The organism is Fontimonas sp. FW305-C-3 (assembly GCF_058783185.1).
In genome coordinates this window covers 228,018-343,360 of the sequence record NZ_JBYSYK010000004.1, presented here as the reverse complement: position 1 = coordinate 343,360, position 115,343 = coordinate 228,018, and the positions used below count along the sequence as shown (strand labels likewise).

The following is a 115,343-nucleotide window of genomic DNA, read 5'->3' as shown; positions in this document are numbered from 1 at the left end:
GACCGCGCGCAGCAGCTGCGGCTGCGCGAACGGATGCGCCGCGCGCAGCCGATGCTGGACCTTGAGCTGGCGCACGGCCAGCAAGGCTTCGCTCTTCGCCGCGGGCGGCATCGTGCTCAAAGCGGCCGCCTTACTCGAGCAGGCTGCGCAACATCCATGCGGTCTTTTCGTGCACCTGCATGCGCTGCGTCAGCAGATCCGCACTCGGCTCGTCGCTGGCCTTGTCGACGGTCGCAAAGACCTTGCGCGCAGTACGCACGCAGGCTTCGTGACCCTTGACCAGCTCGCGGATCATCGTGTCGGCGGCCGGCACGCCGTCGGTTTCCTTGATCGACGACAGCGCCGCGTACTGCTTGTACGTGCCGGGCGCCGGGAAGCCCAGCGCACGGATGCGTTCCGCGACCAGATCGACCGCCAGTGCCGCCTCGGTGTAGTGCGTCTCGAACATCAGGTGCAGCGTGTTGAACATCGGACCCGTAACGTTCCAGTGGAAGTTATGGGTCTTCAGGTAGAGCGTGTATTCGTCGGCCAGCAGATGGCACAGGCCATCGGCGATCGCCTTGCGGGCGTCCTTGCTGATGCCGATATCGATGCCTTCGCCGGCGGCTGCCTTGGGGGATTTGCTCTTGTTCTTGGCCACGGGGGTCTCCTGGTCAACGGGTGCTAGGGGATGCGCACAGTGTATGCACTGGCGCACCGTCTGCCCAATGAATCTTCGCTGTTGCTCCGATGCAACAAGGCTATGCTGGGAACGTAGCCCGGATGCAATCCGGGGAGCCGCGCTCGCCGCGAACCTGCATCCCGGGTTTCACCCGGGCTACGGGCACCGCGCATCGGGTCTTCAGTCGGTCAGCAGCTTGGTCTTGCGATAGAAGCTGAAGATGTCGTTCATGCTGCGCTTCGGCTTCCAGTTGAAAGTCTTGCGGAACAGGCTGCCGTCGATGATCACCGGGTACTTGAAGTAATTGATCAGGTACGGCGGGAAGAAGGCGTTCCAGTTAAGCGCGCTGCTGATCAGCTTCGGCAGCATTGGCGGGATGCTCATGACCGGCAGGCGCCGGCAGCCGCTTTGCTGCAGCGCGACCTGATAGGCGACCCAGTCGTCCGGCGCGACGTTGTAGATGCCCGGCTGATTGCCTTCGAAGGCCAGCATCATCGCGTCCGCCATGTCGTCGACATGCAGGAACTGCATCAGCGGCGAGAAGCCGACCAGCACCGGCGCCAGCGGCCGCGACAGCAGCAGCGCCATCGTGTTCTGCACGCCCGGACCGAGCACGTTGCAGGGGCGCAGGATGGTGATGTGCAGTTCCGGGTATTTCCACATGTAGATCTGCGCGAGGCTTTCGACCTCGACCGAATCGACCAGATCCTGCGTGACCTCGCTGGCCTTCAGCGGCGCATCCTCGTCGAGCAGCGCCGGGTTGTAGGCCGACGCGCCGTAGACGAAATACGTCGAGTGGATGATCACCTGCTTGACTGCGTACTTGCGGCACAGGTCGAGCAGCTTCTTGGTGCCGAGCACATTGGCGTTGTAGCGCCGCTGGCGATCCGACTCGTGCGTGAAGATGCGGCCGATGTGGATCACCGCATCGATGCGGTGATTGCGGAATACGTCTTCAAAGCCGCGCTTGTAGGTGTCGACCTTGTACGACGGAATGCCGGCGTCGGTCTCGACCTTGCGGCGGAAATCGACCGCGACAACGTTGTACTGGCCGTGCAGTCGCGCAATCACCCGCCGCGCCAATGACCCCGCGGCACCCGTAACGAGGACGGTTTTCTTGTCTGTGCTGGTCTTGCTCATTCGTGTGCGCTCAGAAAATCGACGTGCGTTGCTGGAGGCCCAGATCGATCAGCTCGCGGATGCGTTCCTTGACCTCTTCGACGCGCGCGGTGACTTCGTCCTCGCTGTCGGCATTGCAGCTGTACTGGATCGGCTCGCCGAAATTCAGGTACACGCGGGCCGGCAACGGCAGCGGCGGTGCGATCGGCACATACGGAATGCCCAGCAGCTTCGCCAGCGGCGTGATGCTCGCCAGCGAAGGCATCGTCTCCTCGCAGCCGACGACGCCGACCGGCACGATCGGCGTGTTGTGCTGCAGCGCCAGGTGCAGGAAGCCGTTGCCGAAGCGCTGCAGCTGGTAGCGCATGCGATAAGGCTTGCCGGAGCCGCGTACGCCTTCCGGGAACACGATGATCACTTCGTCGCGGTCGAGCATCTTCGCGCAGTTGATCGGATCGCCGATCACCGCGCCGACCGAGTTCAGCCAGTTGCCGAGCCACGGCACCTGCGGGAAGAAGCGCTCGATCATCGCGCGCGCAAAGCGCGGTCCGTGCGGGTTGGTCGCCAGCGCGGTGCCGATCAGCACGCCGTCCATCGGCAGCTGCCCGGAGTGGTTGGCGATGATCAGCACCCGGCCGCTTTCCGGAATGTTCTCCAGCCCGTTGGCCGTGACCCGGAAATACTTGTCGTAGAGCATCTTCATGATGCCCAGCGTGAACTTGGCGGTGTTCTCGTTATAGCCCCAGGGGTCGTAGCCGAAACTGCCGACCGGCTTGGGGATGCGCGCAAACAGCTCGTCCAGTTCCGGCGTCACCACGCGTTGATACAGCGCGTCACCAGGGCCGACCTGGGACAGATTCTTCAGTGAGGCTAGCGTCAGCATGATGTCGTCGCCGCAGGCGGCGCCCCGAAAGGTCGGTGAGTACGGTGAATGCGTGGAGGTTTGCGGAAAGCCCCGGAAGGCTCCGACTGCAACGGTATGCGAAATCCGCGCCATCGTGAAGCCAGTGTGCACCGTTTCAGTTCAGGCCGATGCACCTGATTCCGTTGAGGCAGACTCACTCTCGCGCTGCTGCAGGCGCCATAAGCGTGCATAGGGGCCGTCGCGACGCACCAGTTCGGCATGGTGGCCGCGTTCGACGACCGTGCCGTGTTCGAGGACGATGATCTCGTCGGCGTCGACGACGGTCGACAGCCGGTGGGCGATCACCAGCGTCGTACGCCGGGCCGCAACCTCGCGCAGCGCATCCAGAATGGCCCGTTCCGACCGCGAGTCCAGCGACGAGGTGGCCTCGTCGAAGATCATCAGCGGCGGATTCTTCAGCAGCGCCCGGGCGATCGCGACGCGCTGCTTCTCGCCGCCGGACAGCTTCAGCCCGCGCTCGCCGACCGGCGTTGCGTAACCGCCCGGCAGGCGCTCGATGAAGCCGTCCAGATGAGCCAGCCGCGCGGCCTCCCGCACTTCCTGCGGACTCGCACCGGGCCGGCCATAGGCGATGTTGTATTCCAGGGTGTCGTTGAACAGCACCGTGTCCTGCGGGACGACGCCGATCTGCGCCCGCAGGCTGTCCTGGCTCAGGCTGCGCAGGTCCTGGCCGGCGATGCGGATCGCGCCGGCATCCGGGTCGTAGAAGCGGAACAGCAGGCGTGCCAGCGTCGATTTGCCGGCCCCGCTGGCGCCGACGACGGCGACCTTGCGCCCGGCCGGTATGCGGAAGCTGACACCATGCAGGATCTGCCGCTCCGGCCCGTAGCCGAACTGCACGTTGTCGAACTCGACATCGGCATTGCCCGGCTGCAGAACCAGCGTCGCCGGACCGTCGACGACCCGCGGCTCGACTTCCAGCAGCGTGAACATGCGCTGCATGTCGGTCAGCGCCCGGCGGATCTCGCGGTAGACGAAGCCAAGCAGGTTGAGCGGAATGAACAGCTGGATCAGATAGGCGTTGATCGCGACGAAGTCGCCAAGCGTCATCGTGCCTTGCGTCACGCCATCGGCCGCCATGAACATCATCCAGGTCAGGCTGGCGGCGACGATCAGTGCCTGGCCGGTGTTCAGCGCGGCGAGCGACACGCGGTTCTGCTGCTGGGCGGTCTCCCATTCGGCAAGCGCACGGTCGTACTGCTCGGCCTCGTAGCGCTCGTTGCCGAACAGCTTGACCGTCTCGAAGTTGAGCAGGCTGTCGATCGCCCGCGTGCCGGCATTGGAATCGAGCCGGTTGGCCTTGCGCACGAACTGCGTGCGCCATTCGGTCGTCAGCACCGAGAACAGGATATAGACCGCAACCGCGAACGCGGTCACCAGCGCAAACTCCGGGCCGTAGTTGAACAGCAGGATCGCGGTCACCAGCCCCAGTTCGAGCAGCGTCGGCAGGATGTTGAACAGCATGAAGCGCAGCAGGAAGCTGATGCCGGAGATGCCGCGCTCGATGTCGCGCGACAGCCCGCCGGTGCGGCGCGACAAGTGAAAGTCGAGGTCGAGGCGATGCAGGTGGCGCAGCACCGACAGCGCCGCGCGGCGCATCGCGCGCTCGCTGACGCGGCCGAAGACGACGTCGCGCAGTTCGGCCAGCAGCACCGAGGCCAGGCGCAGGCCGCCGTAGGCGAGCAGCAGACCAACCGGCACCGCAAGGACCGCGGTGCCCTGTTTGTCGAGCGCCTCGACCAGCCGCTTGAGGAGCATCGGCAACGCCGTCACCGCCAGCTTGGCGGCCACCAGGGCCGCGACCGCAATTCCCACCCGCAGCGGGAATTCCCGCAGATACGGCACCAACGCGCGCAGGGCGCGCCAGTCCGGCGCGGCGGACTCGCTGTCTTCGGGGCTGGAGGGGCGGCTGAGCGGGCGCACGTCTGGCGTTGGAGGTGGGGCGCGGACTGTGATCCGCGCCATGAAGCTACCGGAGCGTCAGTGTATATTGAGGCGGTACCCCCCTTCAGTGGCTGTCATGCCGATATTCGACAGGGAACGTGAGCGGCGCGCCCGCACACAGCCGCTCATCAACGCAAGGATGCCGTCATGCTGACTGCAGGAACCGAGCTCGGTAAGTACAAGATTCTGCGACTGCTCGGCACCGGCGGCATGGCGGATGTCTACGAGGCAGAAGACCAGCAACTCGGCCGGCGTGTCGCCCTCAAGGTCCTGCCGCCGGAGTTCGCGCGGGACCCCAAGGCGGTCGCCCGCTTCGAGAAGGAAGTCCGCGCCGCGGCCTCGCTGAACCACGCCAACATCGTGACGATCTTCGAGGTCGACCACGCCAGCGATCTGCATTTCTGCGCGATGCGCCTGCTCACCGGCGGCGATCTGCGCGCGCGCATCGACAAGGGCCTCAATCCGGGCCAGGCGCTGGATATCCTGCGCGAGATCACCGGCGCTTTCGTCCATGCCCACAACGCCGGTTTCGTTCATCGCGACGTCAAGCCGGAGAACATCCTGTTCGACGAGCAGGGGCGCGCGATCCTGACCGACTTCGGCATCGCCAAGGCGATGTCGTCGGACTCCAAGATGACCGCGACCGGCGTCTCGATCGGCACGCCGCGCTACATCAGCCCGGAACAGGCGCGCGGCCAGACCGTCGACGGCCGGGCCGACATCTACAGCCTTGGCGTCATCTTCTACGAGATGCTGACCGGCAAGCTGCCGTTCCTCGCCGAAGATTCGCTGGCGCTGATCTTCATGCACGTCACCGAGCCGATCCCGCGCCTGCCGGCCCAGTTCTCGCGCTTCCAGGGCCTGGTCGATGCATTGATGGCCAAGGACCCGGCGCAGCGCCCGGCAACCGCCGACGAAGTGCTCAAGATGCTGCGCGCGTTTACCGACGTCGCGCCGCCGCCTTCGCCGCCACCACCGCCGCCGCCGCCGCGCCCGGCCAGCAGCAGCAACCCGACGATCGTCACCAGCGAACGCGAATTTGCACAGAAGCTGGTTCAGGAAGAAGAGCGTCAGCGCGTCGAAGCCAGCCGGCGCAGCGGCCAGCTGCCTGAAGAGGCGATTGCCGCGGCCGTCGCCGCAGCGCCACCACCACCGCCGGAACCACCGAAGCCGGTAGCATCGCCGCCACCGCCGCCACCGCCGCCACCTCCTCCACCGCCGCCGCCGCCCCCGCCGCCGCCTGCTGCACCGACACCGCCGCCCGCCGCGCCGCGTGCACCGTCGCGGGTTTCGACGGCGCCCAAGGCGGTCGCTCCTGCTTCCAAGGCACTGCCGACCGCGAACTTCGATCAGCACCGCAGCTCAAGCAAGGCACCGCTCGCCATCATCGGCGGTGGATTGCTGGTCGTCGGCGTAGCGCTGGCCTGGATGCTGCTCGGCGGCAACGGCGAAGAGGCACCGGCCGCCAATGATTCGGCCGCGGCATCGACGGAGCTTGTCGCGGCTGCAGACGAGCCTAAGACCGAGTCACAACCGATCGCAGAGCCCATCGCGACAACCAGCCCGATTGCCGCCGTGGAAACCGTTGCCGTCGCAACCGCGGCTGCCACTGCGGCCGCGACCACCGAGCCTGCGACACCCGCACAGATCGAAGCCGAGAAGAAGCGCAAGGCGGCACTGGAAGCCAAACGCAGCTCGGCGGCAAACAAGTCGAAGACGGTGCCGGTCGACGACGCCAGCCAGAGGGCGATCGATCGCACCAAGCGTTTCGCGCAGGAAAAGGCCGCCTGCAAACGCCACGTCTCGGCACTGTTCCCCGGCTGGGAATTCACTTACTCCGACATGGCCAAGTATCCCGGCGCGAACAAATCTCCGGACGGCAGCATCGAGACACCGGAGCTGATGGACGACTTCGGCACGCCGAAGCGCTACATCATCGACGTCGGCGGCTGCATCGTCGGCGTCATCGGTTAGCCGGCGCGAGCTGCAACGAAAAGACCCGGCCGAGGCCGGGTCTTTTTTGTTGCTCGCTTCAAACCGTTCTAGCTGATGCCCTGGATCGCCAGCCGCACCGCCTCCGACAGCGGCTGCGGCCAGACGCCGGTGAAGATCAGCGCCAGCAGCAACAGTACCATCGCAACGCCTTCCGAGACTGCCATGTCGGAGAACACCGACTCGCGACGCATGCCGCCCGCCTTGGGCAGGAACTGCACGATGACCAGGCGCAGGTAGTAGTACAGACCGATCACGCTACCGAACACGACCGCCAGCGCCAGGCCCCAGGCGTGCTGCTCGACGGCGGCGGCGAGGATGTAGAACTTGGCGAGGAAGCCGACCGTCAGCGGCACGCCGGCCTGGGCCAGCAGCATCGGCGCGAAGATCGACGTCACCAGCGGACGGCGCCAGAACAGGCCGCGGAAATCGTAGATGTGATCGGCATCGTCGAGTGCCTTGGTGCCGGAGATCGCGGCGACGGCGCCGAAACTGCCGAGCGTCATGATCGTGTAGGCGGCAACATAGAACAGCACGGCTTCGCGGGCGGTATCGCCACCGACCAGGAACGGCACCATCAGATAACCGAAGTGCGCGATCGACGAGTACGCGAGCAGACGCTTGACGTTGTTCTGCTGCACGGCGCCGAGGTTGCCGATCACGATGCTGACGACCGCCATCACCGCGAGCAGCGTCTCCAGCATCGGCGTCAGCGCCAGCGGCGCGGCGTCGAGCCAGCGCAGCAGCACGACGGCAACCGCGCCCTTGGAGACCGTCGCCAGGTAACCGGCGATCGGCGCCGGCGCGCCTTCATAGACGTCCGCCGTCCACAGATGGAACGGCACCAGCGACAGCTTGAACGCAAAGCCGACCCAGACCAGCGCGAGGCCGCTCTGCGCGAGCAGCGCATCGTCGCCGATCAGCTTCGGCAGCGCCGCCGCAATGCCGGCGAACTGCATGCTGCCGCTCGCCGCATACACCAGCGCGAAGCCGAACAGCATGATCGCGGTCGCAGCCGCCGACAGCACCAGATACTTCATGCTCGCTTCGAGCGGGCGCTGGCGCCGCATCGGATAGGCGATCATGCCGAGCAGCGCCATGCCGAGGGTTTCGAGGCCGACCAGCAGGCTCACCGCGTGCTGCGCACCGGCCAGCACCATCGCGCCGAAGGTCGCGATCAGCAGCAGCAGGTACATCTCTTCGCGGTAACCGGCGTACTCGCCGAGATAGCCATAGACCAGCAATGCGGTCAGACCGCCGGCGACCAGCAGCAGCGCCATGACGAAGCGCGCGTAGTCGTCCATCACCAGCAGCGGCGTGACTTCGGTGCTCGGCAGCGACAGCAGGCAGCTGCCGAGGCCGACGATGAAGATGAACGTCGTCAGGCGCACGACCGTGCGGTGCGCGCGCGCGACCGACAGCAGCAGCATAACGGCGACGATGCCGACGGCGATGACCAGCAGCGGCGCCGAAGCCAGCAGCTGGGCTTGCAGGGCGGGCGTCATCATGGCGTCACCCCGAGTGCAGCAGGCACAGCCAGCACCGGCTGGCCGTAGTTGTACCAGTGGCCGATCTGCGCCAGCGAACCGCGCGCAAGATCGATGACCGGCTGCGGATACAGGCCGAGCGCAATCAGGCTGATCATGATGCTGACCATCATGAGCTGCTCACGACGGGTCAGATCCTCGACCTCCTCGTCGCCGGCCGGCGGTCCGTGCAAGGCCTTCTGCACGATGTACAGCGAGTACACCGCGGCGAGAATCAGGCCGGTCGCGGCGACCGAAGTCATCCACGGCGCGACCGTGAAGCTGCCGAACAGCACGAGGAACTCGCCGACGAAGTTGCCAAGACCCGGCAAGCCGAGCGACGCGAGCGCGAAGAACATTAGCGCCGTCGCGTAGTGTGGCGCGCGCCGCGCCAGGCCACCCATCTTGTGCAGCTCGCGCGTGTGCAGGCGTTCGTACAGCTCGCCGCAGAGGATGAACAGGCCGCCAGTCGCCAGACCGTGCGCGAGCATCAGCAGCACCGCACCTTCGAGCGCGAGCGTCGTGCCAGCGTAGATGCCGAGCAGCACAAAGCCCATGTGCGAGACGCTGGTGTAGGCAACAAGGCGCTTGATGTCGGTCTGCACCAGCGCCATTTTCGCGCCGTACAGGATGCCGAAGATCGCCAGCCCCATCGCGATCGGCGCGAAGTCTTGCGACGCATTGGGGAACATCGGCAGCACGAAGCGCAGCAGGCCGTAGGCGCCAGTCTTCAGCAGCACGCCGGCAAGGTCGACCGAGCCGGCGGTCGGTGCCTGCGAATGCGCATCCGGCAGCCAGGGATGCAGCGGGAACACCGGCAGCTTGACCGCGAAGCCGAGGAAGAATGCCAGCATCAGCACGTATTCCATCGTCGGCGACAGCTGGGTGTAGAGCAGGTCGAGGTAATTGAAGGTCCAATTGCCGGTCGTCTGCCGGTGCAGCCAGACCAGCGCCAGGATCGCGACCAGCATCAGCAGGCCGGCGGCCTGCGTGAACAGGAAGAACTTGGTCGCCGCGTACACGCGCGAGCGGCCGCCGCGGCTGGAGTGCCCCCACAACGCGATCAGGAAGTACATCGGCACCAGCATCGCTTCCCAGAACACGAAGAACAGGAAGAGATCGAGCGCCATGAACACGCCCATGACGCCGGCGAGGTTCCACAGCAGGTTCAGATGGAAGAAGCCGACGTACTGCTGAATTTCACGCCAGGAGCAGGCGACCGACAGCACACCGAGCACGCCGGTCAGCAGGATCATCAGCAGACCGAGGCCATCGAGACCGAGATGGAAGCTGACGCCCCAGCGCGGAATCCAGTCCATGCGGAACTCGATCAGGAACTGCGGCGTGCCGTGCACCGGGATGATGCCCGGCGTGTCGGCGTGCCCCCAGATCCAGATCGCCAGCACGCAGGTCGCGGCCATCGACAGCAGGCCGATCCAGCGCGGCCAGGTCAGCGAGAAGCGCTCCGCGACCCAGGCGAGGATGCCGCCGAGGAACGGGATCGCGATCAGTGCGGGCAACAACCAGGGACTCATGCCCATTGCGCAGCTCCAAGCATCAGTACGACGCCTGCCAGCATCGCCGCCACATACCAACGCATGCGGCCGGTCTGCGGCCGCAGCGAAACCTTGTGCAGCGCTGTCACTGCGTGCGCCATTGAGTCGTACATCTTGTCGATGATGTCGTTGCGGTTGACCCGCGCCAGTGCGTACAGCGGCTTGACGAAGAGCGTGTCGTACAGGGCATCGAAGCCCCAGCCGCTGCGGGCGAGCGCGCGCAATGCGGTTTCCTTCGGCGCTTCCGTCGCGCCCTGGCCGTACCAGCGCCAGGCGAGGAAGATACCGATCAGACCCGCGGCGACCGCGACGTACTCCGGCCAGTGCACCGCCATCTCGTGCGCTTCCGGCAGCAGGCCGGTCAGCGGCAGGCTGATCAGGCCGCCGGTCAGCGACAGGATCATCAGCACGATGAGCGGCGCGCGCATGCGGTGGTTGTCTTCGTCATGGGCATGAATCTTCTCGCCGCCGAAGAAGACGATGAAGATCAGGCGGAAGGTGTACAGCGCAGTCAGGAACGCGCAGACCGTACCCATGCCCCACCACGCGAGGTGGCCGCCGCCGAAGGCGCCGGCGAGGATCTCTTCCTTGCTCCAGAAGCCGGCGGTGACGATCGGCAATGCCGCGAGCGCCGAGCCGCCGATGACGAAACTCCAGAACGCGATCGGCAGGTGCTTGCGCAGCCCGCCCATCTTGAAGATGTCCTGCTCGTGGTGGCAGGCGAGGATCACGCTGCCCGACGCGAGGAACAGCAGCGCCTTGAAGAACGCGTGCGTCATCAGATGGAAGATCGCCGCTTCCCAGGCACCGGCGCCGAGCGCCATGAACATGTAGCCGATCTGCGACATCGTCGAGTACGCCAGCACGCGCTTGATGTCGCTCTGCGCCAGCGCGGCGCCGCCGGCGAGCAGCAGCGTGATCGCGCCTATCCAGCCGACGACCATCAGTGCATCCGGCGCAGCGAGGAACAGGCCATTGAGGCGTGCGACGAGATAGACGCCCGCGGTCACCATCGTTGCCGCATGGATCAGCGCGGAGACCGGCGTCGGGCCAGCCATCGCGTCCGGCAACCAGGCCTGCAGCGGCAGCTGCGCGGACTTGCCGACCGCACCGCCGAGGATCAGCAGCGAAATGATCGTCGGCATCGTCGGGTCATTGGCCCACAGCGTCGGCGCCGCGGCGAGGATCACGCTGATGTCGAGCGACTGGACTTCGCGGTACAGCAGGAATAGGCCGATCGCCATCGCGGTATCGCCGACGCGCGTCGTGATGAAGGCCTTGCGCGCAGCGGCGCCGTTCTCCGGGTTGTCGTTCCAGAAACCGATCAGGAAGTACGAGCACAGGCCGACGCCTTCCCAACCGAGGTAGACCAGCAGCAGGTTGTCGCCGAGCACCAGCAGCAACATCATCGCGATGAACAGGTTCGTGTACGCGAAGAACTTCTGGTAGTTGGCGTCTTCGCGCATGTAGCCGGACGCATAGCTGTGGATCAGCGCACCGACGCCGGTGATGACGCCAGTCATCGTCAGCGACAGGCCGTCCAGATGCAGGGCAATGCGCGGCGTGAAGTTTTCGAGCTGCAGCCACATCCACAGCACTTCGGTGACCGGCTGCGGCGCCTGCAGCCACTGCCAGCCGACGATCGCAGTCATGACCGCACTGGCGCTGACCGAACCGACGGCGAGCGTCGTTGCCAGTGCACGCGGCATGGTCCGCCATAACAGCAGCAGCGCGGCGCTGATCAGCGGCGCCAGAACGATCCAATGCAGAGGGAGCGCAGTCGTCGTCATGCTTTCATCCGGCTCAGCGCATCCGGGTCGAGGGTCTTGAAGCGCAGGTGAATCTGCAGCAACAGGGCGAGGCCGACCGCCACTTCAGCGGCGGCGAGCGTCAGCACGATCAGGAACATGATCTGGCCGTCCGGCTGTGCCCAGCGGCTGCCGGCGACGATGAACGCCAGGCCGGTCGCGTTGAGCATGATTTCCAGGCACATCAGCGAGAACAGCAGCCCGCGGCGCACCAGCAGGCCGATCGCGCCCAGCGCGAACAGCGCGGCGCAGACGCCGAGCGCGTGAGCGAGAGGAATGGCGCTCATTTGTTTTCTCCGCGCACAGGCTCGCGACGACCCAGGTGATACGCCGAAATGAGTCCCGCGAGCAGCAGCATCGAACCCAGCTCCACAGCCAGCAGATAAGGCCCGTACAGGGCGATACCGACCGCCTTGGCGTCGACCTCGATGCCCGGCGTGGCATGCGTGCTGCCGGCCATCGCGTAAAGCAGCTGCGCGAGCAACGCACCGGCGAGCAGGCCGGGGCCCAGCCAGACGCGCGGCTTCAGCCACTGGCGCTCCTGGTCGCCGACACCGGGACCGAGATTGAGCAACATGACGACGAACACGAACAGCACGATGATCGCGCCGGCATACACCATCACTTCGAGCATCGCGGCAAACGGCGCGCCGAGGGCGAGCATCATTCCGGCAACCGCCAGCAGCGACAGGATCAGGTACAGCAGTGCATGCACCGGGTGTGCGCGCGTGATCGCCATGATGGTTGCCGCAATCGCGACGAGCGAGGAACCGTAGAAGAAGTCGATCACGGCATCAGGCTCCGCACATCGACCGGCGCCGATTCGTTCTGCGCCGCGCCCTTGGGCTTGCCGGCGATCGCCATGCCGGCGACGTTGTAGAAGCTGTAGCCCGGCTGCTTGCCTTGGCCGGCGATCAGCAGATGTTCCTTTTCGTAGACCATGTTCTTGCGGTCGTACTCGGCCATCTCGTAATCCGGCGTCAGCTGGATCGCGTAGGTCGGACAGGCTTCCTCGCACATGCCGCAATAGATGCAGCGGGAGAAATTGATGCGGAAGAATTCCGGATACCAGCGGCCATCCGGCTTCTCGGCCTTCTGCAGCGCGATGCAACCGACCGGGCAGGCCACCGCGCACAGATTGCAGGCGACGCAGCGCTCTTCGCCGTTCGGATCGCGGGTCAGCACGATGCGGCCGCGATAGCGCGGCGCGAGGTACGGTTTTTCTTCCGGGTAGTTGACGACCGACCGCGGCTGGAACATGTGGGCAAACACCTGCCACAGCGACAGACACTGGGTCAGGAAGCCTTCGATCACCAGCTTCAGGCCACTCATTTGATGACTCCGGACAGCACCAGCGCACCCGTGACTGCGGTGTTGAGCAGCGCCAGCGGCAACAGGACCAGCCAGCCGAAACGCATCAGCTGGTCGTAGCGCGGACGCGGGATCGCGCCGCGCAGAAGAATGAAGAACAGGATGAAGCCGCCGGTCTTGATGCAGAACCAGATCAGCGGCATGAAGTGCCAGCCGAACAGGGTCAGACCGAAATCGGGGCCGAGCCAGCCGCCGAAGTACAGCGTCGTCAGCAGCGACGAGGCGAGGATCACCGACACGTATTCGCCGACGAAGAACATGCCGAACTTCATGCCCGAATATTCGGTGTGGAAGCCGGCGGCGAGTTCATGCTCGGCCTCCGGCAGGTCCAACGGCAGACGGTGCGTCTCTGCCAGGCCGGCGATCATGAAGATGATGAAGCCGAGACCCTGGGTCAGGATGAACCAGCCGTCCTGCTGCGCGAGCACGATGTCGTTGAGGCTGAACGAGCCCGCCTGGATGACAACGCCGAGCAGCGCGAGGCCCATGAACACTTCATAGGCGATCGACTGCGCCGTCGCGCGGATCGCGCCGAGCAGCGAGTACTTGCTGTTCGAGGCCCAGCCGCCGAGCATCACCGAATAGACCGCCAGCGAGGTCATGCCGAGCACGAACAGGATGCCGACGTTCCAGTCGCCCGCCACGCTGACGCCCGGCGCAACCGGCACGACGGCGAACGCCAGCAGGATCGTCGCCATGACAATCGCCGGCGCGAACGTGAACACGACGCGATCGGCGAACGGTGGGATCCAGTCGTCCTTGGTGAAGATCTTGATCATGTCGGCGACGACCTGACCGAGGCCGAGGAAACCGACGCGGTTCGGACCCCAGCGGTCCTGCCAGACGCCGAGCATGCGGCGCTCGACCCAGATCAGCAGCGCAGCGACGACGACGACGCTGAGCAGGATCGCCACAACCATCAGGATCGATTGCAGCGTCATGCTTGCGACCCCAGGATGTTGAGGCCGGCACCGATCGCATTGACCGGCACGCCCGGCACGCCGCGCGGCACGCCGATCAGTTCCGCCGGCAGGCTGTCGCTGACGCGCAGCTGCGCCTGCCAGGACTGGCCGCTCGAATCCAGGCGCAGCACGGTGCCGGCGCTGAAGCCGAGCTTCTTGGCGGTTTCCGGATTGAGGACGACATACGGCGCCGGCACCCGGCCGGCGATCGCCGGGCCGCGCACCGACAGCTCTTCCGAGCCGAACAGTTCATAGAGCCAGACCTGCTGCAGGCCTTCACTCTGCGAATTCGCCGCACGCTCGTAATAGGCGCCCGTTGCTTTCGGCTTGATCAGGCGCACGCCCGGATCGCCGCCCTTGAGCGGACCGCCGATCTCGGCCTGGAACTTGTTGACCGCCTGGTTCGAGTTCCACTTCGGCGCCCAGAAGATCGGGATCTCCGACGGCGGCGCACCCGTGCGCTGGCCTTCCATCGAGAATGCCAGCGGCGAATCGTGGTCCTGCACCGGCCGCGGCTCGTTCATGGTGCGGTTGGCATGCATCGCCGTGCGGCCGCTGGAACGATGCGACTGGCGCGGAATGCGATTACCGACGATGCGGAAGCGTGCGCCCGGTGCGGTGTTGACGATGTCGGCGAGGCGCGCATCGCTGGCCGCGCAGCTGGCGGTCAGTTCGTCGAAGCCTTCGCCCGCAACATCCGCCATGTTGTGCAGGCGGCTCGCGGCCTTCTGCAGCCAGCGCCAGGATTCCTCGGTCTGCGTCGTCGTCGACTGCATGACGCGGAAGTAGCGCTGCGCACGGCCTTCGAAGTTGACCAGCGTGCCGTCGGCCTCGGCGAAGCTGCCGGCCGGCAGCACGAGATTCGCGGCGGCGACCAGCGGCGTCGCGATCGAGTCGATGACGACGAGGTTCTTGATCTTCTTCAGCGCGGCACCGAGGCGCGGCGCATCGACGCGGCGGTAGAGATTGTTCTCGACCACGACCAGCGTATCGATCTCGCCGGCCTCGATGCGGGCCAGCGCGGCGTCGAGATCGGCGCCGCCAAGCATGGCAGCACCCAGGCTGTTGGCTTCGGCGAGCGGCAACGCAATCGATGGCGTACGACCGGCCTTGGTCAGCGCGGTGCACAGATTCGCCGCCGCCTGCAGCACGGCCGCCGAAGCACTCGAGCTGCCGCTGATGATCAGCGGCCGCTGCGCGCCCTTCAGCGTTTCGGCGATCGTATGCGCGAGATGCATGTCGTCGTCGGACAGGCCGGTCGCCCGCGGCTGCGTGTAGTCGAGCTGGTGAACGATTTCCTGGCCCAGCGCGGCGATGCGCTGCGGCGCTGCACGCAGCGTGCGTGCGGCGATATCGTCGAGATCGGTGGCGTCCGGCGTGCAGATGAACAGCGGGCTGCGCACGTCCTGCGCAAGCAGGCGCACCGAGTGATCCTGCCAGCGCGGCACATTGGCCTTGTCGGCCATCTGGAAGCTGGCCTGGCGCGTCGCCTGACGCACCGCGAGCGCGAGGCGCGCACTGGTCTCCAGCAGGTCTTCACCGAGGATCAGCACCGCGTCGGCCTGTTCGATATCGGCGACGCTGGCGATGTTCGCCGAGGTGCTTTCGAGGATTTCCAGTGCCAGCGTATCGAGCGTGCTGTCGAGCGATGCGGTACCGCGGTGGAAATTCTGCTGGCCGACCAACGATCGCAGCGCGTGGTTGGCTTCCAGCGACGCGCGCGGCGAACCGACGCCGACGACGTGTCCGGCCGCGACCCAGGTCGCGAGCTGCGCAAGCGCGGCCTCGCTGTCGAGCATCACCGCCGTCGTCGCTTCATCGCCGCGCAGCAGCGCGCTGCGCGGACGGTCTTCGGCGTTGGCGTGCTGGTAGCCATAGCGACCGCGATCGCAGAGGAAGTAGCCGTTGACCGCACTGTTGTAGCGGTTCTCGATGCGCTTGATCGCGCCGTAGCGTTCGCCCGGCATCGTGTTGCAGCCCGTCGAACAGCCGGCGCAGATGCTCGGCGCCTGCGCCAGATCCCACTTGCGCGTGTACGACTCGCTGTAGGTCTTGTCGGTGAACACGCCGGTCGGGCAGACCTCGGCGAGGTTGCCGGAGAACGGGCTTTCCAGCGTGCCGCTTTCGGCGCGGCCAAAATAGACGTTGCTCGCCGACGAGAAAACGTTCAGGTCGTCGCCGCCCGCATACTCGCGGTAGAACCGCACGCAGCGGTAGCAGCTGATGCAGCGGTTCATCTCGTGGCCGACGAACGGCCCGAGGTCCTGATTGACGTGGGTGCGCTTGGTGTAGCGATAGCGGCGATAGTTGTGGCCGCTCATCAAGGTCATGTCCTGCAGATGACATTGACCGCCTTCTTCGCAGACCGGGCAGTCATGCGGATGATTGGTCATCAGCAGTTCGATGACTGCCTCGCGCATTTCGGCGGCGTCGGCGTGTTCGATCGAAACGCGGGTCTTGTCCGTGCAGGGCGTCATGCAGGCCATGACGACGCGGCCGGTCGTATCGTTCTCGTCGCGGAACTGGGTGACCGCGCACTGACGGCAGGCACCGACCGAACCGAGCTCCGGATGCCAGCAGAAGTACGGCAGATCGAGGCCCTGCTCCAGCGCGACTTCCAGCAGGTTGCGCTTCGGATCGACCTGATAGCGCTGGCCGTCGATCTCGATCATCGCCGTTGCGGCGTCATTCACTGGCTTGGCGTCACCGGCGCTCATGCTTTCACCTTTGCGCGGCTCGAAAAATGATTGACTCGCATGAGTGAGCACGCTCCCGCACCCATTTGCGCTACGCGCAAAACACCGTGTCGCGCGCTCATGCTTTCACCTCCACCACCGGCGCAGGGGCTGCGACCTTGGCCGCGCGATCGAAGTCCGCGCGGAAATACTTGAGCGCGCTCTGCAGCGGTTCCATCGCACCCGGCGCATGCGCGCAGAACGTGCGGCCAGGCCCGAGCAGCCGGGTCTGCTGCTGTAGCAGGCCGATGTCCGCCGGCCGACCTTGCCCGGCTTCCATGCCGGCGAGAATCTTCTCGGTCCACGGCAGGCCATCGCGGCACGGCGTGCACCAGCCGCAGGATTCGCGCGCGAAGAACTTCTGCAGATTGCGCACCATCGCGACCACATCGGTCTGGTCGTCGAGCACGATCAGCTGCCCGGTGCCCATGCGCGAACCGGCCTTGCCGATCGTGTCGAAGTCCATCGACAGATCGAGATGGTCGACGGTCAGGAAATCGGTACTGGCGCCGCCCGGCAGGAAGCCGCGCAGCTTGAGACCTTCGCGCATGCCGCCGGCATGGACGTCGATCAGCTCGCGCACCGTCGTGCCCATCGGCAGTTCCCAGGTGCCCGGCCGGCGAACCTTGCCGGACGCGCCGTAGAGCTTGGTGCCGCCGTCCTTGCACTTCGACAGCTTGGCGTACCAGTCGCTGCCGTAGTGAATGATGTGCGGGACGTTGCACAGGGTTTCGATGTTGTTGACGACCGTCGGCTTGCCGAACAGGCCGGCAGTCGCTGGGAACGGCGGCTTCGCGCGGGGCACCGCACGCTTGCCTTCGAGCGAGGAGATCAGCGCGGTTTCTTCGCCGCAGATGTAGCGGCCGGCGCTGGTGTGCAGATGCAGTTCGAAGTCAAAACCCGAACCGAGAATGTTCTCGCCGAGCAGCTTGCGCGACTTGCACTCGTCGATCGCCTTGCGCAGACGGTCGGCGGCAACGACGTATTCGGCGCGCAGGAAGATGTAGCCGATCGAAGCACCGATCGCATAACCGCCGATGATCATGCCTTCGATGAACTGCATGGGATCGCCTTCGAGCAGCAGGCGGTCCTTGAACGTACCTGGCTCCATCTCGTCGCCGTTGGCGACGATGTATTTCTGCTTCGGCGCGTCCGGGCCCATCGGCACCAGACCCCACTTCACACCGGTCGGGAAACCGGCGCCGCCGCGGCCACGCAGGCCGGCGGTCTTGATCAGCGCGGTGACATCGCGGTTGGCCATCTTCAGCGCGATGCGCAGGCCCTGGAAGCCACCGTGCTTCTCGTATTCGGCCAGGTTGTACGGCGCGTGATCCGGGCGGATGCGCTCGGTCAGCGGCTTGGTCGGTGGCGATTGGCGCGCGGTCATTATTTATAGCGCTCCAGAATCGAATCCAGACGCGCGGCGTCCACGGATTCGAGATCACGATGAGTGTCTTCGCCAACGAGCATCGCTGGCGCGCGGTCGCAGGTACCGAGACAGCAGATCGGCAGCAGCGTGAAACGGCCATCGGCCGTGGTCTGGCCGGTCTTGATGCCGAGGCGCTGTTCGAGCAGCTCGGTCAGACGCGGTTGGCCGAGCATCCAGCACGACACCGAGTCGCAGACGTGGATGACGTGCTTGCCGACCGGGCGGCGGTAGATGAGATTGTAGAAAGTCGCGACGGCATCGACCGTCGCCGGCGTCGAGCCGAGCGTCTGCGCGATGGCGGCGACGGCTTCGTCGCTGACCCAGCCGCGATGCTTCTGCACGATCTTCAGCGCTTCGATCGTCGCCGCGGACGGCTGCTCGTAGTGCGCCAGCTCGTGTTCGATTTCCTTGAGTTCTTGGAGACTGAGCATGGTTCGTTACCGGTCGACGTCGGCCATGACGAAGTCGATGCTGGCGATGATCGCGATGAGGTCGGGCACCATCAGGCCGCGCGAGATATACGGAATCATCTGCAGGTGCGCGAAGCTCGGCGTACGGATGCGCGTGCGATAACTCATCGTGCTGGCGTCGGACGTCAGGTAGTAGCTGTTGAGGCCCTTGGTCGCTTCGACCGTCATCGTGCACTCGCCGGCCGGAATCACCGGACCCCACGAGACGTTGAGGAAGTGGTTGATCAGGGTCTCGATGTCCTGCATCGAGTTGTCCTTGATCGGCGGCGTCGTCAGCGGATGGCGCGCCTTGTAATCGCCGGCCGGCATGTTCTTCATGCACTGCTCGATGATGCGCAGCGACTGGCGGATTTCCTCGATGCGCACCACGCAGCGGTCGTAGACATCGCCGCCGTTGGCAGTCGGCACTTCGAAGTCGAAGTTCTCGTAGCCCGAATACGGACGCGCCTTGCGGTAGTCCCAGGCCATGCCGGTCGCGCGCAGGCCCGGACCCGTCACGCCCCACTCGATCGCTTCTTCGGTGTTGTATTTGCCGATGCCGATGCAACGGCGCTTCAAGATGGTGTTGCGCATCGCCATCTTGTCGTAGTCCTTCAGGCGCTTGGGCATCCAGTCGAGGAATTCCTGGACCAGCTTCTCCCAACCCTTCGGCAGATCGGCGGCGACGCCACCGATGCGGAACCACGCCGGATGCATGCGGAAACCGGTGACGGCCTCGATGACGTCGTAGGCCTTCTGGCGGTCGACGAACATATAGAACACCGGCGACATGCTGCCGACGTCCTGCGCAAACGTGCCGTAGAACAGCAGGTGCGAAGTGATGCGGAAGAACTCCGACATCATGATGCGGATCGTTTGCGCACGTTCCGGCACCTTGATGCCGGCCATCTTCTCGATCGCCATCACGTACGGCAGGTTGTTCATCACCCCGCCGAGATAGTCGATGCGATCGGTATACGGAATGAAACTGTGCCAGGACTGGCGCTCGCCCATCTTCTCGGCGCCGCGGTGGTGGTAACCGATATCCGGCACCGCCTGCACGATCTCTTCGCCATCGAGCTGCAGCATGATGCGGAACGCACCGTGCACGCTGGGATGGTTGGGGCCGAGATTGAGCACCATGTAGTCATGGTCTTCGTCGGCGAGTTTCATGCCCCACTTCGCCGGATCGATCTTCAGCGCTTCCTGCTCGAGATCGACACGCGCCTGATCCATGACCAGCGGCGGCGCTTCGGTCGCGCGCGCATAGTGGTCCTTGCGCAGCGGATGACCGACCCAGGTCGGCGGCATCATGATGCGCGACAGGTTCGGATGACCTTCGAAAACGATGCCGAACAGATCCCAGACTTCGCGCTCGTACCAGTTGGCGTTGAGCCACAGGCTGGAGATCGATGGCAGGCTCGGCGTTTCACCGAGCAGCGGCACCTTGATGCGGATGTCGCTGTTCCGCTCGAAGGACGTCAGGTGATAGACCACCGTGAAATCCGCCGGCGGCAGGCCGGCCCGATGCTGACGCGTGCGCTCGTCGACCGCCGTCAGGTCGTACAGCATCTTGTACGGCTGGTTGATGCCGTGCTTCAGCCACTTGAGCACGGCCGGCGCGCGCGCCGCCTTGACCCACACCGTCGGGATACCGTCGGCAGTCTTCTGCTCGCTGATGATGTCAGCGTGGAATTGCTCGACCAGCGCGGCGATGACTCGCTCTGTCTGCGCGTTGACGACCGCTGCATTCATGCGCTTACACCTGATCCGGCGTGCGCAGATCCGTCGCCGCCATGCGCTCGGCATGTTTGGCGTCGCGCATCGACAGCTTGGGCACCTGGGTCACGCCCTGCGGACCGACCACCCACGACAGCGGGCGGCGCTCTTTCTGGATCGAGTTCTGCAGCAGGATCAGCGCTTCGAGAAACGCTTCCGGACGCGGAGGGCACCCGGAGATATAGACGTCGACCGGCAGGATCGTGTCGACGCCCTGGACGACCGAGTAGATGTCGTACATGCCGCCGGAATTGGCGCAGGAGCCCATCGAGATGACCCACTTCGGCTCCAGCATCTGTTCGTACAGACGCTTGATGACCGGCGCCATCTTCAGGAACGGCGTGCCGGAGATGACGATGACGTCCGACTGGCGCGGCGTCGCGCGGATGACTTCCGAGCCGAAACGCGCGAGGTCGTGCTGGCTGGTGAAGGCGGTCGCCATTTCGACGTAGCAGCACGACAGGCCGAAGTTGAACGGCCACAGCGAGTTCTTGCGACCCCAGTTCACCGCGGCCTGCGCCATGTCTTCGAGGCGGCCGAGGAAAATGCTCTTGCGGACTTCTTCTTCGATGGACGGCGCGGACCCAGGCTGGTCCATGCGCTTGAGGCTATATTCCATATGCGCGGACGAGTCCCTTAGTAATGACGGTCGGAGGCTTTCTGCGCCTTCGGTGCCCAATCCAGCGCGCCAGTCCGCCACAGATAGACGAGCGCGACCAGCAGCAGGGTCAGGAACACCATGATCTCGATATAGCCGGCCCAGCCGGCTTCGCGCGCGGCGACGCCCCAAGCCAGCACATAGACGGCTTCGAGGTCGAAAATCACGAAAAACACGGCGACCAGGTAAAACTTCGCCGAAAGGCGATAGCGGGCACCGCCGGTGGAAATGATGCCGGACTCGTAAGCTTCAGCCCCGGATTCGGACAAACGGGTCTTCTGCCCGAGAACTGAAGACAGTCCGAGCATGACCACACAAAGACCCAAGACCAAGGCTGCATACAGCGCCAGCTGGCCAAAATCCATGGCTTGCTCCGGCTGATCGACGACGTTGAAGGGTGATAACAACGCATATTGTAATGCGGCAACGCCGAAACGTCTGCCATGAATTTCCTCAGCCGAACAGCTCCGCATGGCTGAAATCGCAGCTGATTCGCAGTTAGCGATCCTGTTAGGCCGACTGTTAGTTCATGCTGCGCCGCGACATTGCGTAGCGTCCGCAGTGCGCCAGCGGTCGCGTCACCGGCCTTTCACATGCGGCTTACACACTGCAAGGATTTCCCGAATTCCGATGAATGCCATGCCGCGCCTGCTCGCCTTCTGCCTCGCTCTTTGCGCCCTGCCCGCCGCCGCCGCGCAAATCTCCATCGCGCATCGCGGCGCTTCGGCGTACGCGCCCGAGCACACGTTCTTTGCCTACGATCTGGCCATCGAGCAGGACGCCGACATGATCGAATGCGACCTGATCCTGTCGAAGGACGAGGTGCCGGTGTGCATCCACGACGAGACGGTCGACCGCACGACCGGCGGCAGCAGCAGCGGCCGGGTCGACAGCTACACGCTGGCCGAACTGCGCCAGATGGACTTCGGTAGCTGGTTCAATGCCGCCAATCCGGGCAGTGCCAGGCCCGAGTACGCCGGCGCTCACATCGTGCCGCTCGAGGAACAGCTCGATTGCTACCTGCGCATCAACCCGCGGATGCGCTTCCACGTCGAGACCAAGGACTCCGCCGGCGGTCGCGCCGAACAGATCTTCTTCGAGTTGCTGACCCGCAAGGGCCTGATCGCGACCGGCGACCTCGGCAACGGCAACGTGCAGAGCTCGACCGTGCTGCTGCAGAGCTTCGACGCCGGCAGTCTGGAGCGGATGAAAGGCCTGACCAGCACCATCCCCACGGCTTTCCTGTTCGCGACGCCGAACGGCACGACCAGGCCCTGGATACAGGCCGGCGACGGTCCGGACTACATCGACGCGTTCGCCCCGAACGCCGCGGCGATCCTGCTCGACCCGGGCATGGTGCAGCGCTTCCACGACGGCGGCCACGACGTCCACACCTGGACGGTCAACACGCGTCAGCAAATGGACCGCCTGCTGCAGCTCGGCGTCGACGGCATCTTCACCAACAACCCCGACCTGTTGCGCGCCGCGATCGACGAAACCGGCAACGGCGTTGCGGCGGCCGAACGCGGCAACCCCGCCGGCTTCGAGCGTGGCTGCCCCGGCATCGCCGGACGCGTCACCAGCAAGGACGGCCCCGGCGATACCTGGGAACCGACGGGCACACGCGGCGTGCAGCTGAAGGCCGACGAGCAGCCGGAGCCGCCGCCGAACGAACCCGGCGACGCGGGCCGCTTCGGCGCTGGCGGCCTGTCGCTGGCGCTGCTGGCAGGACTGGGCCTCGGCGCCGCGCTGCGCCGCCGCTAGTTGCGGAGCAGCTTCAGCCGCGGCCGCGCGTCTTGGTCTTGTGCGGCTGCGCGTTGGTCTCGATGAACTCGACGATCTTCATCGCCACATCGACGCCGGACGCCGCCTCGATGCCTTCCAGGCCCGGCGAGGAATTCACCTCCATGATCATCGGCCCCTGCCGCGTGCGCAGCAGGTCGACACCGGCGACATTGAGCCCGATGATCCTCGCGGCACGCAGCGCGATGCGGCGTTCTTCGGCGGTGATCTGCACCGGCTCGGCGCGCCCGCCGCGATGCAGGTTGGCGCGAAAGTCGCCGTCCTTGGCGACCCGCCGCATCGCCGCGACGACCTTGTCGCCGACGACCAGGCAGCGGATGTCGGCGCCGCCAGCCTCGGCGACGAAGTTCTGCACCAGGAAATAGGCGTCGAGCCCGCGGAACGCGTCGATGACCGAGTTCGCCGCCTGCGGCGTTTCGGCGAGCACGACGCCCTGCCCGTGCGAACCCTCGACCAGCTTGATCACCATCGGCGCGCCGCCGACCAGGCCGATCAGGCCCTGGGTATCGTCCGGCGAGTGGGCAAAGCCGGTGGCCGGCATGCCGATGCCCTTGCGGGCGAGCAGCTGCAAGGCGCGCAGCTTGTCGCGGGCGCGCGTGATGGCGACCGACTCGTTGACCGAGTAGACGCCCATCATCTCGAACTGCCGCACGACGGCGGTCCCGTAAAACGTCACCGACGCGCCGATGCGCGGAATCACCGCATCGAACCCGCTGAGACGCCGCTTGCCGACCCAGATCTCCGGCCGGCCGGGCTGGATGTTCATGTAACAGCGCAGCACGTCGATCACCTGCACCTGGTGCCCGCGCGCGGTCACCGCCTCGACCAGACGGCGGGTCGAATACAGGCGACGGTTGCGCGACAAGATGGCGATTTTCATGGGCCGTCAGCATATGGGCTTGGATGCGATATCACCATTGCAGCCCCCGGCGTCACTTCTATACTGAGGCCATCCGCTTTAGAGGAGCCGGCGATGAGCACGTCCACCCCAGCACAAACCAGCTACAAGACCTTCGAAGAGTTCTATCCGTACTACCTGCAGGAGCATTCCAACCGCACCTGCCGGCGCCTGCATTTCGTCGGCTCGACGCTGGGCCTGTGCCTGGTCGCCTACGCGATCGCAACGCAGACCTGGTGGCTGATCGCGGTGGCCTTCGTGCAGGGCTACGCGTTTGCCTGGGTCGGGCATTTCTATTTCGAGCACAACAAGCCCGCCACCTTCCAGTATCCCTGGAAGTCCTACCTCGGCGACTGGAAGATGTGGTGGCAGACGCTGACCGGAAAAATTCCGTTCTGACCGGCGCGGAGCTCATCGCCGGCCTCAGCGACCGCACGCTGCCGCCGGCCGCTTTCGATCACCGTGCCCACGTCTGCGCCGCCTGGCAGTGCCTGCGCGAACAGCCGCTCGATGCCGCGTCGATGCGCTTTGTCGGTCTGATCAAGGGCTATGTCGCGCACCTCGGCGCGGCTGACAAATACCACCACACGCTGACGATGGCGCTGCTGCGGCTGATCCATGCGCGGATGGGTGATGACGCAGCGGACTGGCCGGCTTTTGCTGCGGCAAACGCCGATCTGCTCGCCGACGCACGCGCCGTGCTCGCAAGGCACTACTCCGATGCGAGGCTGCACAGCGATACGGCTCGCCAGCAGTTTGTCGAACCTGATCTGCAGGCCCTGTAGCCCGGGTCCAACCCAGGTTTCACCCGGGCTACGCAAATCTGCTCGGTGAGCATAAAATCACCGCCCTTTCCGCGGCACCTCAAGTTCTCTCATGTCGGATCAGCACAGCTTTGAAGTCATCGTTGTCGGCGGCGGCCATGCCGGCACCGAGGCGGCGCTGGCGGCTGCGCGCATGGGCTGCGCGACGCTGCTGATCACGCAGAACATCGAGACGCTGGGGCAGATGTCCTGCAACCCGGCCATCGGCGGCATCGGCAAGGGCCATCTGGTCAAGGAGATCGACGCGCTCGGCGGCATCATGGCGCGCGCCGCCGACCATGCCGGCATCCAGTTCCGCACCCTCAATGGCTCGAAAGGCCCCGCCGTGCGCGCGACCCGCGCCCAGGCCGATCGCGCGCTGTACAAGGCGTATGTGCGCAGCGCGCTGGAAAACCAGCCGAACCTGACGCTGTTCCAGCAAGAAGTCGAAGACCTGATCGTCGAGCACGGCGCGGTGTGTGGCGTCGTCACCAAACTCGGCCTGCGCTTCTTCTCGCGCAGCGTCGTGCTGACGACCGGCACTTTCCTCGGCGGCCGCATCCATGTCGGCCTGACCAATCACGCTGGCGGACGCGCCGGCGATGCACCGTCGTTGCCGCTCGCTGCGCGCCTGCGTGAATTGCATCCGCGCGTCGGGCGCCTGAAGACCGGCACGCCGCCGCGCCTCGATGGCCGCACGATCGACTGGTCAGTGCTCGCCGAGCAGCCGGGCGACACGCCGCGTCCGGTGTTCTCGTTCGTCGGCTCGCACGCCGACCAGCCGCGCCAGATCAGCTGCCACATCACCTACACCAACACGCAAACCCACGACATCATCCGCGGCGCGTTCGACCGTTCGCCGATGTTTACCGGCGTCATCGAAGGCACTGGGCCGCGCTACTGCCCGAGCATCGAGGACAAGGTCAACCGTTTCGCCGACAAGGACCGCCACCAGATCTTCCTCGAACCGGAAGGCCTGAACACCCGCGAGATCTACCCGAACGGCATCTCGACCTCGATGCCCTACGACGTGCAGGAGCGCTTCGTCCGCAGCATGGTCGGCCTCGAGAACGTGCGCATCACACGGCCCGGCTATGCCATCGAGTACGACTACTTCGATCCGCGCGATCTGCAGTCCTCGCTGGAAACCAAGCCGCTGCCGGGCCTGTTCTTCGCCGGCCAGATCAACGGCACGACCGGCTACGAAGAGGCCGCGGCACAGGGTCTGCTCGCCGGCATCAACGCCGCGCGCAAGGCGCGCGAGCTGCCGAGCTGGACGCCGCTGCGCCACGAGGCTTACATCGGCGTACTGGTCGACGACCTCATCACGCGCGGCACCAGCGAGCCGTACCGCATGTTCACCTCGCGCGCCGAGCACCGCCTGCTGCTGCGCGAAGACAATGCCGACCTGCGCCTGACGACGACCGGCCGCGAGCTGGGTCTGGTCGACGATGCACGCTGGGCGGCCTTCGACGCCAAACGCGAAGCCATCGCCAGTGAACGCGAACGCCTGAAGTCGCTGTGGCTGAAGCCTGCGCAGCTGCGCGATCCGGCCATCGTCGGCATCTTCGGCGAGCCGCCGAACGACAGCGGCCTGTCCGGCCTCGACCTGCTGCGCCGCCCGGAAGGCAGTTACGCGACGCTCCAGCAGCTGGGCCTGGTGCCGCAGGACACCGCCGCGGTGGTGGCCGAGCAAGTCGAGATCGAGGCGAAGTACGCCGGCTACATCCAGCGCCAGCAGACCGAGATCGACCGCAACCTCCGCTACGAGAATGCGCCGTTGCCGCTGGAAATGGACTACGCCGAAGTCACCGGCCTGTCGACCGAAGTGCGCCAGAAGCTGATCAGCCATCGCCCGCAGACCATTGGCCAGGCTGCGCGCATCGCCGGCATCACGCCGGCCGCGGTTTCGCTGCTGCTGGTTCACCTGAAAAAACGCGGCGGATTGCGGCGTTTTGCATGACCCGGAACCTGAAGCAATCCGTTCAGCGAAGATTCAAGGCGGCGGATTAATCTGGAGTCACCGGTAGCCGCCAGCCCCCAACAAGCGCTACCGGGCACTCCCAACCCTGCTTCCCCCCGCAGGGTCCCAGAACCCACCGGCTCCCCCCAGCAGGTGGGTTCTTTTTTGCCCGATGCTTTTGCGGGCTAGGCGCGCCGCTGCCGCTTCGGCAGATAGTGATGCAGGCGTCCGCCTTGGTCGCGCAGCCACAGCTTGTGCGGCAGATAGTCGGGCATCTGTTTTTCGACCAGCGCCCAGAAGCGATCCGAATGGTTCATGTGGACCAGATGGCAAAGCTCGTGGATGACCACGTAACGGAATGCCACCGGCGGCACCATGATCAGGCGCCAGGACAGCGAGATCGAGCCGTCCGCGCTGCAACTGCCCCATTGGGTCTGCGGGTCGGCAATCTGCAGATGGGTCCAGCGCACGCCCAGGCGGGCAGCTTCCTCATCGAGCATGCGCCGCGCGTCGACCTGGGCGCGCTGCATCAGCTCGCGCTTGAGGATCAGCTCCAGCTTGTGCGCGCTTCGGCAGATTTCGGACGGCGCGAAGATCGTGATGGCCTCGGTCTCGACGCGCACCTGCACGCGCTTCAGGGTGGCGGCCTCGACGCAGACCGGCACCAGTTGGCCGCGCAGGAGAATTTCGTCGGTGCCGTCCCAGCGCGCCGGCGGCGGCAAGGGATTGCCGGCATCGCGCGCGGCGTATTCGTCGAGCTTCTCGCGCACCCAGGCATCACGCGAAGCAAGAAATTCCAGCGCCTCGCGACGCGGCACCCAACGCGGATAAATCAGCAGTACTTCGCGATCGGGGCGGACTTCCAGACGGATGCTGCGCGCGCGGTCGCTGAGCTTTTCGCGCAGCCGGTAATCGCTGCGGAACAGATCGAGCTGGTCGCTCACGCCGGCCACCGGAGGACCTCGCTGGCGTTTGTGACAGCCCCGACCTGAAACGGTAACTTTTTGTTCATGCCCGTAGCGCGCCCTTCAAACATCACACTTTGTTGCGTCGCACATCGGCTTTATCCACAAGCTTATCCCCGTCATCTGTAGATAAAGTTCACGGGAGATTCAGGCTGCGGCTCATCGGGCGGAATATCCAATGCGATCAAGCACTCCGTCGAGTTCATCGAGGGAATGAAACTTGACGCGCAGTTCACCTTTGCCGTCGCGCCCGGCCTGCAAAGTCACAGGACAGGCCAGCAGATCCGAAAGCTCGCGTTCGAGCAGCTTCCAGTCGCCCGCCTTGGCCGGCTTGAAGACGATCTTGCGGTCGCGGGTGGCCGCCAGCTTGCGCTCCAGCTGGCGTACCGACAGCTTGTGGCGGATCACCTCATCGGCCCAGCGCACCTGCTCCTCGAGCACGACGCCGGCCAGCACCTTGGCGTGCCCCGGATTGAGGTGTCCGGAATTGACCAGGGCCTGCACCGGCTCGGACAGATTGAGCAGGCGCAGCGTATTGCTGACGTATTCGCGCGACTTGCCGACGCGCTCGCCGATCTCTTCATGGGTCAGGCTGAACAGCTCGCCGAGGCGCTTGAGGCCGGCGGCGGTCTCCATCGGCGTCAGCGACTCGCGCTGCAGGTTCTCGATGAGGCCGACGACAAAGGCTTCGGTATCCGACAGATCGTCGCGAATGACGGCGGGCAGCTCATGCAGGCCGGCCTGCTGCGCCGCGCGCCAGCGGCGCTCGCCGGCCAGCAGCTCGTAACCCCAGACCCTTGTGCGCAGCACGACCGGCTGCACGACACCGGATTCCTTGATGCTCTCGGCCAGCTCGCGCAGCGCCTCGGGGTTGAAGTTGCGGCGCGCCTGCTGACTGCCCGGGCGGATCAGATCGATCGGGATCTCGCGGACTTCGACAGCGGCCTTCCGGTTGCTCATGCGGGCATTGTAAGGCCGCGACGGCGGACGCCACAGAATCGATATCGCCCATCGTGGAATAATGCGCGTCCGACCGACTCGCGAAACCGGCTGCAAGGCCTTGTTCGCAATGGAAGACCATGGAAGAACAATTCCGCACCATCATCGAAGCCATCGGCGAAAACCCCGATCGCGAAGGCCTGCTGCGCACGCCGCACCGCGCGGCACGGGCGATGGAATTCCTGACCCAGGGCTACGAGCAGGACATCGACGAAATCGTCAACGGCGCGGTGTTCGAGTCGAGCAACGACGAGATGGTCATCGTCAAGGACATCGAGCTGTACTCCCTGTGCGAGCATCACCTGCTGCCGTTCATCGGCAAGGCGCATGTTGCCTACCTGCCGAGCGGCAAGGTCATCGGCCTGTCGAAGATCCCGCGCATCGTCGACATGTATGCGCGGCGCCTGCAGATCCAGGAAAACCTCACCAAGCAGATCGGCGAGTCGATCCAGCGCGTGACCGGCGCGGTCGGCGTCGCGGTTGTCATCGAAGCGAAGCATCTGTGCGCCATGATGCGCGGCGTACAGAAGCAGAACTCAAGCATGATCACGTCGATGATGATCGGCCGTTTCCGCGACGATCCGCGGACGCGTCAGGAATTTCTCGATCTGATCCGCAGCGGCAACCGCTAGCCGCGCCGACTGGCCGACCGCATCCGGAACTGGACAGTCCGCTTTTGAATCCGGCTACACTTTGACCAGCGTATTAGCTGTGTCATGCGCCGAACCGAGGATTTCCGTGATGCTCGCAAACTCCGTCAACCCCGACCTGCTCGCCCAGCGTGAGGTGCTCGATGCCGTGGCGCCGCAAGTGGCCGAGTTCATGCAGCGTCATCGCGACAGCCGCAAGCTGTGGATGCCGAGCGAACTGCTGCCGGCCTGCGACCTGTCCGATATCGACTACGACGCCGAGCTGAAGATCATGCGCGAGCGTGCGCGCGGCCTGCCGGACAGCGTCCGCGTCGCGCTCGCGCTGAACCTGCTGACCGAAGAAGGCCTGCCGCACTTCCATCGGCTGGTCGCCCAGTACATGGGCCACGATGGCGTCTGGGCCGAATGGAACAATCTGTGGACCGCCGAGGAAGACCGCCACGGCTGCGTGCTGCGCGACTACGTCCGCGATGCCCGCGTCTTCGATCTGCGCCCGCTGGAGCAGATGCAGTACGAATACATCGAAGCCGGCTTCAATCCGGAATGGAAGGAAGACCCGTATCGCCTGCTGGCCTACACCAGCCTGCAGGAGAAGGCGACGCAGGTTTCGCACTCCAACGCCGGCCGCGCTGCCAGCCAGTACGACCCGCTGCTGCAGCGCATCCTCGCGCACATCTGCGCCGACGAAGCGCGCCACTACGCGTTCTATCGCGACAGCTTCACCGCGGTGCTCAAGCTCGACACCAACCGCGCGCTGGTTTCGCTGGCGGCCGTCGCACCGGCGCTGGCGATGCCGGGCCACAACATCGCCGGCTTCGCGCAGATGTCGGAAGTCGAACGCCGCGCCGGCATCTACGGCCCGCGCGAATACCTGAAGCTGATCGAAGACCTGGTCAAGCACTGGGCCATCGATGCGCTCGGCGGCCTGTCGTCCGCCGGCCGCGCCGCACAGGACAAGATCATGCAGCTGCCGTCGCGTCTGCAGCGCATGGCCGAGTACGTCGAGTCCAAAGCGCACGCGCGCAGTTTCTCGTTCGAGTTCATCTACCAGCGCGCGTTCGAGATGGCGGCCGGCAAGGGCGGCTGAGTTGTAGCCCGGGGACCCGGGTTTCACCCGGGCTACGGTTCAGCGCCGAACGCCAAATCCCTGTTCTGCCGTTTCATCGCTGGGCAGCCAGTCGAGCTGATCGACGCGCGCTGCCGGCGGGCCGTGCTGCAGCCAGACGCGCAGCTTTTCCAGCGCCGCGGCATCGCCGCCAGCCAGGCCCTCGACGCTACCGTCGGGGCAATTGCGCACCCAGCCGTTCAAACCGAGGCGATTGGCGGCATCCGCCGTCGATTGGCGGAAAAACACGCCCTGGACGCGGCCGCGGACGCTGAAGCGATATGATGTGGCCATGATGTCGATGATTCCCGAAGCACGATCGCCAGTGCGGATCGCACATGTTCAAGCGCATCCGTAAGGGTCTGCGCGCGCGCCTGAACCAGCGCGTCGCGCAATGGGCTGGCGATCATGCCGCGCCGCCGGCCAGCGCGGAAGACCAGCTGAGTTTCGCCGCCGAATTGCCGGTCGGCCAGGGCCAGCCGCTGTGGCGCATCCAGTTGCAGATGATCAACGAGCCCCAGGCCGACGGCGAACGCCTGCGCCTGCGCGCCCACATCCAGACCAATTTCGCGAGCGCGCTGCGCCCGGCGCTGAGTCAGGCCAAGGTCTCGGACCGAGCGGCGCTGACATCGAACACCGGCACGGCCTTGAGCTTGAGCCAGCGCGGCGCGGCGGCACTCGGTGGCGCGCTGCAACGTGCCGCGCAGCGCGCATTGGAGATTCCTGCCGTCCGCGCACTGTCGGAGCCGCTGCTGCAGCTCGACCTCAACACCTTCGTCGAAATCCAGGCCTCGACCGCGTCGCTGGCCGACGGCAGCCATCAGCTGCTGCCGCAGGCCGACAAGCTGCGCGCGCTCGGCATCGTGCCCAAGCGCAGCAGCGATGCGCCGGTCGCGGAAACCTGGGGCGGCCAGGCCGCCGACGGCTTCGCGCAGGTGTCGGTGCTGCAGATCGACAAGCGCCATCTGCCGCCGCGTCTGGCCGAGATGCTCGGCGACAAGCCATTCTCGCTGGCCGCCGCCATCGTCAACACCGCGCAACAAAAATAAGTGCGGCCGATTGATCCGCAGCGGCGGCGTGAAGTCCTGAATCTCGCGCTGCCGATCCTCGGCGGCATGGCTTCGCAGAATCTGCTGAATCTGGTCGACACCTGGATGGTCGGCGGGCTCGGCCCCAACGCCCTGGCCGCGACCGGTCTGGCCGGCTTCCTGAACTTCATCGCCGTCGCCTTCATCACTGGATTCTCGCCGGCGGTGCAGGCGATCGCCGCGCGCCGCATCGGCGAAGGCAAGGCCTACGAAGCCGCGGCCTCGCTCAATGGCGGCCTGTTGCTGTCGTTGCTGATCGGCCTGCCGCTGACCGTCGTGCTGATCCTCGCGACGCCGGCAATCTTCAGTGCGATGGTCAAGGACCCCGGCGTCGTCGCCGAAGGCGTGCCGTATCTGCAGTGGCGCCTGGTCGCGGTCGTCGCGGTCGGCATGAACTTCTCGTTCCGCGGCTACTGGAGCGCGGCCAAGCTCAGCGGCTTCTATCTGCAGACGCTGCTGACCATGCACATCCTCAACGTGATCTTCAGCTACACGCTGATCCACGGTCTGTTCGGTCTGCCGCAGATGGGCACCGCCGGCGCCGGCCTCGGCACGACGCTGGCGATCTTCGTCGGCACCGCGCAGTACTTCCTGCTCGGCCACCGTCATGCGCGCGCGCAGGGGTTTCTCGAGCGCCGGCCGAGCGCCGACCAGTTCCGCAGCCTGCTGCGCCTCGGGCTGCCGTCCTCGATCCAGCAATTGCTGTTCGCCGGCGGTTTCGCCGTGTTGTTCTGGATCATCGGCCGCGTCGGCACGGCCGAGCTGGCGGTCGCCAACGTGCTGACCAACATCACGCTGACCGCGATCCTGCCCGGCATCGCCTTGGGCATCGCCGCTGCAACTCTCAGCGCGCAGGCGCTGGGCCGCGGCGAACCGGCCGACGCCTATCGGTGGCCCTGGGACGTGTTTCGCGTCGGTGCGTGGATCTTCGGCGCGCTTGCCGTGGCGATGCTGCTCGCGACGCGGCCGATCCTGACGCTGTTCCTGCGCGATCCCGCGCTGGTCGAGATCGGCGTCGTGCCGCTCCGCCTGGTCGGCGCCACGATCCTGCTCGACGGCCTTGGCCTGGTGCTGATGCAGGGCCTGCTCGGCGTCGGCGCCGCGCGCCTGGTGATGACCGTTGCGACCGGGCTGCAGTGGGGCTTGTTCCTGCCGCTGGCGTATCTGCTGGGCCCCGTGCTCGGGCTCGGCCTGACGGCGATCTGGATTGCGATGGGCAGCTATCGGCTGCTGCAAGCCGGCATCTTTATTGCTGCCTGGCAAGGTCGCGGATGGCTGCAGCATCGCGTCTGAATCGCGACACTGTCTGAATCGCGACACTGACTGCCACGGCGATCGCGATAGTTGCCAGCGCTAGCACGCGCTAAGCTCGGCTCCCCGACATGAGGAGCATGAACATGGCGAAGAAGGCAACCAAGAAGAAAGCGGCGCCGAAGCGAGCCGCGGCGAAATCGAAGGCGGCACCGAAGAAAGCCGCAGCAAAGAAGAAGCCCGCGGTCAAAACCAAGGTCGCGACGAAGAAGAAAGCGGCTGTGAAGAAGCCCGCCGCGAAGAAGGCGCCGCCGCGCAAGACGGCCGCGAAGAAGCCTGCGAAGAAAGTCAGCGCGAAAGTCGCCAAGCCCAAGGACGGCGGCCCCGGCAACTGGCCGTCGCTGTCGCCGTACATGACGGTGCGCAATGGCCAGGCGAGCCTCGAGTTCTATGGCAAGGCCTTCGGCTTCCGTTCCGAGAACCAACCGATGCGCGACGAGCAGGGCGAGATCACCCACGCCGGCATGCGCCTGGGCGACGCCTGCATCATGTTCGCGCCGCAGGGCATGGGCAGCGAGATGCGTCCGCCGCGCGACACCGGCGGCATCGGGCTGTCGCTCTATGTGTACGTACCCGATGTCGACAAGCATTACCAGCAAGCGGCCGCGGCCGGCGCGCAGGTGCTGCAGGTTCCGGCCAATCAGTTCTGGGGCGATCGCATCGCCTGCTACGTCGATCCGGACGGTTATCACTGGACCTTTGCGACCCACCTCGGCGGCAAGTCGGGCTGAGCTTCATCATCGGGATGCCGCGCGCAAACAGCGCGGCATCCCGGCTCAGGTCTTCTCGGCGATTTCCTTGACGGCTTCCTGAGTCGCCAGATGTTCGGCATCCAGGCGGATGCCGAGCAAGGCGAGCGTACGACGCCAGGTGTCGGCGGTCAGGCCCAGCGTGATGACGGCGCCGAAGATCACCGACGGCACGGTGCCCATCAACTTCGCCGCCAGACCCGATTCGAAGGCGCCGATCTCGTTCGACGTCGACACGAAGATGCTGTTGACCGCCTGCACGCGGCCGCGCAGATGATCCGGCGGCATGATCTGCAGAATCGTATTGCGGACGACGACGCTGACGCTGTCGAAGGCGCCGGTCAGGAACAGCGCGGCGACCGACAGCCACAGATTGGTCGACAGCGCGAACACCAGCGTCGCCGCGCCGAAGCCGAGCACGGCGTAGAGCATGTTGCGCCAGGCGTTGCGCAGCGGCGGGAAGTACGCGCAGAAGATGATCGTCAGCATCGCGCCTACCGCCGGCGCCGAGCGCAGCACGCCGAGGCCCTCGGGACCGACCTTGAGGATGTCTTCGGCGAACACCGGCAGGATCGCGACCACGCCGCCGAACAGCACCGTCAGCATGTCGAGCAGCAGCGCGTAGAAGATCACCGGCGTGCCGCGCACATAGCGCAGGCCTTCGCGCAGGCTGGTCCAGATGTTCTCGTGCGCGTTGGGACTGGCGACGACCGGCCGCGGCTTGACCTGCTGCAGCATCAACTGCACGCCGAGCAGCAGGACAACCACGACGACCAGGCTCGCGCTCAGGTTGCTGGCCGCGTAGATCAGGCCGCCGGCCATGGGGCCGAGAATCGCGCCGGCCTGCCAGAACGTGCTGCTCCAGGTCGCGCCGTTGCCGTACACCGCGCGCGGAATCAGGAAGGCGCGCAGCGACGACATCGCCGGCGAATAGAAGCCGCGTGCGAAGCCGAGCACGGCGATCGTCGAGTACGCGAGGATCAGCCAGGCGTGCTGCGACAGCTGCGCGCGCACCGGCTCCCAGGAAATCACCGCGAGGAGTACCGACGCCAGCAACATCACCGCAATGGAGATCTGCAGGATGCGGCGCTTGTCGAAGCGGTCCGCAACATGGCCGCCGAACAGGGCCAGCGAAATGAATGGAATCGCCTCGGCCAGGCCGATCAGACCCAGCGACAGCGGATCGCGGGTGACGAGATAGATCTCGTAGGCCAGCGCGATCTGCTGGATCTGCATGCCCAGCGTCAGCAGGAAGCTGCCGCCGATCAGGCAGACGAACTCCGGGTATCTCAGCGCGGCGTAGGCGTCGCGCCGCGACGGACCCTGTGCGCTAGACCTGTCCGTGCTCACGCGTCTCGAGGAAGCGCACGTCCGGGAAGCGTTCCTTGGCCATGCTCAGGTTGACCGGGCTCGATGCCAGGTAGACCAGATCGCCATAGTGATCGAGCGCCAGGCGCGTATCGTTCTTGTCGCGGAATTCCCTGAGCTTCTTCGGATCATCGCACTCGACCCAGCGCGCCATGCTGACCTGCACCGGCTCGAACACCGAATCGACGCCGTACTCGTCCTTGAGGCGGTACTGGACGACGTCGAACTGCAGCACACCGACCGCGCCGAGCACGATGTCGTTGTTCGTCACCGGACGGTAGACCTGCGTCGCGCCTTCCTCGGACAACTGGTCGAGACCCTTGTTGAGCTGCTTGGCCTTCAGCGGATCCTTGAGGATCACGCGACGGAACAGCTCCGGTGCGAAGTTCGGCACGCCGGTGAAACGCAGCTCGTCGCCTTCGGTGAACGAGTCGCCGATCGCGATCGTGCCGTGGTTGTGCAGGCCAATGATGTCGCCGGGGTACGCTTCTTCAACCGTCTCGCGCTCGCTGGCCATGAAGGTCAGTGCATTGGCGATGCGCACCGGTCCCTTGAGGCGCACGCTGTGCAGCAGCATGCCCTTGCGATAGACGCCCGAGCAGACGCGCAGGAACGCCACGCGGTCGCGATGCTTGGGATCCATGTTGGCCTGGATCTTGAACACGAAGCCGCTGAACTTCGGCTCGTCGGCTTCGACGCTGCGCTCGGTGTCGGCGTAGCGCGCATTGCGCGGCTGCGGCGGCGGTGCCCACTGCGTGAAACCGTTCAGCAGTTCGCGGATGCCGAAGTTGTTGATCGCCGAGCCGAAGAACACCGGCGTCAGCTTCGCGGCACGGTACTTGTCGAGCTCGAACTCGGTGCCCGCCATCTGCAGCAGTTCGACTTCGTCGAGCAGCGTGCGGTAGACCGCGCCGAAACGCGCTTCGAGACCCGGTGAGTGCAGGCCGTCGATCGTCTCGATCTCGGAGACGCGATGCTTGTCGCCGGAATACAGATAGAAGCGGTCTTCGAGCAGGTGATACACGCCCTTGAAGTCGCGCCCCATGCCGACCGGCCAGGTGATCGGCGTGCAGTGCAGGCCGAGCACCTTCTCGACTTCATCGAGCAGTTCCAGCGGCTGGCGGCCTTCACGGTCGAGCTTGTTGATGAAGGTGACGATCGGCGTGTCGCGCAGACGGCAGACTTCCATCAGCTTGATCGTGCGGGTTTCGACGCCCTTCGCGCAGTCGATGACCATCAGCGCGGAGTCGACCGCGGTCAGCGTGCGGTAGGTGTCTTCGGAGAAGTCTTCGTGACCCGGCGTGTCGAGCAGGTTGACGATGCAGTCGTTGTACGGAAACTGCATCACCGAGGTCGTCACCGAGATGCCGCGCTGCTGTTCGAGCGCCATCCAGTCCGAGGTCGCATGGCGGCTCGCCTTGCGGCCCTTGACCGTGCCGGCGAGCTGGATCGCACCGCCGAACAGCAGCAGCTTTTCGGTCAGCGTGGTCTTGCCCGCGTCAGGGTGGGAAATGATGGCGAACGTGCGCCTTTTGGCCGCGCGCTCGGCAATGACACTCATGACTACCTCCGGGGAAGCCGCGCATTCTAAGGAAACTGCGCCGCCCGTGCTGGAAAACTCACCAACGCCAGCGGATCTTGCCCTGCAGCAGGCCGTCCTCGTTGACCTCGCCCGGCATCGTCGCGGTCCGCAGCCAGGCATAGGTGACGCCCGCGTCGAGGCCGGACAGCGGCAGCATGCGGTCCAGCCAGGGCGTCAGGCTCATGCCCAGCTCGAAACGGTCGTTGGGCGTCGATTCGGCCGGCAGGAACCAGTCGTCGCCGGCGCCTGCCCGGTAGCCGGCCGACAGATCCAGCTGGCGGACGCGCCGGCGCAGCTTGGCGTTGGCGGTCCAGTCCGCCTGCGCCTGATGCACCGGCGAGCTGCTGCCGCGCCGCAGCGCCAGATCCAGCGTCGCCTGCCACATGCCGATCGTCTGCATGCGCAGCACGCCCAGCTCGTACGCCGGATCGATCGGCAGCGCCGCACCCAGCGCGCCGACCTGCGGCTGCAGCGACATCAGGCGCAGCACGGTTTCGTCCTGGGCGAGCTGCCACTGCAGCGACGCGGACCAGCTGCGCGCGCTGCTGATCATCGGCAGCCGGGAGCTGAAGACGTCGCAGTCGCGGCCGCGCAGCTGCACGGCCGGAACACCGCCGCCGCTGAAGCGCGAGAAGCGCACCGCGCCCTGCACGTCGCAGCTGAGCAGCGCCGGAGCAACACCGCTGCGTTGCAACCAGCTCAGCGAGACGTCGGCGGCGGCCGGCGCCCATTTCAGCTCGGCGCTCTGCTGCGCCAGTTCGGCGGATTCGGCGGTCGCCAGCAGGCGGGTTTCCTGCTGCTGCTGGACCTTGAGGCTCAGGGGAATGTCCAGCGCCGCCGGCGCGCGCGCCTCCAGCTGCTGCTGCACGACCTGGCGGCCGAGCGGGCCCGGCGCCTGGGCACTGACGAAAGTCGGGCTGTCCTCGACGAACAGATCACCGCCGACCAGTTCGTAGCGCGAGCTGAGCTTGAGGAGATCGCGCTCGCTCTGCACCGCGAGGCGGCTGTCGACCAGACGGCGACGGTCGCTCTGCTGCAGCGGACCGGTGCCAGTGAACTCGGCCTTGGCGATACCGAAGCGGTTCCACGCCAGCGGCCCGGCGGGCTCGCCGCCATCCCGCGCGTCGCGACCGACGCAGGCGGCCAGAACGAGGCACAGCAGGATCGGCAGTGCGTAGCGCGGAAAAGACACAGTCGGCAGCGGGCAGATCAAATACCGGCCAAATTTAATTCCGGCTCGGCGACTCCGCGCTGAACGCTCAGCGGCGGCGGGTACCGAGCAGGATATCGCGATGACGCAGCTGTTCGAAGATTTTTGCGCCTTCGGCGACGACCACTTCAGGCTCGGGATGCGCCAGCTCGCCGGCGATCTGCAGCAGCAGCTCGCGCCCTGTCGCCTCCGGCGCCGCTTCGATCAGGCTGGTCAGGCGGGCTGTCACCGCGTTGATCTCCAGGAAGCGTACGCGGTCGTTGCGGTCGCGATTGACGATCAGATAGCTGGGCTGCGGATCCGGCTGCTGCGGCTGGAAGTCCGGACCGATGCGCTGCACCGGGAACTGGTAGGCCAGTGTCCAGGCCAGCGGCGACAACATCGGCACACCGGCCATCGGATCGCCGTTCGGATCGGCCAGATCCAGCCCCAGTTCCAGCGGCGAGATCGACAGCTCCAGCTCGACCCATTCGTAATGCGCCAGCTCGCGCAGGAACGGCGGGTCGTCCGCGTGCTCGCCACGGCCGTTCTCGAGGAACAGCAGGAATTCCTCCGGCACGCGGTGGAACTGCGGCGCCGCACTGCGATGATGCGCGTAGAAGTCGCGAACCCGCGCATGCCAGACCGCGTCGCTGGAAATCTTCCGCAACACCGGAAAGGCGCTGACGAGACAATCCTCGACGTTGTTGTAGAACAACTCGCGGTAGATCTTCAGCCGGCGGTCTTCGACGCCGCTGCAGGCGTTGCGCTCGGGATCGCGCAGATGTGCACTGAACTCGAACTGGCGGCGCTGGAATGCCGCATCAGCCATGCGCGCGTTGCTCCGGCAGCGCATGGCGCGCCTGGATTGCACGGATCCGCTCGACTTCGCCGAGCAGCTCGGCCAGCGGCGGAATGTTGAAGTCGCGTTCCAGCAGCGTCGGCTGCACACCGACCCGCGTGTAGGCGTGATCGAGCAGCGACCAGACCGGATCGATGACATCCGAGCCGTGCGTGTCGACACGCAGATCTTCGGCCTCGACGTAATGTCCGGCGACATGCACATAACGCACGCGCTCATGCGGCAGGCCGTCGATGAACGTGCGCGGGTCGTAACGGTGATTGATGCTGTTGACGTAAACGTTGTTGACGTCGAGCAGCAGGTCGCAATCGGCGCGCTCGACAACCGCGCGGATGAATTCAAGCTCGCTGAGTTCGGTGCCCAGCGGCAGGTAGTAGCTGGCGTTCTCCAGCGCGATGCGACGCTCGAGTATGTCCTGCACGCGGCGCACGCGCGCGGCAACGTACTCGACCGCCTCCATGGTGAACGGGATCGGCATCAGGTCGTAGAGATGCCCATCGTCCGAGCAGAACGTCAGATGCTCGGTGTAGTCGGCAATACCATGCCGATCGAGAAATTGTTTGATTTCGCCGACGAAGGTTTCGTCCAGCGGGGACGGCGAGCCGATCGACAGCGAAAGGCCATGCGTCGAAAACGCGTAGCGCTCGGTCAGTGCACGGAACTGCTTGCCCATGCGGCCACCGACACGCATCCAGTTTTCCGGCGCGACTTCAAGAAAACCCACGCCCGCCGCTGTCTGCGCCGCGAGCGGCTCCAGCAAGGCGCGCCGCAGGCCGAGGCCGGCGCCGCTGACGGCTGATGTGGATTTTTTCATCGGAAGACAAGAATGGCACCGGGACGAACCCGGTGCCATTGGTTCATGCCTGTGCGCTTACTTCTTCTCGCCGCACTTGCCTTCGGCGGCCTTGGCGTCGTGGGCTTTCTTCTCGCCGCACTTGCCTTCGCCACACTTGCCTTCGGCCTTCTTCTCGCCGCACTTGCCTTCGCCGCACTTGCCTTCGGCTTTCTTCTCGCCGCACTTGGCTTCGCCAGCCTTCTTCTCGCCGCACTTGGCTTCACCGGCCTTGGCCGCATCGCCCGCCGAGGCAACCATGTAGCCGGCGCCGAGGTCGGCGGTCTGGAACACGGAAGCCTGCGCAACAGCGCCGGTCAGAGCGAAAGCGGTGCCGAGCGCGATAACCAGCGGTTTACGATTCATGGTCATGGTGTTTCTCCTTCGGGGTCTATGGCCGAGGTGGCCGGGTATAGCAAAAATGGATGCTGCACTGCTGGGATGACACGTAAAAGTTACGAGTCCCTTACATATCGATTCAACGACCTATACGGCTGTCAGACGCTTTTGGATCCAATAGTCGATCGAAAAATATCGACCGGCGCCGGTAAAGAACAATGACAACAGCATGATCAGATAGGTCACCGCGAACTCGACGCCGTTGTTGAGGATCACGAGGCTGCCTTGATCGGTCAGATGTTCGTAGTCGCCGTGCTCACGCAGGATCTCCTTGGCCTCGTTTAGACGGTCGATCGCCATCATGGTTCGCTCGGTCGCGAACGGACCGGCGTATTCGGCAATCGCCAGCCAGCCGTGCTCGATGTGCACGGTGAAGATCGCGACGATCATCGTCGCCATCAGCGGCAGGGTGATCAGGCGGACGCCCAGACCCAGCGCCAGCAGCAGCGAACCGGCCAGTTCGGTGCCCGCCGCGAGAAAGGCGAGCACGGTCGGGAAAGGCAGGCCAAGACCCCATTCCGGATTGCCGAACCATTCGGCAGTCGCGTCGAAGTCATTGAATTTGCTGATACCGGCCATCCAGAACACAGGCACCAGATAGGCGCGCAGCAGCAGCGGAGCCAGAAAATCCACCGCGCGGCTGCGATCCAGCAGCCCTTGCACCCGAGTCATCAGCTTCAGCATTGCGCATTCCTCATTCGAGGCAAGCATCGTAGCCAGTGGATCACCGGCAGACTGTGTCCCCGCGTCCGCCGTTTATGACCAAACGTCCGCGCCCCCGGCGTACAGTGACGTACCTCACATTACGCCACCGCGGACTGGGCCTCGAACTGACGGACCCAGGCGATGAACTGCTCCTCGGGCATCGCGCGGCTGTAGTGAAAGCCCTGCTGGATGGAACAGCCCAGATCGCGCAGGCGGCGCATGTCCTCGTCGGTCTCGGTGCCCTCGGCGATCAGGTACAGGCCTTCGCGGGTCGCGAGCTGAGCGATCGCGCGGACGATTTCCGCGGCTCTGGGCTGGGTCGCCGACGCGCGGGTGATGACCGGATCGATCTTGATGCCGTCGATCGGGAAGCGCAGCAGATGGCTCAGCGACGAATAGCCGGTGCCGAAATCATCCAGAGAAATCCGGATGCCCATGAGGCGCAGGCCTTCGATGATTTCCGTCGCGGTGTCGAGGTTGTTGATCAGCGCGGTCTCGGTGATCTCCGCGATCAGCTGGCCCGGCGCCAGCCCGCTGTTGGACAGCGCCTCGCGGCAGATCAGCAGCAATTCCTGCGACAGCATGGCCGCCGAGACATTGAACGACACCGCCACGCTGTAGCCGTTGTCCGCCCAGCTGCGCACCACGGTGCAGGCCTGGCTCAGCACCGCACGCGTCATCTCGCGGATCGTCTCCGAACTTTCGGCCACCCGCATGAACTCGGTTGGCATCGTCAGGCGGCCGTCCGGCTGACGCCAGCGCACCAGCACCTCGGCGCCGATGACCTTGCCGCGCCCGGTATCGACCACCGGCTGGAAATACGGCACGAACTGGCCCTGCCGCAGACCCATGCCGATCTGCTCGGACAGCGCCAGGTGCTTGCGCAGGCGGTGAGTCAGACCCCGTTCGCCAAAGCGCAGATGTCCGGCACCTTCGCTGCGGGCATTCCGTAGCGCTTCGGACGCGACGTTGATGTACTCCTCGGCGTCACGGGCATCGTCGGGGAAAATCGCCGCACCGGCAGACAGCTCAAGACGGTAGCGGTGCTCCTCGACATCGACCGGATGATTGAGCCGCGAGAAGGCCTCCGCGGTGACGCGCTTGAGATCGGCGCGCGCTACCGCTTCCGATACGCCGCGGTCGACCAGCACGCCCAGCGTGTTCGCATCGATGCGAAACAGCATCTGCGGCAGATGGTCGAGTGCCTGCAGCCGTTGCGCAGCGGTGCGCATGACGCGCTCGGCAACGCGCAGGCCGAAGCCGCTGCGCAGCTTGTCGTAGGTATCGACGCCGATCAGGATCAGGCCATGAGTGCCGTCGATCGGCCGCTGCCGGCGCACTTCGCGCAGCTCCGCATCCAGCGCATTTCGATTCGGCAAGCCGGTGCCCGGATCCTCGAACGCAAGCTGGCGGATGTGCTCGGCCTGCGCGCGCAGCTTGTGGATCGCGCGGACGATCTCGCCGAACTCGTCGCCGGTGTCCTGCAGCGGCCGATGCGGCGGCCGCCCGGCGGTCACCGCATTGAGGCCGGCGGAAACCGCGGTCAGCGGCATCACCAGGCGCCGATAGGAGTAAGTCGTGCCGATAAGACTCAGCAGCAGCAGCCCGCCGAGCGCAAACAGCACATCACGCAACTGCTCGCGCAGATGCGCAAGACCGGCGAATGCGGTCTGCAGATTGCCGGTATTGGATTGCTGGATCAGCGCCGTGACCGTGCTCTGTACTTGCAGATCCAGCGCATGCATCTGCTCGACCAGCTGCCCCAGCGAGTTCGCAGTCGGTGGCTGGCTCAGCAGCGCGCGCACCGGCTCGGCCTCGCTGCCCAGCAGACCGCGCAGACGTGCCGACTGGTCGCCTGCGGCGTCCGGCAGAAACTCCAGCTGGTTGAGCGCGCCATCGAGTTCCTGGCGCAGCTGCACCAATCGCGGCTGCGGGTCCTTGCCCGCCGCAAAGTCCTCGCTCGCCCGGAAAGCCAGCGTCAGACCCTTCGACACCGCGGCCCCCACCGACACCGACATCGAAATCTGGTTGCTGCCGCCGCGCAGATCGGCTTCGTAGCTCGTTTCGGTGTTCAGGAACGACAGCAGCCACAATCCCGCCAGCAGAATGGCGAGATGTCCCAGGCAAGCAACGGCAATGAATCTGGCTTTGACCGTCTTCATGGCTACCGAACTGGCCGCTGTGGCTCTACCCAGCGCAGAACCCGACCCTTGCCGGCATTCTAGCCTCAGCCTCCTGAATAGATAGATGCTCGACCGCAGAGGCGCCGAATCAGCCGCGCCAGCAGAATCGCCGCTGAATGCCGCGCCGCTTCGATTACACTGCGCACCCGCCCCGCGGGTATATGTAGCAAGGGCCTTTAGCTCAATCGGTTAGAGCAGCGGACTCATAATCCGTAGGTTCCGGGTTCAAGTCCCGGAGGGCCCACCATCTACCGGCGTCTGAAGAGTACGCGGAGGATGCTCAGCATCACCTGATTGCCGGCCACCAGAACCCCGAACCCAAGCAGGGCACCGGCGAAAACGGTGGGATCGTAGCCGGAGTCGGATCGTTCCTTAGCCACGACCATCGTGTAGCTGATCCCTGGAGGTTCTGCTCCGAGGTAGCCGTAGATTGCTTCAATGCCGAGGATCCACATCGCGATGCATGCGGGAATGCCCATCAGGGCCAGCATCCATGGGCTGGCATGCCGACGCCACAGGCATGCAACAACAGGTACCTGCACGACTGGAATGAGCAAGCACCACGGCATCATGAATTTCCAGAGAAGGTCTAGTGCTTGCACCTGCGCAGCTCCGGTCTGGGCGCGCTATTGACCAAGCCGCTTTTCTGAGGGACGGGACTGGCTCTCGGACCACATCTCAAGCCCCTTTCTCAGAGGCAACGCCTTCGCGCATCTTCTTCAGAACACTTTTCAACCAGTCGGCACTGGGCTGAGCCTTCACATCGGGACAGCGCACCTGATAAATCTCTCCGCTCATACTGCTTTGCGAAGCGCCCTTCAGGATGAACTCCTCGGCGGAGGAGATCATTCCCTTCTTCAGAAGATAGTCGTACTTCTTTCGCAGGTGCTGCTGCGCTTCCGCGGCCTCGTACCAAGAGCCGTTGCGATAGAACTCACACTGGGATGACCCCAGCGCGCTGAGCAGACCCTCTACCTCGATGCGGGCCGGCGCAGGAAGATCGCCCGCCACAGTGACACTGGATGCCAGCAGAACAAGGGCGGAGACGAGCAGGCGCTGCAGAGTTCTCATGTTGTATCTGGCGGCCGGGACATTCCTAGTCTGAATCAGCCGTCCTGGCCGCGCCAGACTGACCGGACTAAGAATGCGTAGCACGACTCCGGCACGTGGGCGAAGGTGTTGTTGGCACCAAGCAGAGGAACAGATCGCGATCAGCGGCTCATCCGTCAATCGTCCTGGCGTACGTGGGTCTGCTCTTTCAGGAATCTGGAAACGAACATCCAGAGGACGCCCGCGCCGAGCGCGAGATAGCAGAAGAACATGAAGAACTGCGGGCCGACGAGTCTGTAGGTCGAGACTTCCACATCGCGATTGAACTGGCCGCTGGCCGACAGCGGCTTGCGATCGACCGCATCGAGCAGCGGCGCGACTCCATCGCGACTCTCGCCGACGATGAACGTGCCTTCGAGCGGTGCGGTCTTGCCATCGGCGAGCTGTACCGTGATGCCGGTGCCCGTACCGAAGTCGATCTTCTGCCCCGGAACGAATGCCAGCGGCGCCGGCAGTACCAGCACGGTCTGCTGACCGGCGATGACATCCACGCCCTCGATCGGCTTGACGATGCTGACCGCCACCAGCGCGGTGATCAGATTTCCGGCGCTCAGCGACAGCAGATAGAGCGCCATGATGAAGCTCTTGATCCTCAGCGGCGCCTGCTTGTAGCTGTACTCCAGCGCCGTGACCGAGATCAGCACTTCGCCGACGGTGAGGATCGCGTAGGCCAGGATCTGCCACCACAGGCTGGTGACGATGCCGTTCTGGATGCGGCTCTCGATCCAGGCGATGACGACGAACGAGCTCGCGGCGACGAAGAAGCCGACGCCGATCTTGCGCAAGGGCGTCACCGCGACAAGCTTGGCGACGCGCGGATAGATGCCGTACGACAGCAAGGGCACCAGCACCAGGATGAACAGCGGATTGAAGAACTGGATCTGCGCCGGCAGCATCGAGATGCCGAAGCCGAGGTGCTTGTCCATCAGGCTGGACTTCGCCTGCAGCGTCCAGGTGACACCGATGGACTGCTCCAGCAGCGAAAAGAACACCGCGATGAACAGGTAGATCAGGCCGAGCCGGCCGACCAGCCTGGCGCCCGCCGCACTGAAGACTTCAGCCAGCCACTGCTTGCCCGCCGGCGGCACGACGGCAAATTGCTTGCGGCCGAGGCAGAAGACCAGCGTGGCGATCGCCATCGCGATACTTGGAACACCGAAAGCCCAGCGCGGGCCGGAGGTTTCGAGCAGCCAGGGGCACAGCAGGATTGAGCCCAGCACGCCGGCATTGACCGACAGATAGAACCAGGAGAACGCACGCTCGATGAGGTGCTGGTTCTTCGCCGTGAACTGGTCGCCGACGTTGGTCGAGACGCAGGGCTTGATGCCGCCTGTCCCGAAGGCGATCAGGAACAGCCCGACAGCCAGTCCGGTCTCGCCTTCAGTCAGCGCGAGCACCGCGCAGCCAATGCTGTAGGCAATCGAGAACGCGACGATGGTCTTGAACTTGCCCCAGAAGACGTCGGACACGATCGCGCCGAGCATGGGGAACAGGTAGACGCCCGACTTGAACAGCGACTGCCACGCCGTGGCCTGCGCGTCGCCAAAGTGCAGGAACTGCACCATGTAGACCGACAAGATGGCATTGATGCCGTAGTAGCAGAAGCGCTCGGCGAACTCGTTGCTGACGATGTACGGAATGCCGGCCGGCATCCGGTCGGTGCGCGACATCGCGTGCGCCGCGGCTGAACTGCTCGCGGAGGTCTCGCTCATGCGGCGCCCTTCCGGACGACCGGCAGCAGCACCGCGGTCGCGTGGTCGCGGTTGCGCAGCACCGTGATGTCGGCCTTGCGGTAGTCCGCCGGCTGCGCGTCGAAGATGTTCGGCACGAAGGTCTGCGGGTTGCGGTCGTAGAGCGGGAACCAGGTCGACTGGATTTGCAGCATGATGCGATGCCCCGGCTTGAACACGTGGTTCACGTTCGGTAGCTCGAATCGATACGCCTGCACCTCGTTCGGCGGAATCGCGCTGGGCTTCTCGAAACTTTCGCGGTAGCGGCCGCGGAAGATGTTCATCGCGATCGGCAGCTGGTAGCCACTGTTGTCGATGTCGCGGTTGTCCTTTGCCGGAAATACGTCGATCAGCTTGACGACGAAATCGCCATCCGTGCCCGACGTCATCGCATGCAGATCGGCGAGCGGAATGCCGCGCACGTGCAGCGCCTCGGTCAGCACGTCGGTCTCGTAGCTCAGCACGTCGGGGCGGCCGTCGACGAAGCGCTGGTCCTGCACCAGGCCCTCGCTCCATGCGGTATAGGACTTGCCGACGGTGCCGCTGCCCAGCTCCGCGAACGGATCGACGACCGGGCGCGGCAGGTACGGCACCGGCTTGGCCGGATCGCTGCAATAGCTGTCACTGCCCTCGCCCTGCGCCGGCCGCTCGAACGACAGGCCGAATGCCGATGCCAGATACAGCGGCGTCAAGCTGTCCGCATAAGGCGCATCGCAGACCGCCGGCCAGTCGTCCAGACGCTCCCAGCGCTTGTCGCCGGTGTTGTACGCGCTGACCCGCGCGAGGTTCGCCGGCGGCCCGCCGCGCAGATGCTCGTCGAGGAACGGGAACAGGATGTCCTCGTGGTACTGATGCGCAGTGTCGGCGTTCCACTGCAGCGGCCCGATCGACGCCGCCGTGCGCCAGACCTGGTTGTGGTGCCAGGGGCCGAGCACCAGCCAGTGGTTCGCTGCCAGACCGGCAGCCTTCAGCGCGCGCCATGCGTGGTTCGCGCCCCAGTTGTCTTCCTGGTCCCAGAAACCCTGGGTCCACAGCGTCGGCACGCTCGAGGGTTGCTCGACGAGCCGCCGGTCGACCGCGTAGGCCTGCCAGAACGCATCGTAGGCCGGGTGCTCCATCAGGCGCGCGACGAACGGCAGCCGGTCGAGGCCATGCGCGCGGATGTAGTCGCCCGCCGAACCCGCACGCAGGAATTCCTCGTACTTGTCGTGCGTCGCACTCGGCGTCAGCGTGCCGACGCCGCGCTGCGCGGTCTGCAGATGCAGGAAGCCGAGCATCATCTGGCGGAACGCGCCGTAGTGGAACCAGTCGTCGCCCATCCAGGCGTCGATCAAGGGCCCCGACGGCACGGCGGCCTTGAGGGCAGGATGCGGATCGAGCAGCGCCATCGCCGTCGTGAATCCGAGATACGAGTTGCCGAAGATGCCGACGCGGCCGTTCGACTCCGGGATGTTCTTGACGAGCCAGTCGACGGTGTCCCAGGCGTCGGTCGCATGATCCGCGCCGGATTCGTTGAACGGCCCGCGCGCCGGCCGCGTCACGCGGTAGTCGCCCTCGGAGCCGTGCTTGCCGCGGATGTCCTGCATGACGCGGATGTAGCCGGCGTGCAGGTACTTGTCGGCGCCGATGCGCGACTGGTACAGCGTCGCGTTGTACGGCGTGCGCATCATCAGGATCGCCGCGTCCTTCGCGCCGTTCGGCAGGTAGATGAAGGTCTTCAGCTTCACGCCGTCGCGCATCGGGATCATCGCGACGCGCTCGGTGTAACCCTCGTCGATCGCCTTGACGGTGAAGCCCTCTGGAATGTCGTTCATCCGCGTCTCCTATTGAAACAGCATCCACACGCCCATCAGGCCCATCAGGAAGCCGATGCCGCGGCCGATATGGATGCGCGAGGCCGGCCGGTCCAGCGCGCGCGCCAGCATCCGTCCGCCGAAGGCATACAGATACAGCGCGGTCAGCTCGACGACAACGATCATGACCAGCATCACCGTCAGCTGCAGCGCCAGCGGCTGCGCCGGATTCACGAACGGCGGCAGCAGCGCGATGTACAGCGCCCAGACCTTCGGGTTGGTGACGGCCGTCGCGAAGCCGAGACCGGCCAGCGACACCCTGGTCTGCGGAATCGCGAAGGACAAGGCGCCCTTCTCGGCGGCGTTCTGCCAGGTCTTCCATCCGAGGAAGATCAGATAGGCACTGCCGATCAGCTTGAGCGCGTCGAACAGGGCCGGCTGCATGTGCAGGACGGCGGCGATGCTCAGCACCGCGGCCGCCGCGACGCTGCCCATCCCAGCCAGCTCGCCGAGCATCATCCATTGCGTCCTGCGCACACCGATGGTCGTCGCCAGGCTCATGCACAGCACCGAGCACAGCCCCGGGGTCAGCGAGACCAGCAGACAGGTTGCGACGAAGGCGCCCAGCAGATGCGTATCCACAGCAAGCTTTTCCGAAAATGTTCTGTCGCGAGACGCAGCGCGGCCGCGCCGCGGGCGCCGGCAGCAGGAGATGGAGCGGGCCGGCGCCGGGATCGACCGGCGCCGGCGAATGCGCAGCGGGCGGTCAGGCCGCCTTGCTGAGGGTCGCCGCCTTGATGGCGTCGCGCAGGATGGAGAGGCCGAGATCGATCTCGTCGTCCGAAATCGTCAGCGGCGGCGCGATGCGGAAGACCCCGCCCATGCCGCGCAGATTGACGATGTTCATCGACAGGCCGAGCCGCATGGCGTGATCGGTGATGCGCGATCCCAGCTCCGGCGCGGCGGCCTTGGACTGCTTGTCCTGGACGATCTCCATGCCGAGCAGCAGGCCGCGCCCGCGCACGTCGCCCACGCAGTCGAACTCGGCCTTCATGGATTCGAGACCGGCCTTGAGGCGGGCGCCCGCCACTTTCGCGCGCGCCGCCAGCTGGTCGCGCAGGAAGATCTTCAGCACCTTCAGGCCGATCGCCGCCGGCAGCGGATCGGAGACATGCGTCGTGTAGAACAGGAAGCCGCGCTCGTGGCACAGCGCTTCGGTCTCGGCCGAGGCCAGCACCGCCGCCAGCGGCAAGCCGGCACCGACCGTCTTCGACAGGGTCAGGATGTCCGGCACGACGCCGTCGCGCTCGAACGCGAACGTGGTGCCGGTGCGGCCGATGCCGGTCTGCGCCTCATCAAGCACCAGCATCATGCCGCGCTCGCGACACTTCGCCTGCAGCGCGGCGAGATAGCCTTCCGGCAGTTCGAGGATGCCGCCGGAGCTGAGGATCGGCTCGGCAATGAACGCGGCCAGCGCGCCGCAGGATTGGCGATCGACCAGCTCGAAGCCGTAGTCGAGTTCCGCGCGCCAGTCGTAGCTGCCGTTGCTGAGGAAGGTCGGCCGGTACGGATTCGGCGCCATGATCGCCAGGCCGCCGACGCCCATCGGGCCATAGCCCTTGCGCCCCGCCGAGTAGGTCGCCGCCGCCGCGCCGCCGGTCATGCCGTGCCAGGACTGCGCGAAGCCGACGACCTCATGACCGCCAGTCGCGAGCTTCGCCATCTTCAGCGCGGCCTCGTTGGACTCCGCGCCGGTGCTGAGCAGCAGCACGCGATCAAGGCCGGGCGGCGCCAGCGCCGCGAGTGCCTCGGACAGCTCGACGACCGGCTCCGACATCATGCTGCTGTGCAGATGCGCGAGCTTGCCCATCCACTCGCTGACGGTGGCGACGATCTCCGGATGGCTGTGGCCGAGGATCGCGCTCATCTGCCCGGACGTGAAGTCGAGCACCTTGCGGCCCTCGCGGTCGTAGAGGAACGATCCTTCGCTGCGGGTCGGGACGAAATCGGCGAACGTGCCGCCGTAACGGAATACGGACTTGGCGGCGCGGCTCAGTAAAGACTGTGTCATCGGAGAGTTACTCGTGTGTTTCCGGTTCTGGGTATCGCGGGCATCGCCTGGGCCTACTCGCCCGCCACGGCAATGACGTTGTCGTCGGAGCTGCGGTCCACATACTTGTTGTACGGATCGACACCGACGAACTTCGGCTCGCGGTCGACGATCACCGTCAGCGTCTGCGGCCCGCTGTGCAGGCGCTGGTGCTGCAGGTACAGCACGCTGCCGGCGTCGAAACCGGCCTTGCCCGGTTCGGCGCTGAACACGCCGATGTCGGCAACCGTATCGAGCGGCGCATCGACGAGGCCGCCCTTCTCGTCGGCGTAGTGCTTGCCTGCTTCGACGTCGATCGCGACGCTCCAGCGGCCGTCGTCGAGGCGCGTCGTGCGGGCCTGCACGACCCTGAAGTCGTACATCGTGATCTTCTCGAACAGGTCGCTGATCAGTGCCTGCTGCTCCGGCGTTGCTTCCGCGCGCAGGCGCTGGATCAGATCACGCGAGGTCGGATACGGCGGACCCTTGAATGCGTAGTCGCGCAACAGCGACTGCAGCGCGCGGTTGACCGCGTCCTCGCCCATCAGGTCCTTGAGCAGGAACATCACCATGCCGCCCTTCAGGTAGCGGATGTGCGCCTGCTCCTCGACGCGCTCCAGCGGCACCTCGCCGATGATGTCGGTGCCGCGCATGATCAGATACTTGTCGAGCGAATCCTTCAGGAAGCGGCGGATCTCCTGCGGGCCGTACATCTGCTCCATGACCATCAGCGCCGAGTACTGCGCCAGCGTCTCGGACAGCACGGTCTGGCCCTGCATGTCGGCGCCGATCACCTGGTGTGCCCACCATTGGTGGCCGATCTCGTGCGCCGTCACGTAGGTCACGCTGTCGTGCTTGTCCGCGCCCGGCGGGCCGAGAATGAAACCGGCGGCCTCCGAATACGCGACGGTGCCCGGGTAGGCCTGCGCAAAGTTCCGGTAGGCCGGAAACTCGGCGATGCGCAGGTGATTGAACTGGTACGGACTGAAGTGCTTCGAGTAGTACTCAAGCGATGCGTGCATCGCCTTGAGCATGCGGTCGACGTTGTAGGCATGCGCCGGGTGGTGGTAAACCTCCAGCGCAACGTCTTTCCAGCGCTCTTCGCGTAGCGCATAGCGTGCGGCCAGCACGGTGAAGAAGTGGTGGATCGGCGCGGTGGTCCTGAAACGCACCGTGCGGCGCTCGCCGTCGAGCGCCTCCTCGACCCGGTCGCCCGGCGCGACGACGGTCTGGTCCTTCGCGGTCGTGACGGTCAGCTCGGCGTTGACCCAGTCGCTGTCGGGCCTGAAGTAGTGAGTGCCGCGGGCGCTGTCGTCTTCGAGCTTCGCCGGACGCAATTCGTCGGACAGGCCGTACTCGCGCCGCGCGGTGCGATCCTTCAGCGCGTAGATGTTGTGCACACCGAGCAGCGGCGTGATCTCCCAGTTGTTGAGGAAGGTGCCGTTGTCAACGATGCGGGTCTCGTTGTTGTTGTTGCGGAAGCCGCGCTGCTCGCGCAGCGTCTCGAAGCGGATCTCCGCGCTCTGCCCCGGCGCCAGCGGCGGATCGAAGCGGTAGAGGCGGAAATGCAGATCCGCAATCTCCTTGCTCAGCTGGGCGCCCTGCACTTCGAGCGAGCGCAGCTGCAGATTGGTCACCGCATCGGTGCCCAGCCAGGAACTGTTTTCCAGCTGGCGCGCCCAGAACACCGGCAGCTCCTGCAGCGGCGCGGCCGACTTGTTCTCGATCCGGTAGCTGCCGCGCGTGACGACGCTGGGCGCTTCCGAATGGATGTCGATGTCGAGCTTCACGTCGGTGATGCGCGGCAGCGGCAGCGCCTTGTACTGGAACAGCTCCTTCTCGTACTGCGCCGACCAGCGTGCGCTGTCGAGCGCGGTGCGCCACTCGTTCAGCACATGGGTGTTGTAGTAGATCCAGCCGCCGGTGCCGCACATCGCGACGACCGCGAGCGCCGCGATCCCGCCCGGCGTGCCCCTGAGCTGCACCGGCAGGCGCCGCAGGCGCTGCTTCAGCGGCGACGACGCGCCGCGCCGCCACAGTGCGTAGGCCAGCACCGCGAGCAGCGCCGCCGCCGCCGACCAGTACGCGCGGAACCAGGCCGCGTGCTGCGCAAACTCGCCCTGGCCGTTCATGTCCGACAGCGGCACCGGCGAGGTGCTGGCGTACTGGTACAGGTGGTTTTCCCAACCCAGCTTCGGCAGCGCAATCTGAGCAGCGACGATCAGCACGGTGACGAGCAGGCCGCCGTACTTGTTCGGCACCAGCATCTGGATGAACACGACCAGCACCGCGTACTGCGTCATCGTGACCAGCCAGGGCAGCAGGTACCAGAGCAGGTAGTGCGTCAGCTCGAACTCGAAATGACCCTTGAGCGCCTGCACGACGACACCCACGACCGCGCTGCTCAGCAGCATGACGAACAGCACGAGGCTGATCGCGACGATCTTGGGGATGACGAAGACCCAGTCCGGCGCCGGTGTGGCATCGACGATGTCGTTGATGCGCCGCTCGCGGTCGCGCCAGACCAGCTCGCCCGCATAGTAGGCCGCGATGATCAGCGCGATCGTCGGAAACTCCAGATTCAGCGCATTGATCATGATGCGCGTCACCGGCAGCGTATCGACGCCGCCACCCTCGTTGGCGAGCCACAGGCTGAGAAACGCGTAGGAGATCGCCATGCCGACCAGCACGATGAATGACGGACTGCGCAGCACGCTCATCACGTCGAAGCGGGTCAGCGCAACGAGCGGCGCCCAGCCCATTAGCCGTGCATCTTTTCCCTCGTCATTCCCGCGAAAGCGGGAATCCAGGGAATTCACAGCGGCGCTATCCGCCCTGGATTCCCGCTTTCGCGGGAATGACGGGTTTTCTTGAGTCGCTGCCTTCTTCGCTGGCTTGCCTTCAGAGAAGCCCACGCGCAGGAAGCGGCGCCAGGTGTAGAGCAGCACCGCGACGGCGATGGACAGCCACAGCGCGCGGTTGATCAGCATCGTGCCGGCAACGGCCGTCAGCTGCGTGTTGCGCTCGGTCGGCGTCCAGTACAGCGTCGCCAGCTTGAATGCCGACAGGCCGAAGGGATCGAGCAGCGCCGCCCACTCGCGCACGCCCGCCTGGTTGATGTAGCGCGCCGACAGCATGTAGACCATCAGCGCGACCAGTGCCGCGACATAGGCGGCGAGCATCGAGCGCGTCGTCGTCGTCAGCGCGAACAGGCAGGCGCCGAGGATGAACAGCGTCGGCAGGCACAGCACGAAGTAGGCATACAGATAGGCCTCGATGCGGAACGCACCGACCGTCGCCGGGTCGAGACCCGGCATCGCGGCCGCCGCCAGCGCGCCGAGCGGCACGCTGAGGAACGCCAGCGCGCTGGTCGCGAACGCACCGAGGAAGCGGCCGAACAGGTAGTCGGTCTTCGACAGCCCGGTCACTCCGATGATCGGCCCGAAGCGCGTCTCGTCGTCGCGCAGGATCACGTTGGAGACGAACGAGGTCACGATGAAGATCGCGAACACGCCCATGATCATGCAGTTGAAGGCAACGGTGTACGGCGAGTTGCGGACGACATAGCCGCCCCAACCGATCCGCAGTTCGTCCGACGCGACGAACCAGAACGTCATCGCGAAGAAAATCAGGCTGGTGATCCAGAAGATCGCCGAGGTCGCCTGGTATCGCAGCTCGAAGCGTGCAACGTGGCTCAGCATGTCGATCTCAGGCCGCGCGACGGCCGTTGTGCAGCGTCGAGAAGTAGGCATCCTCGAGGCTGGCTTCGGCGGGCGTGAAGCCCGTGCCCGGGTTCCGGTCGGCCAGCACGTGGATGAACGTGCGGCCGCCATAGAGCCGCGTCGCGATCACGGTGTGCTCCGCGCGGTGCGCTTCCAGCTCGCCGTTCGCGATGGTCTTGCGCCAGATGCGGCCCTGCACTTCCTGGATCAGGTCCTGCGGCGTGCCTTCACGGACGATCTTGCCGCTCATCAGCATCGCGGTGCGCTGGCACAGCTTGGCGATGTCCTCGACGATGTGCGTCGACAGGATGACGATGGTGTTCTCGGCAATCTCGGCCAGCACGTTGAGGAAGCGGTTGCTCTCCTCCGGATCGAGGCCGGCGGTCGGCTCGTCGACGATGACCAGCTTCGGATTCGCCATCAGCGCCTGCGCGATGCCGAAGCGCTGGCGCATGCCGCCGGAGAAACCGGCAACGGCCTTGTCGCGCATCTGCCAGAGATTGACCTTGTTGAGCATCGCCTCGACGACCGCGCGGCGCTCGCCGCTGCCGGCGTAGCCCTTCAGCACCGCCAGGTGATTGAGCAACTCGTAGGCCGACACGCGCGGGTAGACGCCGAAGTCCTGCGGCAGGTAGCCGAGCGTCTTGCGCAGCGCCGCCGGATTGGCGAGCACGTCGATGTCGCCGAACTGGATCGACCCCGAGGTCGGTACCTGCAGTGTCGCGATGCAGCGCATCAGCGAGGACTTGCCGGCGCCGTTGGGGCCGAGCAGGCCGAACATGCCGACCGGAACTTCCAGCGATACGCCGTCGAGAGCACGCAGGCCGTTCGGGTAGGTGTGGGTGACGTCTTTGATCTTGAGCACGGTCGGTCTCTGAAGCAGCGTCTGATTTACTGTTTGATCGTCAGCGGCGCGCCGATCGCGGCTTCGGCGATCTCGGCATCCGAGTACGGGAAGCGCTGCAGCTTCCGCTTCGAGAACTCGCGCGTCTGGTCGGCGTAATGCGGCGATGCCGGATCGCTGGACTGCGAGTACGACAGCACCGCCTTCGCGAGCGGGCCGTTGTCGTCGAAGCTCACCGCCTGGACATAGCTGGCGCCGTGCACCACGACGTATCCGTTGCCGGCAGGAACCGTCTTCGTGTAATTGAGCGTGCCGCCGGTCTGCAGGCCGGAGATCGGGATGCGCTCGCTGCCGCGCAGCGTGAACTGCGCTTCGCCCAGCGGCGCGTCCGGCTTCAGGCCGAGCTTCTTCATCTCGTCGGCCGCGAGGGCCAGTGCCGCCAGCAGCTCGGCGCCGGATTTGCCGTCGATGGCCAGATCGCGCGGCGTGCCGGTCATGTCGTCCGGGTTGAACGGCACTTTCCAGAGGTCGGCACGGCCGGCGGCCTTGAGCCAGAACTGGTTGAACAGCATCGCGCCGCGGCTGTCGAGATCCGCCTTGCCGTCCCATTGCCCCAGCGCTGCGCAGGCCTCGGCCGCCGGCCCCGGGCTCTTGCAGAGCTTGAGCAGCGCCGGCAGCGCGATTTCAGAGGCGAGCACCTTGTTGCCGAGCATCGTCCGTGCGGCGACGTCGATGTCGAACTTGCCGCTCGCCAGCACGCCGCGGATCTCGCCGATGGCCGAGCGCGTGCGCAGATTGCCGACACCCGGATCGCGACCCATGATCGGGCCGAGCTGCTGTAGCGCCTCGGGATTCGACCAGCGATAGCTGTCGTTGCTGTTCTGCACGTAGTCGCGGCGATACAGCGTCGCCATCTGCGATGCCGGCAGCAGGCCTGGCGCGGCGGTGTCCGGCGCCTGCTCCCAGGCGCAGGCGGCGCGGCTGCCGTCGAGCACGACCAGCTCCTGCAGCATGCCCGGCAGGCGCCCTTCGATGCCGCCGCAGGCCGCGAGGCGCTCGGCAGAAACGTTCGGCACCGCCGAGATGTCGGCATAGAGCGCTTTGCCGTGACGGTCGGCCGCCATCGTGTTGAAGAACGGTGCACCGAGGTAGCGCGCCTGCGCTTCGCGGATGTCTTCGACCTTGCGCGCCCGCCCCATCGCCAGCCAGGCATCGCCGGTGCGGATGTTGCCGGCATTGGCGTCGGCGACTGCATAGGCGGTGCTGCGCGTCCACTCGTACTTGCCCGGCACCGACAGCAGCGGACCGTAGCGCGTCGCATAGACGGTGCGCACGATCGGCGTGCCGCTCTTGTCGTCGATGCGGATCTCGCGGCGCGTCATCGCCTCGCGCTGGCCGTCGACCGTGTACGCCGTCGCATCGGCGGGATCGAGCGCGAGCTTGTACAGAGTCATGTGTGCGGCCATGTCGACCGTGTGCGTCCAGGCGACGTCGCGATTGAAGCCGATGCCAATGTACGGCAGCGTCACGATCGCCGCGCCGGCGACGTCGAGCTCGCCGGGGATCGTCAGCTGCGTTTCGTAGAAGCGATTCGTGCCGGTCCACGGGAAATGCGGATTGGCGAGCACGAGGCCGCGGCCATTGCTCGTCGCATCGCCGCCGAAAGCCCAGCCGTTGCTGCCCGGCAGCACGACATCGTCGATCGTCCACGGCGCGGCGGCGCTGACCTGGGTCGCTGCCGCCGGCGGCGCGGCGTTGGCGATCTGCGCGGCGAACATGCCCGACGACGACTGGATCGCGAAGGCGTTCAGCGACAGCAGCACGTCATCGCCGGTGATCTCGCGTACCCACGGCTGGCCGGCGCATTCGACCGGCAGCGCGGCCTGGTGATCCTTCAGATACCGGTTGTAGCCGGCGACCCAGCCATCGACCAGATCACGATAGTCCGCCGAGTGCTGCGCAAAGGCGCTGCGCATCGCCGGCAGGTCCGAGACGGTCAGGTAATAGAAATCGCTGTCGACGTTCTTGCCCGGCACCAGGCCGATGACGGTCTTGCCGTCGGCGCCGAAGAACTTCGAGCGCTGGCTGCGGTAGCTGACGTAGGCGTCGGCGAGCAGGCAGAAGTTGTCCTGCGCGCGCGCGTAGGCCGCACCGTAGCCGAGGCCGCGGTAGTCGGCCGCCTTGATGTGCGCAATGCCGAACTGGGTCCGCGTGATCGTCGCCTCGTAGTGCGGCGCGCGCGGCGACGGCACCGTCGCGCAGGCACCGAGGGCGATCGTCGCGAGCGCGACCAGACAGCGGGAACGGGTGATGGTCTTCATTGGAACTCCGCGCCGATGCGCACGATGATGCTGCGGGGACGCGTGTAGCCCATCGTCCAGTTCACGCCATCCGCCAGCGTGTCGTCTTCCGGGTTCTGCGAGGCAGACACGGCCTTGCGTTCGTCGGTGATGTTGTTGACGATCAGGCCGAGGCTCGGCGCGAACGAAAGATCGGGGCGCGTCAGCGTGAAGTTGAAATTCAGCATGTCGCGCGCGTCGATCCGACCCTTGTGCTGGACGTTGGCCCAGGAACGGCTGGTGTGCGAGTAGGTCAGCGCCGTGTTGGTGGTCCACACGTCGCCGAAGATCTGCGCGTAGTTCAGCGTCGCGGTAGCCTGCACGCGCGGCGCGTTCGACATCCAGGTACCTTCCGGCACGACGTTGCCGTCGCTGTCCATGAACTCGGTCGCGGTGCGCGAATCGAGATAGCCGCCGCTGGTGTCGAGCGACAGACCATCGATCGGCAGCAGGTAGCGCAGCGACATCTCGACACCCTTCACTTCCACGTCGCCGACGTTGTCGATGTAGGCCTCCGCCGGCGGCGCCACCTGCGAGACCTGCGCATCGCTCCACTGCTGGTAGTACGCGGTCAGGTCGGCGCGCAGCGTGCGGTCGAACCAGTCGGTGCGGATGCCGGCCTCGTAGGCCCACAGCGCGCTCGAATCGTAGGTCTCCGGCGTCGTCGAGTTCGGACTCGGCACCGCGACCGCGTTGACGCCGCCGTACTGGAAGCCGCGCGAAACACTGCCATAGACCAGCACGTCGTCGGTCGCTTCCCAGGAAACCGCCAGCTTCGGGCTGAAGCCCTGACCTTCGACGCTGAGGTCCTGCACGGTCTGCGGCGCCTGGTTGGTCAGGAACGGCAGCAGGCCTGCGGTTGTCGAGGTGCCCTTGACCTCGGTCTGGTACAAGCGCCCGCCGAGGGTCACGTTGACCGCTCCGAAGCGGCGCGAAATCTCGCCGAACAGCGCGGACTCGCCAGCCTCGAGCGGATCGAGCGACTGGTTGCCGAGCGACACGCCGTTTTCGGTGACGACGAGGTCGCGGATCGCGGCAGGCAGCAGCGCCACCACGGTACCGAGACCGAGCAGCTGCGGAACCGGCGTGTAGATGTCCGAGCGGATCGACGCGTCGTAGTTGCTCCAGAACGCGCCGACCTGCCAGGTCCAGTCGCCGCCGTCCTGCGACACCAGGCGGAGTTCCTGCATCAGGCCGCGCGCTTCGACGTCGCGCATCCCGCGCGACGTCGTGATGCCCGCCTCGGCGGGCGGCGCCAGCAGGCCGAACGAGGTCTCGAGATCGAACTCGTTCTTCTTGTTCTGGTACGCGGTCAGCGAGACCAGCGTCGCCCAGTCGAAGCGATAGCGCACGTCCAGCGAAGACAGGTCGAAGTAGCGTCGCGTCGGCGACGACTCCGGCGCGTCGTAGCGCGTGTAGTCGGCGTCGAAGTTCGTCACGAAGAACGCCTCGTCGGACTTGCGCTCCTGCGCGGTGTACAGGGCGCTGATCGTCAGGTTGCTGGTCGGTTCCCACAGCGCGATCGCGCGACCGGACCACTTGCGTGCATCGTCCGCATCTTTCTCCTGGCGCGCCGGATTGTCGATGTCGATGACGCCGGGACGGTGTTCCTTGACGCCGGACAGGCGCAACGCCAGCGTGTCGCCCACCGGCACGTTGAGCGCGGCGCCGAAGGTCGGTTCCGCGCCACCGTCCTTGACCGACACCCACTCGGCGAAGGCCTTGCCCTGCCAGGTGCCCATCTCCGGCGCACGCGGCACGTAGCGGATGATGCCGGCCAGAGACGACGCACCGAACAGGCTGCCCTGCGGCCCCTTCAGCACTTCGACGGTTTCCAGATCCCAGGTGTCCGGATCGACGATGGTGTAACTGCCGATCGGATCGCCGAGCGGCACGTCGCCGAGCAGAGTGCCGACGGTCTGGTTCGTCGTGTTGTCCGGCGCGATGCCGCGGATGACGATCTTGCGCGAGCTGGTGACGGCGACGTCCTGGATCTGCAGGCCCGGCACCTGGTCGACGAAGTCCTGCAGCTCACGCGCGCCCTGCTGCTCGAGCTTTTCGCCGGTCATGACGTTGATGGTGCTCGGGATGTCGCGCAGCACCTGGCCGCGCTTGGTCGCGGTGACTACGATTTCCTCGAGCTGGGTCGACGAACTGGGTGCGCTCAGTGCCGGCACTTCCGACGGCGGCGTCATCGGGATGACCGGGATCGTCGCGAGTTCCTCGGTCGACGCCGCGCCGTCATCGGCGGCGCCCGTGTCGCTTGCGCCGGCGTCCGTCTCGGCGGCCGGCGTTTCGGGTTCGGTCGGCTCGGCAAAGAGATCGATCTCGGAAGACTCGGGTTCCGCGGCAGCGGCGTCTTCCTGCGTCGCGACGGACTCCTGGGCCTGCGCCTGCGCGAAGCCGGCGCACAGTGCGAGGCTCAGCAGGCTGCGGCGGAATTCGATGCCGAGAGGACGCTTGCGGGAATCCAGACTTTTCGTACGGCTCATGGCGATGACATATCCAGTGTGTTGCCCCGTGCTTCATCCAGCATCCGCACGACTTGCAGCGAAACTACCGCAGCCGGCGCATTGCGGAAATCTAATAGTTCTAATGAAACCTATAACATCGTGTTATATGTCTGCGTGATCCTATTTGCGCTTCGCGGGCACCGCTTCGATCGCACGCTGGGCGCAGGCGGCGTCCTGGTCCGGCGCCGAGCCCGACACGCCGACCGCGCCGGCGGGCTGGGTGCCCCCATCGGCGAACGGCACGCCGCCGGGAATCGTCGTCATCTGCAGGATCACAAAGGTATCGCGCGTCGGTGCGTCCGCCGCGGCCGCTTCGGCGAGCAGTGCGGTCGGTGCATTGAGGCGCGCCGCGGTGCGCGCCTTCAGCAGTGCGGCATCGGCAGTTGCAGCAGACGCGCCGGGCTGACGCTTGAACGCGACGAGCGTGCCGGACGCATCGACGACGCCGACGCTGAGCGGCGGCAGCTTCTGCGCGGCCGCATAGTCAAGGCATTGCGCGATCATGCGTTCGGCATCGGGCGGGGTCTTGCTGTCGGCCATGGCGGTGCCCGGTGCGGCGAGCAGTGCCGCGGCACACAGCATCGTCAGGCGCTGCTTCAGCGGGTTCTTTCGGATCATGGCTTCTGGTTTCCTGCGGGCGTCGGTTCGGACATCGCTTCAGGCACGGCCTCGGGCTGGTGACTCGCCGAGCCGGTCGCCGTCTGTTCGCTGTCGTAGGCCTGCCAGGCGTCGTTGAGGATCGCGGCGCGGATCGCGGCGGTATCGGCACTCGTCAGCAAGCCCTTGAACGAGCCCATGCCGCGGCTCGCGCGGATGCCGCCGAGCACGATGTCGTCGAATTCCTGATAGGTCTTGTCGTTGATGCGGCGCAGGTCCGGCACGGTGCCGCTGGCCGCGCTGTTGTTGTGGCAGTGCGTGCAATGGCGCTTCATCAGATCGGTGCCGCGCGCGATCGCCTGCGCGTCGGCCGGACGCTCGGCCGGCGGCTTGGCGAACTTTGCCGCGTGGACGATTTCCACCGGCAATGGCACCGCGCCGCCGCCGAGACGCAGCACGATCAGCTTGCCGGCGTTGCCGTACTTGTAGGCCGCGGTGCCTTCCGGCGAGCTGCCGCCGAGCGCGCCGCCGAAGCCGGCCATGACCGCGACGTACTGCTCGCCGTCCAGTTCATACGTCATCGGCGCCGCCATGATGCTGACGCCCAGGTTCAGCGCTGCGAGCGGCTCGCCGGTATCGGCCTTGTAGATGTGCAACAGGCCGGTCGAGCGGCCCTGGAACAGCAGATTGCCGGCCGTCGTCATCGTGCCGCCGCCGTTCCAGATCGCGTTCATCTGGCCGGTCCAGCGATCCGAGGTCTCGACCTGCCAGGCGACCTTGTTGGCGACCGGATCCCAGGCGCGCAGGTAGCCGCGGATCGTCGTATCTGGTTGGCCCTTCGCGAGTTCGGCGAGCGTCGGCTGTTGGCTCGTCTCTTCCGGCGTCATGCCCCAGTCGATCGTGTCGTCGATCGGAAAGCTGTACAGCGCGCCGAGGTTGATGCCGCCCTTCTGGTACTTGAACGGCTCCTTCGGCATCCAGAACACCGCCGGCATCTCGATCGTCGGGATGTACACCAGGCCGGTCTGCGGATTGAACGCCATCGGCTGCCAGTTGTGGCCGCCGGCCGGGCCCGGGAATATCAGGCGCGGCTCGTCGAAGTAGTTGCCCTGCCCGGTCTCGACCGGTCGGCCGGTCTTCAGATCGACGTGCGAGGCCCAGGTGACCGGCACATAGGGTTTGGCCGACAGCAGCTCGCCGCTCGCGCGGTCGATCACGTAGAAAAAGCCGTTCTTCGGCGCCTGCATCAGCACCTTGCGCTCGCGGCCGTCGATCTGCAGCTCGGCGAGGATCAGCTTCTGCGTCGCCGTGTAATCCCACTGATCGCCCGGCGTCGTCTGGTAGTGCCAGGCGAGACGGCCAGTGCTGGCGTTGATCGCGAGGATCGACGAGACGTAGAGGTTGTCGCCACCGCTGGGGCTGCGCAGCTTGCGCGGATACAGCGCAGAGTTGCCGACGCCGACGTACAGCAGGCCCAGTTCGGCGTCGTAGGCCATGCCGTCCCAGACCGTGCCGCCGAGGCCGACTTCCCAGAACGAGTTCGGGTCCCAGGTCTTCGCCGCGGCTTCGAGTTCCGGATGTTCGAACGGGCCGGTCGCGCTCGCCGGCACCGTGAAGAAGCGCCAGCGCTGCGCGCCGGTCTGCTGGTCGTAGGCGGTGACGTAGCCGCGCGCATCGAGTTCGGCGCCGGAGTTGCCGATCACGACCAGGTCGCCGGCGATGTACGTCGAGCCGGTGATCGTGTAGCCGCGCTCGTGATCGATGATCGTGTCGATGTCCCAGACGACGGCGCCGGTCTTCGCATCGAGCGCGATCAGGCGGCCATCGATCGACGCCACGAATACCTTGCCCTGCGCGAACGACAGGCCGCGGTTGGTGATGCCGCAGCAGACCTTGCTGGTGATCGCGTTGTCGACCTTCGGATCGAACGACCACAGCGGTTTGCCGCTGCGCGCGTCGAGCGCGTGGACGAAGCCCCACGGCGCGCTGACATACATCACGCCGTCGACGACGATCGGCGTCGACGACTGACCGTGCGTCGACTGCAGGTCGTAGCTCCAGGCGTAGCCGAGCTTCGCCGCGTTCGACGCGTCGATGCGCTTCAGCGGCGAGAAGTAGGTCTGCTTCGCGTCATGGCCGCCGATCAGCCATTGCGGACTGGCGGTGCCGGCGGCATCGGCCGCGTCGCCGCGTTCGGCCTTCTTGCATGCGGAGAGCGAAGCAAGCGCGAGGAACAGACCGGCGAGGAGCAACTGAGGCCGCATTCGGAAAAACTCCCAGAACATTCTCGATGAGAGACCCGACACGCAAGGGTCGCCAATGAGACATTCTGCCGATGGTCATCAACCTGACAATCTAATAATCGTTATGCGTCCGATAACATTATGTTATCGCGCCCAAGCTCAGGACCGAAGGCGCGGCTACAGCGTCGGCAGCAGGGAGCGAACCTCGGCTTCGAAGCTGCGCAGCAGACGCGACGGATTGCGCCGCGTCTTGACGGTAATCCCCACCGACGGCAGCGCCGGCAGCCCGCTGGATACCGGCAGCACGCTCAGGTCGGGCGGCACGGCGTACTGGGTCAGCACCGCGATGGCCTGCCCCGAGCGCACGACGGAAATCAGCCCGGCAACGCTGCCGCTCGCATAGGCAATGCGATATTTCCGGCCGGCGCGCTCCAGGCGCGAAATCGCCGCCTGATGGTTCATGTCGTCGGGGTCAGTCAATGCCAGCAGCACGGGATCGCGCTTGTGCGCATCGCTGCCCGGCGCGCCCACCCAGACAAACTGCGCCTTGCTGAGGAATTCGCGGTTGGGGTTGTCGGGCTCCGAGACGATCGCGATGTCCAGCGTCTGATCCTTGAGCTTCTCCACCAGCTCGGTGGATGGCGCACACACCACCTCGACGACCACTTGCGGATGGCGGTTGGAAAATCCGCGCAACAACGTCGGCAGAAACGCGTAGGCGTAGTCCTCGGGCAGCCCGACCCGCAATTCCCCGGACAGGCTTTCGCCGCGCAGCACGGCCACCGCTTCGTCATGCACGCGCAGGATCTGCTGCGCGTATTCGTAGAGCCTCTCGCCGTGCGCGGTCAGCTTGATGCCGCGACCGCTGCGGATCATCAGCGTCTGTTCGACCTCCGCCTCGAGTCGCTTGACCTGCTGGCTCAGCGCCGCCTGCGAACGACCGACCTTGTCCGCCGCACGCACCATCACGCGCGTCTCGGCGATCGCGACGAAATGGCGCAGCAGGTCGATATTCAGTCTTGTGGTCATCGGATCGCTACGCAGCCGACTGCGGAGTCGGGCTTCCCGGCTTCTCGAATCGAGAGGCCCGACTATAGCCAATCGCTGACGGCGAGACGTTCCCCGAGCAGCCGCAACCGGTTACTGCGTCCTGCGCAGGCGCACCGGCCCGGCGACCAGCAGCCCGATCATCCACAGCAGAGACAGCAGCAGCAAGTCATGCGGACCGATGCCGCCGCCGCTGCGGCCGCTGACCGGCTGCGGCGTCTTGCCGTCGATCACCGCAGGGAAGACCGGATCGACGATCGTGCCGTTGGCCTGGCCGTCCGCATCGAAAGGCCCACCGTCGGCGATGCGGAAGCGCAGCAGCGTCGCCTGTCCCGGCAGCTGGCGCACGCTATCGACGATGTCGACGTACTCGCCGCTGTCGCGGTTGCGCTTCAGCAGCCCGTTGATGTCGCTGTTCTCCGGCACATACAGCTCGAACAGCGCAGTCGCACCCGGGTTCAGCCCCGTCGCGGTGAAGCTCAGGCCTGCGTACGGCAGGTCCAGCGTCGGATCGATGCCGTCCGGCGGATTGATCGCCTCGATCACCGCGAGGCGCAGCGCATCCGCCGTGCTCAGCGTCAGGAAGCCGCTGCCCGTCGCGAGCGGCATCGTCGCGACGTTGCCCTGCAGCGCGTCGGCAACACCGTCGCCATTGCCGTCGCCGCGGCCATCGCCGCCCAGGCTCGGCGTCCGCGCCTCGCTGCGGTCCGGTGCGCCGTCGTTGTCCTGCGACGGCAGCACGGCCGGGATCAGCGACAGCAGCAGCACGCCGTTGGCTGCGCCATCGGCATCGAGCACGCCGCCGTCGATCAGGGCCAGGCTGAGGCGTTCGCGATCATCGCCTCGGGTGCCCGCCCCGAAGGCGACCGACACATAAGCACCGGTCACGCGGTTGCGCACCAGCACGCCGTTGAACGGCGCCCCGCTGCCCGCCGTCAGCAACAGTTCGACCTGGCCGGCCGCCCCCGGCAGCAGATCGACCAGCCGCAACGCAACGGCGCCGGCAACGGCCGTGACATCCGCCGGCAGCTCGCCCGGCACTGCCTGCGCCGTTACGCCCGTCATGCGCAGGCCGGTGCCGGCAATCAAGGTGACGAAGCGGTTGTCTGCGGCGGTTCGCAGTGACGCAACGTCGGACTGCAGCGCATCCATGATGCCGTCGCCGTTGCCGTCGCCGGTGCCGCTGCCGTCCAGATCCGGCACGCGGCGCTCGATGTCCGCCGCGACGTCATCGCTGTCCGATGCACCCGGGGTCGGGGTTGCGCTCGGCACGGCGGTCGGCGTCGCCGTGGGGACCGCGGTGGGTGTCGATGTCGGTGTCGCCGTCGGCACCGGCGTGGCCGTCGGCGACAGCGTCGGCACCGGTGTCGGTACCGGTGTCGGAGTCGGTGTCGGGACGGGTGTCGGGGTCGGCGGCGGCAGGACGTTCGCGCTGACGGACTCGGCGCCGGCACCGGCGATGTTGACTGCACGGATGCGCACGCTTGTCACCGTCAGGCCGGCGGGCACCGGCAGGCTCAGCGGCGAAGCCGCGTCCAGCGGGCTGAGCGCGGTGAACGCGGTGTCGCCATTGAACGCGTACTCGTAGTTGCTGATCGTCGCGCCACCGTTGCTCGCCGGCGCGACGATCAGCGCCACCGGACCGCTGCTCGCGACCAGTCTTGCCGTGACGATCGTCGGCGCGTCGGGTACGGTGACCGGCATGATCGTGTCGGTATCCGCAGCGCTGTTGTCCGTCGTGCTGATCTCGACCGCGCCGGCAGGCGCCGCGATGCTGGCACTGTTGGTCAGCGTGCCGGTCGCGGTGACATCCAGCGTGGCCGTCAACGTGTAGGTCACGCTGGCATCGATCGGCAGGTTCACCGCCGTGTCGCTGATGTCGCCGGTGCCACTCGCCGTGCAGCTGCCGCCGTCGGTGCCGACGCAGGTCCAGCTCGCATTGCTCAGGCCGGCCGGCAGCGTGTCGGTGACGGTCGCGCCGGTCGCTGCGGCATCGCCGATGTTGCTGGCAGTGATGGTGTAGCTCACCGTGCTGCCCGCAGTGACCGTCGTCAGGCCGTTGGTCTTGCTGATGGAAAGATCGGTGAGCGGGAACGTGTCGACCGCGGAAACCCCACCGATGCCATCGCCGGGCAAACCTTCCGCCATGACGACGAACTGGTAGGCGCCTTCGGTCTCGACACCGAGATTGAACTCGACGACAACGCTGGCGCCGTCGGCCAGCGCGGCGGTCGGCGTGATGCTGTCGACACCGACACTGCTGTTGAGGCCGCCACCGGTGGCCTGTGCGGGTGGCGTCTGCAGGGTCAGGGCGCGGGTACTGACGGTCGTGCTGTCGCTCAGCGTCAGCGTCTGCACCGGCGAACCGAGCAGGCGCAGGTCCGCGGCGCCCGGCGCGGACGTGCCGCCGGCTCGCGTGGACAAGGCGATCACCCGGAAGCGCAGAGAAACCAGCCGCTCGCCGGTCTGGTTCGTGTAGCGGCGGCGGATCTTGAGCGTGCCGTTCGTGCCATTGGTCACCGCCGTCAGATCGCGGATCTGGTTTGGCGCGGCGTTGTAAGGCTGATCCGGATCCACCGGCGCCGATTCCAGCGTACCGGACAGGCTGTGCAGCGGCGCCGAAGACGTCGTGAATGCCGTGTTGGCGTGCCCGCGCTGGGGGCCGGGCGCGCCCAGGACGGCTGCGACGCCATTCAGGCTCGCACCATTGGTGTCGACCAGCACGAAGTCGCTGGCATTGTCGCCACTGTCCTGCGGATAGCCACTGGCCAGCGCGCGACGAACCCAGCTGTGGTTCGACGGCGTCGTGATGCCACCGGTCGGTCCGAGCCCGGCGCCTTCCTTGTAGTCGGCGTTGCTGATCGCTGCAAAGCCGACCGCATCGAGGCGCTGCCCGGCGCTTGCGGTCGCCGATGTGAAGACGGCCAGACCGCCGTCGTCAGCCAGAAAACCCAGCGTCGCCGAAGCCGGGTTGATGGCGATGTTCGGCACACCGCTGGCAGCGACAAGTTCGGTGGTCGGGTAGGCGCCGAGCGCGTAAGCGTTGCCGGCCGGGGACGGTGCGGTCGGAACGGTGGCCAGCAGCAGATAGCTGCGCGGCGCGATCGCGATCGGGCCACTGGCATCCTGGGTCTGCGAGATCAGCAGGAAGTCAGACTCTGCTGCGCCTTGCGCGGCGCTGAGTCGCCAGCCGGCGCCGCCGGCGCTGGTCGGATCGGCGCCCGGCACGGCATCGATCAGCGTGATCGATGCGTCGGTGTTGTTGTACAGCTCGATGAATTCATCGGCGGAGCCCCCGGAGGCCGGTGGCGAAGCGCCGAGGCCGCGGGTACGGAACTCGCTGATGATGACGTCGCCGGCTGCCGGCGGCGTCGGCCGCACGTCGAAGCTGATCGTCCAGCCGCCGCTGATGCTGCCGCCGTCGAGATTCGCATCGTCGATGATGAAGAGATTCCAGGTGCCGTTCGGGCTGTCGCCGTTGAACGCGGACAGCGTGTAGGCGTAGGGGCTGGCAGGCGCAGTGGACGGGAACGCATCGGTCGTGCCGCTGTTGGCGGGACGATAGCTGCCGCTGACGAAGGGCACGCCCGTGTTGCCGGTCACCGTGCTCGGCACCGGGCGCGCGGCATAGTCATCGAGCGTGACATTGACGCCGTTGATGCCGGGGCTGCCGGCGCCGAAGTCGGACATCACGACCGACTTGCGGCCGGACGGCGACACCAGCAGAAAATCGGTGTCGGCCGGGAATGCGTGCGAAAGGCCATTGATCGTGATGGACACACGCTCGACGACGCCGGTCAGCCCGGAAACCTCGATCGGCGACGGATACAGCGATGCGCGCTGACCGCTCGGCGGACAGGGATTCGGGCAGTCGGTGATCGTGATCGCCGCCGGGTTCGTGAACGATGTCGGTGCCGCGAGCGCGGCCGTCGACCAGATCGTCAGCAAGCCGCCCAGCGCAAACAACACGCGCGTGCCGACGATGCGCGGCAACCGCGGAGAATTGGCGGCGCGAAGAATCTGGAACATGGGGGCGGTCCGTTGGTGCGTCGAGGAGATTGGGTTCACGGCGAATAGCGCAGGAAGACCTGCGTCTGCAGCAGTTCCGCGTTGAGATCGAGGCGCTGCAGTTCGAGGCCGAGGTGCCATTCGGGCGCGAAGCGCCAGGCGGCATTGGCACCGAGCAACAGGCTCTGCGCGCTCTGGTCGAGCTTGTAGGCTTGGCCCTGCAGCGACGCTTCGAGACGACTGTCGAGCGTCGCGTAGGCACCGATGCGCGCCTGCGCGCTGAACGCGCCGCGCTCGAAGCTGTAAGCCAGCGCGGCGCTGATTCCGCTACCGGCGGCGGGCAGCGTATCGGCCACGACCTCCAGCAGCGCCTGCGGCTGCGCGGTATCGCTGCTGAGCCTGAAACGGTAATCGTCGATCCACTCGACACCCAGTTCCGCGCTCAGCGCCGGCAACAGCCGATAGCCGACGCGCAGCAGCAGGTGGCTCGCGTCGCGGTCGACATCGTCGACCTGCGCACTGAAGCCGGCGTTGTCCAGCGCGGAGCGCAGATCGGCGGCCGTCACTTCCGAGCGCGCAGTGCCGACACCCAGATCGAAGGACCAGCGCGACGCGCCCAGGCCGACGGCAGAAGCGACCGGTGCGGAGACGGACTCCGGCGGCGCAACCGTCGTGATGGCCTGTTCGATGACGATCGGCGCTGTCGCCTGCGGCGGCGCAACGACGGGCGCGCCAGGCGATGGCTCAACGGCAATCAGATATTTGTGCTTGAGGAAGCCTTCGAAGCCATCCGCGCGGCGAATGCGGGCGAACTCGCCCTGCCGTTCAAGGATCGTCACCGCCTGATCGCGCCGCAGGAAACCCGCGACCGCCGAGTTCAGATCCGGTGCAACCCGGAAACGGATGTCCTGCAGGGCTCGCGCCGTCTCGCCGCGGTCCGCGGCCTGCGCCGTCGTCAGCAACGCCGCACATCCGGTCAGGGCCAACAGCGCCCACCATCGGCCATCCCTTGCCTGCATCGCTCCCATCCCCGAACAGCGGCCGTCCTTGGCTGCGCGGATAGTCTAGTGACTGAGCCGTCGCCGATCTCAGCATCGCAAGAATCTGAAAGATTCATTCAGCACGTAGGCCGGCCGGCGTCCTTACGAAATCCTAATGCGCCGCTCTCTAGCATCCGCAGGCATGACGCTTGCCGCGCAACGCTTTCCGATCCTGGCCTTTCCCGGTTGTCCGGGATTTGCTGACGCCCGTCCGCGCAATCCGCTGACAGCTGCAGGCGACGCCGATGATGACTTCGACACGCCGCCGGGACAGCTCGACGTCAATCCCGACGCCCAAGGAACCTCGGCTGGCGCTGTCGCGTGGTGCCGGAGCGGCGTATGAAGCAGATCGGAATGTGTTCCCACGTGTTCGCGGCGATCCTGTTTCTTGCCAGCCAGAACGTCCTCGGCGCCAGCGACGAACGGATCGTCGAGATCGCCTTCGAGGGCAACGAGAAAACGCAGGAGTCGGTACTCCGCCGCGAAATTCCGGTGGCGGTCGGCGACGTGCTGGATGCGGATGTCGTCGAACTGAGCCGCCAGCAGATCCAGAATCTCGGACTGTTCCGCGCCGTGGAAGCGCGCACCGAGCGCGTCGACGGCGGTGTCCGGCTGGTCTTCAGCGTCAAGGAGAAATGGTTCTGGCAGGGCTACCCGCGCCTGTCGGCCAACTCCGACGGCCAGAACAGCGTCGGCTTCGAAGGCCGCGTCAGCAACCTGTGGGGACTCAACCACAGCGTTCGCCTGCTCGGCCGCTCGCGCGACACCAAGGACGAGGATCGCGGACGAGACCTGAGCATCCGCGGCAGCTACTACGCGCCGTATCTGCTCGGCGAACGCGACAGCCTGCGCCTCAGCGCGGCGCACAGCATCACGCCCTACGAGGATCCGGACTACGACGAGACGGTCAACGAGTTCGAGGTGCTGGCCTCGCGCACCTTCGGCCTGCCGCAACAGCACAGCCAGGGCTGGACGCTGGGTTTGGGCACGATCTGGCGCGACCAGCAGGTGAGCGACGAATCGATCACCCCCAGCTTCGGCAGCAGCTACGGCCTCGTCACCGAAGCGACCTACCGCAACGAGCGCGATCTGATCTACAGCAACGAAGGATCCTTCTTCTCGGCCCGTTACGAGATCGCCGATCAGGATCTGTTTTCCGACTACAGCTACTCGATCCTGCGCGTCAGCATGGAGCAGGCCAGGCCGATCGGCGAACGCGAACATCAGCAGCTGAACTACGGCCTGACGTTCGGCATCGGCAACCACGGTCTCGACCACCGCGCGTTGTTTTCTCTGGGCGGTGCGGAAGGGCTGCGCGGCTACGAGCGCAAGGCCTTCGAAGGCAATTCCTTCTATCTCGCCAATGTCGAGTTCATGCGCCCGCTGTACTGGGACAGCCTGCGCGGAACGATCGGCCTGGAGATGGGCAACGCCGCCTGGGAGACCAAGGACCTGTTCAACTCACCGAACATCAGCCTGAATCTCGGCCTGCGCTACAAGCCGCGCCGGCTGATCAATTTCGAAATCGAACTGGGCTTCGCGATTCCGCTCAGCGGCGACGATCCGCGCTTCTATGGCGGCAAGGTGGACCGGCACTGATCGCTAGTCGGCGATCACCAGTTCGATGCCGGCGGCCTTCAGCATCTTGCGCTGCGCCGGCTTGATGCCGGCATCGGTCACGACGACGTCAATGTCGGCGAGTTCGAAGACGCCATGCCCGGCCGGGCCTTCGAACTTGCTGCTGTCGACCAGCACGATCAACTCGGTCGCGCGCTCGTAAAGCCGGCGTTCGGCCTGGGCCAGCACGAGATCGGTCTGCATGACGCCGTGCGCGCCGACCGCTACTGCGCCCATGAACATCTTCGACGCGCGATAGCGGTCCATGCCGTCGTCCTCGAACGGCGACAGCACGATGTTCTGTTCGCGGAACACCATGCCGGCTGGAATCGCGACGCGGGTGCCGGCCTGCGGCAGCAGCGCCTCGATGATGTGCAGCGAGTTGCTCAATACCTGCAGTTCCAAGGTGGCCAGATGCGGGCACATCTGCAGCGTCGTCGAACCGCCGTCGATGATCACCGACTCGCGCGGCTTGCACAGCGCCGCCGCGGCGCGGCCAATGGCCTGCTTGGCATTGCGGTGACGTTCGATGTTCTCGTTGAACGGCGCGCCGCGCAGGCGCGGCACGTCGGGCTTGGCGCCTTCCGGCAGCTGCGCGCCGCCGCGCACGCGGACGATGCGGCCGCTGCCCTCGAGCTTGTCGAGATCGCGCCGCAGGGTCGCCGGCGAGGCGGCCATCAGCTTGTCGAGATCCTGGAAAGCCACAAAGCCGCGCTCGTCCAACAACTTCAGGATCAGACGTTCGCGCTCGGCGGCATGCATGCAGGGGTTCCTGGTGGCTTCAGCCTCGAAGTTTAGACGATGCCGGCGCCGCCGCTGCTCGCCCGGCGGCTGCGGGCCTTGCCGGCCCGGTACTGCGCGGCGCGGTAGGTCGCGATCGGCTCGATCGCGCCGCCGCGCTCGTGACGGCTCATCGCCAGGATCGGCGCGACGTCGACGTTGTACGCGCGGCGCAGGCTCTGGAACGCGAGCATGACGTCGTTGGACTGCTGATGTTCCGCCAGCGCGTCGCGGTCGACCAGCAGCGCGCGCACGTAGGCGCCGGCAATCGCTTCGGCGCTCGACAGCAGGCTCTCGATCGGATCGGTGACGTTGTGCGACTGATCGATCATGTAGGCCGGGTTGAAGTCCTGCGGCGCGCGCAGCTCGGCTTCGACCAGTTCGTTGAAGACGAGGAACAGCTGGTGCGGATTGATCGAGCCGGAATCGAGATCGTCGTCGCCGTACTTGGAGTCGTTGAAGTGGAAGCCGCCGAGCTTGCCGAAGCGGTGCAGGCGCGCCACGATCTGTTCGATGTTGACGCTCGGCGCGTGATGGCCGAGATCGATCAGGCACTTCGCCTGCGGGCCCAGCGTCTGCGCGGCGAGGCAGCTGGTGCCCCAGTCCGAAATCACCGTCGAGTAGAACGCCGGTTCGTAGAGCTTGTGCTCGATCAGCATCTGCCAATCCGACGGCAGCGCCTTGTAGATCTCCGCGGCGGATTCCAGATAGCGATCCAGCGCACCGTGCAGCGAGGACTGCCCGGGAAAGTTGCTGCCGTCGCCGACCCACACCGTGATGGCCTTCGAGCCGAGACCGACACCGAGCCTGATGCATTCGATGTTGTGCTCGACCGCCTGACGCCGCACCTTGGGATCGCTATGCGACAGCGAGCCATGCCGATAGCTCTGCGCCTGGCCGGCCTGATCCTGGAAGGTATTGGAGTTCACCGCATCGAAGCCCAGGCCCAGCGCTTCGGCTTCAGCCTTGATCTGCTTTGCATCGCCGACCTTGTCCCACGGGAAGTGCGGCGAGACGCGCGGCGTCATGCGGCCGAGCTGCTGGACGACGGCGCAGTCCTCAAGCTTCTCGTGCAGATTGGTCGGCTCGCCGGCGATCGGGAACCGCGCGAAGCGCGTGCCGCCAACACCGACGCCCCAGCTCGGCTGCGCGAGTTCGAAGGCCTTTAGCCGCTCCTTGATCGCGTCGATCTTGATGCCGCGCCGCGCCAGCGTGCGGCCGAGCGCGAAATAGTCTTCCTGCACGCCGGACAGCAGGCGGTCGTTTTCGGTCTTGATCAGGTCGGTGCTGATCGGCAGCTGCGTGTTGCTCATGACATGTTCTCCTGGCGCTGCATTTCTTCTTCAGACGCAAACCACTGACCGTTCGCATCGAGTGCCGCGCGCAGAGCGCGCGGTGTATCGAGATGCCGCACCTGCAGCGCCGATGTCTCGATACACCGCACGCTGCGCGTGCGGCACTCGACACGAACGGACCGAGCATGCGCTCTCATGACGACCACTTACCGCGTAAACGCCTGCGCATTCCCCGCATCGACGTTGATGATATTCCCGGTCGACTTGGCCGCCGCATCCGACGACAGGAACAGCACCGCCTCGGCGATATCCTCCGGCAGCACGTCGCGCTTGAGCAGGCTGCGCGCGCGGTAATGCTGCTCGAGCGCTTCGCCGGAGTCGATGCCGTAGGCCTGCGCGCGCTCCTTGCGCCAGTCGCCGTCCCAGATGCGTGAGCCGCGGATGACCGCGTCCGGATTGACGACATTGACGCGGATGCCGCTAGCCGCGCCTTCGAGCGCGAGGCAGCGCGCCAGATGCACCGATGCCGCCTTGGCGGACGCGTAGGCCGATGCTCCCGGCGTCGCCGACAGCGCATTCTTCGAGCCGATGAACACGATCGAACCGCCCTGCCTCTTCAGCAGCGGGAACGCCGAGCGCGACGTCAGGAAGTAGCCTTCGGCGAGCACGTCGTAGTTGCGCCGCCACAGTTCCACCGTGGTCTCCTCGATCGTGGCCGACGATGCGAGACCGGCATTGGCGACAAGGATGTCGAGGCCGCCGAACTCGCGCGCGCAGAACGCGAACGCGGCCGCAACCTGACGCTCGTCGGTGACGTCGCAGACCACCGAGCGCACGCGATCGGCGCCATGCAGCTTGCTGAGCTGGCGATCCATCGCGTCCAGCGCCGGCGCATCGCGATCGGCAATCACGACGCAGGCGCCTTCGCGCAGCAGGCGCACGGCCGTCGCCGCGCCGATGCCGCCGGCGCCGCCGGTGACGAAGGCAACCCGGCCGACCATCGGCTTGGGCGCCGGCATGCGGCGCAGCTTGGCTTCCTCGAGCGCCCAGTATTCGATGCCGAACGCTTCGCGCTCGTCGAGCCCGACGTAGCTGCCGATCGCGCCCGCACCGCGCATGACATTGATCGCGTTGCCGTAGAACTCGCCGGCCAGGCGCGCGGTGGTCTTGTCGGCGGCGAAGCTGAAGCGACCGACGCCGGGCACCAGCACGACGACCGGATTGGCGTCGCGCACCGGCGGATCGCCGGCCTTTGCGCAGCGCTGGTAGTAGGCCTTGTAGCCCTCGCGATAGCGGGCGATTTCCTGCTTCAGGTATTCATCGTCGCCGATGCGCGCGAGATCCAGCGGCAGCGGCGCGATCTTGGTGCGCAGAAAGTGATCCGGGCAGGACGTGCCGATCGCCGACAGGCGCACGCACTCGGCGCTGCCGACGAACTCCAGCGCTTCCGGGTCGTCGCTGAAATGACCGAGCTTGGGGCGGTCGCCCACCAGCAGCGCGCGCAGACGCGGCATCAGTTCGGCGGCGATGCGGCGGCGCTCGATCGGCTCCAGCGGCGCGACGATCTGGCCGCCGAAGGCTGCTGCCTTGGCGAGACGCTCGTTGAGATAACGCGCCGCCCGGGCGATCAGATCGATGGAGTTGTCGTAGCAGGCCTGCGCCGTGTCGCCCCAGCAGATCAGGCCGTGGCCGGCGAGCACGACACCGCGCAGCTGCGGGTTCTTCGCCACGTAGTCGCGCAGCCGCAGGCCGAGTTCGAAACCAGGCCGCTTCCAGGACAGCCAGCCGACCGCGCCGGCATACAGCTCGGCGGTGACCGCTTCGCCGTTGCTCGACGCCGCGAGCGCCGTCACCGAATCCGGATGCAGATGATCGACATGCGCGAACGGCAGGAAGGCATGCAGCGGCGTGTCGATGGACGCGGCGCGCGCATTGAGATTGAAGGTGCAGTGCGGCAGGTAGCCGACCATCTCGTCTTCGTAAGCGACGCCCTTGTAGAGGCGCTCGAGGCTGTGCAGCTTGTCCAGATAGAGCGTCGCGAAGCCATCGAGCTGCATCGAGCCGATGTCGCCGCCCGAGCCCTTGACCCACAGCACGGTCGTCGCCGAACCGCTGAGCGGATCGGTGCCGGCGATCTTGGCGGAGGTATTGCCGCCGCCGAAGTTGGTCACGGTCAGGTCCGAGCCCAGCAGGTTGGAGCGATACAGCAACAGCTCCTCCGGCGACTTGGCGGCGGCGTCCGCCGCGGACCAGCGATTGGCGGGAATGGCGAACGGCGAGGCCGATTTGGCGAATGGGTCTGAGCTTGTCATTGAGCCAATATAGTCTCATGACTGGTCTTTTTCAATCATTTTCGATCATAATAAATCTCGCGCATATCGGCGACCATGAGCGCGGCCACATCATGATTGGCCGGCGCCGGCGCGCAGGAGAATTCAGTGTTGCAGGGAAAAACCATCGTTCTGGACATCGGCAAGACGGTCAGCAAGCTGAGCGTTTGGGACGACCGCGGCGTCTGCCTGACGCAGCGCTCGCGGACCAACCGCGGCGGCGACGGCAGGACCGACGGCACGCTGGATGTCGAAGGCATCGACGGCTGGCTGTCCGACAGCCTCGCCGAGCTGGCCCAGCTGGGCGACATCCGCAGCATCATACCGGTCGGCCACGGCGCGGCGGCGGCCATCGTCCGCGACGGCCGGCTCGCCTGCCCGGTCAGCGACTACGAACAGGCCATCCCCGCCGAGCTGCGCGCAAGCTATGACAGCGAACGCGATCCTTTCATCGCGACGGGCTCGCCGCGCCTGCCCAACGGGCTCAACCTTGGCGCGCAGATTCATCACATCGAGGCGACCGCGCCCGATGCACTGAGCGGCGGTGCGCAGATCATCCCCTGGCCGCAGTTCTGGGCCTGGAAACTCTGCGGCGTCGCCGCCTCCGAAGTCAGCAGCCTCGGCTGTCATACCGATCTGTGGAATCCGCTCGCCAACACGCCGTCGGCGCTCGCCGTGCGTCGCGGCTGGGCCGCGCGCTTCGCGCCGCTGCGCGCTGCGCACGAGGTGCTCGGCACGCTGAACGCGGAATGGTCGGCGCGCACCGGCCTGTCGCGCGAAGTGCAGGTGCTCTGCGGCCTGCACGATTCGAATGCCGCATTGCATGCCACGCGCGGCGCTTCGGCGTTTGCCGCCGGCGATTCAACGATCGTGTCGACCGGCACCTGGTTCGTCGCGATGCGCACGCCGGCCGCCGGCGCGACGCTCGATCTGTCGCGCATGGCCGAAGACCGCGACTGCCTGATCAACGTCAACGTCGAAGGCCGGCCGATTCCCTCGGCACGCTTCATGGGCGGCCGCGAACTGATGCTGCTCGGCAACGGCGCCGATCTGGCGAAGCAGCCGACCTCGCCCGGCGCGCTGCAGGACGTCGTCAACGCCGGCACGATGATCCTGCCGAGCCTGGTCGACGGCGTCGGACCGTTTCCGCGCGCGCGCGGCCGCCGCGTCGGCCATCCCGGCACGCCGGATGCGCAGGTCGCCTGCATCGCGCTGTACAGCGCGCTGATGACCAACGTGATGCTGGAGCTGATCGGCACGCGCGAACGCGTGCTGATCGAAGGCCGCTTCGCCGAGTTCGACCTGTACGTCAGCGCGCTCGCGACCTTGCGCCCCGACCTGGAAATCTACGCTGGCGCCGCCGCCGAAGGCGTTGCGCTCGGCGCGCTGCGCCTGCTCGATCCGGCCTTGCAGCCGGCAACGCCGCCGACCCGCGTTTCGTCACTCAACATCGACCTGCACGCCTACCACGCCCATTGGCGTCATCTGGCGGAAACCACAGCCTCATGAAACCCGCATCCGTCAACGACTACCGCGAGCTCGCGCGGCGGCGCCTGCCGCATTTCCTCTTCGAGTACATCGACGGCGGCTCGTATGCCGAAGTCACGCTGCGCCGCAATGCCGACGATCTCGCGCAGATCGCGCTGCGCCAGCGCGTGCTGCGCGACGTCTCCGAGATCGATCTCGGCACGCAGTGGTTCGGCCAGCGTGTGAAGCTACCGGTCGCGCTCGCGCCGATCGGCCTCGCCGGCATGAACGTCCGCCGCGGCGAAGTGCAGGCCGCGCGCGCGGCGCGCGACGCCGGCGTGCCGTTCTGCCTGTCGACGGTGTCGGCCTGCCCGCTGCAGGAAGTCGTCGCCGGCGCGCAGACGCCGCCCTGGTTCCAGCTCTACATGATCCGCGACCGCGCATTCATGAACGACCTGCTTGATCAGGCGGCGGCTGCGAAATGCTCCGCGCTGATGTTCACCGTCGACATGCCGGTGCCCGGCTCGCGCTACCGCGACTACCGCTCCGGCCTTGCCGGCGCGCCCGGTCTCAGTGGTGCACTGCGTCGTTTCGGTCAGGCGACGCTGCGCCCGCACTGGGCCTGGGACGTCGGCGTCTGCGGTCGCCCGCACCAGCTCGGCAACGTCGCACCGGTGCTCGGCAAGAACACCGGCCTCGAGGACTTCTTCGCGTGGATGCGCAACAACTTCGATCCGCGCGTCAGTTGGAAGGATCTGGAGTGGGTGCGCTCACGCTGGCAGGGCCCACTGATCGTCAAGGGCATCCTCGACGCCGAAGACGCACGCGCCGCAGCGGATGCCGGCGCCGACGGCATCGTCGTGTCGAACCACGGCGGCCGCCAGCTCGATGGCGTGCCGTCGAGTGCGCGCGCGCTGCCGGCGATCGCCGACGCGGTGCGCGACCGCCTCACCGTGTTCGCCGACGGCGGCGTGCGCTCGGGCCTCGACGTCGTGCGCCTGCTCGCGCTCGGCGCGCATGGCGCGCTACTCGGCCGGGCGTGGGCCTTCGCGCTGTCCGGCCGCGGTCAGGCCGGCGTCGCGCACATCCTCGAACTGATCGCCGCGGAAATGCGCGTCGCGATGGCGCTGACCGGCTGCACTCGGGTCGCGCAGATCGATCGCAGCTGCATTGCGACAGCCTGAGCATCAAGGGAGCGCTGAACAAAACCACCGTCATTCTATGGGGGCTACTGCAGCGCGCCTCAGAACAAACTGCGCAGCAGCCCGTAGAACAGGATCGCGAAACCGCCGATCTCGCCGACGATCAGCGCGACCATGTACAACGTGATCAGCACGCCCGGCACGGTGCCGCGGCCGAGCACGTGCGGGCGCTTCAGCTGGTTGTCGGTGTCGCGCAGGATGCCGTGCAGGATGTACATCGCGATCGCCGAAGCGAAGAACAGGATCGGCACGGCGACGGCCCACAGCGTGCCGGTCGGGCCGAGCGGCGAGTACGGCACGAACGCCCGCAGCAGGATTGCCGAGAACGCGTACATCAGGCTCGTGCGATGCGCGATGTCGACATAGACCGGCGCCTGCGCCTGCGGCGAGCCCATGATCGCGAAGTACTTCCAGACGCCGGTCAGCAGGCCGCTGCTGAAGAAGACACCGGCAGCGAGCAGGCAGAACAGATCGGCGGTCACGGGTGTCTCTCCAGTTTGGCAAGTCCGGCTGCGATAGTACGCCTCGCCGCAAGCGTTCTGCTGATGCCCGCAGGCGCACTGCAGAGTTTTTCAGTCTCCGCGAATCACAAACACCTTCCGCTCGTCTCGAGTGCCGCGCCTCGGCGCGGTGTATCGAGAGACCCGAGCAGACCCCGGCCGAGTCCCAGCAGCATCAGCCCCAGCAACAACAGCGGACTCAGCGCACCGCTGCCGAAGCGCCCCGCATCGTCAGGCCGGCCCGCCGAACCTAGCGACTGCGACACCGGCGCCTCGCCGAGCGCCTCACCGCCCGGCCCGTTCGCGTAGCTGAGCCAGGGCACCGTCGGCTCGACGCCGATCCCCGGCAGCAGGTAGTTGCAGACGCCCTGCGGAAACGCAGCCTGCAGGCGTTGCCACTGCGCATCGCTGAACGACGCGCTGTAGTCGGCTCGATCCAGCGGCCGCAGCTGGCACTTGAAGATGTCGTCGGCCAACGGACCACCGGCGGCGATGCGCGGCGTGCCGAAGTGCGGGAACAGCTGCTCGCAGGTCTCCCAGTCGGTGACCTTCTGCCCGGCAATCCAGCAGGCGTCGACGGCATCGTCAGGCTTGTGGCGCCGCACCTTCTCTTCCTTCGGATCGTCACTCGTGTCCGCCTCGATGGCGAGCAGCCATCGGTCGAGCAGGTTCAGCGACTCCGCCCAGGACACCGGGTCCTGGAAGATCGGCACCGCGCCGACCCAGAGAATCTGGTTGTCGTGATGACCGTTCGCGGCGTCGAGGCGCGCGCGCATCGAGTAGCTGTGCACGTCGGTGTGGATCTCAAGCGACGAGGTGCCGCGCAGGTCGATGATCGGCACCTTGGCGGCTTCGCGCGGCTGCGTCACGCGGCCGCCGCGATACGCGACCTTCAGCGCGTCGGCATCGGCTTCGCTGCGCGTGTTCTGGAAATTCCAGTCGATGTCGATGCCGCCGATCTTCTCGTTGAGATCGACGAACTGCTCGGCGCTGATCAGGCCCTCCTCCAGCGCCTGCAGTCCGTACTGCACGCCGACATTGTCGTACGGCCGGTTCGCAAAACCGTCCTGCGTGCGGCGCCCCCACAGCGCGACCTGATAGTCCTGCACCGTGCAGCGCGTGCCCTGCGGATTGGTCTGCGCGTCGTAGACATAGCTGGTGTCGCCGCCGGAGGTCGTCGGGATGCCGGTCAACGCATCGCCCTGGCAGCCGGTCTCGTTATCCGGGTCCATCGTGATCTGTGCGTACGCGAAGTTCAGTGGCGGCGTCGCGAGGATCTGGCAACTCACCGGCGTCGCATAACCGGATACGAAGCCGCGCTGCAGCGGATTGGCCCAGTTCAACGGCGACAGGATCGTGAACACGTGCTGCATCAGGTTGCAGTCCTGCGCCGCGACGATCAGCTGCCACATGTCCGGAAAGCTCGCCGCCGGCTGGATGCCGTCGAGCAGGCCCGGATAGTTCGAAACGATCCAGTGCTGCTGGATCGAACCGCCGGACGCGCCGTTGCCGATCGTGTAGCGCACGTCGCCGTAGCGCTCGATGAAGTATTCCTTGAGCATCATCATCGACTCGGCGCTGACGACGTCGTTGCAGTTCTGGCCGAGGATGTTGAGATTCGAGGTCATCACCGAGAAACCGCGCGACAGCGCGGCGATGTCGCGCACTTCGATCGGCGAGCCCTGGCCATGACGCGCCTTGCAGTCGCCGCCGAAAGTCATCAGCAGCTTGCCGTTGAAGTTGTCGCGCGGCGTCCAGGCTTCGATGTCCGGCTGCGCCGGATCCCACAAGGTCGCTATCTTGAAGATGCCGCGGTCGATGACACCGGTCTCGACGCGGATGATGAACGGCACGGTCTTGCCTTCATCGGTCGTCGTCGTCGAGACGTCGTCCGGCGGATTCTGCGGATCGTAGTCCGGCATGATGCAGTTGCTGTAGATGCCACCGGTGTCGATGCTCGCGAACACCAGCGGCACGCAGTTCTGCGGAATGTAGTAATAGCTGTAGACCGACGCCGTCTCGCAGTACGGCGATTCGGACGGGCCAAGGCCGACCGCCTCGGTGCTGCAGGTCCAGGGCAGCACCTGCGGGCCGGCGAACACCGGGCCGTGCAGCGGATGGTTGCGGATCTGCAATGTCGCGCCGGCACCGCCGGGCAAGCGTGCGGTCACGCGATTCGCGCCTTCGGCAAGATCGTCGAGCAGGCCTTCGTAGCGGCCGTTTACGCGCGGTGCGAAAGCGGCGCTGACGTCGCGGCCATCGACATCGACGCGCAAGCCCGTCGCATCGGCACCCGCCGGCAGATCGACGACGACGCGCGCGTCACCGCCGCTGATCAGGTCGGCGCGGTTCGACAGCACACGGATCGCCACCTCGTCACTCGCAGGCGCGGCCGTGCCCGTCAGCGCGAGCAGCACGCCGCACAGCACCGCACGCCCGAAGCCCCCAAGCTTCAGTTGCGTCATACCTCCTCCTACCGCGACCCCAGCTGGTTCGCCGGGGCTTATCGATCAGGCCGTCTTGATCGCGGCCGCTGTCTGTAAACCGAGTTCGGCAATCGACTCTTCACGCATCTTGAACTTCTGGATCTTGCCGGTGACCGTCATCGGGAATGCGTCGACGAACTTCCAGTAGCGCGGCACCTTGAAACCGGCGATGCGCGCCTTGCAGTACGCGGTCAGCTCCTCGGCCTTCAGCTCCACGCCAGGGCGCGGCTTGATCCAGGCCATCACTTCTTCGCCGTACTTCTCGCTCGGCAGGCCGACGACCTGCACGTCGGCAACGCCCGGATGCGTGTACAGGAACTCCTCGATCTCGCGCGGGAAGATGTTCTCGCCGCCGCGGATGATCATGTCCTTGATGCGGCCGACGATCTTCAAGTAACCCTGCTCGTCCATCGTCGCGAGGTCGCCGCTGTGCATCCAGCCGTCGGCGTCGATCGATCTGTTGGTCGCCTCGCGGTTGTTCCAGTAGCCGATCATCACCGAGTAGCCGCGCGTGCAGAACTCGCCCTTCTCGCCGCGCGGCACCGTCTCGCCGGTTTCCGGATCGACGACCTTGACCTCGACATGCGGATGCACGCGGCCGACCGTCGACACGCGGTAGTCGAAGCTGTCGTCGGCGCGCGTCTGCGTCGAGATCGGCGAGGTCTCGGTCATGCCGTAGCCGATCGTCACCTCGCGCATGTTCATCAGCGTCGTGACCTTTTTCATGACCTCGACTGGGCATGGCGAGCCGGCCATGATGCCGGTGCGCAGCGTCGAGAAATCGAACTTCGCGAAGTCCGGATGATCGAGTTCGCCGATGAACATCGTCGGCACGCCGTACAGCGACGTGCAGCGCTCGGCCTGGACGACCTTCATGGTCTCCAGCGGATCGAAGCTCTCGGCCGGAATCACCATGCAGGCGCCGTGCGTCGTGCAGCCCAGATTGCCGAGCACCATTCCAAAACAGTGATAGAACGGCACTGGAATGCAGACGCGGTCCTGCTCGGTGTATTCGCAGGTCAGGCCGACGAAGTAGCCGTTGTTGAGGATGTTGGTATGGCTGAGCGTCGCGCCCTTCGGCAGGCCGGTCGTGCCCGAGGTGTACTGGATGTTGATCGGATCGCCGGCGGCAAGCTCCGCCTCGCGTGCCGCGAGCTGTGCTTCGCTGACAGCGGCGGCATCGGCCAGCAGCGCCTGCCACTCGCTGTCGAGCACCAGCGACTCGCGCAGCTGCGGGCAGCGCGGTTTCACCTCGGCCAGCATCGCGACGTAGTCCGAGGTGCGGAAGCTCTTCGACATCACCAGCAGGCTGATGCCGGACTGGTTCAGCGCGTACTCCAGCTCCGCCGTGCGGTAGGCCGGATTGACCGTGACGAGGATCGCGCCGATGCGCGCGGTCGCGTACTGGATGACGACCCACTCGTAACGGTTCGGTGCCCAGATGCCGACGCGATCTCCCTTGGCGACGCCGCGTGCCATCAGGCCGCGCGCGGCCTGGCCGACCTGCACCCAGAACTCGCGGTAGTTGGCACGGTAGTTCTGGTGCGGCACGACCAGCGCCTCGCGCTCGCCGAAGCGCTCGACGGTGCGCGCGAGGTTCTCGCCGATGGTCTCGGTCAGCAATGCGGGGCTGGTGTCGCCTTTGGCGATCGACAACTGGCTCATGATGTTCTCCTCGAAACCTGTTCTAACTGGCTTGTGCACCGCGCCAGCCGTACCAGGCAACGAGCAGGAAGCACGCCGCCGGCAACAGGAAGGCCATCGGCGTCCCATGCGATTCGGCGATCAGCCCCATCGGGTACGGCAGCAACACGCCGCCGCCGATCGCCATCACCATGATCGATGACGCCCGCTTGGTCTGCGCACCGAGGTCACGAACCCCGAGCGCGAAGATCGTCGCGAACATCGTCGACATGAAGAAAAACGATGCTACCAATGCAACTGTTGCAATGCGACCGGCGCCGCAGGCGATGACGATGCACAGCAGCGTGTTGATCACGCCGTAGGCCGTCAGGATCTTCTGCGGGGCGAGCCGCGTCATCAGCGCCGTCGTTGCAAAGCGCCCGACCAGGTAGCCGAACATCGCGAGCGACAGCAGGTAGGCGGCGCTCTGCGACGTCAGCTCCGGCTGCGCCTCGGTCGCGGCGTTGATGAAGAACGCACCGCAGCCGACCTGCGCGCCGATGTACAGCGCCTGGGTCAGCACGCCATAGACGAAATGCTTGCGCTGGCCGAGCGGCGCGGTGCTGCCACCGACGCTGGACTCAGGCTCGGCAATCTCCGGCAGGCGCACGCGCGACACGAACACTGCGTACAGCAGGATCGCGACGCCGATGATGCTGTAGGTGATCTGCACCGAATGCAGCTCGGTGCCGGCATCCTTGGCGCCGAAGAACACCGCGCCGCCGATCAGCGGGCCGATGAACACACCGACGCTGTTGAACGACTGCGCGAGGTTGAGGCGCTTGGGCGCGCCTTCCTGCGGGCCGAGCACATTGACGTAAGTGTCCGCCGCGGTTTCGAGGAAGCACAGCCCGGTCGCGAGCACGAACATCGCGCCGACGAAGAACGGGAAGCTGACCGCCTGCGCGGCCGGCACGAACAGGAACGCGCCGCAGGCGGCGATCACCAGGCCCGACAGCAGGCCGAACTTGTAGCCGCGCCGATGCAGCAGCGCGCCGGCCGGCAGGCTCATCGTCAGATAAGCGCCGAAGTAGGCGATCTGCAGCCAGGTCGACTCCGCCTTGCCGACGTGCAGCACTTCCTGGAAGTGCTTGTTGAGCACGTCGAGCAGGCCGTAGGCGAGGCCCCAGATGAAGAACGTGCTGATCGCGATCGTCAGCGGCGTGCGCAGTTCGGCTGCGGTCCAGTTGTTGCCCGGCTGTGACATTGAATCCTCTCCCCATCCTGCGCGCGGCCGTCACTCGCGCGTCGCGCGGATGGCGGTGCCTTGTTCAGCCCCTCAGAACGCGTATGCCCCTGCGCCTGCCCGATACACCGCATACCCCTCGCGCTCGACCTCGAACGTCGCGCCGGCCGGCGCCGTCGGCACAGCGGCGCCAGCCAGCGGCAGCCAGATTTCCGCATCGATGCCGGCGGGCACGTCGACCGTCAGCCGGTACCGACCGTCGACGCGCCGCCAGCTCGAGGCGAGCACGCCATACGGCGTGCGCACGCGGGCCTCGGCCGATTCCAGTCCTTCCGGCGGCTGAGGCTTGATCCGTGCCGTCGCATAACCCGGCGCGGTCGCGCGGATGCCGGCAAGGCTTTGATAGAAGTACGAACTGATCGACGCCCAGTAGTGATGGTCCCAGGAGCGCACCGACAGCTCCCAGGCTTCGGCCATCGTCGACAGGCCGCTTTCGATCCAGAAACCCCAGCTCGGCGCATCGGTGCGCGTCGCAACCTTGTAGGCGGTATCGACATAGCCGTGATCGGCAAGCATCGTCATCACATAGCGGCCGGCGTAGACGCCGCAGCCGAGGTGGTAGCCGCGCTTGACGATGTCTTCGTTGAGCCAGCGCATCACGGCGGCCTGCTTGCCGTCCGGCACGAGGCCGAAGGCGATCGCGAGGATGTTCGGCGTCTGCGCAAAGTCCTTGGTCGGCGCCGGCATCTTGTAGTAGTCGCCGGCGGCGTCCCAGTAGCGCGCGTTGTAGGCCTCGCGGACCTTCGCGGCGAGCGCGCGGTACTTCGCTTCGTCGTCGGGCTTGGCGAGCAGCTTCGCGCTGTTCGCAAGCAGGTTCAGCATGTGGAAGTAGTACGCGCTCGCGGTCGCGTCGATCGGGCCGTTCGGCTGCTGGCGCAGCGCCGCGATCAGACCGCCCGGCGGCATCACCGCGGCGTACTCGCCGAGCATGAAGTTGTTCGGATTGCGGTAGCTGAGCTTGTCCGCGGTGAACCAGCTGCCGGTGTAGTCGACGAGCGCCTTCTGCGTCGCATACATCTCGGCGAGGATGCGCGTATCACCCTGCTGCTCGTACAGCTCCCAGGGCAGGATGAAGGTCGCCGCATCCCAGCTCGGCACCGGTCCCCAGACCGCGCCCCAGCCCGGTGTGTCCTCGTAGCCGTAGTACGGCGTCGTCGGGATCACCTCGGGGATTTCGCCCTTCGGTGATTGCGCATCGCGGAAATCGGCGAGCCACTTGGTCCAGACGCGCGCGACGTCGAAGTTGAGGATCGCCGCGAGCGCGGAAGCCTGCGCGTCGCCGGTCCAGCCGTTCTTCTCATAGGTCGGCGTGTCGGTCTGGTTGCCGAACATGTTGTTCAGCAGCGTGTTGCGCGCCGCGGCCTGGATCTTGTTCAGCAGCTCGTTGCTGCTCGTGAAGCTCGCCGAGGTGTCGACGTCGGAGTGCATCAGCTTCGCGCCGAGCGCGGCGAGTGTCGGCTTGCCGGGGAAGCCTTCGACCTGCACGTAGCGCAGGCCGCTGTAGCCGAACTGCGGCGACCACTTTTCAGCGCCCTCGCCGGACAGCGTGTACTGGTCGGTCTGCAGCTGCGTGTCGACGAGGCCGCTGGCGATCGCGACCGTGCCGTCGTCCTTGAGCTTCTCGGTCTGGATCATCCGCACCGTCGTGCCGCGCGGTCCCTTGACGTTGAGCTGCAGGCGGCCGGAGAAGATGCGGCCGAAGTCAAAAATGTAGATGCCGGGCTTCGGCTCAGTGATCGCGACCGGCTGGATCGCGCCGGTGATGCCGATCGGCTCCTGCGCCGCGGCGCTGAGCTTGCCGGCCGGACCGGCAACGACGTTCGCCGCGGACCAGCGGCTGTCGTCGAAACCATTCTTCTGCCAGTGCTTCGGCAGCAGGCGCGCGTCGTAGCGCTCGCCGGCATAGACCGAGTCGTGCCGCGTCGGGCCGTCAATCGTGCGCCACTCGCCATCGGTGCCGATGACCTGCCGCTTGCCGTCGGCGAACAGCACTTCCAGTTGCGCACGCAGCGCCGGCGCCGCATGCCAGGGCGCCATGTGCCAGTACCACTCGTTCGGTTCGGTGACGCCGTACCAGCCGCGGCCGAGCTCCGCGCTCAGCACGTTGGCGCCGCTGCGCAATGCAGCGGTGACGTCAAAGCTGCGGACCAGTACGCGCTTGCTGTAGTCGGTGTAGCCGTCCTGCATCGCCTCGCCGATCTGCGTGCCGTTGATCGCAAGGCTCGGCAGGCCGCCGGCCGCAACGTAGAGGCGCGCGGACAGGGGTTGCGCGCCGAGCTCGAACGCGCGGCGCAGCAGCGGCGCCGGCGCGGCGATCGGCAGCACCAGGTCCTTGTCCGGCACACCGGCCGCAACCTGCAGGCCCTTGGCGACGAGCGTGCCGCCGGTGAACGGATTGATGCCGTCGCTGAAGTCCGTCTTGAACGCGCCGTCGGCACTCTGCACTTCAACGGCATGGACGATGGCGGCATCTTCCTGCGGTGAGAAGAATCCGATCGTGCCATTGGTTTGCGCGCTGTCGGTACTGCTGTCGACAACGCTGCCGTCGATGAGCGTGACGATGCGGTCGCCGCTGACGTCGATCTGCAGCTGATGCGGTTTGGCGATCCAGCTCGCCGCATCGGTCGCCAGCGTCAGCGTCTTCAGCGTCGCGACGTTGACCTTCGAGCTGTTGCCGCCGACGTAGCGGCGCAGCTGCTGGATCAGGCGCACCTGTCCGCCTTCCTGCACGACATTCCACAGATAGGCTTCGCCGTAGGTCTTGCCGACCGGGCGCGCACGGAACAGCGTGCCGAAGGATTTTCCGGTCAGCGTGAAGTCGACCGTCAGCTTGGCATCCTTCCAGTCGTGATCGACGTCGGTGCGGCCGGAGATCCACTGCGCGGTCCAGTCGCCATCCTGCAGCCCCGTCTCCAGCCACGCGGGCTGGCTCCAGCCGGACGCGCGATCGCTGCCGTCCCAGGTCTGCACCTGCCACCAGTAGCGCGTACGCGTCGCCAGCGCCGGACCGGCATACGCGACCTGATGGCTCGCCGCGGACACGACCTTGCCGCTGTCCCACAGTGCCGCGGTTTCGAGTTCGCTTGCAGAAGCTGCGAAGCGCAACCGGTAAGCGGTCTGCCTGCCGTCGCTGCCCAGTGCGGGCAGCCGCCAGTCCAGGCGCGGCTGCGCAACGTCGATACCCAGCGGCGCGCGCGCGTACTCGGCGCGCAGCACGGTCGGCACCGCAGCCGGCGCATCCTGCGTGCTGCGGACGGTGTTGGCCGCACATCCGCCGAGCAGGGAGATCGCCATTGCGCTGACTGCAGCGGCCAGACCGCGGGCTTGCTTCGACGTCGTTCGGGCTGGCATCTGCTGTTCCTGTGTGCTGTGTCTTACGGCGCCGGCTTGAGCATGCCCAGACCGTCGAGCCAGGTCGTCAGCTGCTCGGTCCAGACGTCGCTTTCCTTGTTCTGCTTCTTCATGCCGAAGCCATGACCGCCGTTCGCGTAGTAATGCGCTTCAACCGGCCGGCCGGCGGCGCGCCACGCAGCCTCCAGCGGCTTGGAGCCGGGTGCAGTGATGCTGTCGTCGTTGGCGGCGGCGATGAACAGCGGCGGCGCGGCGTCCGGCACCTTGGCGATCGTGATCGGCCCGGCGTAGATCGCCGCGAAGAAATCCGGCCGGCTCGCGGCGTCTTCGGAGATCGCGACGCCGGTGCCCGCGGCACCGCCGGCGGAAAAGCCGATGAAGCCGACGCGATCCTTGGCGATGCCGAACTCGGCGGCGCGGCTGCGCAGCAGCTTCACCGCTTCGCGGCCGTCGGCGATCGCCGGCGGGCTGTACTTGTTCATGTCGTCGAGCAGCGCCGGGCCCGGCTTGAACAGCGGCGTCAGGATGCCGATCAACTGGCCCGCGAACATCGCATCCGACGCGGCGGTCTCGGCGAGCCGGTAGCGCAGCAGCAACGCAGTGAAGCCCTTGCTGCTGAGCCAGTTCGCCACCTGGATGCCTTCCGAATCGATCGACAGGAAGCGGAACGCGCCGCCCGGCGCGACGATGACGGCGGTGCCGTTGGCCGTCGCCGGGTCGGGCTTGAAGACTTCGAGCGTCGGCGACACGACGTTACGCACGACACGGTCGCCCCACATCATCTTGCTGTCCTGCTCGACCTGCTTCCAGGACTCGGAGCCCGGCGCGACGCCGGGCCAGACCTTGATCAGCGGACGCTCCGGCGCTGCCGCGGAGTCCGCCGCCTGCACACTCTGCGCGAGCAAGGCCGTCGATATACCGAGCAGCAACCGGCGAAAAACCTGACTCATCGAAAACTCCTAGAACCGCACGCCCAGAGAAACGCCAAAGAAGCGGAAAGATTCGGTGTATAGCGCCTGCCCTGAGGTATCGATACCCGGCGAGCTCGCCGAGCTCAACAGATACGGCGCGAACATGAAGGCCGGATTGCGCTCCTCGGTCAGGTTGCGGCCGAAGAACGACAGCTCCCAATTGTCTTCCGCGCTGCGGATGCCGATGCGCGCGCCGATGATCGTGCGGGCGCCAACCTCGGTGCGCGTATCCGGCGCGGCGCTGAAATGCATCTCCGAGCGGTAGACCACGTCCGACGAGATGAAGCCGCGCGAGCCGAACGGCATGTTGAACGAGTACTCCGGTGAGAACGTCACCTTCCACTTCGGCGCGACGACCAGCTGGCGCCCACCGATATCCTGCGTGGTTTCCGGATCGGTGTCCGGGCAGGCGTCGCTGACCTGCAGGCAGGCGCCGCGGTAGCCGTCCGGATAGACCGCCGAGTTGTAGAGGAAGCCGGCGTTGAACATCAGGTTCTCGGACAGGAAGCCGAGCAGGTCGAGCTCGACGCCCTTGGTGACGAGCTCGGGAATGTTGGTCGGCGTGAAGCTGGCCTGGCCGTTGAACACCGAGGCCTGGAAATCCTTGATCGTCGTGTGGAAGATCGCCGCGTTGGCGGCAATCGCGCCGCCGAACAGCGTCGCCTTCACGCCGAGCTGGTAGTCCATCGGATACTCAGGCCGCACCACGTTGATCTCCGCCGGCGTCGGCAGCGAGATCGGGTTGAGTCCGGGAATCAGGTTCGGCGGCACGAAGACGATCTGCGGTCCCTTGTAGCCGCGCGAGGCGGTGAAGTAGGCCATCAGGTCGTCGGTGAAATCGAACTGCAGGCCGGCGCGCCAGGACACCGCATCGACCTTCTCGCGGCCGAGCAGATCCTGCGCCTGCGGAATGATGATCGGATTCGGCAGCAGCGAGCTCTGAATGCCCAGGTACGACGACGACACCATCTGCACGTCGTCGCGCGTGTAGCGTGCGCCGGCAATCAGCTTGAGCGGGTCGGTGATCTGGAACGTGAACTGCGCGAACACCGCGGCGCTCTCGACGTCCGCCGTGTACTGGTTCGGCTGATACAGGCCGACGATATCGCCGAGGCAGATGCCGAGCGCGGTGCACAGCGAGATCGGAATGACGCCGGTACCCAGAGAGGCCAGCATGTCCGGACCGATCAGCTGGTCCAGGTCATTGGGCACATGCGAGTCGGAGTAGTACAGACCGGCGACGTACTTGAAGCGATCTTCGCTCGGCGACGCGATGCGGATCTCCTGCGAGAAGACGCGGTTGTTGAAGGCGTTGGCGTTGTTGTAATAGTTGCCGTTGATGCCGTCGACGTCGATCTCGTTGTACTGCGTGTAACGCCGCATCGCCGTGATCGAGTTGACCGTGTAGTCGTTGATCGCCCACTCGAGCTGACCCGAGTAACCCCAGGACTTGCCGCGGTTGAAGGTCGGATCGTTGTTGCAGGTGATGTTGTTGTCCTCGCTGGCGAAAGTGCCGTTGCAGCGCGTGATCGGCTGCGGCTCGCCGGTCTCGGCGTCGTTGTAGCGCGCGTAGGTCAGGTAGATCTGCTCCGAGGTGTACTGCTCCTCGTAGTCGGCGATCAGGTTCAGCGTCAGCGACGGCGTGATGTCCCACAGGAAGCGGGCGCGGGCGCCCTTGATGTTCTGTTCGCTGTCCTCGTTGCGGACGGCGTTGTGATAGAAGCCGCTGGTGTAGGTCTGGCCGCCGTTGATGCGGATCGCCGCGGTATCGCTGAGCGGGATGTTGGCGCTGGCCTGCAGCAGCCGGTAGTCCCATTCCGAACCGAGATCGCCGCGGATGCCGGCACTGAAGCGGCTCGGGTCCGGCGCGTTGGTGCTGATGCTGACGACGCCGGCCGATGCGTTCTTGCCGAACAGCGTGCCCTGCGGGCCGCGCAGGATCTCGACGCGGCCGACATCGAACAGGCTGACCGACGGCGCCTTGCCGAGCACGACGCCGTCGACGACCAGCGACACCGCCTGCTCGGCGGTGACGCTGAAGGATTCTGTCGAGATGCCGCGGATGCTGATGCGCGTGTCGGAGTTGCCCGGCTGGCCGTTGACCTCCAGCGCCGGCGCCAGACGGCTGAGGTCGGTGATCTGCGTGACGTTGGCCGCTTCCATCTGCTTCTGGTTGACGACCGTGATCGCGACCGGCACGTCCTGCAGGCGCTCGACGCGGCGCTCGGCGGTGACGACGATCGAGTCGAGCTTGGTCGACTTCGGATCGAACTTCTCGGTGACAGCCTCAGCCGGCGGCGCCGCCGCGGTGTCGACGGCAATCGTCGGCACCGTCTCCGCAGCAGGCTCGTCCGCCGGCGCTACGGCGGCGGATGCGCCCTCCGTCGCCGCCGGATCCGCCGCGGCCTCGCCGTTCGCCGCTTCCGGCTCGGTCGGCTCCGCGAACAACTGGTCCACCGCATCCGGTGCTGCTTCTTCCTGCGCATAAACCGGTGCTGCCGCCAACAGCAGCCCGCAAGCCGCCGCCAGCGCATTCGCCTTGATCTTTCTCATGGTCTCCCCCCGTTTCTCTTCTACTTCTTCTTGCCCGGCGCGACGCAGCTGAAGTTGCTCGCGTCGTCGGTCGATCCCGTGCCCTTGTACTTGGCGGATTGCGGATACGGACACAAGGGCCGCGTGCGCAGCGGCTCGCCCGGCGGGAAGCCCAGCAGTCGCGCGTAGTCGACGGCGTACTTGGACGCGATCACTTCCTTCGGTGCTTCACCGTTTTCGACCCAGGCCTCCATCTTGGCGAGCATGTCGAAATCGTTCGGACCAGGACCGCCGAGGCAGTGCGCCATGCCGGGTGCGAGGTAGAAGCGCATGAACTCGTCGGTCTTCTGCGGACCGACCTTGGCGCGGACTTTCTCGTAGTACTCGATCGTGCCGTTGGCGGTCAGCGCCGCGTCGGCCCAGCCGTGATAGAGGATCAGCTTGCCGCCGCTCTTCGCGAACGGCCCGAGATCCGGGCTGGCGTTGATGATGCCGGCCGCCTTGCTCTCGCCAAGGGCAATGTCTTTTTCGAAGTTCATCTTCGACAGGTCCCACGACGGATCGCCGAACACGATGTAGCGGAAGAACTCCGTCGAGAAGAACGCATGCTTGGAGAACGGCGCGGTGATCCACTCGCCCCACTGCACGGCCTCGACGCCCGGCGGGAAGCCCGGATAGATCGGCTTCTTCTGTGCATCGACCGGACCCTGGTAAATCTTCTTGACCAGATCGACCTGGCCGGCGGTCAGGCAGTCCGCGGCATCGGCGCCCTTGCACTGCAGCACCTTCGGATCGAACTTGCACTGGCGCGGATCTTCGAGCACTTCATCCTTGACGCCGTCGAGCGCATCGCATTTCTCGAGCACGGCCTTGGTCAGCAGCTGCAGCTTCGTGTCCGGCATGCCTTCCTTGGTCGCCGCAACCGCGCGCGCGTTCCAGGCCATGCCGGCCAGTGCCTTGGTCCAGGGATTCGCCGGCGCGCCGGAGATGATGCCGTCGAAATCGTCCGGATAGCGGTTCGCCGCCTGCAGCGCTTCGCGGCCGCCGTTCGAGCAACCCTGAAAGTAGGACTGCTTCGGCGCCGCGCCGTAGTAGGCGTTGATCAGCGTCTTCGCCGCGACCGCGGTGTAGTGATTCGAGCGGTAGCCGTAGTCGAGCAGCTTGTCCGGCGCGTTCATCGCCCACGAGGCGCCCGAGTCGCTGGTCTCGCCCATCGCCGAGCCGACATGTCCGGTGTCGGTGCCGGCCGATGCATAGCCGCGCGCGACGGCGCCGCCCATGAACAGGTAAGGCGACGTGAAATCACCACCGTAGCCCGCGTTGCCGGCGCCGATGAACTTGCCGTTCCATTCTGCCTTCGGCGGCAGCCAGACTTCGATGCGGATGCTCGATCCCGGATTCGGCGTCAGCGTTGCCTCGATGCGGCAGTACGCGGCCTGCACCGGCAGCGGCGGCACGCCCTTGAGGCCGATGTCGATCGTGTCCGGCGGTGCGACGCTGTGCGTCGCGACGATCTTGCCGTCCGCGAGCACGGTGTTCTTCAGCGCCTCGCAGGGCGATCCTGCAGCGGCGCCACCGTCAGCGGCGACCGCAGCCGGCGCGGCGCTCGCGCTGCCGGCAAAGTGCTTCGTGATCGCGTCGAGTCCGGGCGTGCCCGCCTTCGCGACCGCAACGCCGCCGGCGCCGATGTCGTACAGCTGGTCGGCCGCCGGATCATAGGTCTTCCAGCTGCCGACGCCTTCGCTCTGCGGCACACCGGTCTTCGCGAACGACACCCACAGCGCGCCGAGCTTCGCCGCGGCGGCGCGATCGGCATCGCTGATGTCTTCGCCACTGGCTTCGAGCTTGTCGAACACGAACGGCACGTCCGACGCGTGCGGCGCGCCCTTGAGATCGTCGCGCTTGTCTTCGATGACATAGCTGAAACGATACAGGTAGGTCGGCTGATTCTTCGTCGCAAGTGCTGCGATGGCGCGCGCTGGCTCGACGAACGTCAGATCGCTGGCGAAGCTCGCATCGAAGGCATCGCGCGAACCGTAAGCCTGGATCACCGCATCCTTGCTCGCGCCCAGGCGCGGCAGCAGTTCCTTGATGAAACCGCCCTTGAACATGCCGGGGATCGCACCCCACTCGTCGCTGTTGGCGCCGATCAGCAACGGCAACTTCTGCTGCTGCCCGGCATTGAAGCCGTCCACCACGCCCTGCTTGACGATGCGCCCGTCGATCATCGCGCCGGCCCAGGTCTTCTTCTCCGGATTCAGCAGGCTGATGTCGCCGAGCACCTTGTCGGCCGGCAGCGCGCGCAGCTGCGCCGCGGTCGCGTCCTTGAGCTTCACATCCTTGGCGAACGCGACACCAAGCGTTTCCGCGGACGGCTTGTCCGGCTGATCCTTGCGGATGTCCGGCCACTGGTCGCGGCCGCCGCCGGACTGGCTGATCGCCTGCGCGAACAGGCCCTTCGCGGCGTCGCTGAGCAAGAGGTTGTTGACCGAGTTGCCGCCCGCGGATTCGCCGAAGATCGTGACCTTGGCCGGGTCGCCGCCGAAGGCCGCGATGTTGCGCTGCGTCCACTGCAGCGCGGCGATCTGGTCCATCAGCGCGTAATTGCCCAGCGCGGCGTCCGCACTTTCCGCACTCAAGGCCGGATGCGCGAAGAAGCCGAAGCGGCCAAGACGATAGTTGATCGTGACAACGACGACGCCCCGCGCGGCGAGCTTGTCGCCGATCGTCAGCGGCGAAGAACCCGAACCGCTCGTGAAGCCGCCGCCGTGGATCCACAGCATCACCGGCAGCTTCGCATCGGCCTTCGCGTTCGGCGTCCAGACGTTGAGGTACAGGCAGTCTTCGCTGGTCGGCTGCGACGACATTGCTTTGTCCCAGAACATGCGGTTCTGCATGCAGTCGTTGCCGAACGCACTCGCGTCGCGCACGTCGGACCACGGCTTGACCGCCGCAGGTGCGCGCCAGCGCAGATCGCCGACCGGCGCAGCCGCATAAGGAATGTTCTTGAAGGCGGTGACGTCGTTGCTGCGCGCGCCGCGCAATGCACCGGACTCGATCTTGACGATGTCCGCTTCAGCCGCACTGGCGATACCAGCGGCGAACACAAGACCAAATGCGAGGGAAACGCCGCGGGCCACTTTGCTGTTACGCATGAACTGCTCTCCTGCCAGATGCTGAAGATGCATCGATCAAGGACCGTGCATTTCTTTTATTAACCGACTGTATAATGAACTCAGGATAGCGCATGCCGGCGCGATGTGGAAGATGGCTGTTGTGTCAGACACTGCCGACACGCACATCGATTTTTATGCCGTCCTGCAACATGAACTGATCACTGTCGGGTGGCCCCGCCGGGCACCCCGGGACTTAGAATCGCGAACATGAAGGCCAAGAAAACCTCCGCTGTCACCAAGCGCGCCGGCACCAGCAAGCCGGCGGTGAAACCGGTTGCGCCGGTGCGCACCAATGCCCGCGTCCTGCAGAAGGAAGCGACGCGCGCGGCCATCCTGCAGGCGGCGCTGCAGGTGTTCGCAGAGCATGGTTACGCCGGCAGCTCCACGCGCGACATCGCCGCACTGGCCGGCGCCCATCACGCGCTGATCAAGTATTACTTCCAGAACAAGGAAACCCTGTGGCAGGAGGCCGTCACGTTCCTGTTCAAGCGCCAGGCCGAGGAGCTGAGCTACGAACCGCCGCCGGGCGCGCTGAGCACGGCGCGCGGACGGCGCGAGCACGCGCGCGAAGTGCTGCGCCGCTGGGTGGTCTACTGCGCCCGCCATCCCGAGCATGCGCGGCTGATGGTGCAGGAGAGCGTGCGCGACAGCGATCGCCTGAACTGGGTCGCCGACACCTTCGTCAACCGCACGTCGCAGGGCGCGCGGGCGCTGGTCGATCTGCTGCAGAAGGAGAAGATGCTGCCGGCCGACGTCTCGCCGGTGGCGCTGATCTACATCATCGTCGGCGCGGCGCAGATGTTCTACACGCTGGCGCCCGAAGTGCGCCGCGTCTGGAAGGTGGATCCGGCGACCGACGCCGCGATCGAAGCGCATGTCGATGCGCTGCTGGCGGTGTTCATTCGCTGAAGCAACCGCGATCATCGTAGCCTGGGTGAAACCCAGGGCATCTGGCTCGCAACGAGCATCGACCCCGGGTTTCACCCGGGCTACGCGGCTGTGAATCCCCGATAGTCCGTTCGTGTCGAGTGCCTGCGGAGCAGGTGTATCGAGACACCAGCGCAGGCTACGCCGCCTTCGTCTTGCGCGCCGCAATCTCCTCGACGATCTTCGCGTGCAGCTGCAGGCTGACCGGATAGCGCCAGATCAAGGCGAGTGAACAGAGCCCGCCGATCAGCGGAATCCAGAACATCATCTGCTTGATGCCTTCGATCGTCTGCGGCGTCTGCTCCGCATTGGCGACATAGCCAACCTGCTGCAGCGCGACGCCGAGCAGGCCCGCGCCCATGCCGAGCGCCACTTTCTGGCCGAGCACGCCCAGGCCGAAGACCAGCGATTCGGTGCGGACGCCGCTGCGCCATTCGCCGTACTCGACGGTGTCCGGCAGCATCGACCAGAAGCACACGGCGTAGGACGCGGAGCCGATGCCGGTCAGCGCCAGGGCGGCGAAGTGCAGCGTCACCGACGAGCCGTCGACCAGATGCCACATGATCAGTCCGCAAAGGCTGGGGATCGCACCGATGATCCAGGCATTGCGTTTGCCGTACCTGCGCGCGATCACCGCGAACACCGGCACGAACAGCGCAATCATCAACGCCGTCACCGCGAGCGCTACGCCGCCGAGGTCTTCGCGGTGCATGACGTACTTGAAGTAGTACAGCAGGTTCTTGCCGAACAGTGTGCTGCAGAACTGGCCGATCATGACGGCGCCGAGCACCAGCAGCAGCGCGTTGTTCTTCATCAGCGCCTGCAGTGTTGCCGACCAGTCCATCTTCAGTGTCGATGGCGGTTCGTCGACGTCGTGGCCGCGCGTCGCCCAGGCGACCAGCAGCAGCAGCACGCTCGCCGTCGCGCCGAAGAAGATCGCCAGCAGCAACCAGCCGCGGCGCGGCGACTCCGGCGTTGCCAGCGCATGCACCCACGGCAAGGTCAGCGCGGCGACCAGCACCGCGGCCAGTGTCGCGAACACCATGCGGATGCCGGCGAGATCGGCACGCACGCGCGCATCGCTGGTCACGCGGGCGAACAGCGCGGCATAGGGAATCGCAATCACCGCGTAGACGGTGCGGAACGCAAAGTGCATCACCGTCGCGAAGGCGACGACGCCGGCGTCGCTGCCGGCCGGGCCGAGGAACATCGCGGTGAAGGCGAGCGCGAGCGGAATGCCGCCGAACATCAGATAAGGACGATAACGCCCGTAACGGCTGCGCGTGCGATCGACGACGGCGCCGATCATCGGATCCAGCGCGGCGTCCCAGATCAGCGCTGCCATATAGATGGTGCCGGCAATCGCCGGCGGCAGGTTGAGGACGTCGGTATAGAAGAACAGCAGATATAGCGAGGCGAACTGCCAGTACAGATTGAATCCGAAGTCGCCTGCACCGAGCGCGAGCTTGCGCCCGAAGCCCAATTCCCCCACTGCCTTGCTCATCTTCCGTCTCCTCGGTCGATCACCAGCGCACTGGCGATCGCGATCATCCAGCCCTCAGTCGTTGCTGATTCGCCGCTGCCAAGTTGCGGGCTGGCGAACTTATTAACCGACTGTATAATGAACACAGAATGTAGCAGGGGGAGAAGAATGTCAAAACAATGGATAGCCGCGCGTGGCGCGAGCTTCATCGACACCGAAGGTCGCCAGGTCATCCTGCGCGGCGTCAATCTTGGCGGCGACTGCAAGCTGCCGTATCCGGACGGCGGCACCGATCGTCCTTCCGACTTCGCCAATCATCGCGAGGTGAGCTTTGTCGGCCGGCCGTTTCCGCTCGAGGAGGCCGACGAGCATCTCGGCCGCCTGAGGAACTGGGGCTTCAACCTGCTGCGCCTGCTGGTGACCTGGGAAGCGGTCGAACACGCCGGGCCGAAGCAGTATGACGCTGACTATCTCGAGTACATCCGCGCGGTCTGCCTCAAGGCTGCCGAGCACGGCCTCGCCGTGTTCATCGACTTTCATCAGGACGTCTGGAGCCGCATGAGCGGCGGCAGCGGTGCGCCGTGCTGGACCTTCGACGCGCTGGGTCTCGACTACCGCCGCTTCGATGCGGCGCATGCCGCGCATGTCATGCAGTATCGCTACGACTACAACAGTCCGGAAAAGCGCCAGGAAGACCGCTATCCGACGATGAGCTGGCCGCAGAACTACCGCATGCCGGCCAACTGCATCATGTGGACGGCCTTCTTCGCCGGTGCGACGTTCACGCCGGACTGGAAGATCGACGGACTCAATGTCCAGGACTATCTGCAGGATCACTATCTCGGCGCGATGCATGCGCTCGCGCAGCGCGTCAGCGATCTGCCGAACGTCATCGGCTTCGACACGCTCAACGAGCCCGGCCTCGGCTGGATCGGCAAGAAGATGAGCGAGCGCCCGGCCGGCAAGGTCGCCGGCGATTTCGCCGTCGGCCTCGCCGGCCCGGCCTGGACGCCGCTCGACGGCCTGCGTGTGGCGCGCGGTCTGCGTACGCCGGTGCCGGTGCTGGCGATCGTCAACAACGAACTGGTCGTCGCCAGCGAGATCGATGCCAATCCGCAGGGTCTTTCGCTGTGGAAGGACGGTGTCAGCGATCCCTTCGAGGCAGCCGGCATCTGGAAGCTGGACAACGGCACCGTCAGCGTCGCCGACGAGAACTTCTTCTTCCGTCGCGGCGACAAGGCGATCGACGCCGAACGCGAGTTCATGCGGCCGTTCTACCAGAAGGTCGCGGCGACGATCCGTCCGCTGCGCAGCGAATGGCTGCTGTTCGCCGAGATCAATCCGCATGTCATCGTGCTCGGCCGCAGTTTTCCGGCCGAAATGCCGAGCGCATCGGTCAACGCCAGCCATTGGTACGACATCGAGCTGCTGGTCAGCAAGCGCTTCAAGACCGTGCTGACCGCCGCTGAGCGAAAGGCGGTGCGCGAGCGCTATCAGTTCCAGCTCGGTTACCTGAAGATGCTCGGCGATCGCATCAACGGCGGCGCGCCGAGCCTGATCGGCGAATGCGGCATTCCCTACGACATCAACGACGGCGAAGCGTATGCGCGCTGGGCCGCCGGCGAACGCGGCGCCGATGTCTGGGGCGCGCAGACGATGGCGCTGGCGCTGATGTACGACGCGCTCGATGCGCTGCTGCTGTCGTCCACGCAGTGGAACTACACCGCGAGCAATCGCAACGACCTGCGCATCGGCGACGGCTGGAACCAGGAAGACCTGTCGATCTTCTCGCGCGATCAGTGGACCGATGCCGACGATCCGGACTCAGGCGGCCGCGCGGTCGAAGGATTCTGCCGACCCTACGTGCAGCGCTCGCAAGGCAAGCTCAAGCAGTGCAGCTACGACAGCGAGGGCGGCACGCTGAAGGCCATCGTCGATGTCGATCCGGCGGTCGGCGCGGCCACCGAGATCTATGTGCCGCATCGCTTCCGGGACTCGCTGGCGGTCGGGATCGATGGCGCCGCGCAGTGGAGCTTCGATGCGCAGCAACGGCTGCTGCGCGTGACGGCGAGCGCCGCGGGAACCTTGCAGATCGAAGTGCGCGGCCTGCGCGTCACGCAGAACGACAAGCCCGCGCTGACGGCTGCCTGAAGGGCCTTCAGGCCTGCGGCGCTGTCGCGAAAGCGGCGGCGCCGAGCAGGCCCACCGCCGGGTGCAGGATGTTCCAGGTCGGTATGCGCTGCATCAGCGGCGTGTGACGGCCCTTGGCTTCGAAGCGCGCGCGGAATGCCGAGCGCTGCAGGCGCGCCGCCAGCTTCTGCGCGATACCGCCGCCGACATAGACCCCGTCCCAGGCACCGAGCGTCAGCGCGACATCGCCGGCCACCGAACCGAGCAGCGCGCAGAACGTCTCGACCGTGCGGTCGGCGACGCTGTCGGCCTTTGCGTCCGCTTCGGCGACGATGAACTGCGGCTCGCTGTGCTCGGCGGCGCTGCCTTCGATCGCGCAGATCGCCTCGTACAGGTTGACGAGCCCGGCACCGCACAGCAGCCGCTCGTTGGATACGCGCTCGTACTTGCCGAGCAGATGTCTGAGGATGGCCATCTCGAACTCGTTGGCCGGCGCGAAGCCGGCATGGCCGCCTTCGGACTCGATCACGACGCCGCGTCCGCTGGCCAGACGCAGGCCGCCGACGCCGAGGCCGGTGCCCGGACCCAGTGTCGCGTAGCTGCGTTCGTTGCCGATGCGCGCCGGAATGTCGGCCATGCCGAGCCGGTCCAGATCCGTCGACAGCAGATGCGGCAGCGCCATGCTCAGGGCGGCGAAGTCGTTGACGATGCGCAGATCCGGCATGCGCAGCTCGGTCTGCAGCTGACGGATCGAGAACGACCAGGGGCTGTTGGTCAACTTGATCGTGTCCGCGCTGACCGCGGATGCAACCGCGAACACCGCGGTCTGGATATCGGCCGACGCACCGGCGCCGCGCAGATAGGCCTGCGCGGCCGCCTGCAGCGTCGGATGCTCCTCGACGGCGAGCACGCGGATATCGCTGAGCTGCAACTGGCCGCCTTCGTAGCGGGCCAACGCAAAACGCGCATTGGTGCCGCCGATATCAGCCACCAGCACACTGCGGATTGCCGTCATGAGCCACGCCTCTTCGGTTGGGTAGATTTGCGCGAAACCGCTTCGGACACCGGCAGGCCGAGGCGGCGGCTGCGCAGACTGTGCTTGACCCGCTCGAGGCGATCAATACAGCCGGGCCCCAGCGCCAACGCGATGCCGACGCACAGCGCGTCGATGACCACCAGATGCGCGAGACGCGAGGTCATCGGCGTATAGATGTCGGTGTCCTCGAGCACATCGACGTGCAGGCTCAGGGTCGCGACGCGGGCCAGCGGTGAAGTCCCGTTGGTGATCGCGATCACGGTCGCGCCACCGGCAACGGCGGCGCGCACGCAGTCGACCATGTCGACCGTGCGACCGCTGGCCGAGATGGCCAGCACCACGTCGCCGGCGCCGAGCACCGTAGCAACCATGCTCATCGAATGCGGATCGGCGGATGCCGCACAGGGAATGCCGAAGCGCAGCAGCTTGTGCTGCGCATCGTCGGCGACGATGGCCGAGTTGCCGACGCCGAAACACTCGATGCGCCGTGCCTTGGCGAGCAGCGCAACCGCGCGCGCCATCGCCTGCGGATCGAGATGATTGCGCACGTCGATCAGCGCACCGATCGCCCGATCGAAGACCTTCGGCACGACACGCTGCGGCGTGTCGTCGGCCTCGACGTCGCTGTGCACGAAGCGCACACCGGTCGCGATGCTCTGCGCCAGATGCATCTTGAACTCGCGGAAACCGCTGAAGCCCATGGCCGTCGCGAAGCGCGCGACGGTGGGTTGGCTGACGCCGGCCCGCTGCGCCGCTTCGGCGATGGACCACTGCAACGCCTGCGCGGGGTCCTTGAGAATGAGTTCGGCGACATCGCGCTCGGAACGGCGCAGGGCCGGCAGCGCCTGGCTCATGCGTGCGATCAGCGCGCCCTGCGCCGGCACGATGCCGGCCGCGGCTTTCTTCTTCGCCGTCATGGGCAGTAATACAGATGCAGCGGCGCCTGCTGCTGCCGCAGCACGGCGGCGACCGGCAATTCACTGGCCGTCGCGGTAGCCGCACGCTCGACGACCGCACGCTTGGTCGCGCCCTGCATCGGCAGCAGGATCTGCCGCGCCTGCAGTATCGGCGGCAGCGTCAGCGTCAGCCGCACATGCGGCGCGGTCGTCGGTGTCACGATCGCGACCTGATCCGCGGTCGCTGCTTCCATCGCCGCCGCGGTGCCCGCAGCGCCGGGAAACCACGATGCGGTGTGACCGTCCTCGCCCATGCCCAGCACGACGACGTCGGCCGGCCAGGGCAGTGTGGCGACGCGCAGGCGCGCCGGTTCCAGCTCCGCGATGGCATCGAAGCCATCTCCGATCAACGGCACGAACTGCGCCGCCGTGGCCTTGCCCTGCAGCAGATGACGGCAGATCAGTGCATCGTTGCGGTCTGCCGAATCGAAGCCGACACAGCGCTCGTCGACCAGCCCGACACAGACGTTCTCCCAGGCCAGTTCATGCCGGCTGAGCTGTTCGAAGAACGCGATCGGACTGCGCCCGCCGGACAGCAGCAGCAGCGCCTGGCCGCGCTCGGCAATCGCCGCGGCCAAGGCATCGGCAACATGGCGTGCCAGCGCCTGCGCCTGCGCCGCCGCATCGGGGAGAATCCGCTGCGCGATGAAGGCCGGCAGCTGTAGCGCGCTCCCCGCGCTCATCAGGATTCCTCGTGCCAGGTGTGGTTCTCGCGAACGATCAGCGCGTTCGCGCTGGCCGGCCCCCAGCTGCCGGCCGGGTAGTGCTTGAGGCCGACGGCGCCTTGCGCCGCCCAGCTGTCGAGGATCGGCTCGACCCAGCGCCACGCCGCGTCGACTTCGTCGCGACGCACGAACAGCGTCAGCTTGCCGCGCACCGCATCCATCAGCAGTCGCTCGTACGCATCCCAGGGACGCGTGTGATAGGTCCGCGTGAACGACAGGTCGAGGCTGACCGGCCGCAAAGACATGGCTTCGCCCGGCACCTTCGCCATCACCTTGAGTCGCAGCCCTTCATCAGGCTGCAGGCTGATCACCAGTCGGTTCGCCGGACCGCCGGCGGCGGTCGCCGGGAACAGCGCATGCGGCACATCGCGGAAGGTGACGACGATCTCGGCAAGGCGCTCCTGCATGCGCTTGCCGGTGCGCAGATAGAACGGCACGCCGGCCCAGCGCCAGTTGTCGATGTTCGCCTTGAGCGCAACGAAGGTTTCGGTCGCGCTGTCGGCAGCAGTGCCGGGTTCGTCGAGATAGCCGGGCACGGCCTGGCTGCCGATCGCGCCGCTGCGAAACTGGCCGCGCACGGCCTTGGTTTCGACATCGGCTGGCGTGAAGCGCCGCAGCGCGCGCAGCACCTTGAGCTTTTCGTCACGCAACGCGTCGGAGTCGACGCTGGACGGCGGTTCCATCGCGACGATGCACAGCAGCTGCAGCAGATGGTTCTGCACCATGTCGCGCAGCGCACCGATGCCGTCGTAGAACTCGCCGCGGCTTTCGACGCCGACGGTTTCGGCGATCGTGATCTGCACGTCGCGAATGCAGTTGCGGTTCCACAGCGACTCGAAGAACGCGTTGCCGAAGCGCAGCGCGATCAGGTTCTGCACCGCTTCCTTGCCGAGGTAGTGATCGATGCGGAAGATCTGGTGCTCAGCGAACACCGCACCGACTTCGGCGTTGATGCGATCCGCCGAAGCGAGATTGCGACCCAGCGGTTTCTCCAGCACGACGCGGCTGTTCGGCGTCACCAGATCGCTGTGACGCAGATGGCCACAGATCGTCGAGAACAGCCCGGGCGTCGTTGCCATGTAGAACACGCGCGTGCGGCCGCTGTCGTTGCCGAGCCGCTCGGCCAGCACCGCATATTGCTCGGCCTTGCCGAGATCCATGCTGACGTAGTCGACGCTCTGGGCGAACGCAGCCCAGTCGGCATCCTTGAAGTCCTTGGCGCCGATATACAGACGCCCGCTCTCTTCGGCAGTCGCCAGGAACTGTTCGCGGGACAGCTGCTGACGCCCGACCGCGAGGATTCGCCAGCCGGACGTGTCCTTGGTGTCGCGATGGCGGTAGTACAGCGCCGGCAGCAGCTTGCGCATCGACAGATCGCCGCTGCCACCGAAGATGACCAGATCGAAAGACTCCTGACTCGACATCCTGCGCGCCCCGGCATGTAGTATTACTACCTGCCATTCTGAAAGCGCGCACCCGCCCCGTCAATGGCGGACTACACCTTTCCGGGCACGAGTTCTGCTGGTTCAGTGGCGCTTCAGTGCAAGCCCCGGAATCTTGCCGAGGCCGGAAGCGCGGCTTAGTATGTTGCAAAACTACGCGCCGGCCTGCAGCCAGGAGCCGCAGCCGGCCTGCCGGAAGCACGCCTATGCCACCGCAAGACCGATCCACCCCGCCGGCAGCGCCGACGCCAATACACCCGGCGATCGCCACGGTTACCGCCCGCATCCGCGCGCGCAGCAGCGCCACGCGCGCGGATTACCTGCAGCGCATGGATCAAGCCCGCGCCGCGGGCTCGCAGCGCAGCCGCATTTCCTGCACCAACCTCGCGCATGCCTTTGCCGCGGCGGAGGGCGACAAGCCCGCACTGCGGGCGATGCGCTGGCCGAACCTGGCCATCGTCTCCAGCTACAACGACATGCTGTCGGCCCATCAGCCCCTGCAGAAGTATCCGGAGCTGCTGAAAACCGGCGCACGGCGGGCGGGAGCAGTCGCGCAGTTCGCCGGCGGCGTGCCGGCGATGTGCGATGGCGTCACCCAGGGCCAGCCCGGCATGGAGCTGTCGCTGTTCTCGCGCGACGTCATCGCGATGGCGACTGCGGTGGCGCTGTCGCACAACACTTTCGACGGCATGCTGTGCCTCGGCGTCTGCGACAAGATCGTGCCCGGCCTCTTGATCGGAGCGCTTGCTTTCGGCCACATGCCGGCCATCTTCGTGCCCGGCGGACCGATGACCTCGGGCCTGCCGAACAAGGAAAAGGCGCGCGTGCGCCAGCTGCATGCCGAGAAGAAGATCGGCGAGGAAGAACTGCTCGATGCCGAGATGCAGTCCTACCATGGCCCCGGCACCTGCACGTTCTACGGCACCGCCAACAGCAACCAGATGCTGATGGAGGTCATGGGCCTGCACCTCCCCGGCAGCGCCTTCGTCAATCCGAACACGCCATTGCGCACCGCGCTAACAGAAGCCGCCGCCGAACGCTGCGGCCGCATCACCGCATTGGGCGATCAGGCGATTTCCCTGGCGCAGATCGTCGACGAGCGCGCGATCGTCAATGCCATTGTCGGCCTGCTGGCGACCGGCGGATCGACCAATCACACGATTCATCTGGTCGCGATCGCCCGCGCCGCCGGCATCCTCATCGACTGGAGCGACTTCGACGAACTGTCCGCGGCCGTGCCGCTGCTGACGCGCATCTACCCGAACGGCAGCGCCGACGTGAACCAGTTTCACAGCGCCGGCGGCATGGGCTTCCTGATCCGCGAGCTGCTCTCGGCCGGGCTGCTGCATGCCGATGTCGAGACCGTCATGGGCCGCGGCCTCGATCACTACACCCGCGAGCCGCACTGGGAAAACGACACGCTGTTCTGGCGCGAAGCCACGACGGCGAGCCACGATCGCGACATCCTGCGCGGCGTTGCCGAACCGTTCGCCGACGAGGGCGGCCTGCGATTGCTGCGCGGCAATCTGGGGCGCGCGGTCATCAAGACCTCCGCGGTCAAGCGCGAATATCAGACCGTCACCGCTCCCGCGATCGTGTTCGACAGCCAGGAAGCGATGCTCGAAGCCTTCGACCGTCAGGAACTCGAGCGCGACTTCGTCGCGGTGGTCCGCTACCAGGGCCCGCGCGCGAATGGCATGCCGGAGCTGCACAAGCTGACGCCGTCGCTGGGCGTGCTGCAGGATCGCGGTTTCAAGGTCGCGCTGGTCACCGACGGACGCATGTCCGGCGCCTCCGGCAAGGTGCCGGCGGCAATTCACGTCACACCGGAATGCCTCAACGGCGGGCCGCTCGCGCGCGTGCGCGATGGCGACGAGATTCGTGTCGATGCGATCAGCGGCACGCTCGAAGTCCTGGTCGACGCTGCCGAACTCGCCGCCCGCGAAGTCGTCATTCCGGACCTGCTGCCCAACGGCCACGGCGTCGGCCGCGAACTGTTCGCCAACTTCCGCAACAACGCGGACGGCGCCGAGCAGGGCGCGGCGACCTTTGGCTGGTCGGGCGGCGTGGCGGTGGCGGCATGAACGCGCGTGAACTGCTGAAGCTGAGTCCGGTGATGCCGGTGCTCGTCATCGACGACCTCTCGCAGGCCGTGCCGCTGGCTCGGGCCCTGGTCGGCGGCGGCATCCGCGTCCTCGAGGTCACGCTGCGCACCCGCACGGCGCTCGATGCGATTCGCGCCATCGCGGAGCAGGTGCCGGATGCCGTCGTCGGCGCCGGCACGATCCTCAGTGTCGATGACCTCGCCGCCGCGCGTGCGGCCGGCGCGAGTTTCGGCATCAGCCCCGGCTCGACACCCGCGCTGTTGCGCGCAGGCATGATCGAAGGCTGGCCCTATCTGCCCGGCGCGACGACGGCAAGCGAGGTCATGCTGGCCCGCGATGCGGGCTACAGGACCTTGAAGTTCTTTCCGGCCGAGGCGGCCGGCGGCTGCGCAATGCTGAAGTCGCTGTACGGTCCTCTGCCGGACATCCAGTTCTGCCCGACCGGCGGCATCACGCCGGACAGCGCACGTCATTATCTCGCGCTGCCGAATGTCGGCTGTGTCGGCGGCTCCTGGCTCGCGCCGGCTTCATTGCTGGGTGCTGGCGACTGGGACGGCATCCGCGCGCTTGCACAACAAGCGCCGCACTACGCGTGAGTCCGTAGGATGGGCTGAGCGCAGCGAAGCCCATCATCATCACCGCTGCACCGATGGGCTTCGCAAAGCTCAGCCCATCCTACGTTGACCGTAGATACCCCGACGTCAATCCCGTAGCCCGGGTGAAACCCGGGGCGCCGCTGCGCGCAGGCGCCCCGGATTGCATCCGGGCTACGGTGTGTCGAAACCTCAGAACACCTGGCAGGCGGTGCGGATTGCCAGCGCCAGCAATACCAGAGAAGACAGCACAAACAGGGCGAAGCGAACTTCGATCTTGTTGACCGTCGCCTGGAACAGGCTGTGCACGATGCGCACACCGACATAAGTCCACGCCAGGTTGACGCTCAATGCCGTCGTATCACCGAGCACGGCAAGCACGAGACCGGTCGCATAGAACAGCGTCGGCATCTCGAACAGATGGTTGTAGTTGTCGGCCTTCCAGCGCACGTTGGCCGGCAGCTGGTTCATCTGTTCGCCGCGGGGCGCCATCGGATCCATCGCCATCTTGGATTTCATGATCGCGGGAATGCGCGTCGCGTACATCCACAGCCACATCGCGAAGGTCCACAGCACCAGCGCCATGACCGGCGCCAGCATCGGCATCTTTGCTTCCATTTCGCCCCCCATTGATTGCTGCCGCAGGCTGCGGCCCGGCCATTCTGCCCGGAAAGCCGGGCCCGCTTCCCTACCCGCCCGGCTTCCGCGCGGAGCGTCGCCGTTGCGGCAGCGGCTGGCCCGCCTCGGCGACCACCCAGTCGACAAAGGCGCGCACCTCGGGCCGCTCGGCCGCGCTCGGCTCGGGAATGACAAAAAAGGCACGCGTTGCCTGCGGCATCGGTACCGCGCTCTTGCCGGCGGCGAACGGCACGACCAGGCGGCCGCTTTCGATCAGATGCGCAAGCAAGGGCAGCCTCCCCAACGCGACGCCCTGACCGTCGAGCGCTGCATGAATCATCTGGTCGTACAGCGAGAAGCGCAGATCGCCGGCTGACTTCAGCCCGCTCATTCCATGCGCCTCAAGCCAGGTCGGCCACTCCAGCCACGGCGTGGTGTCGACGTAGTCGTCGTGCAACAAAGTGTGATGGCGCAGATCTTCGGGCTTCCGCAGTGGCCGGCTGCGATCCTTGAGCAGGTGCGGACTGCACATCGGCACGACCTCTTCGCCAAACAGCTTGCGTGCGAGCGGCGGCACGCTGTCCGGGCTGCTGTAGCGAATCGCGACATCGATGCGTTCGCGCGTCAGGTCCGCGAGGCGGTTGTCGGCGGCGATGCGCACATCGGCCAGCGGATGCTGCGCGCGAAACTGCGGCAGACGCGGCAGCAGCCACAGCGATGCGAACGACACGACGGTGGTCACCGTCAGCGTGTTCGAAGTCTTCAGCCCGCGAATGCGCCGGGTGGTCTGTTCCAGGCTACGCAGCGCCTCGGCGACCGTTCGTTGCAATAGCTGGCCGGCCTCGGTCAACAGCAGCGCGCGGTGACGCCGCTCGAACAGCACGACGCCGAGCTGCTCTTCCAGGGCCTGCACCTGCCGCGAGATCGCGGACTGCGTCAGGTGCAGTTCCGCCGCGGCGCGCGTGAACGACAGATGGCGCGCGGCGGCTTCGAAGCCGATGAGCAGATCAAGCTGCGGCAGTGTCTGATGTGCCATTTGGCATTCCCATTACGCATGCATGGGATGCAAAGATATCGTTTGAGCGCTCTCACTTCCAGGCGGATGATTCGATCCACGCAAGGAGGCCGCTGGATACCATGCATGAGAGTGAAGCATGCCATCCGGACCTCCGCCGAGACTACAGCCACCGGAGCCATCCATGAACAAGCCGCATTCCAGACTTCTGACCGCCGCCGCCCTGGCGCTGGCCAGCCTCGCGGTTTCCGCGCAGGAACCGCAAGCCTCGACGCCTTCCGCGATCGGCCTTCAGATCGCCAGCCAGGGCAACGCCGCATTGCTAAGCATCCGCAGCGAGTTGGCGCTCAATCTCAAGCAGAGCGTTGCGTCACAGCGCCTGATTCCCGCACCGGCGTTCGTGAGGCAGGAGGCCGCGCCCGCCGCGCTGACCGCAGGATTGCGCGTCGCCCTCAGCCCTTGAACGTCGACAGACCGAAATCGCCAAACGGTTCGTCGCGCTCGCGCACGGCCTGCCTGAAGCCGGCTTCCGCGGCGCGCTGCTGGAAGGCATAGCCCTCCGCCGTATGGCGGGTGATGCCGTCGAAGACAGTGCCGAGAATCTGCGTCGTCTGCAGCCCCTGCTGCATCACCGACTGATTGAGCAGCAGCTTCATCATCACCAGCTGGTTGACCGGCATGCGCGCGATGCGCTCCAGCAGAATCTCGAAGCGGGCATCGAGCTGATCCGCCGGCGCGGACTCGATCGCGAGGCCCCATTCACGCGCTTCCTTGCCGGACAGGCAATCGCCAGTGAACAGCAGGCGCTTGGATTTCTCCAGGCCGATGCGATGGAACCAGATCGACGTGGTCGGCGAGCCCCACACGCGCGCCGGTGGATAGCCGATCTTCGCGTCGTCGGCGATGACCAGCAGGTCCGAACAGAGCGCCATGTCGGTGCCGCCAGCGACGCAGAAGCCGTGCACCTTGCAGACGACCGGCTTCTCGCTGTGGAACAGGCTCATGAAGCCCTTCACATTGCGATGCATCATCGCGTAGTCGGTCATCGGGTCCCACTGCGAACCCGGCACGTGGTTCTGCATCTGCACGCGCGGATCGAGCACCGATCCCTGCGGTCGATGCGCGCTGGCTTCGCCGATCGTCATGCTCTCGGCGCTGTCGACCAGATCGTAGCCGCCGCAGAATCCGCTGCCGTTGCCGGACAGCGCGATCACATGCACGGCGCGATCGATGTTCGCGCGCTCGACGCACTCCGCCAGCTCGCGCGGCATGTCCATCGTGATGCCGTTGCCGCGCGCCGGCCGGTTCAAGGTGATGCGCGCAATGCGCCCGGTCACCGCGTAGGTCATCGTCTTGAGCGTGTCCATCGTCGGCTCCTATCGATCGAACTGGCCGTGGCGGCCGGTGCCGGCGCTGAATCGGCTGGCACCGGCGACGGTCTCGCCGGACTGCAGCGTGCTCATGCCGTAGCGCAACTCGTTGGCGATGGCGGCCGTTTCGTCCATGCCCCATTGCTCGTAGGCACTGCGGCGATCACCGCGCATGCAGGTCTGCGGAAAGCCGGCGATCTGCAGCGCCAATGCCTCCGCGGCCACCAGAGCCTGGCCGGCGGCGACACGGCGATTGGCGAGACCGATGTGTTCGGCCTCGACCGCATCGACAGCGCGACCGGTGAGGATCAGATCCATCGCGCGACTCATGCCGATCAGGCGCGGCAGGCGCACGGTGCCGCCATCGATCAGCGGTACGCCGAAGCGGCGGCAGTAGACGCCAAAGACGGCGCTGTCGTCGGCGACACGAAGATCGCACCACAGCGCCAGCTCGAGCCCGCCGGCGACGCAGTAACCGGACACCGCGGCGATCACCGGCTTGCTCAGCTGCATCCGTGTCGGCCCCATCGGGCCATCGCCATCGGGGGCGATGCGATTGACGTGCGCCGCCGCGCCGCTGGCGACCGCCTTGAGATCCGCGCCCGCGCAGAAATGCTCGCCGGCACCGCTGAGAATCGCGACCCTGAGCTCGGCATCGGCCTCGAATTCGCGGAATGCCGCAGCCAAGGCTTCGGCGGTCGGCCGATCGACCGCATTGCGTGCGTCGGGGCGATTGATCTTCACGTGCAGCAACGGCGGCTTGCGCTCGATCAACACGCGCGGGGCTTCTGCAGACTCGCTCATCCGGGCCTCGATTCGTTTGTTACGTCTTGTTGCACTATACATCCGATTCTGTAATGTTAAAGCCCCTGCCTCGCAGAGCCTTGCCGTGACCGCCGCCCAGCCGCCCAGTCCTAAGCACCTGATCCTCAACCTGCTGCTGGCCGCCAACGGCGAGACGATGACGGCGCGCGATGCAATCAACGCCTGCGCACTGTTCGGCATCCGCGAGAACAGCGTGCGCGTCGCGCTGGTGCGCCTGAGCGCGGAAAGCCTGATCGAAGCCGCCGGGCGCGGCGCCTATCGCTTCGGGCCGAAGGCGACGGGCCTTGCCGATGATGTGCGCCACTGGCGCGATGCGGAGCAACGGCTCTGCGACTGGTCGCAGCAGTGGATCGCCGTCCATCTCGGCGGCCTCGGCCGCAGCGACCGCAGCCGTGTGCGCGCGCGTGATCGCGCACTGGCGATGACCGGCCTGCGCGAACTCGAATCCGGTTTGTACATCCGCCCGGACAATCTGCGCGGCGGCGTCGAAGCGCTGCGCGAGCGCCTGCAGCGGCTCGGTCTCGACGACGATGCGCCGGTGTTCGTCGCCAGTGGATTCGATGCTGCGCGCGAACAGCGCGCACGCCGTCTATGGGATGGCAAGCGTCTCGACAAGAGCTATCGCAGCCTGCGGCAGCGGCTCGAGAAATGGCTGGCGCAGGCCGATGAACTGGAGCCCGAGGTCGCCGCGCGCGAGGCCTACCTGCTCGGCCACGAAGCGATCCGCAACCTGGTCTACGACCCGCTGCTGCCGGCACCGCTGGTCGACGTCGAAGCACGCAAGGCGTTCATCGATGTCGTGCAGCACTTCGATCACGCCGGCCACCTGATCTGGCAACAGCTGCATCCGATTCCCGCCTACGCGGGCCGCTCCATCGCACGCGGCGCACGGACCAACTGACATGACAACCGCAAGCGCCGGCAGCCCCCTGCGTCCGCGCGACGTGCTCAGCGCGGAACAGATTCGCGTGTTGACCGCGCGCTCCGACGGGCGCGGCTTGTGGGCGGTGTGTTCGACCTGGCTGGTCATCGCGGCGACGTTTGCGATCATCGCGCTGTGGCCGAATCCGCTGACGATCTTCTTCGGCACCTGGATGCTCGCCGGCCGCCAGCTGGCGCTCGCGATCCTCCAGCACGAAGCGGCGCACGGCACGCTGTTCCGCAGCCGTGCCTTGAACGATGTGCTCGGCGACTGGGCCTGCGCGCGACCGATCTGGCTCGACATGCACAAGTACCGCGCGCATCACCTCAAGCACCATGCGCATACCGGCCTCGCCGGCGATCCGGATCTGTCGCTGAGCGCGCCGTTCCCGGTCACGCGCCGTAGCCTGACGCGCAAGCTGTTGCGCGATATCTCCGGCTACACCGGATTCAAGGTCATGCTCGGCCATGTGCTGATGGCGGCCGGCATCATTCGCTGGACGGTTGCCAACGATATCGAGCGGCTGCCACCGGACGGACGCGGCGTGCTCGCGCGCATCGCGCTGACGCTGCGCGGTCTTGGCCCGGCGCTGCTGTTTCACGCCGCGCTGCTGGCGCTGCTGTGGAGCGTCGGCCAGGCCTGGTTGTTTACGTTGTGGGTTGTCGCTTACCTGTCGCCGTTCACGCTGCTGTTGCGCCTGCGCTCACTGGCCGAACACGCCTGCACCGAAGCGGTGGCGGACAGCTTCCGCAACACGCGTACCACGCATGCGGGATGGCTGGCGCGGATGACCGTGGCGCCGATGCGGGTCAACTTCCACATCGAGCATCACTTCATGGCGTCGGTGCCGTACTACCGGCTGCCGCAGCTGCACCGACTGCTGCGCGAGCAAGGTCTGCTGCAGATCACGCCGGGCTATCTCGATGTGTTGAAAACGGTGTCGTCGAAACCGGCGCTCGCCGTATAGGTAGCCCGGGTGAAACCCGGGATCTGCAGCTGCGTAACGACGATGGCCCCGGGTTTCACCCGGGCTACGGGATGGCGCCGACCAGAACCTCAGTGGCGCTCGCGATGCTCCACCATCAGGCAACGATCCTGCACGACCTTGATGCCGGCCTTCGCAAAGATCTCCGCCGCTTCGTCGTTGCGAATGCCCTGTTGCATCCACACCGCCTTGGGATGCGCGGCGAGGATTTCATCGACGTGCTTGGACACATCGGACGGCCGGCGGAACAGGTTGACCATGTCGATCTCGCCGCTGATCTCGCCAAGGCGCCACACCACCGGCTGGCCGAGGATCTGCTGCACTTCCGGATAGTAGACCGGCACCGGAACGATCTCGAAGCCGGCGTTGTGCATGTAGGCCGGCACGTAATGCGCGGGCTGGTTGGCGTGGCTTTCCGGCTTGATGCCGATGACCGCAATGCGGCGCGTCTGCGCCAGCAGTTCGGTGATGCCGGCTTCGTCGTCGATCAGAAACCGCTTCCAGTCGTTCCAGCGATCTAACATGGCACGCAGACTCGCAGTCATGGGCGGCTGATCATAGCCTGCGCGGCGGATCACCGGACGGCGCAGCGCCTCGCCCGACACTGGCGACGCAACCTCGGCCTTGTGCGGCTCAGATGTGGATCGCATGACCCAGCGCCGCGAGCGCCGCTTCCGGTACCGCTTCCGTCATCGTCGGATGCACGTGGATCGTATGCGCGATGTCTTCGAGCAGCGCGCCCATTTCCAGCGACTGCGCGAACTCACCGGACAGCTCGGCGGCATGTGCGCCGACCGCCTGGATGCCGAGCACCAGATGATTGTCGGCGCGCGCGGTGATGCGCACGAAGCCGCCGTCGGCGCCGGCTTCCATTGTCAACGAGCGGCCATTCGCGGCGAACGGAAATTGGCCGGTCACGACCTCGATGCCCTGGGCCTTCGCCTGCTCGGGGTTCAGACCAACGCTGACGATCTCCGGCTCGGTGAAGCACACCGCGGCAATCGCAACCGGATCGAAGGCGCGGCGCTTGCCGGCGATGATCTCGGCAACCATCTCGCCCTGCGCCGAAGCCTTGTGCGCAAGCATCGGCTCGCCCACCAGATCGCCGATCGCCCAGACGTTGCGCATAGAGGTGCGGCACTGCGCATCGACCTTGACGAAGGCGCCGGCCATGTCGACCGCCATCTTCTCCAGGCCCCAGCCCTGCGTGTTCGGCTTGCGGCCGATCGCGACGAGTACCTTGTCGCACTGGATGTCGCGCGCCGGCTCGTCGCCGGTCTGCACGTTCAGGCTCACGCCTTTGGCGGTCTGCTTTACGCCCAGCGCCTTGGTATTCAGGTGCACGGCGACACCGCGCTTCTTCAGCCACTGCTCGACCGGGCGCACCAGCGCAGCGTCGTAGCTCGGCAGCACACGCGGCAGCGCCTCGACAAACTCGACCTGCACGCCGAGCTTCGCGAACGCGATGCCCATCTCCAGGCCGATATAGCCGGCGCCGATGACGACCAGCTTCTTCGGCAGCGTCGTCAGCGACAGCGCTTCGGTGGAACTGATGACATTGCCGCCGAACGGCACGGTCGGCAGCGACGCGCTGATCGAACCAGTCGCGAGGATCACGTGCTCGGCCTGGATCGTCAGTGCCTCGTCGCCGCCGGTGATCTGGCAGGTCTTGGCATCGGAGAATTCCGCCTTGCCGTTGACGACGCGCACGCCGGCCTTCTTCAACAGGCCGGCGACGCCGTTGCTGAGGCGGTCGACGATGCCGTCCTTCCAGGCGATCGCCTGGCTCGCATCGAAGCTCGGCGCGGCGGACAGGCCGATGCCGAGATGCGGCTGCTGTGCATGCTTGGCGATGTCGTCGAACTTGCTCGCCGCGTGAATCAGTGCCTTCGACGGGATGCAGCCGCGAATCAGGCAAGTGCCGCCGAGCCGGGTCGACTCGACGAGCGTGGTCTGCAGGCCGAGCTGGCCGGCGCGAATTGCGGCGACGTAGCCGCCCGGCCCGCCACCGACCACCAGCACCTGTGTCTTCAGAGGTTCAATCACGGCTCACTCCATGAACAGGACGGCGGGATGTTCGAGCAGGCCCTTGAGCGCCTGGATGAACGAAGCCGCATCGAAGCCGTCGACGACGCGATGATCGAAGGACGACGACAGGTTCATCATCAGGCGCGGCACCAGCTGGCCGTTCACATACATGGGCCGCTCGATCATCTTGTTGACGCCGACGATCGCGACTTCCGGTGCGTTGATGATCGGCGTCGACACGATGCCGCCGAGCGCGCCGAGGCTGGTCAGCGTGATCGTCGAGCCGCTGAGTTCTTCGCGCGGTGCCTTGCCGCTGCGCGCGGCGTCGGCGAGGCGGCGGATCTCGCCGGCCATCTGCCAGACATCGAGCGTCTCGGCATGGCGCATGACCGGCACGATCAGACCGTTGGGCGTTGCGGTGGCGATGCCGCAGTGGACCGCGGCATGACGACGCACGATGCCGGCCTCGTCGTCGTAGAGCGCATTGCACTGCGGGAACTGCGGCAGCGTGCGGACCAGCGCCTTGACCAGGAACGGCAGCAGGCTCAGCTTCGGCTGATCCGGCTTGCGCATGTTGTTCAGGTGCACGCGCAGCGCTTCGAGTTCGGTGACGTCGACTTCCTCGACGTAGGCGAAATGCGGAATGCGCTGCTTGGCGCGCTGCATCGCCTCGGCGATCTTGCGGCGCAGACCGATGACCTTGATCTCTTCAACCGCGGTACGCGGCGCCATGGTGGTGGCGGCTCCGGCCGGCGCACGCCCCTTGCCCTCGACATGGGCATCGAGGTCAGCGTGGGTGATGCGCCCGGCCGGGCCGCTGCCATGGATGTACTGCAACTCGATGCCCATCTCTCGCGCGCGCTGGCGCACGGCGGGCGGCGCAATGGGCTTGTCGCCCGGCTTGCGTGCAACAATCGGGGCACTGCTCTGCGCAGCGCGCACTGGCGCCGCGGGCGCAGGCGCGGCCACTGGCTTGGGCGCCGCTTCAGGCGCCGGCGCTGCTTTCGGCGCTTCAGCCTTCGGCTTGTCGGCAACCGGCGCAGCCTTCGCCGGCTCGGCCTTTGCGTTGCCGGCGCCTTCGACTTCGAGAATCACCAGCGGCCCGCCGACGGCGACCATGTCGCCCGCTTCGCCGCACAGCTCGACGATCTTGCCGGCGACCGGCGACGGCAGCTCGACAGCGGCCTTCTCGGTCAGCATGTCGACCAGCGGCTGATCTTCGGCGACGACATCACCGACCTTGACGCGCCAGGTCGCAATCTCGCACTCGGCAATACCTTCGCCGACATCCGACAGCTTGAATACATAGCGTCCCATCGCTTAACCCTCCATCACTTGCTTGATGGCGCGACCGACGCGCTCCGGACCCGGGAAGTATTCCCACTCGAAGGCATGCGGATACGGCGTGTCCCAGCCGGTGACGCGCGCGATCGGCGCTTCGAGATGATTGAAGCAGTGCTCCTGCACCAGCGCTGAGAGCTCCGCGCCGAAACCGCCGGTGCGCGTCGCTTCATGGACGATGATGCAGCGGCCGGTCTTCTTGACCGACTCGACGATGGTGTCGAGATCGATCGGCAGCAGGCTGCGCAGGTCGATGATCTCGCCGTCGACGCCGCTTTCCTCGACCGCTGCGGCGCAGACGTGAACCATCGTGCCGTAAGCAAGCAGGGTGACGTCGTTACCAGGCCGCGTGATTGCGGCCTTGCCGATGTCGATGCGGTAATAGCCTTCCGGCACTTCAGACTGCGGGAACTTCGACCAGGGCTGCAGCGGCCGGTCGTGATGGCCGTCGAACGGGCCGTTATAGATGCGCTTGGGCTCGAAGAACATGACCGGATCGTCGTCCTCGATCGCGGCGATCAGCATGCCCTTGGCGTCGTAGGGATTCGACGGCATCAGCGTCTTCAGGCCCGAGACGTGGGTGAAGATGCCTTCCGGACTTTGCGAATGGGTCTGGCCGCCGAAGATGCCGCCGCCGCAGGGCGAACGCACGGTGATCGGCGCATTGAACTCGCCGCCGGAGCGATGGCGCAGGCGCGCGGCTTCCGACACCAGCTGGTCGAAGGCCGGATAGATGTAGTCGGCGAACTGGATCTCGACGACCGGTCGCAAGCCGTAGACGCCCATGCCGATCGCGGTGCCGAGGATGCCGCCTTCGGAGATCGGCGTATCGAAGCAGCGCGTCTTGCCGAACTTCTTCTGCAGGCCTGCCGTCGCGCGGAACACGCCGCCGAAGTAGCCGACGTCTTCACCGAAGACTACGACATTGGCGTCGCGCTGCATCATCACTTCGAGCGCGGAGTTGATCGCCTGGATCATGTTCATCGTTGCCATTTCTTAGTACCCCATTTCCTGGCGCTGACGAAGCAGATGCTGCGGCATTTCCTTGAACACATCGTCGAACATCGTTGCGGGACTGAAGGACTTCGAGGCGAGCGAGCCGTAGCTCTCGGCTTCCTTGAGGTCGGCCTTGACCTGCTCTTCGAGTTCGACGGACAGCGCCTGATGGCGCACTTCGTCCCATTCGCCCAGACCGATCAGATGGGTCTTCAGGCGTTCGATCGGATCGCCGAGCGGCCACTGCGAAACCTCGTCCGCCGGACGGTAGGCGGACGGATCGTCGCTGGTCGAATGCGCGGCAGCGCGATAGGTGTACAGCTCGATCAGCGTCGGTCCGCCGTTGCGGCGTGCGCGCTCGGCAGCCCACTGGGTCACCGCGTAGACCGCGAGGAAATCGTTGCCGTCGACGCGCATGCCGGGAATGCCGAAGCCGATCGCGCGTGCGGCGAAAGTTGCACGCTCGCCGCCGGCAAAGCCCTGGAACGACGAGATGGCGTACTGGTTGTTGACAACGTTGAGAATCACCGGCGCCTGGTAGACGCTGGCGAAGGTCAGGGCGTTGTAGAAGTCCGACTCGGCGGTGGTGCCGTCGCCGACCCAGCCCGCGGCGATGCGCGTGTCGCCTTTCATCGCCGAGGCCATTGCCCAGCCGACGGCCTGCGGATACTGCGTGCCGAGGTTGCCGGAAATCGAGAAGAAGCCCTTCTCCTTCACCGAATACATGATCGGCAACTGGCGGCCCTTCAGGCGATCACGCGAGTTGTTGAAGATCTGGCACATCATGTCGACGAGCGAGTGCTTGCGCGCGACGAGCAGCCCCTGCTGGCGATAACTCGGGAACAGCATGTCGTCGTCGTTGAGCGCCATCGCCTGCGCGACGGCCACCGCCTCTTCGCCGGTGGACTTGATATAGAACGAGGTCTTGCCGGCGCGCTGCACGCGCTGCATGCGCTCGTCGAAAGCGCGCGTCAGCATCATCGAACGCAGGCCCTCGCGCAGGAAATCGGCGTCGAGCTTGGGCGCCCAGGGGCCGACCGCCTTGCCGCTGTCGTCGAGGACGCGGATCAGGTCGTTGGCGTAGGGAATCAGGTCTTCCTGCGGCGTATCGGTGGCCGGCCGTGCCTGCTGGCCGGCGGCGGGGATTTCGATGTGCGCGAAGCTCGGCGTGTCGCCCGGTCGCGCGTTGGGCTCGGGGACGTGCAGGCGCAGCGGTTCGCCGACGCTCGACGTGGGTGCAGCTGGCTTCTTGCGGGCCATCAAAACCTCTCCTCATGCGGCGGCCAAAGGGCGGCGGCGGTATCGGAAACATTCTAGGAGCCGTGTTGCGGATTTTGCTTCCGCTCTTGCCGCCAATCCGTTAGATTGTGGAACAATATTCCTGATTACTGGCTTACTGTGGAAAATAAGAGCCATCCCCTCGACGCCCTGGATGTCCGCATCCTCAATCTGCTGCAGGACGACGCCAATCTTCCGATCGCCGACATTGCCGACAAGGTCGCCTCGTCGAAGACGGTCGTCTGGCGGCGCATCCAGAAGCTGCAGGAAGCCGGCGTCATCCGGGCGACGGTCGCCGTGCTCGACCATCGCCGCGTCGGCCTCGGCGTCATGGTCATCGCCCACGTGAAGATGGCCCGTCACGGTCGCGACGTGCTGCCCAAGTTTCTGGAGGCGATCAGCACCTTTCCCCAGGTGCTCGAATGCCACACGCTGATGGGCGATGTCGACTTCCTGCTGAAGATCATCGTGCGCAGCGTCGAGGACTAC

Annotated in this window: 91 protein-coding genes, 1 tRNA gene and 1 pseudogene (2 of these 93 cut by a window edge); 23 read left to right on the top strand and 70 right to left on the bottom strand. The window is 66.1% G+C overall.

Translation table 11 applies throughout. The annotated features are described in order from the left end of the window. The 5 genes from AC3WUF_RS16960 to AC3WUF_RS16940 all read right to left on the bottom strand — a co-directional run. On the bottom strand, nt 1-111 hold the 5' portion of the coding sequence (locus tag AC3WUF_RS16960; protein WP_492428425.1) for an oligopeptide/dipeptide ABC transporter ATP-binding protein. It extends 921 nt beyond the left edge of the window; only the first 111 of its 1,032 coding nucleotides appear in the window; it begins with the start codon at nt 109-111; its stop codon lies off the left edge, out of view. A 19-nt stretch (nt 112-130) separates the two neighbouring features. Next, nucleotides 131-640, bottom strand: a complete 510-nt coding sequence (locus AC3WUF_RS16955) for a Dps family protein (protein WP_492427755.1) — start codon at nt 638-640, stop codon at nt 131-133. A gap of 201 nt (nt 641-841) precedes the next feature. Further along, entirely contained in the window at nt 842-1,801 is a 960-nt protein-coding gene (locus AC3WUF_RS16950; RefSeq protein WP_492427753.1) for an SDR family oxidoreductase, read from the bottom strand. A 10-nt stretch (nt 1,802-1,811) separates the two neighbouring features. After that, nucleotides 1,812-2,663: a lysophospholipid acyltransferase family protein gene (locus tag AC3WUF_RS16945; protein WP_492427751.1), complete on the bottom strand. Its 852-nt coding sequence runs from the start codon at nt 2,661-2,663 to the stop codon at nt 1,812-1,814. Between the two features lie 141 nt (nt 2,664-2,804). Next, on the bottom strand, nt 2,805-4,628 hold the full coding sequence (locus AC3WUF_RS16940; protein ID WP_492427749.1) for an ABCB family ABC transporter ATP-binding protein/permease: 1,824 nt from the start codon (nt 4,626-4,628) through the stop codon (nt 2,805-2,807). A 168-nt stretch (nt 4,629-4,796) separates the two neighbouring features. Between AC3WUF_RS16940 and AC3WUF_RS16935 the strand changes: the two genes are divergently transcribed. Then, entirely contained in the window at nt 4,797-6,623 is a 1,827-nt protein-coding gene (locus tag AC3WUF_RS16935) for a serine/threonine-protein kinase (RefSeq protein ID WP_492427747.1), read from the top strand. A gap of 68 nt (nt 6,624-6,691) precedes the next feature. Here the strand turns inward: AC3WUF_RS16935 and AC3WUF_RS16930 are convergent, their stop codons facing one another. The 13 genes and pseudogenes from AC3WUF_RS16930 to ndhC all read right to left on the bottom strand — a co-directional run bounded on the left by AC3WUF_RS16930 (nt 6,692) and on the right by ndhC (nt 21,279). Next, nucleotides 6,692-8,149, bottom strand: a complete 1,458-nt coding sequence (locus AC3WUF_RS16930; protein WP_492427745.1) for an NADH-quinone oxidoreductase subunit N — start codon at nt 8,147-8,149, stop codon at nt 6,692-6,694. Beyond that, nucleotides 8,146-9,702, bottom strand: a complete 1,557-nt coding sequence (gene nuoM / locus AC3WUF_RS16925; RefSeq protein ID WP_492428423.1) for an NADH-quinone oxidoreductase subunit M — start codon at nt 9,700-9,702, stop codon at nt 8,146-8,148. The genes AC3WUF_RS16930 and nuoM overlap by 4 nt, the downstream gene beginning before the upstream one ends. Further along, nucleotides 9,699-11,513, bottom strand: coding sequence for an NADH-quinone oxidoreductase subunit L (gene nuoL / locus AC3WUF_RS16920; protein ID WP_492427743.1), 1,815 nt, complete (start codon nt 11,511-11,513; stop codon nt 9,699-9,701). Before nuoL ends, nuoM begins: the two co-directional genes overlap by 4 nt. Further along, nucleotides 11,510-11,818: an NADH-quinone oxidoreductase subunit NuoK gene (gene nuoK, locus AC3WUF_RS16915; protein ID WP_492427741.1), complete on the bottom strand. Its 309-nt coding sequence runs from the start codon at nt 11,816-11,818 to the stop codon at nt 11,510-11,512. Before nuoK ends, nuoL begins: the two co-directional genes overlap by 4 nt. Beyond that, nucleotides 11,772-12,318: pseudogene (nuoJ, locus tag AC3WUF_RS16910) on the bottom strand (NADH-quinone oxidoreductase subunit J); the annotation flags it as partial. The gene nuoK and the pseudogene nuoJ, both read right to left, overlap by 47 nt. Next, nucleotides 12,318-12,863 carry an NADH-quinone oxidoreductase subunit NuoI gene (gene nuoI, locus AC3WUF_RS16905; protein WP_492427739.1) on the bottom strand — a complete coding sequence of 182 codons (546 nt, stop codon included), beginning with the start codon at nt 12,861-12,863 and terminating at the stop codon, nt 12,318-12,320. The gene nuoI and the pseudogene nuoJ, both read right to left, overlap by 1 nt. After that, nucleotides 12,860-13,843, bottom strand: a complete 984-nt coding sequence (gene nuoH, locus AC3WUF_RS16900) for an NADH-quinone oxidoreductase subunit NuoH (RefSeq protein WP_492427737.1) — start codon at nt 13,841-13,843, stop codon at nt 12,860-12,862. Before nuoH ends, nuoI begins: the two co-directional genes overlap by 4 nt. Then, nucleotides 13,840-16,581 carry an NADH-quinone oxidoreductase subunit NuoG gene (gene nuoG, locus AC3WUF_RS16895; protein WP_492427735.1) on the bottom strand — a complete coding sequence of 914 codons (2,742 nt, stop codon included), beginning with the start codon at nt 16,579-16,581 and terminating at the stop codon, nt 13,840-13,842. Before nuoG ends, nuoH begins: the two co-directional genes overlap by 4 nt. A 97-nt stretch (nt 16,582-16,678) precedes the next feature. Beyond that, the gene (gene nuoF / locus AC3WUF_RS16890; protein ID WP_492427733.1) at nt 16,679-17,986 is read right to left on the bottom strand and encodes an NADH-quinone oxidoreductase subunit NuoF; all 1,308 of its coding nucleotides are present in this window, start codon (nt 17,984-17,986) and stop codon (nt 16,679-16,681) included. Then, nucleotides 17,986-18,459: an NADH-quinone oxidoreductase subunit NuoE gene (gene nuoE / locus AC3WUF_RS16885; protein WP_492427731.1), complete on the bottom strand. Its 474-nt coding sequence runs from the start codon at nt 18,457-18,459 to the stop codon at nt 17,986-17,988. Before nuoE ends, nuoF begins: the two co-directional genes overlap by 1 nt. Nucleotides 18,460-18,465: 6 nt before the next feature. After that, a complete protein-coding gene (gene nuoC, locus AC3WUF_RS16880; protein WP_492427729.1) occupies nt 18,466-20,232 on the bottom strand; it encodes an NADH-quinone oxidoreductase subunit C/D in 1,767 nt (588 codons plus the stop codon). A gap of 4 nt (nt 20,233-20,236) precedes the next feature. Continuing rightward, on the bottom strand, nt 20,237-20,875 hold the full coding sequence (locus AC3WUF_RS16875) for a NuoB/complex I 20 kDa subunit family protein (protein WP_492427727.1): 639 nt from the start codon (nt 20,873-20,875) through the stop codon (nt 20,237-20,239). A gap of 17 nt (nt 20,876-20,892) precedes the next feature. Continuing rightward, nucleotides 20,893-21,279 carry an NADH-quinone oxidoreductase subunit A gene (ndhC, locus tag AC3WUF_RS16870; protein ID WP_492428421.1) on the bottom strand — a complete coding sequence of 129 codons (387 nt, stop codon included), beginning with the start codon at nt 21,277-21,279 and terminating at the stop codon, nt 20,893-20,895. Between the two features lie 265 nt (nt 21,280-21,544). On the opposite strand from ndhC, the gene AC3WUF_RS16865 reads away from it, so the two are divergent. Further along, entirely contained in the window at nt 21,545-22,678 is a 1,134-nt protein-coding gene (locus AC3WUF_RS16865) for a glycerophosphodiester phosphodiesterase family protein (RefSeq protein ID WP_492427725.1), read from the top strand. A gap of 13 nt (nt 22,679-22,691) precedes the next feature. Here the strand turns inward: AC3WUF_RS16865 and rimK are convergent, their stop codons facing one another. Beyond that, entirely contained in the window at nt 22,692-23,597 is a 906-nt protein-coding gene (gene rimK / locus AC3WUF_RS16860) for a 30S ribosomal protein S6--L-glutamate ligase (RefSeq protein WP_492427723.1), read from the bottom strand. Nucleotides 23,598-23,690: 93 nt separating this feature from the next. Between rimK and AC3WUF_RS16855 the strand changes: the two genes are divergently transcribed. The 3 genes from AC3WUF_RS16855 (at nt 23,691) to mnmG (ending at nt 26,381) form a co-directional block, all read left to right on the top strand. Then, a complete protein-coding gene (locus AC3WUF_RS16855) occupies nt 23,691-24,014 on the top strand; it encodes an Mpo1-like protein (protein ID WP_492427721.1) in 324 nt (107 codons plus the stop codon). Further along, nucleotides 23,981-24,400: a hypothetical protein gene (locus AC3WUF_RS16850; protein WP_492427719.1), complete on the top strand. Its 420-nt coding sequence runs from the start codon at nt 23,981-23,983 to the stop codon at nt 24,398-24,400. The genes AC3WUF_RS16855 and AC3WUF_RS16850 overlap by 34 nt, the downstream gene beginning before the upstream one ends. A gap of 91 nt (nt 24,401-24,491) precedes the next feature. Continuing rightward, complete coding sequence (gene mnmG, locus AC3WUF_RS16845; protein ID WP_492427717.1) at nt 24,492-26,381, top strand: tRNA uridine-5-carboxymethylaminomethyl(34) synthesis enzyme MnmG; 1,890 nt, start codon at nt 24,492-24,494, stop codon at nt 26,379-26,381. A gap of 185 nt (nt 26,382-26,566) precedes the next feature. Here the strand turns inward: mnmG and AC3WUF_RS16840 are convergent, their stop codons facing one another. Both AC3WUF_RS16840 and AC3WUF_RS16835 read right to left on the bottom strand, forming a co-directional pair. Continuing rightward, nucleotides 26,567-27,325, bottom strand: coding sequence for a M48 family metallopeptidase (locus tag AC3WUF_RS16840; RefSeq protein WP_492427715.1), 759 nt, complete (start codon nt 27,323-27,325; stop codon nt 26,567-26,569). A 180-nt stretch (nt 27,326-27,505) separates the two neighbouring features. Further along, nucleotides 27,506-28,306, bottom strand: a complete 801-nt coding sequence (locus tag AC3WUF_RS16835) for a ParB/RepB/Spo0J family partition protein (protein ID WP_492427713.1) — start codon at nt 28,304-28,306, stop codon at nt 27,506-27,508. Between the two features lie 119 nt (nt 28,307-28,425). Between AC3WUF_RS16835 and folE the strand changes: the two genes are divergently transcribed. Then, nucleotides 28,426-28,977: a GTP cyclohydrolase I FolE gene (gene folE, locus AC3WUF_RS16830; RefSeq protein WP_492427711.1), complete on the top strand. Its 552-nt coding sequence runs from the start codon at nt 28,426-28,428 to the stop codon at nt 28,975-28,977. A 109-nt stretch (nt 28,978-29,086) separates the two neighbouring features. Then, the gene (locus AC3WUF_RS16825) at nt 29,087-30,082 is read left to right on the top strand and encodes an acyl-ACP desaturase (protein ID WP_492427709.1); all 996 of its coding nucleotides are present in this window, start codon (nt 29,087-29,089) and stop codon (nt 30,080-30,082) included. 39 nt (nt 30,083-30,121) lie between these two features. Here the strand turns inward: AC3WUF_RS16825 and AC3WUF_RS16820 are convergent, their stop codons facing one another. Then, on the bottom strand, nt 30,122-30,394 hold the full coding sequence (locus AC3WUF_RS16820) for an acylphosphatase (protein WP_492427707.1): 273 nt from the start codon (nt 30,392-30,394) through the stop codon (nt 30,122-30,124). Nucleotides 30,395-30,438: 44 nt separating this feature from the next. On the opposite strand from AC3WUF_RS16820, the gene AC3WUF_RS16815 reads away from it, so the two are divergent. The 3 genes from AC3WUF_RS16815 to AC3WUF_RS16805 all read left to right on the top strand — a co-directional run bounded on the left by AC3WUF_RS16815 (nt 30,439) and on the right by AC3WUF_RS16805 (nt 33,230). Continuing rightward, nucleotides 30,439-31,149 (top strand): hypothetical protein, encoded by a 711-nt coding sequence (locus tag AC3WUF_RS16815; protein ID WP_492427705.1) that lies wholly within the window; start codon nt 30,439-30,441, stop codon nt 31,147-31,149. Beyond that, nucleotides 31,150-32,481: an MATE family efflux transporter gene (locus AC3WUF_RS16810; RefSeq protein WP_492427703.1), complete on the top strand. Its 1,332-nt coding sequence runs from the start codon at nt 31,150-31,152 to the stop codon at nt 32,479-32,481. Nucleotides 32,482-32,585: 104 nt separating this feature from the next. Then, nucleotides 32,586-33,230: a VOC family protein gene (locus tag AC3WUF_RS16805; RefSeq protein WP_492427701.1), complete on the top strand. Its 645-nt coding sequence runs from the start codon at nt 32,586-32,588 to the stop codon at nt 33,228-33,230. A 45-nt stretch (nt 33,231-33,275) separates the two neighbouring features. Here AC3WUF_RS16805 and AC3WUF_RS16800 read toward each other — a convergent pair whose 3' ends face one another. The 8 genes from AC3WUF_RS16800 to AC3WUF_RS16765 all read right to left on the bottom strand — a co-directional run bounded on the left by AC3WUF_RS16800 (nt 33,276) and on the right by AC3WUF_RS16765 (nt 42,347). Next, nucleotides 33,276-34,598 (bottom strand): MFS transporter, encoded by a 1,323-nt coding sequence (locus tag AC3WUF_RS16800; RefSeq protein WP_492427699.1) that lies wholly within the window; start codon nt 34,596-34,598, stop codon nt 33,276-33,278. After that, nucleotides 34,579-36,177, bottom strand: coding sequence for a peptide chain release factor 3 (locus AC3WUF_RS16795; RefSeq protein WP_492427697.1), 1,599 nt, complete (start codon nt 36,175-36,177; stop codon nt 34,579-34,581). The genes AC3WUF_RS16800 and AC3WUF_RS16795 overlap by 20 nt, the downstream gene beginning before the upstream one ends. A gap of 58 nt (nt 36,178-36,235) precedes the next feature. Continuing rightward, entirely contained in the window at nt 36,236-37,390 is a 1,155-nt protein-coding gene (locus AC3WUF_RS16790; protein ID WP_492427695.1) for a hypothetical protein, read from the bottom strand. Nucleotides 37,391-37,457: 67 nt separating this feature from the next. Next, the gene (locus AC3WUF_RS16785) at nt 37,458-38,219 is read right to left on the bottom strand and encodes an HvfC family RiPP maturation protein (RefSeq protein ID WP_492427693.1); all 762 of its coding nucleotides are present in this window, start codon (nt 38,217-38,219) and stop codon (nt 37,458-37,460) included. Continuing rightward, the gene (locus tag AC3WUF_RS16780) at nt 38,212-39,063 is read right to left on the bottom strand and encodes an HvfB family MNIO-type RiPP peptide maturase (protein WP_492427691.1); all 852 of its coding nucleotides are present in this window, start codon (nt 39,061-39,063) and stop codon (nt 38,212-38,214) included. The genes AC3WUF_RS16785 and AC3WUF_RS16780 overlap by 8 nt, the downstream gene beginning before the upstream one ends. A 57-nt stretch (nt 39,064-39,120) precedes the next feature. Then, the gene (locus tag AC3WUF_RS16775; protein ID WP_492427689.1) at nt 39,121-39,453 is read right to left on the bottom strand and encodes an HvfA family oxazolone/thioamide-modified RiPP metallophore; all 333 of its coding nucleotides are present in this window, start codon (nt 39,451-39,453) and stop codon (nt 39,121-39,123) included. Between the two features lie 114 nt (nt 39,454-39,567). After that, the gene (locus tag AC3WUF_RS16770) at nt 39,568-40,164 is read right to left on the bottom strand and encodes an HvfX family Cu-binding RiPP maturation protein (RefSeq protein WP_492427687.1); all 597 of its coding nucleotides are present in this window, start codon (nt 40,162-40,164) and stop codon (nt 39,568-39,570) included. 119 nt (nt 40,165-40,283) lie between these two features. Continuing rightward, nucleotides 40,284-42,347 (bottom strand): putative bifunctional diguanylate cyclase/phosphodiesterase, encoded by a 2,064-nt coding sequence (locus AC3WUF_RS16765; RefSeq protein WP_492427685.1) that lies wholly within the window; start codon nt 42,345-42,347, stop codon nt 40,284-40,286. 191 nt (nt 42,348-42,538) lie between these two features. Between AC3WUF_RS16765 and AC3WUF_RS16760 the strand changes: the two genes are divergently transcribed. Beyond that, nucleotides 42,539-42,615 (top strand) — tRNA-Ile (locus AC3WUF_RS16760). 1 nt (nt 42,616) lies between these two features. Here AC3WUF_RS16760 and AC3WUF_RS16755 read toward each other — a convergent pair. From AC3WUF_RS16755 to AC3WUF_RS16685, 15 genes are all read right to left on the bottom strand, one after another. Next, nucleotides 42,617-42,970, bottom strand: coding sequence for a hypothetical protein (locus tag AC3WUF_RS16755; protein WP_492427683.1), 354 nt, complete (start codon nt 42,968-42,970; stop codon nt 42,617-42,619). Between the two features lie 76 nt (nt 42,971-43,046). Then, nucleotides 43,047-43,439: a YfeK family protein gene (locus AC3WUF_RS16750; protein ID WP_492427681.1), complete on the bottom strand. Its 393-nt coding sequence runs from the start codon at nt 43,437-43,439 to the stop codon at nt 43,047-43,049. Between the two features lie 155 nt (nt 43,440-43,594). Then, nucleotides 43,595-45,190 (bottom strand): POT-type proton-dependent oligopeptide transporter, encoded by a 1,596-nt coding sequence (locus tag AC3WUF_RS16745; protein WP_492427679.1) that lies wholly within the window; start codon nt 45,188-45,190, stop codon nt 43,595-43,597. Further along, nucleotides 45,187-47,022 (bottom strand): CocE/NonD family hydrolase, encoded by a 1,836-nt coding sequence (locus tag AC3WUF_RS16740; protein ID WP_492427677.1) that lies wholly within the window; start codon nt 47,020-47,022, stop codon nt 45,187-45,189. The genes AC3WUF_RS16745 and AC3WUF_RS16740 overlap by 4 nt, the downstream gene beginning before the upstream one ends. 9 nt (nt 47,023-47,031) lie before the next feature. Beyond that, nucleotides 47,032-47,643, bottom strand: a complete 612-nt coding sequence (locus AC3WUF_RS16735; RefSeq protein ID WP_492427675.1) for a LysE family translocator — start codon at nt 47,641-47,643, stop codon at nt 47,032-47,034. Between the two features lie 124 nt (nt 47,644-47,767). Then, the gene (locus AC3WUF_RS16730) at nt 47,768-49,072 is read right to left on the bottom strand and encodes an aspartate aminotransferase family protein (RefSeq protein WP_492427673.1); all 1,305 of its coding nucleotides are present in this window, start codon (nt 49,070-49,072) and stop codon (nt 47,768-47,770) included. Between the two features lie 53 nt (nt 49,073-49,125). After that, a complete protein-coding gene (locus tag AC3WUF_RS16725) occupies nt 49,126-52,791 on the bottom strand; it encodes an ABC transporter permease/M1 family aminopeptidase (protein ID WP_492427671.1) in 3,666 nt (1,221 codons plus the stop codon). 7 nt (nt 52,792-52,798) lie between these two features. Beyond that, on the bottom strand, nt 52,799-53,677 hold the full coding sequence (locus AC3WUF_RS16720; RefSeq protein WP_492427669.1) for an ABC transporter ATP-binding protein: 879 nt from the start codon (nt 53,675-53,677) through the stop codon (nt 52,799-52,801). A 26-nt stretch (nt 53,678-53,703) separates the two neighbouring features. After that, a complete protein-coding gene (locus AC3WUF_RS16715) occupies nt 53,704-55,977 on the bottom strand; it encodes a penicillin acylase family protein (protein WP_492427667.1) in 2,274 nt (757 codons plus the stop codon). Next, nucleotides 55,974-58,487: a TonB-dependent receptor gene (locus AC3WUF_RS16710; protein WP_492427665.1), complete on the bottom strand. Its 2,514-nt coding sequence runs from the start codon at nt 58,485-58,487 to the stop codon at nt 55,974-55,976. The genes AC3WUF_RS16715 and AC3WUF_RS16710 overlap by 4 nt, the downstream gene beginning before the upstream one ends. Before the next feature lie 141 nt (nt 58,488-58,628). Continuing rightward, nucleotides 58,629-59,126, bottom strand: coding sequence for a GlcG/HbpS family heme-binding protein (locus AC3WUF_RS16705; protein WP_492427663.1), 498 nt, complete (start codon nt 59,124-59,126; stop codon nt 58,629-58,631). Further along, nucleotides 59,123-61,369, bottom strand: a complete 2,247-nt coding sequence (locus AC3WUF_RS16700; RefSeq protein WP_492427661.1) for a PQQ-dependent dehydrogenase, methanol/ethanol family — start codon at nt 61,367-61,369, stop codon at nt 59,123-59,125. The genes AC3WUF_RS16705 and AC3WUF_RS16700 overlap by 4 nt, the downstream gene beginning before the upstream one ends. A gap of 156 nt (nt 61,370-61,525) precedes the next feature. Further along, the gene (locus tag AC3WUF_RS16695) at nt 61,526-62,377 is read right to left on the bottom strand and encodes a LysR substrate-binding domain-containing protein (RefSeq protein WP_492427659.1); all 852 of its coding nucleotides are present in this window, start codon (nt 62,375-62,377) and stop codon (nt 61,526-61,528) included. A gap of 111 nt (nt 62,378-62,488) precedes the next feature. Continuing rightward, nucleotides 62,489-66,424 carry a choice-of-anchor U domain-containing protein gene (locus AC3WUF_RS16690; RefSeq protein WP_492427657.1) on the bottom strand — a complete coding sequence of 1,312 codons (3,936 nt, stop codon included), beginning with the start codon at nt 66,422-66,424 and terminating at the stop codon, nt 62,489-62,491. Nucleotides 66,425-66,459: 35 nt separating this feature from the next. Next, nucleotides 66,460-67,422, bottom strand: coding sequence for an SH3 domain-containing protein (locus tag AC3WUF_RS16685; protein ID WP_492427655.1), 963 nt, complete (start codon nt 67,420-67,422; stop codon nt 66,460-66,462). A 163-nt stretch (nt 67,423-67,585) separates the two neighbouring features. Between AC3WUF_RS16685 and AC3WUF_RS16680 the strand changes: the two genes are divergently transcribed. Both AC3WUF_RS16680 and AC3WUF_RS16675 read left to right on the top strand, forming a co-directional pair. Then, on the top strand, nt 67,586-67,786 hold the full coding sequence (locus AC3WUF_RS16680) for a hypothetical protein (protein WP_492427653.1): 201 nt from the start codon (nt 67,586-67,588) through the stop codon (nt 67,784-67,786). Continuing rightward, nucleotides 67,783-69,042, top strand: a complete 1,260-nt coding sequence (locus tag AC3WUF_RS16675) for a POTRA domain-containing protein (protein ID WP_492427651.1) — start codon at nt 67,783-67,785, stop codon at nt 69,040-69,042. The genes AC3WUF_RS16680 and AC3WUF_RS16675 overlap by 4 nt, the downstream gene beginning before the upstream one ends. Nucleotides 69,043-69,045: 3 nt before the next feature. Here AC3WUF_RS16675 and AC3WUF_RS16670 read toward each other — a convergent pair whose 3' ends face one another. The 3 genes from AC3WUF_RS16670 to AC3WUF_RS16660 all read right to left on the bottom strand — a co-directional run bounded on the left by AC3WUF_RS16670 (nt 69,046) and on the right by AC3WUF_RS16660 (nt 73,447). After that, complete coding sequence (locus AC3WUF_RS16670; RefSeq protein WP_492427649.1) at nt 69,046-69,822, bottom strand: DeoR/GlpR family DNA-binding transcription regulator; 777 nt, start codon at nt 69,820-69,822, stop codon at nt 69,046-69,048. A 32-nt stretch (nt 69,823-69,854) separates the two neighbouring features. Continuing rightward, nucleotides 69,855-71,153 (bottom strand): L-rhamnose catabolism isomerase, encoded by a 1,299-nt coding sequence (gene rhaI / locus AC3WUF_RS16665; protein WP_492427647.1) that lies wholly within the window; start codon nt 71,151-71,153, stop codon nt 69,855-69,857. 188 nt (nt 71,154-71,341) lie between these two features. Next, nucleotides 71,342-73,447, bottom strand: coding sequence for a bifunctional rhamnulose-1-phosphate aldolase/short-chain dehydrogenase (locus AC3WUF_RS16660; protein WP_492427645.1), 2,106 nt, complete (start codon nt 73,445-73,447; stop codon nt 71,342-71,344). A gap of 126 nt (nt 73,448-73,573) precedes the next feature. Between AC3WUF_RS16660 and AC3WUF_RS16655 the strand changes: the two genes are divergently transcribed. Both AC3WUF_RS16655 and lldD read left to right on the top strand, forming a co-directional pair. After that, nucleotides 73,574-74,974, top strand: a complete 1,401-nt coding sequence (locus tag AC3WUF_RS16655) for an FGGY-family carbohydrate kinase (RefSeq protein WP_492427643.1) — start codon at nt 73,574-73,576, stop codon at nt 74,972-74,974. Next, the gene (gene lldD, locus AC3WUF_RS16650; protein ID WP_492427641.1) at nt 74,971-76,116 is read left to right on the top strand and encodes an FMN-dependent L-lactate dehydrogenase LldD; all 1,146 of its coding nucleotides are present in this window, start codon (nt 74,971-74,973) and stop codon (nt 76,114-76,116) included. Before AC3WUF_RS16655 ends, lldD begins: the two co-directional genes overlap by 4 nt. A gap of 59 nt (nt 76,117-76,175) precedes the next feature. On the opposite strand, the gene AC3WUF_RS16645 is transcribed toward lldD, so the two are convergent. The 8 genes from AC3WUF_RS16645 to AC3WUF_RS16610 all read right to left on the bottom strand — a co-directional run bounded on the left by AC3WUF_RS16645 (nt 76,176) and on the right by AC3WUF_RS16610 (nt 92,058). Continuing rightward, nucleotides 76,176-76,616: a hypothetical protein gene (locus AC3WUF_RS16645; protein ID WP_492427639.1), complete on the bottom strand. Its 441-nt coding sequence runs from the start codon at nt 76,614-76,616 to the stop codon at nt 76,176-76,178. A gap of 104 nt (nt 76,617-76,720) precedes the next feature. Further along, nucleotides 76,721-79,099: a DUF6351 family protein gene (locus AC3WUF_RS16640; protein ID WP_492427637.1), complete on the bottom strand. Its 2,379-nt coding sequence runs from the start codon at nt 79,097-79,099 to the stop codon at nt 76,721-76,723. Nucleotides 79,100-79,144: 45 nt separating this feature from the next. Then, entirely contained in the window at nt 79,145-80,785 is a 1,641-nt protein-coding gene (locus tag AC3WUF_RS16635; RefSeq protein WP_492427635.1) for an AMP-binding protein, read from the bottom strand. A 22-nt stretch (nt 80,786-80,807) separates the two neighbouring features. After that, a complete protein-coding gene (locus tag AC3WUF_RS16630; protein ID WP_492427634.1) occupies nt 80,808-82,010 on the bottom strand; it encodes a sugar MFS transporter in 1,203 nt (400 codons plus the stop codon). A 72-nt stretch (nt 82,011-82,082) separates the two neighbouring features. Further along, nucleotides 82,083-85,400 (bottom strand): family 78 glycoside hydrolase catalytic domain, encoded by a 3,318-nt coding sequence (locus tag AC3WUF_RS16625; protein ID WP_492427632.1) that lies wholly within the window; start codon nt 85,398-85,400, stop codon nt 82,083-82,085. Nucleotides 85,401-85,423: 23 nt separating this feature from the next. Continuing rightward, nucleotides 85,424-86,350, bottom strand: coding sequence for an alpha/beta hydrolase (locus AC3WUF_RS16620; RefSeq protein WP_492427630.1), 927 nt, complete (start codon nt 86,348-86,350; stop codon nt 85,424-85,426). Between the two features lie 9 nt (nt 86,351-86,359). Beyond that, on the bottom strand, nt 86,360-88,924 hold the full coding sequence (locus AC3WUF_RS16615) for a TonB-dependent receptor (RefSeq protein ID WP_492427628.1): 2,565 nt from the start codon (nt 88,922-88,924) through the stop codon (nt 86,360-86,362). 20 nt (nt 88,925-88,944) lie between these two features. After that, nucleotides 88,945-92,058: a tannase/feruloyl esterase family alpha/beta hydrolase gene (locus AC3WUF_RS16610; protein WP_492427626.1), complete on the bottom strand. Its 3,114-nt coding sequence runs from the start codon at nt 92,056-92,058 to the stop codon at nt 88,945-88,947. 228 nt (nt 92,059-92,286) lie between these two features. On the opposite strand from AC3WUF_RS16610, the gene AC3WUF_RS16605 reads away from it, so the two are divergent. Next, complete coding sequence (locus tag AC3WUF_RS16605; RefSeq protein ID WP_492427624.1) at nt 92,287-92,988, top strand: TetR/AcrR family transcriptional regulator; 702 nt, start codon at nt 92,287-92,289, stop codon at nt 92,986-92,988. Between the two features lie 157 nt (nt 92,989-93,145). Here the strand turns inward: AC3WUF_RS16605 and AC3WUF_RS16600 are convergent, their stop codons facing one another. Beyond that, nucleotides 93,146-94,510 carry an MFS transporter gene (locus AC3WUF_RS16600; protein WP_492427622.1) on the bottom strand — a complete coding sequence of 455 codons (1,365 nt, stop codon included), beginning with the start codon at nt 94,508-94,510 and terminating at the stop codon, nt 93,146-93,148. A 147-nt stretch (nt 94,511-94,657) separates the two neighbouring features. Here AC3WUF_RS16600 and AC3WUF_RS16595 point away from each other — a divergent pair, with 147 nt between their 5' ends. Continuing rightward, on the top strand, nt 94,658-96,640 hold the full coding sequence (locus tag AC3WUF_RS16595; protein ID WP_492427620.1) for a cellulase family glycosylhydrolase: 1,983 nt from the start codon (nt 94,658-94,660) through the stop codon (nt 96,638-96,640). Between the two features lie 7 nt (nt 96,641-96,647). Here the strand turns inward: AC3WUF_RS16595 and glk are convergent, their stop codons facing one another. From glk to zwf, 4 genes are read right to left on the bottom strand one after another with little or no spacing between them, the layout of a single operon-like run. Then, the gene (gene glk, locus AC3WUF_RS16590) at nt 96,648-97,634 is read right to left on the bottom strand and encodes a glucokinase (RefSeq protein WP_492427618.1); all 987 of its coding nucleotides are present in this window, start codon (nt 97,632-97,634) and stop codon (nt 96,648-96,650) included. Beyond that, nucleotides 97,631-98,572, bottom strand: a complete 942-nt coding sequence (locus AC3WUF_RS16585) for an SIS domain-containing protein (protein ID WP_492427616.1) — start codon at nt 98,570-98,572, stop codon at nt 97,631-97,633. Before AC3WUF_RS16585 ends, glk begins: the two co-directional genes overlap by 4 nt. Continuing rightward, complete coding sequence (gene pgl, locus AC3WUF_RS16580) at nt 98,569-99,294, bottom strand: 6-phosphogluconolactonase (RefSeq protein ID WP_492427614.1); 726 nt, start codon at nt 99,292-99,294, stop codon at nt 98,569-98,571. The genes AC3WUF_RS16585 and pgl overlap by 4 nt, the downstream gene beginning before the upstream one ends. Further along, nucleotides 99,294-100,760, bottom strand: coding sequence for a glucose-6-phosphate dehydrogenase (gene zwf, locus AC3WUF_RS16575; RefSeq protein WP_492427612.1), 1,467 nt, complete (start codon nt 100,758-100,760; stop codon nt 99,294-99,296). The genes pgl and zwf overlap by 1 nt, the downstream gene beginning before the upstream one ends. A gap of 224 nt (nt 100,761-100,984) precedes the next feature. Here zwf and edd point away from each other — a divergent pair, with 224 nt between their 5' ends. Next, a complete protein-coding gene (gene edd / locus AC3WUF_RS16570; RefSeq protein ID WP_492427610.1) occupies nt 100,985-102,862 on the top strand; it encodes a phosphogluconate dehydratase in 1,878 nt (625 codons plus the stop codon). After that, complete coding sequence (locus tag AC3WUF_RS16565) at nt 102,859-103,479, top strand: bifunctional 4-hydroxy-2-oxoglutarate aldolase/2-dehydro-3-deoxy-phosphogluconate aldolase (RefSeq protein WP_492427608.1); 621 nt, start codon at nt 102,859-102,861, stop codon at nt 103,477-103,479. Before edd ends, AC3WUF_RS16565 begins: the two co-directional genes overlap by 4 nt. 189 nt (nt 103,480-103,668) lie before the next feature. Here AC3WUF_RS16565 and AC3WUF_RS16560 read toward each other — a convergent pair whose 3' ends face one another. Both AC3WUF_RS16560 and gcvA read right to left on the bottom strand, forming a co-directional pair. Then, nucleotides 103,669-104,094 (bottom strand): MAPEG family protein, encoded by a 426-nt coding sequence (locus AC3WUF_RS16560; RefSeq protein ID WP_492427606.1) that lies wholly within the window; start codon nt 104,092-104,094, stop codon nt 103,669-103,671. Between the two features lie 70 nt (nt 104,095-104,164). Next, a complete protein-coding gene (gcvA, locus tag AC3WUF_RS16555) occupies nt 104,165-105,130 on the bottom strand; it encodes a transcriptional regulator GcvA (protein WP_492427604.1) in 966 nt (321 codons plus the stop codon). A 163-nt stretch (nt 105,131-105,293) separates the two neighbouring features. On the opposite strand from gcvA, the gene AC3WUF_RS16550 reads away from it, so the two are divergent. Next, nucleotides 105,294-105,572 (top strand): hypothetical protein, encoded by a 279-nt coding sequence (locus AC3WUF_RS16550; protein ID WP_492427602.1) that lies wholly within the window; start codon nt 105,294-105,296, stop codon nt 105,570-105,572. On the opposite strand, the gene AC3WUF_RS16545 is transcribed toward AC3WUF_RS16550, so the two are convergent. Both AC3WUF_RS16545 and AC3WUF_RS16540 read right to left on the bottom strand, forming a co-directional pair. Next, a complete protein-coding gene (locus AC3WUF_RS16545) occupies nt 105,562-106,476 on the bottom strand; it encodes a crotonase/enoyl-CoA hydratase family protein (RefSeq protein ID WP_492427600.1) in 915 nt (304 codons plus the stop codon). The genes AC3WUF_RS16550 and AC3WUF_RS16545 overlap by 11 nt on opposite strands. Nucleotides 106,477-106,485: 9 nt before the next feature. After that, the gene (locus AC3WUF_RS16540) at nt 106,486-107,283 is read right to left on the bottom strand and encodes a crotonase/enoyl-CoA hydratase family protein (RefSeq protein ID WP_492427598.1); all 798 of its coding nucleotides are present in this window, start codon (nt 107,281-107,283) and stop codon (nt 106,486-106,488) included. Between the two features lie 157 nt (nt 107,284-107,440). Between AC3WUF_RS16540 and AC3WUF_RS16535 the strand changes: the two genes are divergently transcribed. Then, complete coding sequence (locus AC3WUF_RS16535) at nt 107,441-108,205, top strand: PaaX family transcriptional regulator C-terminal domain-containing protein (protein WP_492428419.1); 765 nt, start codon at nt 107,441-107,443, stop codon at nt 108,203-108,205. Between the two features lies 1 nt (nt 108,206). Next, nucleotides 108,207-109,193: a fatty acid desaturase family protein gene (locus AC3WUF_RS16530; RefSeq protein ID WP_492427596.1), complete on the top strand. Its 987-nt coding sequence runs from the start codon at nt 108,207-108,209 to the stop codon at nt 109,191-109,193. An 89-nt stretch (nt 109,194-109,282) separates the two neighbouring features. Here AC3WUF_RS16530 and AC3WUF_RS16525 read toward each other — a convergent pair whose 3' ends face one another. Genes AC3WUF_RS16525 through AC3WUF_RS16505 form a run of 5 tightly spaced genes read right to left on the bottom strand, consistent with a single transcriptional unit; the run spans nt 109,283 to nt 114,836 of the window. After that, nucleotides 109,283-109,861 carry a CoA-binding protein gene (locus tag AC3WUF_RS16525; protein WP_492427594.1) on the bottom strand — a complete coding sequence of 193 codons (579 nt, stop codon included), beginning with the start codon at nt 109,859-109,861 and terminating at the stop codon, nt 109,283-109,285. Beyond that, nucleotides 109,845-111,257, bottom strand: coding sequence for a dihydrolipoyl dehydrogenase (gene lpdA, locus AC3WUF_RS16520; RefSeq protein WP_492427592.1), 1,413 nt, complete (start codon nt 111,255-111,257; stop codon nt 109,845-109,847). Before lpdA ends, AC3WUF_RS16525 begins: the two co-directional genes overlap by 17 nt. Before the next feature lie 3 nt (nt 111,258-111,260). Next, complete coding sequence (locus AC3WUF_RS16515; protein ID WP_492427590.1) at nt 111,261-112,556, bottom strand: dihydrolipoamide acetyltransferase family protein; 1,296 nt, start codon at nt 112,554-112,556, stop codon at nt 111,261-111,263. Nucleotides 112,557-112,559: 3 nt separating this feature from the next. Further along, on the bottom strand, nt 112,560-113,573 hold the full coding sequence (locus AC3WUF_RS16510) for an alpha-ketoacid dehydrogenase subunit beta (protein ID WP_492427588.1): 1,014 nt from the start codon (nt 113,571-113,573) through the stop codon (nt 112,560-112,562). Between the two features lie 3 nt (nt 113,574-113,576). Beyond that, nucleotides 113,577-114,836 carry a 3-methyl-2-oxobutanoate dehydrogenase (2-methylpropanoyl-transferring) subunit alpha gene (locus AC3WUF_RS16505; RefSeq protein ID WP_492427586.1) on the bottom strand — a complete coding sequence of 420 codons (1,260 nt, stop codon included), beginning with the start codon at nt 114,834-114,836 and terminating at the stop codon, nt 113,577-113,579. Between the two features lie 138 nt (nt 114,837-114,974). On the opposite strand from AC3WUF_RS16505, the gene AC3WUF_RS16500 reads away from it, so the two are divergent. Next, on the top strand, nt 114,975-115,343 hold the 5' portion of the coding sequence (locus tag AC3WUF_RS16500) for an Lrp/AsnC family transcriptional regulator (RefSeq protein WP_492427584.1). 120 nt of this gene lie beyond the right edge of the window; the window shows 369 of its 489 coding nt (coding positions 1-369); its start codon is at nt 114,975-114,977; the stop codon falls past the right edge of the window.

Excerpts from the sequence above, each read along its gene's own strand:
- AC3WUF_RS16950 (WP_492427753.1), bottom strand. The coding sequence starts at position 1,801 with ATGAGCAAGACCAGCACAGACAAGAAAACCGTCCTCGTTACGGGTGCC.
- AC3WUF_RS16945 (WP_492427751.1), bottom strand. The coding sequence starts at position 2,663 with ATGCTGACGCTAGCCTCACTGAAGAATCTGTCCCAGGTCGGCCCTGGT.
- AC3WUF_RS16935 (WP_492427747.1), top strand. The coding sequence starts at position 4,797 with ATGCTGACTGCAGGAACCGAGCTCGGTAAGTACAAGATTCTGCGACTG.
- AC3WUF_RS16930 (WP_492427745.1), bottom strand. The coding sequence starts at position 8,149 with ATGATGACGCCCGCCCTGCAAGCCCAGCTGCTGGCTTCGGCGCCGCTG.
- nuoM (WP_492428423.1), bottom strand. The coding sequence starts at position 9,702 with ATGAGTCCCTGGTTGTTGCCCGCACTGATCGCGATCCCGTTCCTCGGC.
- nuoL (WP_492427743.1), bottom strand. The coding sequence starts at position 11,513 with ATGACGACGACTGCGCTCCCTCTGCATTGGATCGTTCTGGCGCCGCTG.
- nuoK (WP_492427741.1), bottom strand. The coding sequence starts at position 11,818 with ATGAGCGCCATTCCTCTCGCTCACGCGCTCGGCGTCTGCGCCGCGCTG.
- nuoI (WP_492427739.1), bottom strand. The coding sequence starts at position 12,863 with ATGAGTGGCCTGAAGCTGGTGATCGAAGGCTTCCTGACCCAGTGTCTG.
- nuoH (WP_492427737.1), bottom strand. The coding sequence starts at position 13,843 with ATGACGCTGCAATCGATCCTGATGGTTGTGGCGATCCTGCTCAGCGTC.
- nuoG (WP_492427735.1), bottom strand. The coding sequence starts at position 16,581 with ATGAGCGCCGGTGACGCCAAGCCAGTGAATGACGCCGCAACGGCGATG.
- nuoF (WP_492427733.1), bottom strand. The coding sequence starts at position 17,986 with ATGACCGCGCGCCAATCGCCACCGACCAAGCCGCTGACCGAGCGCATC.
- nuoE (WP_492427731.1), bottom strand. The coding sequence starts at position 18,459 with ATGCTCAGTCTCCAAGAACTCAAGGAAATCGAACACGAGCTGGCGCAC.
- nuoC (WP_492427729.1), bottom strand. The coding sequence starts at position 20,232 with ATGAATGCAGCGGTCGTCAACGCGCAGACAGAGCGAGTCATCGCCGCG.
- AC3WUF_RS16875 (WP_492427727.1), bottom strand. The coding sequence starts at position 20,875 with ATGGAATATAGCCTCAAGCGCATGGACCAGCCTGGGTCCGCGCCGTCC.
- ndhC (WP_492428421.1), bottom strand. The coding sequence starts at position 21,279 with ATGGATTTTGGCCAGCTGGCGCTGTATGCAGCCTTGGTCTTGGGTCTT.
- AC3WUF_RS16865 (WP_492427725.1), top strand. The coding sequence starts at position 21,545 with ATGAATGCCATGCCGCGCCTGCTCGCCTTCTGCCTCGCTCTTTGCGCC.
- rimK (WP_492427723.1), bottom strand. The coding sequence starts at position 23,597 with ATGAAAATCGCCATCTTGTCGCGCAACCGTCGCCTGTATTCGACCCGC.
- AC3WUF_RS16855 (WP_492427721.1), top strand. The coding sequence starts at position 23,691 with ATGAGCACGTCCACCCCAGCACAAACCAGCTACAAGACCTTCGAAGAG.
- mnmG (WP_492427717.1), top strand. The coding sequence starts at position 24,492 with ATGTCGGATCAGCACAGCTTTGAAGTCATCGTTGTCGGCGGCGGCCAT.
- AC3WUF_RS16835 (WP_492427713.1), bottom strand. The coding sequence starts at position 28,306 with ATGAGCAACCGGAAGGCCGCTGTCGAAGTCCGCGAGATCCCGATCGAT.
- folE (WP_492427711.1), top strand. The coding sequence starts at position 28,426 with ATGGAAGAACAATTCCGCACCATCATCGAAGCCATCGGCGAAAACCCC.
- AC3WUF_RS16825 (WP_492427709.1), top strand. The coding sequence starts at position 29,087 with ATGCTCGCAAACTCCGTCAACCCCGACCTGCTCGCCCAGCGTGAGGTG.
- AC3WUF_RS16820 (WP_492427707.1), bottom strand. The coding sequence starts at position 30,394 with ATGGCCACATCATATCGCTTCAGCGTCCGCGGCCGCGTCCAGGGCGTG.
- AC3WUF_RS16815 (WP_492427705.1), top strand. The coding sequence starts at position 30,439 with ATGTTCAAGCGCATCCGTAAGGGTCTGCGCGCGCGCCTGAACCAGCGC.
- AC3WUF_RS16805 (WP_492427701.1), top strand. The coding sequence starts at position 32,586 with ATGGCGAAGAAGGCAACCAAGAAGAAAGCGGCGCCGAAGCGAGCCGCG.
- AC3WUF_RS16795 (WP_492427697.1), bottom strand. The coding sequence starts at position 36,177 with ATGAGTGTCATTGCCGAGCGCGCGGCCAAAAGGCGCACGTTCGCCATC.
- AC3WUF_RS16785 (WP_492427693.1), bottom strand. The coding sequence starts at position 38,219 with ATGGCTGATGCGGCATTCCAGCGCCGCCAGTTCGAGTTCAGTGCACAT.
- AC3WUF_RS16780 (WP_492427691.1), bottom strand. The coding sequence starts at position 39,063 with ATGAAAAAATCCACATCAGCCGTCAGCGGCGCCGGCCTCGGCCTGCGG.
- AC3WUF_RS16775 (WP_492427689.1), bottom strand. The coding sequence starts at position 39,453 with ATGACCATGAATCGTAAACCGCTGGTTATCGCGCTCGGCACCGCTTTC.
- AC3WUF_RS16770 (WP_492427687.1), bottom strand. The coding sequence starts at position 40,164 with ATGCTGAAGCTGATGACTCGGGTGCAAGGGCTGCTGGATCGCAGCCGC.
- AC3WUF_RS16765 (WP_492427685.1), bottom strand. The coding sequence starts at position 42,347 with ATGAAGACGGTCAAAGCCAGATTCATTGCCGTTGCTTGCCTGGGACAT.
- AC3WUF_RS16750 (WP_492427681.1), bottom strand. The coding sequence starts at position 43,439 with ATGAGAACTCTGCAGCGCCTGCTCGTCTCCGCCCTTGTTCTGCTGGCA.
- AC3WUF_RS16745 (WP_492427679.1), bottom strand. The coding sequence starts at position 45,190 with ATGAGCGAGACCTCCGCGAGCAGTTCAGCCGCGGCGCACGCGATGTCG.
- AC3WUF_RS16740 (WP_492427677.1), bottom strand. The coding sequence starts at position 47,022 with ATGAACGACATTCCAGAGGGCTTCACCGTCAAGGCGATCGACGAGGGT.
- AC3WUF_RS16730 (WP_492427673.1), bottom strand. The coding sequence starts at position 49,072 with ATGACACAGTCTTTACTGAGCCGCGCCGCCAAGTCCGTATTCCGTTAC.
- AC3WUF_RS16725 (WP_492427671.1), bottom strand. The coding sequence starts at position 52,791 with ATGCTGAGCCACGTTGCACGCTTCGAGCTGCGATACCAGGCGACCTCG.
- AC3WUF_RS16715 (WP_492427667.1), bottom strand. The coding sequence starts at position 55,977 with ATGAAGACCATCACCCGTTCCCGCTGTCTGGTCGCGCTCGCGACGATC.
- AC3WUF_RS16710 (WP_492427665.1), bottom strand. The coding sequence starts at position 58,487 with ATGAGCCGTACGAAAAGTCTGGATTCCCGCAAGCGTCCTCTCGGCATC.
- AC3WUF_RS16705 (WP_492427663.1), bottom strand. The coding sequence starts at position 59,126 with ATGATCCGAAAGAACCCGCTGAAGCAGCGCCTGACGATGCTGTGTGCC.
- AC3WUF_RS16700 (WP_492427661.1), bottom strand. The coding sequence starts at position 61,369 with ATGCGGCCTCAGTTGCTCCTCGCCGGTCTGTTCCTCGCGCTTGCTTCG.
- AC3WUF_RS16695 (WP_492427659.1), bottom strand. The coding sequence starts at position 62,377 with ATGACCACAAGACTGAATATCGACCTGCTGCGCCATTTCGTCGCGATC.
- AC3WUF_RS16690 (WP_492427657.1), bottom strand. The coding sequence starts at position 66,424 with ATGTTCCAGATTCTTCGCGCCGCCAATTCTCCGCGGTTGCCGCGCATC.
- AC3WUF_RS16685 (WP_492427655.1), bottom strand. The coding sequence starts at position 67,422 with ATGCAGGCAAGGGATGGCCGATGGTGGGCGCTGTTGGCCCTGACCGGA.
- AC3WUF_RS16680 (WP_492427653.1), top strand. The coding sequence starts at position 67,586 with ATGACGCTTGCCGCGCAACGCTTTCCGATCCTGGCCTTTCCCGGTTGT.
- AC3WUF_RS16675 (WP_492427651.1), top strand. The coding sequence starts at position 67,783 with ATGAAGCAGATCGGAATGTGTTCCCACGTGTTCGCGGCGATCCTGTTT.
- AC3WUF_RS16670 (WP_492427649.1), bottom strand. The coding sequence starts at position 69,822 with ATGCATGCCGCCGAGCGCGAACGTCTGATCCTGAAGTTGTTGGACGAG.
- rhaI (WP_492427647.1), bottom strand. The coding sequence starts at position 71,153 with ATGAGCAACACGCAGCTGCCGATCAGCACCGACCTGATCAAGACCGAA.
- AC3WUF_RS16660 (WP_492427645.1), bottom strand. The coding sequence starts at position 73,447 with ATGACAAGCTCAGACCCATTCGCCAAATCGGCCTCGCCGTTCGCCATT.
- lldD (WP_492427641.1), top strand. The coding sequence starts at position 74,971 with ATGAAACCCGCATCCGTCAACGACTACCGCGAGCTCGCGCGGCGGCGC.
- AC3WUF_RS16640 (WP_492427637.1), bottom strand. The coding sequence starts at position 79,099 with ATGACGCAACTGAAGCTTGGGGGCTTCGGGCGTGCGGTGCTGTGCGGC.
- AC3WUF_RS16635 (WP_492427635.1), bottom strand. The coding sequence starts at position 80,785 with ATGAGCCAGTTGTCGATCGCCAAAGGCGACACCAGCCCCGCATTGCTG.
- AC3WUF_RS16630 (WP_492427634.1), bottom strand. The coding sequence starts at position 82,010 with ATGTCACAGCCGGGCAACAACTGGACCGCAGCCGAACTGCGCACGCCG.
- AC3WUF_RS16625 (WP_492427632.1), bottom strand. The coding sequence starts at position 85,400 with ATGCCAGCCCGAACGACGTCGAAGCAAGCCCGCGGTCTGGCCGCTGCA.
- AC3WUF_RS16620 (WP_492427630.1), bottom strand. The coding sequence starts at position 86,350 with ATGAGTCAGGTTTTTCGCCGGTTGCTGCTCGGTATATCGACGGCCTTG.
- AC3WUF_RS16615 (WP_492427628.1), bottom strand. The coding sequence starts at position 88,924 with ATGAGAAAGATCAAGGCGAATGCGCTGGCGGCGGCTTGCGGGCTGCTG.
- AC3WUF_RS16610 (WP_492427626.1), bottom strand. The coding sequence starts at position 92,058 with ATGCGTAACAGCAAAGTGGCCCGCGGCGTTTCCCTCGCATTTGGTCTT.
- AC3WUF_RS16605 (WP_492427624.1), top strand. The coding sequence starts at position 92,287 with ATGAAGGCCAAGAAAACCTCCGCTGTCACCAAGCGCGCCGGCACCAGC.
- AC3WUF_RS16600 (WP_492427622.1), bottom strand. The coding sequence starts at position 94,510 with ATGAGCAAGGCAGTGGGGGAATTGGGCTTCGGGCGCAAGCTCGCGCTC.
- AC3WUF_RS16595 (WP_492427620.1), top strand. The coding sequence starts at position 94,658 with ATGTCAAAACAATGGATAGCCGCGCGTGGCGCGAGCTTCATCGACACC.
- glk (WP_492427618.1), bottom strand. The coding sequence starts at position 97,634 with ATGACGGCAATCCGCAGTGTGCTGGTGGCTGATATCGGCGGCACCAAT.
- AC3WUF_RS16585 (WP_492427616.1), bottom strand. The coding sequence starts at position 98,572 with ATGACGGCGAAGAAGAAAGCCGCGGCCGGCATCGTGCCGGCGCAGGGC.
- pgl (WP_492427614.1), bottom strand. The coding sequence starts at position 99,294 with ATGAGCGCGGGGAGCGCGCTACAGCTGCCGGCCTTCATCGCGCAGCGG.
- zwf (WP_492427612.1), bottom strand. The coding sequence starts at position 100,760 with ATGTCGAGTCAGGAGTCTTTCGATCTGGTCATCTTCGGTGGCAGCGGC.
- edd (WP_492427610.1), top strand. The coding sequence starts at position 100,985 with ATGCCACCGCAAGACCGATCCACCCCGCCGGCAGCGCCGACGCCAATA.
- AC3WUF_RS16565 (WP_492427608.1), top strand. The coding sequence starts at position 102,859 with ATGAACGCGCGTGAACTGCTGAAGCTGAGTCCGGTGATGCCGGTGCTC.
- AC3WUF_RS16560 (WP_492427606.1), bottom strand. The coding sequence starts at position 104,094 with ATGGAAGCAAAGATGCCGATGCTGGCGCCGGTCATGGCGCTGGTGCTG.
- gcvA (WP_492427604.1), bottom strand. The coding sequence starts at position 105,130 with ATGGCACATCAGACACTGCCGCAGCTTGATCTGCTCATCGGCTTCGAA.
- AC3WUF_RS16550 (WP_492427602.1), top strand. The coding sequence starts at position 105,294 with ATGAACAAGCCGCATTCCAGACTTCTGACCGCCGCCGCCCTGGCGCTG.
- AC3WUF_RS16545 (WP_492427600.1), bottom strand. The coding sequence starts at position 106,476 with ATGGACACGCTCAAGACGATGACCTACGCGGTGACCGGGCGCATTGCG.
- AC3WUF_RS16540 (WP_492427598.1), bottom strand. The coding sequence starts at position 107,283 with ATGAGCGAGTCTGCAGAAGCCCCGCGCGTGTTGATCGAGCGCAAGCCG.
- AC3WUF_RS16535 (WP_492428419.1), top strand. The coding sequence starts at position 107,441 with ATGACGGCGCGCGATGCAATCAACGCCTGCGCACTGTTCGGCATCCGC.
- AC3WUF_RS16530 (WP_492427596.1), top strand. The coding sequence starts at position 108,207 with ATGACAACCGCAAGCGCCGGCAGCCCCCTGCGTCCGCGCGACGTGCTC.
- AC3WUF_RS16525 (WP_492427594.1), bottom strand. The coding sequence starts at position 109,861 with ATGCGATCCACATCTGAGCCGCACAAGGCCGAGGTTGCGTCGCCAGTG.
- AC3WUF_RS16515 (WP_492427590.1), bottom strand. The coding sequence starts at position 112,556 with ATGGGACGCTATGTATTCAAGCTGTCGGATGTCGGCGAAGGTATTGCC.
- AC3WUF_RS16510 (WP_492427588.1), bottom strand. The coding sequence starts at position 113,573 with ATGGCAACGATGAACATGATCCAGGCGATCAACTCCGCGCTCGAAGTG.
- AC3WUF_RS16505 (WP_492427586.1), bottom strand. The coding sequence starts at position 114,836 with ATGGCCCGCAAGAAGCCAGCTGCACCCACGTCGAGCGTCGGCGAACCG.